Below are 115,343 nucleotides of genomic sequence, written 5' to 3'. Positions count from 1 at the left end.
GCAAACCGTGATCTGGACGGTCGGCTTCCGTGCCAGTTCGCTGACCGAGCAGGTGCCGGGCGAGCGCGATTCGCTGGGCCGTTTGCATGTGGATGCGAACTTGAAAGTCCTGGGCCAGAACGACATCTATGCCGCCGGCGACGTGGCGTATGCCGCGACCGATGATGAAGGTCACTATGCGGCGATGTCCTGCCAGCATGCGATTGCGCTCGGCCGTCATGCCGGGAATAACGTCGCGGCCGATCTGCTTGGTGTGCCAACGACTGCCTATCGTCAACCCAAATACGTCACCTGCCTGGACCTGGGCGAGTGGGGCGCGGTGTACACCGAGGGCTGGGACCGTCAGTTGAAGCTGGTCAAGGAGGAGGCCAAGACCTTGAAGGGCAATATCAATTCGATCTGGATCTATCCACCGATTGCCGAGCGCGCTACAGCTTTGGCGGCGGCTGATCCGTCAATCCCGGTGGCCTGAGGCAGACGGCTGACGATCGACGGCGCAACACACGCCTGTTTCACCCTTTTTACGCCTGGCGCGCATCCCTCGAGTCAGGCGTTTTTTTGTGGGATCGAAAAGCCCCTGAGGCGCCCAGAGTTCCAGCCAGGTCATTGGCAGGAAAACAGGGTTTTATGGCTTATCGATAATTCGCATTTACTTTTAGACTCAGCGCTGGACCGAAGTCCTCAATCGAAGGGATGGCGCAGCCGCATGAGCATTCCAGGCACCTCAAGCAATCGCAAGCGCGACCGGTTTAATCTGGTTTCCTACCTCGCCGGGTTGAATCCCTCGGCAACCGCAAGCAGCCCACCGCTGATCAGCGTCAGCAAGAATCGCTACGAAACCTGGCTGGCCTGGGGCATCGGTCTGGTGGTCGCAGTGGGTATCGTCATCATCAATGCCGCCCCTCACCATCGTGACATCGCCGCGACCATCATTTATCTGACGCTGCTGCTGATGGCGGCCAACGTGGTGTCGATTCGGGTGGTCATCGGAGTGTCGCTGTTCTGCATGGCGACCATCGTCGCGATGTTCTTCATCGATGAGGGTTATCGGGACTGGGACTCTCTGACAGGCTTCGTGCGGTGCCTGACCGCGCTCTCGGCCATCGGCTTTCTCGCCGCGCGCTGCAATCAGGCCGCCGACAAGCTGCGCCAGAACGAAATTTACCTGACCGAAGCGCAGCGCCTGAGTCAGACCGGCAGCGTTGCCTTCTGCGCGGTGACGCAACAGATGTCGTGGTCGGAGGAGAGCGCGCGTATTTTCGAGTATCCGCCTGACATGCCAGTGACCAAATCGATGATCCTGGCGCGCACGCTGGCACAGGATCATGCCTTGATTCATGGCGTGTTCGAGCGTGCGGCGCGGCGGGAGCCACAGATAGAAATCAAACACCGTTTGCTGATGCCGGACGGGCGCATCAAGCACGTTCATATGATTGCCATTCCGGTATCGACCCACGACGATCGCTTCGAATACCTTGGCGCGGTGATGGACGTGAGCGAGCGCGTTCAGGCAGAAGAGACGCTGTACCGGACCCAGTCGCAATTGACCCACATCTGCCGGGTCACAACCCTGGGCGAACTGACCGCGTCGATTGCTCACGAGGTCAACCAGCCGCTGACGGCGATCAACAGCAGCGCCGACGGCTGTCGTCGCTGGCTCGATCGTCCGGTCCCGGACATCCCCGAAGCGTTGGGCGCCCTGCAACGTATCAACCAGAGCGCGCGCCGGGCCAGTGAAGTGATCAGCCGGGTGAGGGCGCTGTCACGCAAGACCGATCCGATACGCCGGGCCGAGCGCCTGGACGAGATCGTCAGGGAAACCCTGGGTGTCGTGCACTACGAATTGAACCACCACCACATCAATGCGCGCGTTGCGCTGGATGCGGAAACCGCGTGGGTGCTGGCTGACCGAATCCAGCTGCAACAGGTCATCATCAATCTGATCATCAATGCTTGCCAGGCAATGACCAGCATCGACAAGCACCACCGGGAGCTGCGAGTCAGCACCCGTGTGACGGAGGGCGAAGTCATCCTCGAGGTCGCCGACTGCGGGTCGGGCATCGATGCCGAGGTGTTGTCTTCACTGTTCAATCCCTTTTTCACCACCCGTGAAACCGGGCTGGGAATGGGATTGTCCATCTGCCGCTCGATCATCGACTTTCATGAGGGCAGGATCTGGGCACAGAACACCGAAAAAGGCGCCTCGTTCTTTTTCGCATTGCCGGCGGTGACGCCCTTGGATTCGTTACCGCCGGCAAGCCGTGCTGCTACAGGAGCGGCAGCACATGTTCCCGGTCACATCGCGTGATGCGCTGACAGCAGCTCGTACGGCGCCCATTGCTGTTGCGGGATGGGCAGGTTGCAGGAGTCGCCGCGGCCGATCGGGAAGTACTGGAAACCGCGTTTGGCCAGGCGTTCGGTGTCGTACAGGTTGCGGCCGTCGAAGATCACCGGCGCCTTGAGGCGCTGTTGGATGAGGTCGAAATCCGGAGCCTTGAACTGTTGCCATTCGGTGCACACGATCAGCGCATCGGCGCCCAGCAATACTGACTCCGGCGTGCCCATCAGCATCAGGTTCGGTTGTTCCGCGTACAGGCGTTGGGTCTCCTGCATGGCTTCCGGGTCGAAGGCGCGGACGGTCGCCCCCGCGGCCCACAGAGACTCCATCAGCACGCGGCTGGGCGCATCGCGCATGTCGTCGGTGTTGGGCTTGAAGGCCAGCCCCCACAACGCGAAGGTCTTTCCTCGCAGTTCCCCTTTGTAAAAGGCGTTGATACGGTCGAACAGCTTGTTTTTCTGCCGTTCGTTGATGTTCTCGACCACGTTGAGCAGGTCGTTCGAGCACCCGGCTTCCCGGGCGCTGTGGATCAGTGCGCGGATGTCCTTGCCGAAGCACGATCCGCCGTAACCGCAGCCGGGATAGATGAAGTCGTAGCCGATACGCGAATCGGCGCCGATGCCCAGGCGCACGGATTCGACGTCGGCCCCCAGGTGCTCGGCCAGTTCGGCGATCTGGTTGATGAAGCTGATCTTGGTCGCCAACATGCAATTCGCCGCGTATTTGGTCAGTTCGGCGCTGCGCAGGTCCATGAACATGATGCGTTCGTGGTTGCGGTTGAACGGCGCATAAAGCTCGCGCATGACCGGGAATACGTCGGGATTGCCGCAGCCGATGACGATGCGGTCCGGGCGCCGGCAGTCCTTGACCGCCGAGCCTTCCTTGAGAAATTCCGGGTTGGAGACAATATCGAACTTCAGCAATCGCGCCGACTGGCGCAGCGCCTGCTCGATATGGCTGCGCAAGGCATCGCCGCTGCCGACCGGAACTGTGGATTTTTCAACGATGATCACCGGCGTGACGCGATGCCGGGCAATGGCTTCGCCGACCGCGAAGAAGGCGCTCAAGTCTGCCGAGCCGTCAGCGCGGGAAGGCGTGCCAACGGCGATGAACAGCACTTCGCCGTGTTCTACCGTGCGTTTTTCATCGGTGGTGAAATGCAGCCTGCCGGCCTCCAGATTCTCGCGCATCAGGCTTTCCAGGCCCGGCTCGTAAATGGTCACCTGGCCTTTGCTCAGTTGCTCGACCTTGGCCGGATCGATGTCCATGCACACCACGTCGTGGCCAACTTCCGCCAGCACCGTGGCCTGCACCAGGCCCACATAACCGCTACCGAAGACGCTGATTTTCATCGGGAAAGCTCCTTGATGCTGTTGTCGCGGTTGACGCAGAGCGCCGCAGATTGATCGTCACTACACCGAGCACGATCAGGGTCACGCCCACCGTTCGGGGAACGGTGAGGGTTTCGTGAAAAAACGGGAGCAGGGCCGCCAACAGGTACACCAGCGCATAGCTGATGCTCAGCAGCGAATAGGCGCGACTGAGGGGAATATCGCGCAAGGCCAGCAGCCAGCAGAGCATCGACAGCCCGTAGGCGACCATTGCGATCAGTACAAACGCCAGCGCACGAATATCCACGCCACCGATCTGCAGGGCCGACATCCATTGCTCAGGCGCAGGCAACCGCACCATGCTCCAGCGCATCGCCAATTGCGCGCCGCTGACCAGCAATACGCTGCTCATGGCCAGGCTCAACCCGCGCTGGCGGCTCATGCCTGACGCCCCAGCAATACGACGCCGATGAGAATCAATAGCACGCCCAGCCAGTGGCGGCCGTCCACAGATTCCTTGAACAGGAACCGGCCGCAGAGGGTGATCAATACGAAATTCAGGCCCAGCATCGGATAGGCGATGCCGACATCCAGCCGTTGCAGCACCAGCAGCCAGAGCAGCAGCCCGCTGCCAAGACAGGCCAGCGCCAGCCACAGCCAGTGATTGCGCAGCACCGCGCCGAAACCGGCCGTCCGGCCCCGCCAATGTTCGACGGCCAGCTTCTGGGCGATCTGGCCCAGGCAGGTGAGCAGGCAGGCGCCGAGCAACAGGGCAAAGGTCATGACGCGCTCCTGTCGAAAATCAGGATCACCAGACTGCCTTGCTGGTAGCGCTTGCCGTCGGCGGGCAACAGACTCAGCTCGTATTGCTGATCCTTGCCGTCGCCGCGCATCACCACGCCCACCGAGCCTTCGCGGCGAGCCTGAGTCATCCAGGCCTGCACCTGTTGCCAGTCGACTTCACGGGGGACGGTTTGCGGATAGCCCAGGCCGTATTCCAGTTCGCCTCGGGTGTCGTAGAACACCACGTCATTGCGCTTGAGACGCCAGGACAACGCGGCCGCCGCGCCCAGATCATTGCTCAGCAAATGGGTGGAAGCGCTGAGTTCATCCAGGTGCTGGACGACGAACTGATCCGGGGTCTTGTTGAACACCACGTTGTCAGGCAATGCCAAGGGAGCCAGCGCAATGGCGAGCCAGGCGCCGATGGCAGGAGCCGCCCAGAAGCGCAAAGGTCGAACGCCTTGCAGCAGGTTGCTCAGGACCCAGCCCGACAGGATCACAATCGCCAGGGTCAGATTCAGCGGTTGTTGCGCGTAGAGGGCCTGTCGGTGTTGCAGCACCAGCAGCGCGATCAACGCGATGACGCCAAGCACAGCGTTCAGCAGGCCATTGGCGCGCAGTGTTGCACTCCTGCTCTGATGCAGACGATCCACCAATGTGCTGCCCATCATCAGCGCCAGCGGAATCAGACACGGCAAAATGTAAGTCGGCAGCTTGCCCCGGCTGATGCTCAGGAGCGCCAGCGGCAGAACCAGCCACAACAGCAGAAACCCGCTGTGGGCCTCGCGCCGTTGTTGCCAGGCTTGCCTCAAGGTGGCGGGTAGCAATACGGCCCACGGGAGGCTGGCGGCAACCAGCAACGGCAGATAGAACCACCAGGGTTCGGCATGTTGAGCATCGTTGCCGGCGAAGCGGCGAATGTGTTCATGCCAGAAAAAGAAGCGCCAGTAATCGCCCTCACGCAATTGAACCGCCAGCACCCAGGGCAGGCAAACCATCAGCGCTACCAACACCGCAATCGGTCCGAACGTCAGCAGTTCACGCAGACGTCGTTGCCAGGCCATGTAAGGCAGGGCGACGATGACCGGCAATGCCCAGGCAAGAAAGCCCTTGGTCATGAAACCCATGGCGCACGCCACGCCCAGCAGCGCCCAATACAGCAGTCGCTGACGGCCCACGCTGTGAATGGCGCACCAGAAGGCAAACAGCGAAAGGCTGACCCAAAAGGTGAACTGCGGGTCGAGATTGGCATAACCTGCCTGGCCCGCCACCAGCATGAAACTCATGAACAGCAGCGCGCTGACGAAGCTCTTGCGCGGGTCGTTCCACAGTCTTGCGGCCAGTGAGTACACCAGCCATACGGTCAAGCCGCTGCTCAGGGCCGAGGCGAAACGCACGCCAAACAGGTTCTCCCCGAACAGCGCCTGAGAGACTGCGATCAGCCAGTACCCGGCCGCCGGTTTTTCGAAGTAACGCAGCCCCATGAAGTGCGGCGCGACCCAATTGCCGCTGTGAAGCATTTCCTGACTCATCTGCGCGTAGCGGGTTTCATCGGGAATCCACAGACCGTGGGTGCCGAGTGGCAACAGATACGCCAGCAGGAAAACCGCCAGCAGGATCAGCAAATGCCGCTGACGGGTCATGGCTGCTGCACTCCCAACCAGCCTTCGCGACCCTGCAACACGCCCCGTACCAAATGGCCTTGGGGCAGGGATTTGAGGCTCGTCGGCAACAGATTGCCGAGTGGCAGGAACTGCACATCGCGGCTTTTTGCCAAGGTCAGCAAATGCCGAAACGACTCGGCCATGACGATGCCTTCAACTTCGGCGTGTACCGTGTAGACGTTGAGTTTCGAGGGCGCGAACTGACGCAGCAGGTAGTCATTGAACGCCCCCGGAGCGACCTGCGGCCCGACCACTTCATCGAACGTCGGCAGGTCCACCGGAATCTGTGGCGTGCCGGGCCGACCATCGTTGAGCAACGGGCGGAATACGCTGCGTCCCCGGCAATCGCTGTTGTAGCGAAAACCAAAGGACTGCTTGGCCTGCACCACCTGCTCGTCGGCGCGCCACCCCGCCGCAGCCGAACAGGTCACCGGATTGCCCAGAATGTCGTTCAGGCAGTCGACGCCACGGGCGATCTGTGCCGTCAGTTGATTCTGCGACCAGTGCCCGGCATTCGCCTGCCAGCCGTGGTGGTCCCACGCGTGCAGGCCCACTTCATGGCCAGCGTCCTGCGCGCGGCGCATCAGCGGCCCAAGGTCACGGCCGATCGGTTTGCCGGGCCAGGCGGTGCCTGCGAGCAGGATGTCCCAGCCGTACAGGCTGGCGGCCCTGGAGCGCAACATCTTCCACAAAAACTGCGGCCGGGTCAGACGCCACAGATGACGGCCCATGTTGTCCGGGCCGACACTGAAAAAGAACGTCGCCTTGATCTGTGCTTCATCGAGCATCTCCAGCAAGCGCGGCACGCCATCGCGGGTGCCGCGATAGGTGTCGACGTCGATGCGCAACCCGGCCGGCATCAACGCGCTTGCGCCTTTTCGCTCATGGCTTCGCGCAGGAAGAAATCCAGGGTCTTGCCGATGGTTTCACGAAGCGCAATGGTGGGTTGCCAGTCGATCAGGCGACGGGCGTTGTCGATGCTGGGCTTGCGGTGGCTGACGTCCTGATAACCCTTGCCGTAGAACGACTGGCTTTCCACTTCCCGGAACCCGGCGAAGGGCGGGAAGTTGTCGCGCAGTGGATGGGCTTCGAACTGACGCAGCAGTTCTTCGCCCAGTTGACGAATGCTGGCCTCGTTATCCGGATTGCCGATGTTGATGATCTGGCCCGTGCAGCGCTCGTCGCGGTTTTCGATGATGCGCGCCAGCGCTTCGATGCCGTCGACGACATCGGTGAAACAACGTTTCTGCGCGCCGCCGTCAACCAGGCGAATCGGCGTGCCTTCCACCAGGTGCAGAATCAACTGAGTGATCGCACGTGAGCTACCGATGCGAGCTGAATCCAGGCGGTCAAGGCGCGGGCCCATCCAGTTGAACGGACGGAACAGGGTGAACTGCAACCCCTTTTGGCCATAGGCCCAGATCACCCGGTCCAGCAGTTGTTTGGACACCGAGTAGATCCACCGCTGTTTGTTGATCGGGCCGACCACCAGATTCGACGTGTCTTCATCGAAACTCGGGTCCTGGCACATGCCATAGACTTCCGAGGTCGATGGGAAAATCACCCGCTTGTTGTACTTGACGCAGTAGCGGACGATTTTCAGGTTCTCTTCGAAATCCAGCTCGAACACCCGCAGCGGGTTGCGCGTGTATTCGATGGGCGTGGCGATGGCCACCAGCGGCAGGACCACGTCGCACTTCTTGATGTGGTACTCGATCCACTCGGTGTGAATGCTGATGTCGCCTTCGATGAAGTGAAAATTCGGATGGCTGCGCAGGCGTTCGATGGCATCGCAACCGATGTCCATGCCATACACCTCGTAGCGATCATCCTGCAGCAGGCGCTCGGACAGGTGATTGCCGATGAACCCGTTGACTCCAAGGATCAGTACGCGAGTGCGGCGCAGCTGCCGGCGTTTGTCGCTGCCATGCAGGGGAGAGCCCTCCACCAGACCGAATTCCCGGGCCAGTTGCGGGCCACTCAGGAACAGGCCTTCATCGCCGCGCTGACCGGCAGTGATCAACAGCGAGTCTTCACCGCAGGCAATGCGCAACGGGTCACAGCTGAGGACGGTACCCGGCGCCTGGCCGTCATTGCCCGCTTGAACGCGAGCACTCCAGACGATCAGCTTGCGCTCGCCCAGCGGGCAGAACGCGCCGGGGTAGGGTTGAGTGACCGCGCGAACCAGGTTGTACAGGCGCGACGCTGGCTGCTGCCAGTCGATCAGCCCGTCGGCGGGCGTGCGACGGCCGAAGTACGTGGCTCTGGATTCGTCCTGTTCGATGCCAGGCAATTGACCTCTGCCAAGTAACGGCAGGGTTTCCGAGAGCAGGTCGGCGGCGCTGGTGCGCAGTTTGCCGTGCAGCGACAAGGCCGTTTCGGTGGCGCTGATGCTGACCCGTTGTTGCGCCACGATGGCGCCGGCGTCGGCACGTTTGACCATGCGGTGCAGGGTCACGCCGGTCTCGGTTTCGCCGTTCACCAGCACCCAGTTGGCGGGCGCGCGACCACGGTAGCGCGGCAGCAGCGAACCGTGGAGGTTGAAGCCGCCGTTCCTGGCACAGGCCAACAGGTTCTCGCCGAGCAGGTGGCGGTAGTAGAAGGAAAAGATGAAGTCGGGCGCCAGCTTGCTGATGCGCTCGATCCACAACGGGTGGTTGGGGTCTTCGGGGGCATGCACCGCAATGTCGTGCTGGGCGCAGAGCTGCGCGACCGAACCGAAGAAGGTTTTTTCCCTGGGGTCGTCGGCATGAGTAAACACCGCAGAGATCTCGTAGCCGGCATTGAGCAGGGCTTCGATCCCGACACAACCGATATCGTGATAGGCAAAAACGACGGCGTTGAGGCTCATGGGGCGACCTTGTTGAACAGGGGGGCGGGGGAGTCGGCTTTGCTCGCGGCAGGCGTGGCAGAGGTGCCGCGCACGACCTTCTCGATGAAGAACCGCGGGCGGGCACGCACGTCGCTGTACATGCGGCCCAGGTATTCACCCAGCAGCCCCATGCCGATGAACTGGCCACCGGTGAAGACGAACAGCACGGCAAACAACACGAACGTGCCGTGACCCGCCCAGGGCGCACCGAATATCAGACGCAACACGATCAGCAGCGACGCGAACGCGACGCCCAGAAACGCCATGCTGAAACCGATGATGCTCAGCAGCCGTAACGGCGTCGTGGTCATGCAGGTGACCAGGTCGAACATCAGATTGATCAGCTTCATTGCGCTGTATTTGGATTCCCCATGCTCGCGCTCAGCATGCGTCACCACGATTTCAGTGGTGTGACGGGCGAAACTGTTGGCGAGAATCGGGATGAACGTGCTGCGCTCGCTGCAGGCGAGCATGGCGTCGACGATGCTGCGCCGGTAGGCCCGCAGCATGCAGCCGTAGTCGGTCATCGCCACGCCGGTCGAGCGCTGCACCGCAAGGTTGATCAGTTTCGACGGCCAGCGGCGCAGGGCCGAATCCTGACGGTTGCCGCGCACGGTGCCGATGACGTCATAACCCTGCTCGGCGAGCTTGACCAGCCGTGGAATTTCCTCCGGCGGGTTTTGCAGGTCGGCGTCCAGAGTAATCACCAGGTCACCCTTGCACTGGCCGAAGCCGGCCATAATTGCCGCGTGCTGGCCGTAGTTGCGGTTGAGAATGACGGCGACAAACGGGCTGCCCTGCCGCTGGCTGGCTTGCAGCAGAATCTCGGCGGATTCGTCACGACTGCCGTCATCCACCAGAATGATTTCCGCCGGCTGAGCCAGCTGTGCGCACGCAGCTTCAGTGCGGCGAAGCAACTCGGGCAGGCTCTGTTCTTCGTTGTAGACCGGGATGACGATCGACACGCGGTTGATGGGGTAGTGTTTCACGGGCGCGATTCCCCCTTGGTTGCGATGGCCGATTCAATGGCCCCGACGACGCGGTCGACGTCGGCAAGGGTCATGTCTGGGAACAGCGGGATAGAGCACAGGCGCGACGAGTTCCATTCGGTCTCGGGCAGGCGCACATCGGGAAACCGCTGGCGGTAATAGCTGTGCAGGTGGGTGGCGATGAAATGAATGCCGCTGCCGATGTTTTGCGCTTGCAGGGCTTTCATGAAGGCATCACGGTCCAGACCGCAGCGTTCGGCGTCGATGCGCAGGATGAACAGGTGCCAGGCGTGATGCTGGTGGTAGTGCGGTTGCGCGAGGGGCTGGACCGGGCTGCCAGCCAGACGCTCGAGGTAGCGATTGGCAAGCTCGCTGCGTCGGGCGTTGATGGCGTCCAGACGGTCCAGCTGAACCAGGGCGATGGCGGCGTTGATGTCGGCCAGGTTGTATTTGAAGCCAGGCTCGATCACCTCGGCCTGGGGTTTGCGGCCGTGGGTCAGACGATCATAGGCGTCGACGCCCAGGCCGTGGAATTTCAGGCGGCGAACCCGATCCGCCAGTTGCGGATCGTCGCTGACGAACATCGCGCCCTCGGCGCAGGTCATGTTCTTGATCGCATGAAACGAAAAAATCGCCGTGCCGCGAGCGCCGACCGGCCGGTCCTTGTAACGAGTGCCGGCAGCGTGGGCAGCGTCTTCGACCACGGCAATACCGTGTCGCTGCGCCAGCGCATAGAGCGGGTCCAGATCGAACGCGGCACCGGCGTAATGCACAGGAATGATGGCCTTGGTACGAGGCGTGATCGCGCGCTCGATACGTGCAGCGTCGGTCATCAGGGTGTCGCGGTCGACATCGACGAATACCGGGGTCGCGCCCAGCAGGCAGATCATGTTGGCGGTGGAAACCCAGGTCTGCGAGGGTGTGATCACCTCGTCACCGGGGCCGATACCCAGCGCCAGCAGGGTAATGTGCATGGCGCCGGTGGCCGACGACAAAGCCACTGCCTGTTGTGCGCCGCAACGCTCGGCGAATTGCTGTTCCAGGCGCTGGCACTCCGGGCCGGTGGTGATCCATCCCGAACGCAGCACTCGGCTGGCCGCAGCGACTTCCTCGTCGCCCATGCTGGGGCGAGAAAAAGCAAGAAAGTCCTGACTCATGTACATCCTCCGGCATTCATCAATGTCTGGGCGAGCGGGTACGCAGGTGCCCACCGAAATAAGGCGTTCGTTTATAGGGAGTTGAAGCCAGGCCACTCTAAGGGGCCTTTGAATACATGCAATGACAGCGTTTTTGCACTATTTATTACAGCGCTGGCCACCCGCTAGTAACGGTGTTTAATAATGGAAACAATAAAAGCGTATTGATGAAAATTTCGTTTATATCCCGTGGGCTTTTCATCAGTGAAGTGTTGTTTTTTTGTGAATACCTGGCCAATTAGAGATTGAAACGTGACAGTCATATTTATCGAATAAGCTCAGCAGTTTCTTCTGGGCAGCGCTTGTCCCGCCTGGGGTTCAGGTGAGTATTGAAAGCTCTTTTCGTCCGGGCAATCCAAACGCAACGCTTCTTCCGGGTATGAGAGAGAGCGTACGCCGAGCAAGCTGAACGGAAACTGAAAGCCCATGAAATCGGGCTGAGCAAGTCCTGATAAAGTGCGTTCGTTATTGCGGTTCCGGGCCCATTTGGAATTGGGCTATCAACAAGTAAGCCAGCGCAGAGCGGGCACCAGACGACGAGGTCAGTCCTTGGTGGAATGAACCGTTGCCTTTATTTCGCTTGTGGGAGACACACCACACTCGTTTAGATAAGCCATTCCCATTGTCCGCAGGACGCTTGAGCATGGCTTTTCCTTCTGTCAGCAACTCCATTTCCTTCGTTCATGCCGTCAGTCTCTCCCACGGAAAAAACGCCGAGGTCTGGGATGTCGATGGAAAGCGCTACATCGATTTTGTCGGCGGCATTGGCGTGTTGAATCTGGGCCACTGCCATCCGAAGATCGTCGCCGCGATTTGCGAGCAGGCGCAGCGCATGACCCATTACGCGTTCAATGCCGCGCCCCATGTGCCGTATCAGCAATTCATCGAGCGCTTGGCGGCATTTATCCCGGTCAGTTATCCGGTGAGCGGCATGCTGACCAACAGTGGTGCGGAAGCGGCGGAGAACGCCTTGAAAATCGTCCGTGGCCACACCGGCAAGTCGGCGGTGATCGCCTTCGATGGCGCCTTTCACGGGCGCACCCTCGCCACATTGAATCTCAACGGCAAGGTCGCCCCGTACAAACAGAAAGTCGGCGTATTGCCGGGGCCGGTATTTCACCTGCCTTACCCGAGCGCGGACAATGGCGTCACGCTCGCCGAAGCGTTGAAGGCCATGGAGCGGTTGTTCAGCGTGGAAATCGATATTGATGAAGTGGCCTGTTTCATCGTCGAGCCGGTGCAGGGCGAGGGCGGTTTCCTTGCGCTGGACATCGAGTTCGCACAGGCGCTGCGTAAACTTTGTGATGACAAGGGCATCGTTCTGATCATCGACGAAATCCAGTCGGGCTTCGGCCGTACCGGCGATCGTTTTGCCTTCAGCCGCCTGGGTATCGAACCGGATCTGTTGCTGCTGGGTAAAAGTATCGCAGGCGGCCTACCGCTGGGGGCGGTGGTGGGACGCAAGCAGCTGATGGACACGCTGCCCAAAGGCGGGCTTGGCGGCACCTATTCCGGTAACCCGATTGCCTGTGCAGCGGGCCTGGCGACGCTGGACGAAATGACCGATGCCAACCTTGCGGGGTGGAGCGAGCAGTACTCAGTGACCTTGCTCGCACGTTACGAGCAATGGCAAGCACGCAAACTCTCGCCGTATCTGGGCCGCTTGACTGGCGTTGGCGCGATGCGCGGTATCGAGCTGCTGACCACGGAAGGCAAACCGGCCACCGCGCAAATGGCGCAGTTGCTCGAAGCAGCAAGAAATCGCGGCCTGCTGCTCATGCCCAGCGGCAAGTCGCGGCACATCATTCGCTTGCTGGCGCCACTGACCATCGAGCCTGAGGTACTCAACGAAGGGCTCGATATTCTCGAGCAGTGCCTGGCTGACTTGGTTTAGCCGCATGTGTAGCCGTCCGGCCGCGCGGCGTTCCGTTTGCCGGCGGCGACGATCTTGAAGACGCCACCGCCGGCCGCTGCGTGATGTTTGATCGGGTGCGCACGAAAATCAAAGCCAACGCTGATAGTGCGTCCTGAAGTGATCTCTGTGGGAGACGCCGGAGGTCACGACGGTACGGGCCGCGATTCGGACGATAGCGGTGCGTCAGTTGGCACATAAGCTAACTGTCACGACGCCATCGCGGCTGTCGCACAGCTCCAGCTTCTCCCACAGGGACTGGTGTTCAGCCCGAAACCTTCACCTGGCATAAAACCCTTGTAGCGGTCCGGCTTGCCTTTGTTGTCATGTGAAAAACCGTGATTGCACCCATCGTTGTGAATGAATAAAACGCACGTATCGATCCGTGCGTACTCCAACCACTGCATTCATAAAAAACGAGTCAGTGGCCATGAGCCAGAAAACCCCCGCCAATCCTCCTGTTCCTGAATCCGCGCCGGACGACACGCCGGAATACCCACTGTCAGCGCCGATAAAACCGGACGATCCGGAGCGCCGCAGCGAGCAGTCCAAAGCCGAAACCGAAGGCTGTGTGGAAGAGCAAAAGGACTCCGGGCAGCGCCGAGATAGTTGAGGGTCACTCGGTAGTGCGCGGTAAGTCTGTGTCACGAATAGTGATTTGTTCTTGGAAAGCGCTGCCAAACGCGGAAGAATGCGTTCTTTCGTCGTGCGCACGATCTGCGCCAGTCGCTACGCTGATGTCCACCAGCGGAGGAAGCAAATTTGAACCAGCTAAAACGCCTTCAGAGCGGCATTGAAGGACTCGATGAGCTGCTGAAGGGAGGGTTCGTCGCCGGGTCCTCGTACATTATTCAAGGTCGTCCGGGGTCCGGTAAAACCATCCTGGCCAACCAGATCGGTTTCAATCACACCAACAACGGCGGCCGCGTTCTGTTCGCGACCCTGCTGGCCGAGCCCCATGAGCGGCTGTTTCAGTTCCTGTCGACCCTGAGCTTTTTCGACAAGACCAAAATCGGTGATCAGATCCAGTTCGTCAGCGCCTTCGACACCATGGAAAACGACGGCCTCGATGAAGTCGTCAAGCTGCTGCGTCGCGAGATCGTGCGCCAGAAGTCCACGGTGATGATTCTCGACGGTCTGCTGAACGCACGTTCCAAGGCTGATTCGCCACTCAACACCAAGCGCTTCATTTCCGAGTTGCAGGGCCATGCGGCCTTCGCCGGCTGCACCGTTTTCTTCCTGACCAGCTCGCAGCTGGACGACGGCAGCCCAGAACACACCATGGTCGATGGCGTGCTGGAGCTGGGCGAGGAACTGGTCGGAACCCGGTCCATACGCCGCATCAAGATGCGCAAGACCCGCGGCAGCGGCGCAATCCCCGGTGCCCATGAATGTGAGATCACCGAAAACGGCCTGGTCGTGTATCCGCGGCTGGAGAGCGTCGTCACTTGCTCGGCCATGCGCGACAGCGATCATTTCTCCGTCGTCTCCAGCGGTGTGGCATCGTTGGACCCGCTGATCGGAGGAGGGCTGATGCAGTCGTCGGTGACGCTGTTGCTCGGCCCCTCCGGTTCCGGAAAAACCTCGTTCGGCATCAATTTTCTCGGCGAATCCACCGTGCAGGAGCCTGGGCTGCATTTCGGCTTTTACGAATCGCCACAGCGACTGCGCATGAAGGCCGCGTCACTGGGTGTGGACTTCAGCGCCCTTGAAGCGTCCGGGGCGCTGACCATCCTGTGGAAGTCGATCACAACGGAGCTCGTCGACAAGCTGGCCATGGAGCTGCTGCGCGTCGTCGAAGAAAAATCGATCAAGCGCGTATTTCTCGACAGCCTGGGCGGGATGACTCGCGCAGCGGCTGACAAGACCCGGATGCTGGACCTGTACACAGCGCTAATGGGAGAACTGCGCGCGCGCGATGTGACGGTGGTGGCCTCTTGGGAAGTACGGAGTTTGCTGGGGGGCGAAATGGACGCGCCGGCACCCGACATGTCGGGCATCGTCGACAATCTGTTGCTCCTGCGTTTCGTGCAAGAACCGGCTGAACTTAAACGCCAATTGTCGATTCTTAAAATCAGAGACAATCCCTATGACCCCTCGCTGCTGGAAGTGTCCATCGGTGAGCAGGGTCTAGACGTGAAGAAGGTTCGATTTCATGCCCCTGGCGACAACAGCAACGCGTAAACATCGCGGTCGCCATGTCCCTCAATGCGCGTTGAGCGGATCGAGGGCGTCATGACTACGATATTGATTGTCGACGACGAATACCTCATCGCCGACATACTCAGCTTCGCACTTGAGGACGAAGGCTATCTCACGGTGACCGCCAGCAGCGGCCAGCGGGCTTTGACCATCCTCGACCGGGAAAAGCCTCAGCTGATCATCACTGACTACATGATGCCGGGCATGAATGGCATTGAGCTGGCCGAGGCGGTACGTGGGCGCGAGACGTTTGGCGATATACCGATCATGCTCATGAGCGGCGCTCAAGGGTATCTGGGCAAGGAGCGGCCGGATCTGTTCGTCGAAGTTTTCGACAAGCCGTTCGATATTCAGGCGGTGCTGACACGGGTCAGGGGGTTGCTCGGAACAGGCGCCCGGTAAAGCGAATCGATCGGGGCGACCGTTGCGTCCATCAAGGCGTGGGCTTTCACTCATGACTTCTCCATAATGTCCCAACGCCATACTCATTGCCTGAGGCAATCATGCAACAGCCTGCGCCGTCGTCCGCATTGCTTTCCCAGGAAGACCGCTACCGTTTGCTGGTCGACGCGGTTTTCGACTATGCGATCTACATGATCGACATCAATGGCATCGTGCGCAGCTGGAACTCCGGCGCGCGGCGTATCAAGCAATACGAAGAGGCCGACATCATCGGTCGCTCGTTTTCGCTGTTCTACACCGAAGAAGATCGTCTGGCGGGAATGCCGGCAAGAGCCCTTGAAATCGCCGCGACCTCCGGGCGTTTCGAAGGAGAAGGCTGGCGAGTGCGAAAGGACGGCACGCGGCTGTGGGCCTCGGTGGTGATCGATCCCATTCATGCCGGCGACGGCACGTTGATCGGTTTTGCCAAGGTCACCCGCGACCTCACCGAGCGCCAGCAGGCTCAGGAAGCGCTGCTCAACAGCGAACGGCAGTTCAGTCTGTTGGTGCAGGGCGTCACCGATTACGCGCTGTACATGCTCGACGCCAAGGGCGTGATCACCACCTGGAACGCTGGCGCCCAGCGGATCAAGGGTTACGAGCCAAGCGAAGTCATCGGCCGGCATTTTTCGCTGTTCTTCGAGCCACCGGACGCCGAGGCGGGCTTGCCACAGCGGTCGCTGGAGATCGCCGAGCGCGAAGGGCGGTTCGAAGGGCAGGGCTGGCGCATACGCAAGGACGGTTCGCGGTTTCTGGTGCACGTGGTGATCGACCCGATCCGCGACGACGCTGGTGCCCTTATCGGCTTTGCCAAGATCACCCGGGACATCACCGACAGCGCTCAGGCGCAGACTGCGCTGAAGGAAGCGCGGGAGGCGCTGTACCAATCGCAGAAAATGGAATCCATCGGCCAGCTCACTGGCGGTATCGCTCACGACTTCAACAATCTGCTGACGGTGATCCTCGGCAGTCTGGGCATCGTCAAGAAGCGTCTGGGAGACGATCCGAAGACCCTTTCGCTGGTGGAGAACGCCATCGCCGCAGCGCAGCGCGGCTCGTCGTTGACCCAGCGCATGCTGGCGTTCGCCCGACGTCAGGAACTGGACCCCAAACCGGTGGATGTCGGCACGTTGATTCGCGGCATGTCGGAGCTACTGGGCAGCTCGCTCGGTTCCAATATCGCGGTTGAAACGCGCTTTCCGTTGATGATGCGCCCGGTGTTCGTCGACGCCGGTCAGCTGGAAATGGCCCTGATGAACCTGATGATCAATGCCCGGGACGCGATGCCCGAGGGCGGCAGCATCATCGTCTCTGCCAAGGAAGCGCTGTTTTCGCTGACCGCCGATTCAGCGGCGGAGGAACACTTCATCTGCATCTCGGTGGCCGACACCGGCGCGGGAATGGATGAAGCCACGTTGCAGCGGGCGATGGAGCCGTTTTTCACCACCAAAGGGCTGGGGAAGGGGACGGGACTGGGATTGTCGATGATCCACGGGCTGGCGGAGCAGTCTGGCGGCAAGCTGCTCTTGAAGAGTGTCTATGGCTGCGGAACGATCGCCGAGCTGTGGTTGCCGATTTCGGCGGTCATTCCCGAGCAGAGCCCTGAGCGCACGCTTGATGCGGCTGATCCTGCGCTGTTTCGCCCGCTCAAAGTGCTGTTCGTTGACGACGATCCACTGGTGCTGTTGAGTACCCGCGCAATGATCGAAGACCTTGGGCATCAGGTCATGGCAGCCTGCGACGGCGTGGATGCCCTGGCACTGGTGCTGCGTCATGACGATTTCGATCTGGTGATCACCGACCACGTCATGCCCAACATGACCGGGCCTGAATTGGCACAGCAGATCGCCGTGCTGTTTCCCGGGCTGCCGATCATCATTTCCTCAGGCTTTACCGACACCCCGTCGATCAACATGACGGGCTTGCTGCGCCTGCCCAAACCTTTCAATCAAGCCGACCTGGCCCGGGTCATCGAGCAGGTCCGACCTGCCTGATCCATGGATGCCGGGTCCATCGCTACCCGGCGTCCGGCTCACTGTCGTGGTATCCCGGTGGGCTGCAGAATCGGATCCCCGGGGTTGATCGCCTTGAGGCCTTCGATGACGGCCTTCATCTGCGGCACTTCGCCGTCGTCGCGCAATTGCGCCACCAGCGCCATGCGCACGTCGCGGTTTTCCGGGTGGCGTTCAAGCGCTGATTCCAGCAATGCCCGGGCGCCCTTGAGGTCGCCTCTGTCTTGCAGACTCAAGGCCAACACATAGGCGAACCGCGCATTGTCCGGCTCCAGTCGGTTGGCTTCTCGCAGGGCCTTGAGCGCAGCCTCGGGCTGATTCCTGCGCACCAACGCCAGCCCTTGAGTGAATTGCAGCAGCGCGATCTCCGGTTGCCGTTTGAGCCTGTCGGACAGCAGCTGCGAGGCTTCCTGGCCACGTTGATTGGCATCCAGCCATTGCACCAGCGTGATGAACGCCGGCAGGAAGTCGGCGTCGCGCTCGATGGCCGTGCGCAGGTAGTGTTCGACCTGGGCGGTATTGCCATTGGCCTGGTACAGCATCGCCAGATTGAGGTTGGCCTCGGCACGCTCCTGCAGGCTCAGTTGCACCGCTTCGTATTCGCCGATGGCCTTGTCGAAGGCGGCCTGATAACGGCCCAGTTGTTGAGCGCTGCCCAACAAGGCGCGGGCGGCGGCAATGCGCACGGCAAGGATCGGGTCCTGCAGCAGCGGGGCGAGCACCTCAGGGCGTTGCTCCGGCGCAAGCTGCGCGGAAACGACGTTGACCGCCGCCTCGCGAACCTGCGGCGCAGGGTCATGCAGCGCTTTGCTGCTGGTGTCCAGCGCCTGCTGGCTGGGGTAGTTCGGCAGCTCCGCAACCAGCGTGGCGCGACGGATCGAGGCCAGCCGCGTCGATTCCAGCTGGCTGAACAACGCCGCTGCGGCACCGGGTTGAGCGCCGCGAATTTGCCACAGGCTGCGGGCGTATTCATGGGTCGCATTCTGCGGCTCGCCGTACCAGGTCTTGTACTGATCGATGACCTCGTTCGCAGGCAATTTGACGTGACAGGTCAGACAGGCGTCCGACATGCCGATGCTGCTCGCCAGCTCCGGGTTGGGGATGCTGAAACTGTGGTCGTGGCGCAGGTCGTTGACCATGAACAGCTTGCCCGGCATGTGGCAGTCGACGCACTGTGAGCCCGCTTGCCCGGGTTGGTGATGGTGGTGTTCGGGAGAGTCGTAATTTTTGGCTTGCAGCCCGGCACCATCGACCCCCGGCACCGAGGTTTTGCCCGCCGGGTTGTGGCATTGCAGGCATACGCCATTGCCCTCGGCCTTCAGTTCGGTGCTGTGGGGATTGTGGCAATTGCTGCAGCGCACGCCTTTGGCGAACATCTTGCTCTGCACGAACGAGCCGTGTTCGAACACCTCGCCTTTGATCTTGCCATCCAGCTCATACAGTTCGCGGGTCAGGGCTGCGGGCAGATAGGCGTCCATCAGCGGCTTGCCAGGCTTCTGATCGTCGCCCAGTGGCGCACGCCGGGCGTGGCAGCGGGCGCAGGTGTCGACCTGAGTGAGGTTGTCGCCCTTGCTCAGGTTGATCTCGAAACCGGCGTTGAGCAGGTCGGCGGATTTGTCGCTTTTCGCGGCCCAGGCCACGTGGTTGGACGCGGGTCCGTGGCACGCCTGACAGCCCACGCCGAGGCTGTTCCATTGGCTATTGAAGGTGTTGTTGTCGGCGTTGAAATTGCGCTTGAAACCCGTGGTGTGGCATTCGACGCACATGAAGTTGGCGTTCTGCCCCGGCTTGCTCCAGTGCAGCGGGTCCTTGAAGTCGACGCCCTGGCCCGGGTAGATGTGAAACCACTGCTTTTTTTCGGTATCCCACGCCACGCCCAGGGCCTGAAGGTGACCGCCACCGGTTTCCAGCAGGTACTGCTGCAGCGGCGCAACGCCAAAGGTGTAGGCCACTTTGAAATCCGCGGCCTTGCCTTCGCCGTCGACGGTATTGACCCAGAACTCTTGGCCCTTGCGAAAGAACCGCGTGGTTTCCTTCTCGCCTTTGAAGGTGGTGGTATTGAAGTCGCCGAGTACCGACTGGTCGCTGGCAGTCTCCATTGCCAGTTGATGGTGGGAACCTTGCCAGTCCTTGACCTGCGCGGTGTGGCAGCCGGCGCACTGTTGCTCGTCGACGAACGTCGCTGGCGGGAGCTGGGGTTTGGGCGGCGCAGTTGGTTGCGCAGGTTTTGTCGCCGCAACGGGCGGCTTGACGGCCACCGGCGCGGGAGTTTTCTGGGTGAAGTACCAGAGCCCGCCGGCGACCAACAGCAGCACCACGATGAGAACAGGATAGAGTCGGTTGAGCAGGCCGCCGGGTTTGGCGGATGGCGTTGCAGGCTGCGGTGATGGCGTGTTCTTTTTCGGCATGCCGACCTTCATTCCCTTGAGCAGTTTTATTCGACAGCGACCGGTTGCTCGGGCTTGTCAGCGGTGGTGCAAGGAGACGTTATCGTTATAGGCGTTTCACGGTGACGACAAAGGTAGATCAGCCCGTCGATCCTCGCCAGAAAAATGGGACCTCAGAACAGCTCTTGAATCGCGATGAACCTCCGTCTTTCATCTTCGTGCTTCCTGACACTGCACGTAGCGAAGGCACGCCTGGGGCGACGTGCCAATCCCGGTTCAGGTGCTATTTCTTGGCCTTGAGTTTTTCGTAGCTCAGGCGCATATCGGTGGCCCAGCCGTCGAGCACGGGTTTGACGTCTTCGAGCGTCAGTTGGGTCTTGTCGTTTTCCAGCGACTTGCCGGCGCCTTTGCGCACCACCTGTGCCAACACCTTGTTGCTGTCGGCATCGAGGAAGGCCGCCTCGGTGGCAATTTCGACGTTCTGGTCACGCCCGCCCGCCGCTGTGTTCACGGCGGCCGCGACCAGCGCGATAGGGATCACTTCATAAGGCTTCAGGCCTTCGGTACTGGTGGACACGGCGGTGATCGCCGGGCGCACGACAATGGTGTTGGGGCCCGGCCCCTGGGCCAGTGTCAGGTCCTTGCCCAGCTCACGCTTGAGGGCCGTGTCGAAGTAGCGGGTGATCGATTGCAGGATCTGCGCCGAGATCACTCCGGTCGGTTGCGGTTTGGGGTAGAACTGGCTCGGCTCGATGTAGACCTGCGTGTATTGGCTGAGGTTGATGTCCGGATCGATCCAGCGCATCACCTTCGCACCGGATTCGCTTTCAGCGGGCTTGAGCCGGCTGTAATCGCGCAAAAAGCCTGAGTATTCACTGGGATCGACCTGAGAGCTGGCGCAACCGCCAAGTCCCAGTCCCAGAACGGCACAGCACAATAACGTTTTGAGTACCGGTATTTTCATCGTGTGACTCCCTTCGGTTGTTGATGCGCGTTGGGTGGATCTACCAGAAATACTGCAAGCGGAACGTCCAGGTGTTGACGTCTGGGGAGCCGGTGCGCTCCGAGACCGTATCGGTGTAGGCCACCAGCCCGCCGAACTGCGGTGTCAGCATGAAACCCATGGTGGCGCCCAGCAGCACGTTTTCCTGTTTGTTGTCCTGATTGGCGCCGTCGATTCTGGTCTCGCCGCCGGTGTTGTAGATGGCATCGACGCCGACCCACAGCGCCCGGTTGATGGTGTAGCTGTAATGGCTTTCCAAGGTGTAGATGGGTTTTTGTTCGAGCTTTCTGTTGCCCTGGTAGTCGTCGTTGTCGCCGTAAAACGCTACGTAAGTGTTGAGTTCCAGCCACGTCGGGCCTATGGGGGTGCCGAAGGCGATCTCCGGTTTGTACACCCAGCGGTTGGCACCGATGTTGATGATGCGGTCCTTGTCGTAGTCGCCGGTCGGGGTGACCACGGTCATGGCACCGCTGAGAAAGGTTTCAGGTTTCCAGTTCGCGAATTGTTCGGCCGTCAGCGCAGGGCCGCCGAAGAAATTGTGGGCGAAGATCAGTTGGGTGTCGCCCATGCCGCCGTTTTTCTTGGTGCCGGAAAAGAACTGGCCGTTGTCGAAAGACGCTTCCACATCGGCGTAGGGCTGAATGATCTGCACCGCCGTATTGCGGCCATCCAGGGCGAAAGAACGTGCGTAGCGGGCGAGATAGACGTTGGCGTTGAGCGACAGGCCGTCGATGGGCAGTGAGGTGTCGATGGGGGTGTTGGTGTCCACCAGGTTGTAATAACCGAACGCCAGGTTGAGGTCGATCGGCGTGTTCTGCCAGTCCCTGGCGTTGTCCGCGTACACCGCGACCGGCGAGACGGCCAATGTGAAAGCCGTGACGTAACGCTTGCAGCAACGTTTACCCATGAACATGCTCCCTTTCAATTGCTGTCTTCTTCTTGCCGTCTTTTGCGGGCGATTCGGTCGTGAGCTGCCAGCGCCAGGCTCAGGGCTTGCGCTGGAGCCCACTGAGTTTCAGTTTTTGTAGAACAGGTCTTGGTCGAGCATGAAGATGGAAATGGCTGAGGATCTCCGGCACATGCTGCAATGCTGGGGGCAAACTTTGGCGGTGACCGGACTGGCAGAACAGCGAAGCTCACAGCTGGTTTCATGACATTCCCTTACTTGCGAAAGAAACATGCAGTGCTGCGATTAGCGTGAGGCGAAAAGCGCCTTATCGGTCATGAAGGCAGTGGCAAGGATATTGGTCGGGCAAGGCGCGGCGGCGCTGTTCAAACCAGGCCGTCAGCCGCACTCGCATACGCCATCTGAAACATCGTTCGTAGTCGTCGCCGTTCGAAAAGTGGCTCAAGCAAAGCTAGCAGTTAATCTTCTAACCGCCAGTTGCTGAACCGATAACCTGCATAAAAACAGGCAACTTGCGCGTGAGCAGTTTGATATTACTCGCGCAGGACGATGATCCTCGAAACCAGCTCGGCGCTGTTTCTGGCCTGCAGTTTCTTCATCAATCTGGCCCGGTGCACTTCAACCGTGCGATGAGAAATGCCCAGTTTGCGCGCCACCTCCTTGCAGGTCAGGCCGTTGACCACATGCGCGGAAATTTCTCGCTCTCGGGGGGTGAGGTTGACGGTGGGGCGGAAGGCCCGGTCCATGCGCTCGAAGTGCCAGACCATCAACTGGAACGGCTCATTTGGCGTGAGTGTGTAGCCGTTGGCCCGGGCCCAGAACACTTCGCCACTGTGGTGCTGCATGAAGCGCTCATCGGAGTACGCGCCGTTTTGCGCATGGCGCAGCCAGCTGAGGCTGCGTTCGCCTATGGCCTGATAATCCGCCTGGGAGGGGTACAACTTCAGGATCAGCTGCTCGGCCAGATCTTCACGCCGGTAGCCGAAGAGGCTCAGGAACGCCTGGTTGAAATCCAGCATGCGGCGATTGGCGGTGATCACCTGTGGCGCGGGTGAGACCTGGAACGCCAGTCGCTCAAGGTCTTGCAGATGATGTTGGTCTTCAGTCATCAAGCCATCCTGCATGTGTTCTTGTCATGGGCGCAGCGGGGCTGGCAAGCGCAGTATCGGACCATCCGACTACTCATCCCTATACGTAGTTGTACGAACTGGCGAGTGCGCTTTGTCGTGGGCCATTGTAGGCAACGCCTGTTCATTGCGAAGGAGAAAACAACAATGGTCAATGACTCCGTCTCTATCGTCGCCGCCGGGCACAGCCGGTTCGGGCGACTGGACAACATGAATCTCGAAGACCTGATCGTGCAGGTCAGCCGCGAGGCCCTGGCTGATGCCGCCATCGACGCCTCGGAAATCGACGCGATTTTCCTCGGGCATTTCAATTCTGGGATGGTACCCGACGGCTTTCCCGCTTCGCTGGTGCTGCAAGCCGACCCGGCGCTGCGCTTCAAGCCTGCCACACGTTGCGAAAACGCCTGCGCCTCCGGTTCGGCGGCGGTTCAGGCGGGGGTCAACGCAATCCTCTCGGGGGCAGCAGAACTGGTGCTGGTGGTCGGCGCCGAGAAAATGACCTCCAACTCCACCGCCCAGGTGACCCGGGCGCTGGCCGGTGCCGGGTATCAGAACGACGTCGAAGAAGCGGGACTGAGTTTCCCGCAGCTGTTTGGCGTGGCCGCAGGGCAATACGCCGCTCGCCACCAAAGCCCGTTGTCAGCCATGGCCGCGATTGCGGCCAAGAATCACGGCAATGCCATGCACAATCCGCTGGCCCATATGCACAAGCAAATGTCGTTCGAGCACTGCAACACCGTGTCCGCCAGCAATCCGTTGATCGCCGCGCCCTTGCGCCTGAGCGATTGCTCGTTGATCACTGACGGCGCTGCGGCGATTGTCCTGGCCTCAGCCCGACGCGCCCGGCAGTTCCGCCGCGAGGTGCTGATTCGGGGTACCAGCCAGGTGAACGATGTGCTGCCCATTGCCCAGCGTGACATTCTGGCGTTCGAGGGGCCGCAGCGAGCGATCCAGACCGCCTTGCGCAAGGCTGACGTGACGCTGTCCGACCTCGACTTTGCCGAAGTGCATGACTGTTTCACCATTGCTGAATTGCTGATCTACGAGGCCATGGGCCTGGCGCCACGGGGTGAAGGGCATCGGGCTCTTGATGACGGCATCGTTCAGGCGGGCGGTCGGCTGCCGGTGAACCTGTCCGGGGGGCTCAAGGCCAAGGGGCATCCGGTGGGCGCCACGGGGGTGTCGATGCATGCGCTGGCGTTCCGGCAGTTGACCGGCGATGCCATCGGCCTGGCCGTGCCTGACGCCGAGTTCGGGCTGCTGTTCAACATGGGCGGGATGGCCGTGGCCAACTACGCCACCGTGCTGCAAGCGCGGAGGGCCTGAATGTGAATATCGCCAACTGGTTGAACGAGGCGGGCCGTCGCTGGCCGCAGCGCCCGGCCCTGTTCGAGGGTGCGCGGCAGATCGCTGACTACGCCGAGTTCGCTCGACGCGCCAGGGTTCGCGCCGAGCAACTGACGTTGCAGCATGGCGTGGAGCCGGGGGACCGGGTCGCGCTGTTCATGAAGAACTGCTGCGAGTATCTGGAGCTGTTTTACGCGATCTGGTGGGCCGGCGCCGTGGCCGTGCCGATCAACTGCAAGCTGCATAACCGCGAAGCCGCCTGGATTGTCGAGAATGCCCAGGCGCGCCTGATGTTTACCGATGACGGCCAGGTGTTCGCGCAGGGCGAACTGCCGGGCGAGTGTCGTGAACTGGCAGCGCGATGTGCTGTTTCGCAAGCGAAGGGGCTGCTGCCACAACTGGCGGTACCGGTGTCGCGCCGAGCCGATGACCTGGCGTGGCTGTTTTACACCTCCGGCACCACCGGGCGATCCAAGGGCGTGATGCTGAGCCACGGCAACCTGATGGCGATGTCGCTGTGTTATCCGCTGGACGTCGATCAGGTCGATGCCACAGATACTGCACTCTACGCAGCGCCGATGTCCCACGGCGCGGGGCTGTACAACTTCATCCATGTGCGCTGCGGTGCCCGACACGTGGTTCCCGACTCCCGTGGATTCAAGGCGGACGAGGTGTTCGGACTGGCTCGCGATCTCAAGCAGGTGTCGATGTTTGCCGCGCCGACCATGGTCAAGCGCATGGTCGAGCAAGCGCGTCGCCAGGGGTATGACGGGGAGGGCATCAAGAGCATTGTCTATGGCGGTGCACCGATGTACGTCGCCGATTTGCGCGAGGCGGTCGAGGTTTTCGGCCCGCGTTTGATCCAGATTTACGGCCAGGGCGAAAGCCCGATGACCGTGAGTGCGCTGGGCCGCGCGGCCATTGCCGACCAGCACCATCCGCAATGGGAACGCTTGGCTGCCTCCGTGGGCATGGCCCAATCCTGCGTGGAAATCAAAGTGGTGGATGCTCAGCGCCAGCCAGTGAGTACGGGGACGCCGGGGGAGATCGCCGTCCGGGGCGCCACCGTGATGCACGGCTACTGGCGCAATGAGGCGGCGACCCGGGAAACGCTCGTTGACGGCTGGTTGTTCACCGGCGACATCGGCTATCTGGACGCAGACGGCTGCCTGACCCTGACCGACCGCTCCAGGGACGTGATCATCTCCGGCGGCAGCAACGTGTACCCCCGGGAAGTGGAGGAGGTACTGGCGACTCACCCGGACGTGTTCGAAGTCTGCGTGGTGGGCGAGGCCGATGCGCAGTGGGGCGAGTCGGTGGTGGCGTTCGTCGTTGCGCGGGATGAGCGCAGCGTTGACGCGCACGCGCTCACCAGCTGGTTCGTGTCGCGCATGGCCTCCTTCAAGAAACCCAAGAAGTACGTGTTCTGCACCGAGCTGCCGAAAAACAGCTACGGCAAGGTGCTCAAGACCGAATTGCGCACCCGGCTGCAGCAGGATCGACCCGCCGTCGCGGCGACCTGACGGTATCGCCGCACCCCAGTGTTTTTCCTTGAATAAAAACAAAAGACAGGAATACGACAATGGCTACTCAACACAAGAATCCGGCGCGTCAGCGTCGTCGTGCGTTCGTTGGCGCAATCTCCGGCCACCTGATCGAATGGTACGACTACGGCGTCTATGGCTTTCTCGCGGTGTACATCGGTCAGGCGTTCTTTGTTTCCGATAACCCCACCACCAGCCTGCTCAGCAGCTTCGCGGCGTTCGCCCTGAGTTTCTTCATCCGGCCGCTCGGCGGTCTGTTTTTCGGCCCGTTGGCCGACAAGATCGGCCGACGCAAAACCCTGATCACGGTGCTGGTCATGATGGCCGGGTCGACCTGCCTGCTGGGGTTCTTGCCGACTTACGCCTCGATCGGAATCGCCGCACCGGTGCTGCTGATCCTGATCCGTTGTGTGCAGGGTTTTTCCGCTGGGGGCGAGATCGGCACCATCACCAGTTTCATCTCCGAATACGCGGGGCCCGGTCGACGCGGGTTCTCCACCTGCTGGCTGATGGTCACCGCCGTGCTTGGCCTGCTGCTCGGCGGCGCAGTCGCCAACGGCATGACCTGGGCGCTGGGGGCCGATGTGATGCAGTCGTGGGGCTGGCGCATCCCGTTTCTGATCGCCGGGCCCATGGGGCTGATTTCGATGTACATCCGCCTGAAGCTGGAAGACAGCCCGGAGTTCTTGGCCTTGCAGAAGGCCGGCGAAACCTCCAAGGCGCCGCTGCGTGAAGTCTGGCAATGGAAGCGCGCCATTGCGCTGGTGTTCTTCATCATCACCTTGCACAGCTCGATCTTTTATCTGGTGCTGACTTTCGCCTCCACCTACATGTCACGCATCCTCAAGTTCGACAGCGGCACCACGTTGTTCTATGTGTTCATCGCAAGCCTGGCGGCCGCCTTCGTCATGCCACTGGGCGGGGCATTCACCGACCGCTACGGGCGCAAACCCTTTCTGATGGTAGTGGGTGCGCTGGCAACGCTGGCGATGTACTGGTTCTTCAAGTCGGCGCCGACGGCCACCCCGGCAACGTTCATCTACCCGCTGATGGCCGTGGCAATCCTGTTCGGGCTTTACGCCTCGTCGACCTACGCCACCATGAGCGAACTGCTGCCGACGCGCATCCGTTCCACCGGTATTGCCGTGGCCTACAACATTCCGGTCGCGGTGTTCGGCGGGAGCGCGCCGCTGATTTCGACCTGGCTGATTCAGCAGACTGGAGACATCAGTTCACCCTGGTATTTCTACATCGGCACCGGGGTGGTGTCGCTGATCGCGTTGACGGTATTGCGCAAGGAGGATTTCGTCGCCTGTACGAGTGCGATGCCGAAGGCCACGCTGACGCCGCTCAATCGGGATATCCCGGAGCAGGCCGAGGTGGCGCGCGCCACGGCTAACGGCTAGTCCAGAGCCTTTGCCATACATCGATGCCGTCACCCCAGGGTGGCGGCATTTTTCGTTGTGGAAAGGATCCAGTTCAACCCTCTGAAAAATTAACTGGCATATGCCTGTGTTTCTGAATATCGTGGCATATGCCACCTTTTTCGGATGGGCGTCGTCGACCCTGTCGACCTGGATGTCGGTGAAGCCTGAGCCAATGGCTTGAATGCGCAGCACCGATTTTTGCTGGTTAACGCTTGTCTGGATACTTCCCATGCTAGGCCTTGTACGCGTTGCGTTGAGACGACCGTATACGTTCGTCGTGCTCGCTATTCTGATTCTGATCATCGGGCCGCTTGCGGCCCTGCGCACCCCCACGGACATCTTTCCGGAGATCCGCATTCCGGTCATCGCGGTGATCTGGCAATACACCGGTCTTTCTCCGGACCAGATGGCCGGACGCGTGACCTCGCCTTTCGAGCGGGTGCTTACCACCACGGTCAACGATATCCGCCACATCGAGGCCCAATCGTTGAACGGCTTCGGCATCGTCAAGGTGTTCTTTCAGCCGGGCGTCAACATCAGCAGCGCCAATGCTCAGCTGACGTCGGTCTCCCAGGCGATCCTGCGCAATCTGCCGCCGGGCACGGTGCCGCCGTTGATCCTCAATTACAGCGCCTCGACGGTGCCCATCGTCCAACTGGCGTTGTCGGGCAAGAACCTGAGCGAACAGAAACTGGGCGACATTGGCCTCAACACCGTGCGCCTGATGCTCACCACCGTTCCCGGCGCTGCATTGCCGTACCCGTTCGGCGGCAAGACGCGGCAAGTGCAGATCGATCTCGATACTGCGCAGATGCAGGCCCGTGGCCTGTCGGCGCAGGATGTCGCGAACGCGCTCGCCACCCAGAACCAGATCACGCCCGTGGGTACCGAGAAGATCGGCAGCTATGAATACATGCTGGCGCTTAACAACTCGCCGGTGGCGTTCAAGGACCTCGAAGACCTGCCGATCAAGACCGCCAACGGCACCACGGTGCTGATTCGCGATGTCGGCACGGTCAAGGATGGCAGCCCGCCGCAGAGCAACATCGTGCATGTGAACGGCAACCGCTCGGTGCTGATTCCGGTGCTCAAGACCGGCTCCGCCTCGACCCTGGGAGTGATCGCCGGGATCAAGGACAAGCTCGCCGACTCCAAGGCGCAGCTGCCTGACAACCTGAACATCGACCTGATCGGCGACCAGTCGCTGTTCGTCCGTGCGGCGATCACCGGCGTGGCGCGGGAAGGCGTGATTGCGGCGGCCCTGACCAGCCTGATGATCCTGCTGTTCCTCGGCAGTTGGCGTTCGACGGTGATCATCGCAGTGTCGATCCCGTTGGCGATCCTGTCGTCGATTGCAGCGCTTTCGGCGCTCGGCGAGACCCTGAATATCATGACGTTGGGAGGGTTGGCGCTGGCCGTCGGCATCCTTGTCGACGATGCCACGGTGACCATCGAGAACATCAACTGGCACCTGGAGCAGGGCAAGCCTGTCGAAACCGCGATCCTGGACGGCGCGGCACAGATCGTCACGCCAGCGTTCGTTGCGCTGCTGTGCATCTGCATCGTGTTCGTGCCGATGTTTTTCCTTGAAGGTGTTGCGCGCTTTCTGTTCGTGCCGATGGCTGAAGCGGTGATCTTCGCCATGATCGCTTCGTTCATCCTGTCGCGGACACTGGTGCCGACCATGGCCAACTTCCTCCTCAAGGCGCATACGGCCGAGGGAGAAGGCGTGCACAAGACGATCAGTCGTAATCCGCTGGTGCGTTTCCAGCGCGGCTTCGAAGCCCGCTTCGAGCGTATACGCGGCGGCTACCACGGCCTGCTGGCGGCTGCCCTGGAGCGCCGCAAGACCGTGATGATCAGCATTTTCGCCTTTGTCATCGCCTCGTTTGCGCTGGTGCCGTTTCTGGGCCGCAACTTCTTCCCGGCCGTCGATTCCGGGCAGATCCTGATGCACGTCCGCGCGCCGGTAGGCATGCGGGTCGAAAGCACGGCGCGATTGATCTTCGACGTGGAAAACGCCGTTCGCCGGGTCATCGAGCCGTCGGAACTCAAGGCCGTAGTGGATAACATCGGCCTGTCGATCAGCGGCATCAACACCGCGTATAACAACACCGGCACGGTGGGCTCCCAGGACAGCGACATCCAGATTAGCCTCAACGAAGAGCACACACCCACCGCCGACTACCTCCGTCAATTGCGCGAGCAGTTGCCCAGAGCGTTTCCCGACGCAGTGTTCTCGTTCCCGCCTGCGGACATCGTCGGACAGATCCTCAACTTCGGCTCTTCGGCGCCTGTCGATGTGCAGATCGCCGGCAACAACCTGGCTGCCAACTTCGCGTTCGCCAACACGCTGCTGCGGGAAATTCGCCGCGTCCCCGGTGTCGCCGATGCGCGTATTCAGCAGTCGCAGCAACTGCCGACCTTCAAGATCGATGTCGACCGCACCCGCGCGCAACTGGTGGGGATCAGCGAGCGCGACATCACCAACAGCCTGGTGGTCAACCTTGCCGGTTCCAGCCAGGTGGCGCCGACGTTCTGGCTCAACACGGCCAACGGGGTCTCCTACCCGATCGTGTTGCAGACGCCGCAGTACAGCCTGGACACGCTGGCGCAGCTGCACAATCTGCCGCTGACCTCCGCCGGATCGCCAGGCACGGGGCAGATTCTGGGTGGTCTGGCGACCGTAGAGCGGTCCCACAGCAATTCGGTGGTGACGCAATCCGATATCCAGCCGGTGGTCGAGATCCTGACGTCTATTCAAGGCAGGGATCTGGGCGGGGTCGCGGCGGACATTCAGAAGATTCTCGCGGCCCACGCCAGTGATGTGCCCAAAGGCTCGAAGGTCGCGCTGCAAGGTCAGGCCACCACCATGAACAGTGCCTTCAGCGGCATGCTGTTCGGTCTGCTGGGAGCGGTGGTCCTGATCTATCTGCTGATCGTCGTCAACTTCCAGTCCTGGAGCGACCCGTTCGTGATCATCACCGCGTTGCCGGCCGCATTGGCCGGGATCGTCTGGATGTTGTTCGTGACCCACACGCCGCTGTCGGTCCCGGCGTTGACCGGCGCGATCATGTGTATGGGGGTGGCGACGGCCAACGCCATCCTTGTGGTGAGCTTCTGCCGCGAACGGCTGGCCGAACACGGCAACCCACTGCAAGCCGCTCTGGAAGCCGGTTTCACCCGATTCCGACCGGTGTTGATGACCGCGATCTCGATGATCATCGGCATGGCGCCGATGGCGTTGAGCCTTGGCGAGGGCGGCGAGCAGAACGCGCCGCTGGGGCGTGCCGTGATCGGCGGCCTGGGTTTCGCCACGGTCGCCACGCTGTTCCTGGTGCCGATCATTTTCAGCCTTGTCCACGCACGCGACGGCCGCTCACGCGAACGCCTTGCGCCTGCGCAGACCAATGTCACTCAAGGGTTTTGACATGCTTACCGACACCCCTCTGAACCATGTTCAAACGCGCCGCAGTCCTTGGCGGGGCCGAATCGCCTTACTCGTGGCGTTGATCGCCGTGGTCGCCATTGTCGCGCTCGGAATAGGCGCCCGCGCCAGTGAATCCAGAGACCTGAAGACCTGGACCGACGCGCAGGCGCTGCCCAGTGTGATCGTGGTCAGCCCGGTGGCGCCGACCCAGGGCTCGGCGTTGATTCTGCCGGGTCGTCTGGAAGCCTGGTCGCGGGCAGCGATTTTCGCTCGCGTCGGCGGTTACCTGAAGTCCTGGGAGGCTGATATCGGTGCGAAGGTCAAAGCCGGGCAACTGCTGGCCGAAATCGATACGCCTGAACTGGACCAGCAACTGTTGCAGGCCCGCGCCGACCTGGCGAGTGCCAGAGCCAACGCGTCGTTGGCGCAGACTAGCGCCAAACGCTGGCAGGCGATGCTGGCGTCGGATTCGGTGTCGAAACAGGAGGTCGACGAGCGCAACGGCGACCTCGCCGCCAAGCAGGCGCAGGTCATGGCCGCCCAGGCCAACGTTGAGCGGCTGACCGCCACCAAGGGTTTTCAGCGCCTGACCGCACCTTTCGACGGGGTGGTGACGGCGCGCAGCACCGATGTCGGTGCGCTGATTAACGCAGGCAACAGCAGCGGCGGCCAGGAGTTGTTCGCGGTTTCGGATGTCAGCCGTCTGCGGGTGTACGTGCAAGTGCCGCAGTCTTACGCGCCGCAGATCAAGGTGGGCACCCATGCCCGACTCAGCGTCCCCGAATACCCGCAGGAGGCGTTCAAGGCGACCGTCATTGCCTCGGCCGATTCGGTGAACGCCGCCTCCGGCAGCACACTGGTGCAGCTGCAAGTAGACAACCCGGCCGGGCGCTTGCTGCCCGGTGCCTACACCAGCGTGCGTTTCGATTTACCGGTGCAGGTCAATGCCGTCCGTTTGCCGGCCAGTGCCTTGCAATTCGATGACCACGGCATGCGCGTGGCAACCCTGGACCAGAACGACCATGTGCTGTTCAAGACGGTGACCATTGCCCGCGATTTCGGTGACACCGTGGAAATCGGCTCCGGGGTCGCGGCCACCGACCGCGTCATCGACACGCCTCCCGATGGTCTGAGCGACAACGACGCGGTGCAGATATCGGCGCCTGCGCAAGACAAAGCCATTGCCGAGGCCAAGCCCCATGGTTAAGCACAGTGCCTTATTGATTGCCATGCTGGGGCTGGCAGCCTGCTCGCTGGCGCCGCAGTACAAGGTTCCCGAAACACCCGTTCCGGCGCAGTTCAAGACGCAGCCTGGCGGGCAGGCGCCGTGGAGCGTGGCGACCCCCGGCGATCAGATCAGCCGCGAAGGCTGGTGGCGTGTTTATAACGACGCGCAACTGGACGCTCTGCAACAGCAATTGCTGTCGAGCAACCCGAGCCTGAGCGCTGCGCTGGCGCATTACGCCCAGGCGCAGGCGTTCGTGGCCCAGGTCAATTCGGCGCTGTTACCGACGGTAAAGAGCATCGGCAACGCGCAACGCATCCGCCAGTCCGACACCCGGCCGCTGCGCTCGACGACCACCGATAACGTCTACAACTCGGGCACCCTCGGGCTGCAAGTCGATTACGAAGTGGACCTGTGGGGCAGGGTGCGGGACTCGGTCGCTGCGGGCACGGATGAGGCCCAAGCCTCGCTGGCGGACCTGGCGTCAGTGCGCCTGAGCCTGCAGGCGCAACTGGCAGACAGCTACGTTCGGCTGCGCGGGCTGGACCAGCAAACCCGTTTGCTCGAACAGACCAGCGATGCCTTCAGCAAGGCGGTCGACCTGACCCAAGGCTTGCACGACGGCGGCATTGTCTCTGGACTGGACGTTGCCCGGGCGAGTTCGCAGTTGTCATCGGCCAGATCGCAGCTCAAACAGAACAAGGTGCAGCGTGCGTTGCTGGAGCACAGCATCGCTGCACTGATCGGGGCGTCGGCCTCGCAATTCAGCATCACAGCGTCGACCGAGGCGCTGCCTTTGCCGGCTGTGCCGACAGGCGTGCCGTCGACGTTGTTGCAGCGCCGACCTGACATCGCCGCCGCCGAGCGCCGCATCGCGGCTGCCAATGCGCGCATCGGCGTCGCGCGCAGTGCGTATTTCCCTACTTTGACGCTTAGCGCCCAAGGCGGTTATCAGAGCGACGAATTCGCCAATCTGCTGAGCGCGCCGAACCTGTTCTGGGCCATCGGACCTGCGCTGGTGACCACGATCTTCGATGGCGGGTTGCGCAAGGCCCAAGTGGACGCGGCCAGAGCAGCGACCGATGAGGCCGGCGGCAAATACCGCGCTCAGGTGCTGGCCGCGTTCGAACAGGTCGAAGACAACCTGTCGATCATCGACGGCCTCGGTTCCGCGCTTGACGACCAGCGGGCAGCGGCGCAATCGGCGCAATACAGCGAAAACCTGTCGCTGGCCCGTTATAAGCAAGGTGCAATAGGTTATCTGGATGTGGTCGTCGCCCAGACAGCCTCACTGCAGGCACAGCGCAGCGTGCTTGAACTGCAAACCCAGCAGTTGGCGGCAAGTGTCGGGTTGGTCAAGGCGCTGGGTGGAGGATGGAATTCGACGCAGCTCAAAGAAGTCGACAAGCCGATTGCGGCGGTTCGTTGAGATCGGAGGGGCAGGTGGCTTCAGCCGTCTAACTTCGCCCGCAGCTCAAGACTCTGTTCATCACCGGCTATGCCGAAAATGCCGTCCTCAATGACGGCCAGTTACAGCCTGGGATGCAGGTGCTGACCAAACCATTCGCGGTCGACACCCTTGAGGGCCGCGTGCGCGAATTGTTGGCGCGGTAGGTTGTGAGTGCGTTGGGTTGTGAGGCTGAAGAACAGGCTCGTGTTTCACCTGCAAAAAAGCCCGGCGAATCCTCGATTCGGCCGGGCTTTCGATTTCACAATGTTCACTGCCGGTTTCAGGCCTGAAACAACCCCTTGTGCAGCGTGACGAACGCCTGAACGGTCATCGGCGCCTGCCCGGTGATCTCACGGATAACGCCGTCCTCACCTTCGAATACGCCGTGCTGATAGTCCTGAGCGACTTCCACCAGATGCTGGCGAAGGAAGGCAGGCAAACCCGCTTCGGCCATTTCTCTGTCGTATTGTTCAAGGCTGATAGGCACGTAGGTGATCGTGCGCCCAAGGACTTCACCCACGGCATCGGCGACGCCTTGCTGGCTCAGCTCGACAGGGCCGTTGAGGTTATAGGTCTTGCCGGCGTGGGCTTGAGGATTCTCCAGAATCGCGGCGATCAAGCGCGCCTGATCCTCGGCCGCAATCGGTGCGTGACGGCCGTCGCCGAAGGGCAGGCGAATTTCACCACGTTCGACGATGTGCTGACGCCAGTGCGGGTAGATCAGCCATTGCGAAAAGTACGTCGGACGCAAGTGCGTCATCGCCAGGCCTGACCAGTCGAATACCCGCTCCGCGGTGTAGTGATCCAGCGCCGCGTTGCTTTTTGCGACCCGGCGTGCCGAGATCTGCGACATGTTGACCACCGATTTCACACCTGCCTCTTGTGCGGCGAGAGCGAAACGCGCCGTCGCGTCGATCAGGCCGGGGGCAATGGGGTAAACGAAGTAGGCGGTTTCGATGCCTTCAAGCGCTGCGCGAAGATCATTCAGACTGAGCAGGTCGCCGATCACCACTTCGGCACCGAGCTTGCGCAATTCTTCGGCGCGTTGGTCGTCGGTGCGCACCAGCGCGCGAACGGGGATGTCTTTCTCAAGCAGGATTTCAACCGTTTTGCGGCCAGTGAAACCTGTTGCGCCGCTGACAAGAATGGTGGCTTTAGACATGGGACAGACCTCTGGGAAACAAACCGCTTGCGCGGTGGGCTGGGTTGTATGAACCTTGTAATCCTAATTAGATGGTGGTCGCAATCTAAAGTCAACAGGGCGTCTGATGAAAGGTGAGTTCAATGCGTAGAAACAAAACGGAGACCGCGGCTACGCGGGTGAAGATCATTGCTGCCGCGAGGGCCGAGTTCAGTCGAAACGGTATCGACGGCAGTGGTCTCACCGCGTTGATGGCGGCGGCAGGGCTGAGCCAGGGCGGCTTTTACAAGCATTTTGAGTCGAAGGCGCAGTTGGTTGCCGAGACGACAACCGCAGCCGTCGATGATCAGATAACGCAACTGCAAGAGAAGGCGGCACAGGCCGGTCCGGGCGGCGCATTCAAGTCGTCGGTGAAGGGTTATCTGTGCGAAGAACATCGCGATGGTGAAACGGGATGCCCCTACGCAGCGTTGGGCAGCGAGTTGGCCAGAGGCGACCAACACGTGAAAACCAGTGCCGTCGCCGGGTTCGAGCGGATGATCGAGTTGCTGTCCGGGCAGATAGAAGACGTGGCGCAGGTATCAACACGGGATCAGGCATTGCTGGCCATGTGCGCGATGATGGGAGCACTGACCGTGTCACGCTTGGCGAAGGGCGAGCCGCTGTCCCAAGAGGTGCTCACCGTAGTGACTCGGCAATTGCTGGAACGCAATGCAGATGCAGCCAGCGCTAACGATTGAAGCGCTCCGCCAGGCTGTGAAGATACTGCGCCATTTGCTCGAGCTCGCGGCTGATGGTCGAGCCTTGCTGCGCCTGCCCGGCGCTTTGATCGCACAACTGGGCAATGCGGTTGATCTGCTGATTGATGCTTTCCGCGACGTGGGTCTGTTGCTCTGACGCCGAGGCCATTTGCTGACTCATGCCGGTGATCCGCGTGACGGCCTGGCTGATCCCGCTGAGTGCCTGCTGTACCGCCTCGACACTGGCCACGCTTTCCTGGGACATGGCTTGACCGCGTGTCGCTGTTGCGACCGCACGGCTCGCGCCTTCGCGCAGTTCGCTGATGATGCCCTGGATCTGCTCGGTGGAGGTCTGGGTCCGCGAGGCCAATGACCGCACCTCGTCGGCGACCACCGCAAAGCCGCGGCCTTGTTCGCCTGCGCGGGCCGCTTCGATGGCGGCGTTGAGGGCCAGCAGGTTGGTCTGCTGGGCGATGGAGTTGATCACGTCGACCACGCTGCCGATCGATTGGGTTGCGCCCGCAAGCTCGCCCACCGCCTGGCCGATCTCACTGACCGAATTGGCCATGTGCCGGATCGCCAGCAGGCTGTCGTCGGCCAGCCCTCGGCCTTGCTGCGCAAGGGTGTCGGCTTCGAGGGCGGCGTGGGCGGTGTTCTGCACGTTATGGGTGACCTCCTGAATCGTCGCCGCCATCTGGGTGATCGCTGTCGCCGATTGATCGGTTTCGCTGCGCTGCTGATCGAGCGCTTCGGCCTGCAGCAATGAAAGGCTGGCGGACTGACCGGCCCGCTGTTTCACGCTTTCGCCGGCATCCACCAGCCGCGTCAACGCGGTTTGCAGGCGCGCTTCCTCGCTGAGCATGGCCAGGTCGAGCCGCGCTTGGGGCCCTCGATTGTCGCTGTAGGTCAGCGCGATCAATGGGTCGGTAAAGGCTTTGGGATGATCGTCGAGGATCTTTTTCAGGGTCCGGTTCTGACGCACTTCGAGGAACGCGCTCAATGCGACCAAGGTGATCAGCATCACGGCCAACGACGCATGGTCCGCAAGAAGATAGTTGCAGGCACCGAGCACCATTGCGGCAATGATCAACGGCAACTGGCGCTGGACGAGGTAGCGCAAAGTGCTGAGCTTCGATACGGCCGGCTGACCGGCACGCAACCGAGCATATAACGCCTCGGCGCGGCGAACCTGGTCGCGTGTGGGGAGCGAACGGACGGACTCATATCCGGCGATCCTGCCGTTTTCGTACACCGCCGTGACGTAGGCGCTGACCCAGTAGAAGTCGCCGTCTTTGCTGCGGTTCTTGACCACGCCCATCCACGGCTTGCCCTGCTTGATGGTCTCCCACATGTGCGCGAACACCGACGGCGGCATGTCCGGATGACGAACCAGGTTGTGGGGTTGGCCGATCAATTCTTCGCGGGTGAAACCGCTGAGGGCGACGAACGCGTCGTTGCAATAGGTGATGTGACTGCTTAGGTCGGTGGTCGAAATCAGGCGCTCGTCGGCGGCGAAGGTACGTTCCTGCTGTGTGACCGGCATATTCAAACGCATAAGACTCTCTCATCCCTGAAAAGCTGAACACAGTGCATGCCAACAGGTTTAGCACAACATCGTTGTTCGGCAGGGCGCACGGGTGCGGCAACGTGCGCCCAATCACGAATGTCAGTTGCCGTCGGCGACTTTGCGTTCGATTTCCGCAGTCTTGCGATTCAACTCCTCGACTTCCTGCTCCTTGGTGCGATTGGACGAGGGCGTGATGATTTCATCCACGGCACGGGTGTCGTCGTCCGGGTCGTTGAGATCCCGTTCGACCACATTGACCGGTTGGCCAGATGCATCGACCGGCGGGGCATTGGGTGGAGTGGTGGAGGGGCGGGTGGTGCGATCGTCATTGCTCATTTCAATATCCTCGGATGGCCTGAACGTTGGAGGTCGCGCTTTGGCGTGAGTTCGAGGTATTTGCCGGACGGGTCATGCATCGGCTGCGAGGGGATGCGGCAAATCGCAGGCAGAAAAAAGCCCGCTGGGGAGAACGGGCTTAAAGAGGATCAAAAGGAGTAGGTGCAGATTGCAGGGGCCGGCGTGAAGATTTTGTGAAAACCGATTTGTAACTAATTCCTATTTATAAATTAACGACGAACGGTATAGAGGCCATTTGCCGCTTTCAGGAATTTCTCGCCCCAGGGTTCTGCCAGAACGCGGGATCGGCGTTTTTAAGGCGCTCCACAGCGTTGTTGATGTGGGTAAGAGCGGCATGCCGGGCTGCGTCGGAGTTGCTGGCGACAATGGCTTCGAAAATGGCGAAATGCTCGATGCGCACGGTCTTGGCCATGTCTCGACGGCGTTCTTCGTTGGAGCGGGTGATGCGGATCGCTTCCTTGACGAATTGCGCGATGAACTCGTGCAGCGACGGGTACAGCGGGTTGCCGGTGGCGTGGGAGATCGACAAGTGAAAGTCCAGATCCTCCTGTACGCCGTCGCGCCCTTCGTGTTCAGCAAGGTCGATGGCCTTGAGCGCGTGTTCGATAGTTTCCAGTTGCTGCGGGGTGTGTCGCTGAGCGGCGAGGGCCGCGGCTTCACCTTCAATGCCACGACGCAGTTCGGTCACGCGCAGCACCGCGTCGATGGAGCCGCAGACATCGAAGTCGATGGTGAACGCTTTGATATGCGCGCCTTCGCAGACCACGGTGCCGCTGCCTTGACGAACCTCTACCAGTCCTGCGGATTTGAGCCGGGAAATCGCCTCGCGAATGACAGTGCGGCTCACGCCATAGCGCTCGGACAACACCGGCTCTGTGGGCAAACGCGACCCGGGCAAGGCTTCGCCATTGGCGATGTGGGCTTTCAGGGCCGCTGTGACCTGATCAGCCAGCGTGCCTTTTGAGGCGTCTTTCAAACTGGCGCTGGCGCCGGGCAGCGAAGGATGGTCGGAGGAGGGCATAGCAATCTCAGGCTTCAAATCAGCGAACGTTACTGCATTTTACCGGCAACGTCCCGCGTCAAACGCTTGTTGAATTCGTATGACGTATTATGTAACTTGTTTTTTCGCACACCGCTGCACTGCTCCGTTCTACCCACATAAACAGCCCACTACAAAAACAAAGGGATGGGAAACAGATGAGTGAATCACTGACTCAAGACGGCATCAGTACGTCTGTCGATGCTTCAGAGGACGCGGCTTATCGCAAGGCCGCCTGGCGGATCCTCCCGCTGTTGTTGTTGTGTTATCTGCTGGCGTACCTGGACCGGGTCAACGTCGGCTTCGCCAAGCTGCAAATGTCCGATGACCTGCATTTCTCCGAAGCGGTGTACGGCCTCGGTGCCGGGATCTTCTTCATCGCGTACTTCCTCGTCGAAATCCCCAGCAACCTGATCCTGCACAGGGTCGGAGCGCGGTTGTGGATCGCCCGCATCATGATCAGTTGGGGCGTGATTTCCTCGTGCATGGCCTTCGTCACCACGCCGATGTCGTTCTACATCATGCGTTTTTTGCTCGGCCTGGCTGAAGCGGGCTTCTATCCGGGCGTCATCCTGTATCTGTCGTACTGGTTCCCCACCCACCGCCGCGGAAAGATGTTCGCGATGTTCGCCACTGCGGTGCCGTTGTCGGGCCTGATCGGCGCGCCGCTGTCCGGCTGGCTGATGACCGCGTTCAATGGTGCTCATGGTTATGCGGGCTGGCAGTGGTTGTTCTTTGTCGAAGGCTTGCCGTCAATTGCCGTGGGCATTCTGGTGATCTTCTGCCTCAGCGATCGTATTTCCCACGCCGGCTGGCTGACCCAGGATCAGAAGACCCTGCTGCAATCGCGCATCGACGCCGAAACCAAGGGGCATGTCGCCCACAGCGTGCGTGAAGTGTTCCTGCAACCGCGCATGTGGCTGCTGACGGGCATCTACTTTTGCCTGATCGCCGGTTTTTACACCGTCGGTTTCTGGCTGCCGACCCTGGTGCGCCAGGCCGGTGTCACCGATGTGCTGCAAATCGGTCTGCTGACCGCGATTCCTTATGGCGCCGCGGTAGCCACCATGGTGCTGGTGTCGCGCAACGCGGACCGGCTGCGTGAACGTCGCTGGCACTTGGCGCTGACCGCTGTCGTTGGCGGCATCGGTCTGATCATCTCGGCCACCTGGAGCGACAACTTCACCGTCTCGATGATCGGCCTGACCCTCGGTGCCATGGGCGCGTTGAGCACGCTGCCGCTGTTCTGGCCGCTGCCGACGGCATTCCTCGGTGGCACCGCAGCGGCGGCGGGCATCGCCCTGATCAACTCCTGCGGCAACCTCGCCGGGTTCGTTTCGCCGTACCTGATGGGCTTTCTCAAGGACGCGACGCACAGCACCACCATCGGCATGTACGTCATGGCCAGCGCGCTGTTTCTCGGCGCGGCGCTGGTTTTCCTCATTCCCGCAAAACTCGTTAACCGCTGAGCATTAGGAGCAATCCATGAATATTCTCGTGACCGGTGCGGCCGGCTTTCTCGGCCGTCGCCTGATCGAAGCACTCCTGCAGCGCGGCTCGTTGACCGATCGTCAGGGCGCAAGACAGGCCATCACCCGGATCGTGGCGTTCGATGTGGTACCGCTCAGCGGCATCGACGACGCGCGGGTGCAGGTCGTGTGTGGCGACATCGCCGATGCGCAGGTCCTGGAAGGCCTCGTCACCGCCGACACCGACAGTGTTTTCCACCTTGCGGCTGTGGTGTCCAGCCAGGCCGAACAGGATTTCGATCTGGGCATGCGCATCAATTTCAGCGCCACGCACCACCTGCTGGAGCGCATACGCAGGCTGGGGACCTGCCCGAAATGGGTGATGACCAGCTCGGTGGCGGTGTTCGGCGGGCAACTGCCCGATCAAGTGGAGGACGATCAAGTGTGGGCGCCGCAGAGCTCCTATGGCACGCAGAAGGCGATGAACGATCTGCTGCTCGCCGATTACAGCCGTCGCGGTTTTGTCGATGGCCGCAGTCTGCGCATGCCGACCATCGTGGTGCGCCCCGGCAAACCGAACATGGCCGCGTCAAGCTTCGCCAGCGGCATCATTCGTGAGCCGCTCAATGGCCAAGACAGCGTTTTGCCGGTGCCGCTGGAAACACGCCTGTGGTTGATGTCGCCGGCGCAGGCGATCAACAACCTGATTCACGGTCACGAATTGCCGGGCGAACAACTGACTCAAGGCCGAGTGATCAACATGCCAGGCCTGTCGATCAGCGCCGGGCAGATGATCGATGCACTGCGCCGTACGGCAGGCGATGCAGTGGCGAACAGGGTGCGCCTGGAGCGCAATCCGGCGATCGAGAAAATCGTCGGCTCATGGCCGGGTTCGTTCACGGCCGGTTACGCGAAGCGCCTGGGATTTACCGCCGACCACGACTTCGCCGACGTGATCGGCCAGTTCATCGCCGAGTACCCGCCGCAACCGTAATGATGACGTAGCTTTTGGCCGGGCCGTATAGGTTGGAGGCGGTTAAACGTGCTCTAATCACCCCCACTCAAATGGGGGAACGGCCCGGCTGTCAAAGGCCTGCGTGGCGCGCTCCTCGATACCCTCGGGCTTTAACAAAGGGCTGTCATGGATACGGGGTCTCGTCTCAAGTTAGTGCGGGAAAGCTACAAAATGTCCCAGCGGGAGCTGGCCAGACGCAGCGGTGTCGCCAATGGCACGATCTCGTTGATTGAGTTGAATCGCGTCAGCCCCTCGGTGAGTTCGCTTAAAAAACTGCTGGAAGGGTTTCCCATGACCCTGGCGGATTTCTTTTCGTTCGACCAGCCACCGCAAGAGCAGCGTTATGTCTTTCGTGCCGGCGAGCAGCCGGACCTGGGCCGCGACGGCCTGCGGCTGTTGCTGATCGGCGCTTCCGTTCCCAGCCGGCAGATGCGCATGTTGCGCGAACAGTACGCGCCGGGCGCCAGTTCCGGGGCAGAACCCATCGTTCACGCTCAGGGCGAAGAATGCGGCCTGGTGACACGCGGCACCATCGAACTTACGGTCGACGGGCAGATCAGCGTGTTGAATGCCGGCGACGGTTATTACTTCCCGACGACCCTGCCGCACATGTTCCGCAACATCGGCCAGGACGAAGCGGAAATCATCAGCGCCAACACGCCAGCGAACTTCTGATCGGGTGCTGCTCGGCTGATATTCAGGACCTGCGCCGGGAAGCCTCACGCTTTCCGGCTCGGCCAGGGATCAGAAAGTGGCGGGGGTATTGACCCAGAGAATACGCACGACGCTGTCGGTGGAGTTGCGATAGCCGTGAGGGACGTTGCTGGGGAAGTGAAAAGAATCGCCTGCGTTCAGCGTGTAGGTGGTTTCGCCCAGCGTCAGGTCGAGACTGCCTTCGATGACATAACCCATCTCTTCCCCGGCATGCTCGATCATTTCACTGACCATGCCCGGCGAGACGATGTGGATGTCACCTTGCAACAGCCCGCCTTTCTGCAGGTGGGTGATGCGCTCCAGATCGATATACCCTTTTTTGGTGCCCTTGGCGAAGCGGTTGACCTGTCGACCGCCTGCGCGCAGCACCGGCTCTTCCGACACCCAGTCTTCGGAGGTCAACTCGGACACGTTGCTGCCCAGCGCCAATGCCAGGCGATGCAGCGTGGCCAGTGAGGGCGAAGCGGCGTCGTTTTCCAGCTTGGAAATCAGGCTTTCGGAGCATCCTGCCGCTTCGGCGACTTGCTTGAGGGTCAAGCCCGCCACTTTGCGCGCATGTCGAAGGCGCACGGCCAGGCTCGGCAGGCCTTGGGAATGCTGGGATTTGCCGGCAGGCATCTTGGTGGGTTTGGACATGCAGCCCTCGAAAACAATTGGATGAAGCGCGCGACAGGCATCCTAGGGGGCTGGACGCCTGTCGTCTACTGGCAAGTCGAGGTTCAGCCGTGAACCGAGAAGGTCACTTCCACCGGGTTCAGGTCGTTGATCGGCACGATGTCTTGCGGGCAGGCCGACATCACCACGATGACGTCCATTTCTGCGCGGATTTCAACGTAGTCACCGGCCTTGGAAACCGGCGGCAACCATTCGACGGTGTAGTCAGGCTTGACCGGGATGTTCATCCACAGATTGAACGGCTGCGGCACTTCATTGGAACGCAGGCCGATGGCTTGCAGAGCCAGGCGCATGTTGTCGGCGCAGCTGTCGTGGTAGCCCTCGACGCCCAGATTGGTGTAGCGATGCAGGTCGCAGGCGGCCATCAAGGTGTCGTGAATGCCAGGCGAGGTGTCGGTGAGCAGCGTGCCGATGGTGCGGCGACGGTTACTGAACAGATCGTCGCCGACCTTCGGGATGATGCTGTTGCAATGAGCACGGGCGTGTTCCATCGAGAGGAATTCGCTCATGTCTTTGCTGTTGAACAGCCAGGTGTCGCACACCTGAGTGCCGTGGGTGTTGACGATCTTGATCATTTGCCCGGCCTTCAGGCGTACGGCGCGGCCGCAGCGGGCAGGGACCGTGTAGGTCTCGTTCAGGACCGGAGTGCCGTCGGCCGAAATCGGTTCTTTCAGTGTGGCGTTGATGCCCAGTGACGAGCCGTTGTCCGGTTGGCAGCAGGCGGGGAAGTCGTGGCTATGGGTAATGTGGGTCATGTTGATTCCTGTCTGTTCAGGGTTTCGGGTTCAGGGTTGTTCGGCAAGTGCAACCAGGCTCCAGGCAAGTGCTCTGGCGCCGGCTTCCAATTGCGCGGGTTCTGTGAATTCCAGCGGGTTGTGGCTGATGCCGTTGCGGCTGGGAACGAAGAGCATCGCTGTCGGGCAATGGCCGGCGAGGTACATGGCGTCATGAAAGGCGCCGGAGCGGATCGATTGCCAGCCCAGGCCCGTCGCCTCGCACGCGTGTTCCAGCACCTCGATCACCTGCGGGGCGAACGCGGTCGGCTCGTGGCTGAACAGGCTGCTCAGTTGCGCATCGGCAGGCAGGCAGTCGCTCAGGCCTGCATCGAAGGCTGCCAGCACCTGCGGGTCGGCGTGACGGAAGTCGATGCTGAACGTGACTTCGCCAGCGATCGTATTGATTGCGTTGGGCATGACATTCCAGCGGCCGAAGGTCAGGCGCTTGTCCTCGCCGGCCAGCCGTTGGGCAAGCTCATCGATAGGCCTCAGCGATTCCATGGCCGACAACAGGGCGTCGCGGCGCATGTGCGTCGGCGTGGTTCCGGCATGCGCCGAGGCGCCTTTGCAGCGCACCTGATACCAGCGCACCCCTTGAATGCCCGAGACCACGCCCAGTGGCACCTTGGCCTCTTCAAGCACCGGCCCTTGCTCGATGTGCAGTTCGACGAAGGCGTGGGTGGCGATTTTTTCGCGCATGGGCAGATCGGCGAAACGTTGCGCGTGAGCGTCCAGTGCTTCGCCGACCGACATACCGGCAGCGTCCAGATTATTGCGGTAGCCGGTCAGCCTCGCTGGGTCGACGTAGGCACTTGAGCCCATCGCGCCAGGGCTGAAGCGGCTGCCTTCCTCGTTGGTCCAGACCACCACCTCAATCGGTCGTCGGGTTTGAACGCCGGCGTCGCGCAGGGCGTGCAGGCATTCCAGCCCGGCCATTACGCCGTAGCAACCGTCGAGCTTGCCGCCGGTGGGCTGCGTGTCGATGTGGCTGCCGGTCATTACCGGAGGCAGGTCTTCGCGCCCGTCACGACGGATGAACAGGTTGGCGCAGGCATCCCTCCATACTGTGCAGCCGAGTCTGTGTGCTTCGCCGATCAGCCAGGCGCGCGCCTGAAAGTCTTCCTCCGACAAGGCCTGGCGGTTCATCCCGCCGTCGTTGCCCGGGCCGAAAGTGGCGAGGGTATCGAGCAGACCCTGCAGACGCGTTGCAGAGACGGCATTCAAGGTTTTTTCGGCAATCATGAGGTCACCTGTGCGCGTGGGGTCAGGCTGCGGTTGAACCACGGTTTGAGGAACTGCTGCAGACGCTCGGTCTTGGGCGCGTTGAACAATGGTCCCGGCGCGCCGGACTCGACGATCTGCCCGGCTTCCATGAACACCACCCGATCGGAGATCTGTGCCGCGAAACTCATTTCGTGGGTGACCATGACCATGGTCATGCCGTCGTCGGCAAGGCTGCGAATCACTTGCAGGACTTCCTCGACCAATTCGGGGTCCAGCGCCGAAGTCGGCTCATCGAGCAGCATCAGCCGTGGCTTGACCGCCAGCGCCCGGGCGATTCCCACCCTTTGCTGCTGGCCGCCGGAAAGCCGGGCAGGGTAAGCGTCGGCCTTGGCGCTCAGACCGACGCGCGACAACGCCTGATCCGCCAGGGTGCGGGCCTGGGCCTTGGGCATCTTCTTGCCGAGGACCAGCGGCGCCATGACGTTTTCGCGCACGCTCATGTGTGGCCACAGGTCGAATTGTTGAAACACCATGGACAGCGGGTTGCGCACTTCATCGACCTTCGCTTCGCTGTCGCGGTCGGCTTCGCGCCTGCCAGTGCCGCTATAGCCGAGAAGCTGGCCATCGATCCAGACCTCGCCCTCGTCATAGCGCTCAAGGAAATTCATGCAGCGCAGGGCGGTGGTTTTGCCCGATCCGGACGGCCCGATCAGTGAGACGATTTCGCCGGGCTGTACGCTCAGGTTGAAGCCGCGCAATACGCGGTTGGCGCCATAGGATTTGCCGACGTCGCGCAGTTCGAGAAGCGGTAGGGTACTCATCGGTCAGCCTCGCAGATGACGGGTCATGCGTTGCCCAAGGGCGCGGGCAATGGCCGCGACCGACGAGGTCACCAACCAGTAGCTCAACACCAGCAGGGCGTAGGGCATGACGTAGGAAAAGGTAGTGGAGACGATGCGCCCGGCGGTCATGGTCAGTTCGGGGACTGTGATGATCGAGGTCACGGCGCTTTCCTTGATGGTCAGGATCACCTGATTGCCCAGGAGCGGCAGGGCGAAGGCCATGGCCTGAGGCGCCTGCACGTGCCAGAACACTCGCACTCTTGATATGCCATGCACCCGCGCCGCTTCCACTTGACCGTGGGGAACGCTGGCCCAGGCCGAGCGAAACAGTTCGGCGAAATAGGCCCCGCTGTACAGCGCCAGCGAAAGAATGCTCGCTTCGACGGCTTCCAGGCGCAGGCCGATGACCGGCAGCCCGAAATAAATGACCGCCAGTTGTGCAAGAAACGGCGTGCCGCGGATCAGCCACACATAAAGGCTGTAGATCAGCGCAAATCCCGGGATGGCGATGCGCGCCGCATTCAGCGCAAAGCCCAGTGTCAGGCCGATGACCGCGGCCGCCAGACTGACGCCCAGTGTCACCAGCAACGCATTGGCAAATTCGGGGAGGTAACTCATCAACTCTTGCATCAACTGCGCTCCTGCCAACGACGTTCCAGCAGACCGCCGAGCACGCTCAGTACGCTGGTCAGCAGCAGGTAGAACAGGCCCGCCACCAGATACACCTCAAGCGGGCGATAGGTTTGCGATACCAATTGCTGACTGACGCGCATCAGATCGGTAATGGAAATGACTGAAACCACCGCCGACACCTTGATCACGTCGATCAATTCGGAAATCAACGCCGGTGACGTCAGGCGCAGCACCTGCGGCAACTGGATGTGCACCAGTGTGTTGTATTTGCCCAGCGCGAACACCGAGGCCGCTTCCATCTGCCCCTTGGCGATGGCCGCGAACCCGCTGCTCAGAATCTGCGACTGGTAGGCGGCGGTGTTCAGCGCCAAGGCCACTGCAGCGGCGACCATCGGCGGGATATCCAGCCCCAGCGCCGACGGCAGGTAAAACAGCAGCAAAAGCTGGGCGAGCATTGGCGTGCCGCGAAAGAAGCTGACGTAGACCCGGGTGAACGCCACTCCAGCGCGGCTGCGGCCGTTCGCCAACAGATGAATCAGGACGCTAAGCACAAAGCCGAGCAGCATCCCGATGGCGCACAACCACAGAGTGGTCAGTGCGCCCTGGATCAGAGCAGGCGAGTACAACGCCATGCGGCTGCTGAAATCGTTCATCATCAGCGGCTCAGATGCTCGGAACCGGCATGGCATCGGTCGGCAGCGTCATGGAGAAGCCGAACCATTTGTCTTGCAGGGCCTTGAGGGTGCCGTCCTGGGACGCACGGGCGATGCCGTCGCTGAACAGCTTGACCAGGCTGGCGCTGTCGGCGTCTTTGCGTCCCACCCAACCGAAGTAAGTCACGGGGCCGACCATTTCCGGCAGCGTGGTGAACAGGCCAGGACGCGCTTTCATGAGCGGACCGAGATTGGAGAGCGACTGCGCGACGCCATCGAGCCTGCCGTTGGCGAGGTCGGCGTAGGCTTCGTCGAAGCTCACGTATTCCTTGATGCGTTTGATACCGGGCTGCCCTTGGGCTTTGAGCCTGGTGTCCAGTGCCTGCAGTACAGCCAGCTGGCCGGAACCGGCCTGGGAGCCAATCACCCGACCGTTAAGGTCGTTGAGTGTCTTGATGTCGCCGTCATCGGCACGTTTGAGCAGCGCAACAGTGGATTCAGCGATCGGTACGGTAAAGGCAAATTGATCGAACCGTGCCTTGTTGACCGTGACCGAGGTCACCACGAAATCGAACTTGTTGCTGTCCAGCCCGGGAAGTATCCCCTGGAACGGCAGGTCGAGCTGACGAACCTTGACGTCCGGCAGGTCTTTATCCAGCACGTAATGCATGAGGTCCGCGCCATACCCGACGATCTTGCCGTTCTCAACCGATTCGAAAGGTGCAAACCGGGCTTCGGTGGCGACCACGATCTCGTGTTTCTGCTTGATGCGTTGCAGCAGATCGTCTGCGTGGGCCAGAGAAATGCTGCACAGTGTGACCAGCGATAAGGACAGAGTCTTGAGCGTGAAGCGAGTCATTGTCATTCTCCTTGAACTGCCTAGATTTATATTCAAGTTACTTGAATAAAGATACAGAGGCATGAAGCATGCCAACCCTGACCCGCCTCATATTCAGCGGTGAACGGGGTTGTTCATGGGGAGTGACGCACTGATAGTGCGCGAGTGGAGGGCAGTTGCCTTGATGTGGTGCGCAGCATTTGAAGCAGGGAAGATGATCGTATAGGTGGCGGGGAATGGGCGAGCGGGCGATTTCAGACACCGGAAAAGTCGCCCAACCTCAGTTGGGCGACCCGCGCCTCATTGGGCGTGATGGCTCGGAGCAAGGGCATAAACGTCGGTATCCAGCCCTTCGAATCGCGCTTTCAATTGCAGCGCCAGGTACAACGAGTAATGCCGTGACTGATGCAGGTTGCCGCCATGGAACCAGAGGTTGTCCTGCTGTGTGGGTTTCCACATGTTGCGCAGCTCGCCTTCATAGGGGCCTGGATCCTTGGTGGTGCCCGAGCCCAGCCCCCAGCAACGGCCTACCTTGTCGGCCACTTCCTGGGAAATCAGCTTCGCCGCCCAGCCATTCATCGAGCCGTAGCCGGTGGCGTAGACGATCAGATCGGCGGGCAAGCGGCTGCCGTCGTTCAGAATCACGGCATCCGCTTCAACGCGTTCGACTCCAAGGCCTGGCGCGCTTTTTAGCTTGATCGTGCCATTGGCGATCAACGCCGAGGCGCCGACATCGATGTAGTAGCCCGAGCCCCGGCGCACGTACTTCATGAACAGGCCTGAGTCGTCGTCACCAAAGTCGAGCATGAAACCGGCCTTTTCCAGACCTTGATAAAAGTCCTTGTCGCGCTCCTTGATCGCGCCAAACACGGGTTGATGAAAGCTTGGCATCACCTTGTACGGAATCGAGGCGAACAGCATGTCGGCCTTGTCCGTGGTCAAGCCGCCTTCCACAGCGTCTTCCGAATACAGCCCGCCGAACACCAGATCCATCAGGCTGTCGGAGCGAACGATATGCGTGCTGGAGCGCTGCACCATGGTCACCTCGGCACCGTTCTCCACCAGGTCCGCGCAGATATCGTGAGCCGAGTTGTTGGCGCCGATGACCACCGCGCGCTTGCCTTTCCAGGCATCGCCGCCGGGGTGGCGACTGGAGTGGTGCTGCTGCCCCTTGAACGCCTCGGCACCCGGATAGGCGGGCACATTGGCCACACCGGACATGCCGGTGGCGAGGATCAACTGGGTCGGTTGCAGCGTCAGGCGTTCGCCGTCGCGTTGCACCTGGACCGTCCACTTGCCCGACTGGTCATCGTATTGGGCGCTCACGCATTCGGTACGCGGCCAGAAGTTGAGCTCCATGACCTTGCTGTACATCTCCAGCCAGTCGCCAATCTGGTCCTTGGGGGTAAACACCGGCCAGTGCTCGGGGAAGGGCAGGTAAGGCATGTGGTCGTACCAGACCGGATCGTGCAGACACAGCGATTTATAGCGGCCGCGCCATTGATCGCCGGGGCGCTCGGCCTTGTCGATGATCAGGGTCGGTACGCCCATGCGCTTGAGCCGCGCGGCAAGCCCCAATCCACCCTGACCACCGCCGACGATCAGGCAATAGGGCTGGGTGGTGATGCCGAGGGAGGCCTCTTCATCGCGGCGGCGTTCCAGCCAGTTGCGCTTGTCGGGGTGGCCATGACCGTGATTGGCACCCATCGGACGGCGGCGGCCGGTGGGTTCTTCGTGGCCTTTGAGTTCGCGCATGGTGGTCAGAAGGGTCCAGCACACACCGTCCTTGAGACGCACATAGCCTTTGCCGCGGGCGGTCTCGGTTTCCAGGCTGATCCAGCCTTCGAGCACGCCATCGTTCAGGCTGGCTTCGCCTTCCAGCTTCCATTGATCGGGGCGAGTGCTTTCGAGACGATTTTCCAGCATATCGCGGATCGCAGGCTTGCCTTCCAGCGTCACCAGGTTCCAGCTGAACAGCAGCAGGTCACGCCAGTAGCATTCGTCGGCGAACAGTTCCAGGGTGGCGTCCAGATCCCTTTTGGCCAGACGCTCGCCAAGGCTGTCGACCCAGGACGCGAGCTGGGCAGTGGGTGTTTGCAGAGGGGTTTCAATTGCGACGTTCATGTGGGGGCTTCTCCCGATCTTGTTGTTTTTGTACCGGGATGAGCAGAGCAAGCGGCGGGCCACCTTGCTGTAACGCTTGTTCCAGAGCCGTTGGTGGGGGATTGAGTCGGCGTGCGAAGGTGCCTTGAGTGTCACGCTGGCGATAAACGCAGGTGACACAGTGTCACCCGGCGCCAGAAGTCCCCGTTGGCGTTCACTTGGTCTAAGCTGCCCACGGAGCCGTCTCGTCACCGTCACGGAGAACAAGAACAATGACGCCCACCCTGATCAGCGCCCATGCGCAACAAGTCTTGCAAGCCGTGCAGGGCACTCAGCCACAGCCCGGGCCTGCCGCCGACATCGCGATCACCCGCTCCTGGCGCCGCTGCCTGGACCAGCACCGACTCGACCCCGCGAGCCGTCGCGCCCCGGATGTACTGGAACACCCTCGTCTGAAGGATCATCGCGCGCCACTGGAGCACATCATCGCCGTGGCCCGCTGGCAGATGAACAGCCTGCATCAGCAGGTCGGCCGTGACGGTCATGTGGTGCTGCTGACCGACGCTCGCGGCGTGGCGATCGACAGCGTGTTCAATGATGCCGAGCAAGCCGAGTTTCAGCGCTCCGGGCTGTGGCTCGGTTCGGTGTGGAGCGAGGAAACCGAAGGCACCAACGGCGTGGGTACCTGCCTGGTCGAGCGCCGCCACGTGACGATTCGCCGCGATGAACACTTCAGGGGCAAGCATGTCGGGTTGACGTGCTCGGCCAGCCCGATCTTCGATTCGAAGGGCGAGTTGCTGGCCGTGCTCAATCTTTCCTCGGTGCGGCCGGAAACCAGCCTGCAACAGCATTATCAGGCGATGGCGCTGACCAACCTGTCCGCGCGACTGATCGAGAGCTGCTTTTTTCTCGGGGACGATCCCCATCGATACCTGCTTCGTTTCCACCCGCAAGCGGGATTCGTCGGCTTGTTGGGAGAAGGCCTGCTCAGCTTCGATGAGCAGGCGCGCATCTGCTCGGTCAACCAGGCCGCGCTGGATCTGCTCGGTATCAGCCGTGAGCAATGGGTTGGGCAGCCCTTGGCGAGCTTGCTGGAAACGCCCATTGAACACGTGCTGAGCCAGGCCAGTGCCCAGCCGAGCCTGTGCTGGCCAATACGCTTGCAGGATGGGCGCCTGTTCTATGGCCAGTTACGAGCACCGTTGCGCACTTCGCCATTGGTGATGCCGGCGGCGCCCAAGGTCAACGATCTGCGCGTGTGCCTTGAAGATCCGCGCCTGCAACGGGGTTTCGCTCGCGCATTGCGGGTGCTGGAGCGCGACGTTCCGGTGTTTCTCCAGGGTGAAACCGGCACAGGTAAAGAGGCATTCGCCGCTGCACTGCACCGTGCCAGCGCCCGGGCCAACCAGCCGTTCGTTGCGATCAATTGCGCGGCCATTCCGGAATCATTGATCGAGAGTGAGCTGTTCGGCTACCGAGGTGGCAGTTTTACGGGGGCACGCAAGGACGGCATGGTCGGCAAACTGGAACAGGCCGATGGCGGCATTCTGTTTCTGGACGAAATCGCCGATATGCCGCTGGCGTTGCAAACGCGGCTGCTGCGGGTGCTGGAGGAACGGCAGGTGGTGCCGTTGGGCGGCGCCTCGGCCCGTCCTCTGGACGTGCGGCTGATCAGTGCCAGTCACCAGGATTTGCAGGCCTGTGTGGCCGATGGGCGTTTTCGCGAGGATCTGTTCTACCGCGTGGGTGGGTTTGCCGTGCAACTGCCGCCGTTGCGGGAGCGCTCCGACAAAGGCAGTTTGCTCGACCTGCTGCTGCGCGAAGAAGCGAAGGGCGCACAGGTTCAGCTCGAACCTGGTGTGAGAGAGCGCCTGCTCTCGCATCCCTGGCCGGGCAATGTGCGGCAGTTGCGTACCTGTCTGCGAACACTGGTCGCCTTGGCGTGGGAGGGGCGCATCAGCCTGGATGAAGTGGAAGAGTTGTTGCCGACGCAGCCGATCGACTCGCCGGAAAACCCGCTGCACCTCTCAGAAAAGCAGACCCTGCTCAGCCTCATCGAAGCCGAGCATTGGCACATCGCCCGCGTGGCCGATCGTCTGGGGATCAGCCGCAACACGCTTTACCGCAAATTGCGTCACCACGGTATCGCGCGGCCAGGTTGAAAAGCGGGTGCCCCGCCGAGCTCCCGTCTTCTCTCGGCCCAGCATTATTCAGCCCCCTGAAACGCCTGCCTGCGTTGGCTTGATCAACTGCAACTGTTGGCGATAGTCGTCCGTCACCTGCCGCGCCTGGCTGTTGCTGGTGACCACGCGCGGGGTGATCAGCACGATCAGCTCCGTGCGCTTCTTGCTCTTGCTGGTGTTGCCGAACAACCAGCGCAGCCCCGGCACCCGGCCCAGATACGGCACCGATGACACGGTGTCGCTGTTGTCCTGCTTGATCAAACCGCCGAGCAAAACGGTCTGCCCGCTCTGCACCGCGACCTGCGTGGACACCGAGCGGGTAGAAATGCGCGGGTTGCCGTTGTTGTCCGACGCAGCGCTGTTGTCGGCGTCACTGACCTGCTGCTGAATGTCCATGTATACCAGGCCACCCGGATTGATGCGCGGCACGACGTCCAGAATCACACCGGTCTGAACGTATTCGACGCTGCTCAGCGTGGTGTTGGAGACGTTGGTATTGACCGTGGTCTGGCTGATGGGGATGTTGTCGCCGACCTGAATCTGCGCTTGCTGGTTGTTCATGACCACCAGCGACGGCGCCGACAGCACTTGGGTGCGGCCGTTGGTTTCCAGCGCATGCAGCGCCACTTGCAGGTTATTGCTGACGAAGGAATAGAACAGCGAGTCAGCTGCGCCCAGACCTGCGCCGCCGCCGCCGAGGGCACCCTGACTGCCGGACGCATTGGCGACAGTGGTGCTGCCGGAATTACCGGCGAGTTTGCCCAGATACCACTGAACGCCCAGGTCCAGTTCGCCGCTGAGGTTGACTTCCAGAATCCGGGTTTCGATCTGCACCTGCATCGGCGCGTTGTCCAGCCGTTTGATCGCGGATTCGATCTCGGTCCATTGGGCGGGGCGGGTGCGGATCAGCAACTGGTTGCTGCTCTTCTGCGCGGTGATGCGGGTGCTGTCGTCCAGCCGCTTGCTGGCGCCGGATTCGGTGCCAGCCGTCTCGCTGTCGGTGCCTTCGACGCCGCCTGCATCATCGTCGCCCTCGTCTGCGTCAGTCTCTTCGTTCTGCTGCGCACCGTTCTGCATGCCGCCGTTACTGCCGCTCATGCCCATGCCCGAGCTTGTGCCCATCCCCTGGCCGCTGCCGCTCAGCCCCATGCCGCCCGCGCTGCTGCCATTGCCGCTGAGTGAGGACAGCGAGCGGGTGCGCAGGCCGGGGGCGACCTTGGCCGCGCTGTCGTCCTTGATCTGCCCGTTGCCGTAGATCTGGCGCAGGTACCTGGCAAGGTCCGAGGCCTTCATGTTGCGCACGTCGTAGACATACATCTGCGGCTCGTTGCCGCCGCCTTCGTCGATGGTGTGAATCCAGTCACCGACTTCGCTCAGGTAACGCGGCTGCGCGGAGATCGCCACCACCGAGTTGGTTCGGTCGATCGGCAGAAAACGCACCATGCCCGCCATCGGCATGCCGCTGTCGGGGCCGAACATTTTCTTCAGTTCCGGCATCAGCTCGCCGACGGTGGCACGCTGCAGGCCATAGACCGCGATGGACATGCCCTTGAGCCAGTCGACATCGAAGGTGTCGATGGTGTCCTGATAGTTGGCCAGTTCATCCGGCGTCCCGGCGAGGCTGAGCACGTTGCGCCCCGGATCGACCAGCAGGAAAGCGTTCTCCCTGGCGAAGGGCTTGAGCAGCTTCTGCATCTCGGTCGCCGAAATGTAGTGCAAGGGGAACAGTCGCGCAGAAAGACCGCTGGAAGGCCGCGCCACCGGCATCTCGGGCACCAGTTTGCCGGCCACCGCCTGGTTGGCGGGGAGGATCACATAGCGGTCGCCCTGGCGGATCATCGCGTTGTCGGTCCACGACAGCAGGGTCTCGAGAATCGACAGCGCTTGCTGTTTGTTCACCGGCTTGGAGGTGGAGAAGCTGACGTCGCCTTTGACGCCCTGATTGATGCTGTAGTTTTCGTGCAGCAGATCGCCCATGACGCTGTTGATCACCGCCTCGATCGGCTGATTGGCGAAGTTGAACACGATATCGCCGCTGGCATCTGCGGGGTCGTTCGCGCCAGGAGCTTTTGTGGCCGGGGCCGGGTTGTGCACGAAGGTCTGATTGCCACGAATGATCTGCTGGCGCGGCACCGCCCTGGCGCCGGGGTTCGGCTGGCTCGGCAGCGGTGCCGATTCAGCCAGGGGCGGGCGCTGGGAGCCGGTGCCATTGAGTGCTTCCTGCATCAGCGCCGGGTCGTTGTCGAAATGCTCCGGCGTCGCCGCGCAACCGGCCAGCGCGACGGCGGTCGCCAAACACAACAGAGGGCTGCACAAACGGGGAAACTCAAGGTAGCGATTGTTCATGGTGTGGGTACGTCTGGAAGGGTAATGAGGGGCGCCTTCGAAGGCGCTGGAAGGCGGAGCAGGGGCAGGCGCAATTCGCGGGTCTGGCCTTGGTGGCTAAAGGTGGCTTGCTGGGGCGTGGCGCCGGTCAGGGTCCAGCCGTTGTCGAGGGTGCTCCCGACCGCCAGTTTCAGGCTGCGTTTGTCCGCCATGCGCAGCAGCACCCAGTGGGCCTGCCCGTCGATGATCACGCCGCTGAGGCTGATGCCGTCGAGGGAAGAGGCCTGTTTTTTACCCGTCACCCGATCGGGCTTGCGGTCCGGGCTGAACATCGACTGTTGCCAGGTCAGCGCCAGGGCTTGAGCCGGCAGTGGCGAGATCGCCTGGGGCTTGGCTGCGGGCGCCGATTCACGGGCCTGACCCGCAGGCAGCCAATCCAGCGTCTGCCCGGCGCCCATGGCGAGGCTTACGGCCGTCGCGCTCAACAGGGCAGTGGCCGCCAGCAATGCGAGAGTAAGGGTGTCGAACCTCATGCTTCGGGCTCCTCGCTGGATGCGGCCGGCTTTTCAGGCTGCTTCCCTTGCGCCGGATGCGCGGGCGCTTGTTGCAGATAACCGCGCAGTAACAGATGCACTTGCAGGCGTCCGGCGCCGCCACTGGCGGGGGCTGACGTTGCACGGCGCAGGCTCAGGTTGTCGACGAACAGAAACGGCTGGCCGTATTCGAAGTCGTGCAGCAGGTTGGCCAGCGGCTCCATGGCGCACTCCAGGGTCAGGCTGACTTTCACCTGGCGATACGGCTCGGCGCTGTCGCGCTCCGGGGTGATCGGCATGCGCTGCGTAACCTCACAGCCGGGCCCTTGGTCGGCGTGGGCCTTGACCAGATCGAGGCTGCGTTGCATCAGATCGGCGGCGACCGCGCTGGGGTCTTCGCCGGGCAGCAGGCTGGTGCGGCTCGAAGGATCGCGGCGCGCAGCCTGCAGTTGTTGTTCCAGGCCGTCCCGCTGTTGCAGGATCGCGGCGTAGCGCTGTTGCTGGGTGCGCAAGGCGTCGGCCTGCTCATCGAGAGCGTTCAGCGGGTCGAGAAACCAGCTTTGCACCAGCAACCACCATGCGGCCCAGAGCACCAGCGCCAGTACGATCAGGGCCGCGCCACGGCGTTCCCGCGGGCTCAGTTCACGGCGCATCGGCGGCCTCCTTGCGCAGTTGCGCACGCAGGGAAAAGCGTTCTTTGCCGGTCTGTGCATCGGGCTGAATGATGCCCTGGAATTGCGCGTCACTCAGGGTCTTGCAGTCCTTCATGCGGGTGATCAGGGCACTGGCCTTGGCGCTTTGCCCGGACAGGGAAACACCACCGCCGTCAGCGATTTCCAGTTGCTCGACCCAGGTGTCGGCACCCAGGCAACCGGTGAGGTCCACCAGCACGCTGGACAGCGTTGGCTGCGCGGCCTTTTGCTGGGCCAGATATCGCGCCGCACCCTGAGTGTTGATCAACTCGCGGCGCAGGTTCTGCACCTGCTGCACCTGTCCGCGCTGCGCATCGACGCTGTGCTGCATCGCCTCGACCATGGCACTGCGTGCATCCAGCCAGAGCACCATGCAGCTCATCAACAGCGCGCAACAGGCCAGCGCGAGATAGCGCGGCAATCGAGCACCTCTGCGGCGCGGTGGCTTCTGCTCGGCGGGCAGCAGATCGACCCGCAGTCGCTGGCCCCGTGCATCGCGGCCATCGACTGCATGCAGCGCCAGGCCCTGCGCCCTGCACGCATCGAGCGCCGGTTGCAGCCGCTCGCGCAGCACCGCCACAAGCAGCACCTGGGCCATCGCGCCCTCTTTGCCGGTGACGCGGGCGACGTAGTGCATCTGGTCGCGGGGGTAGGGCGTGTACTTGTCCAGTTCGAAGCCGATGACGTTGTGCAGATCGCGCAATGCAGCGCTCGGCAGCAGCAGCGTCTGAACCAGCACCATGCTCGCGGGCAGCACCAGAATCAGGCGCTCGTCGTGGCGCGCCTCCGGATGTTCCGACAGCGGCCAGTCAATCAGCCTTTCGCGCATTTGTGGCAGCAAACGCGCACGCACGGCGGCGGGCAGCATAGCTTGCAGTTCGTGCAGCCAGGCGCGCCACAGTTGTTGTGCCCGGCTGTCACGCCAGTGGCTATGAAGGCGGGCCTGGAACGGGGCGAGCCGCTTTGAAAATAAATGCTTCATTCTTGCCAGCGCAGGACCCGGTAAGGCCTGACACCCTCCTTCGATGGGTTCAGTAACAGCGTGACGCTCAGCGTCGTGGTAAAACCGCCAGGCAATGTCGCCCGGCTTTGTACGGTGATGACCGGGCCTGGATCGCTGGCGATGGCGCTGCCCTGAGGCAGGTTCAACACACCCCGCAACCATGGCGCGGCCAGGCGTGCATCCGGCGCGGGCAGGCCGCTCCACAAGGTCAAATGCGCACTGGCGCACTGGTAAAGCCGCTGGTCCATGGCGGGCAGTTCGCGAACTTCTTCAATCGTGCGCAACGGTGCGTGGTCGCCGCCACGGCGCTGATTCAGCGCTTGCGTCAGTTGCGCCGATTGCTCGGCCGATCCGCCACACGCCCGCACCAGCCGGGCAAACGACTCGACAGGCCCTGCATTGACGTCCAGCTTTCCGGCCTCGCTGGTCAGGCTGACGGCCAACGCCGCCTCGTCGAAATGCAAAGCGTGGGGCTGGCCGTCGGCGTTCCAGTGCCGTTTCGGGTCACGATCCAGCTGCGCCAGCACGGCCATGCCCACGCCCGCTTCGGCTGCCAGCAGCCCTTGGGTATGTTGGCGCTGCCACAGGGCCTGACGGTTCTGCAGATGCACCCAACCCAAGAGGCCGGCGAGCAAGGTGCCCAGCAGCGCCAGCACCCAGAGCACCAACAGCAGCGCCACGCCGCGTTGGCCCTTCATAACGTTCGCGCCTCGGACGACAGGTCCAGGCGCAGATCGATGCTCTGCAACGGCCACGGCACCGGCCCGGCAAGCTGTGCATCAATGCGCACGCTCACCGGCAGGCGCCCGGGCCAAGGCCACTGATCCAGCCAGTCTGTCGCGTCGCCCTTGGGCGAAATCCCGCGATAGCTGAAGTGCACGCTTTGCACCTGATGCAGCAGCACTTGAGGTTCATCCGCTGGCAGCAGGCCTTGATCGCGCAGACGCTGCAGGCTCACCTGCAAGCGCTGTCCCGCGGCCAGCGCCACGTTGTACCGATACAAACCGCCGCCGAGGTTGGCCACCAGCGGCGCGTAAAAGCTCATGCTCTGGGCCTCGCCCACGAACACCGGCGACTGCGTGACCCCCGGCGCGCCTGCCGCCAGAGGCAGGGTCTGGCCAATGGCATTGCGCAGAAAATTCTGCGTGGAACGCACTTCGTCCAGTCGCGTGCTGTAGCGTTCGGCCTTGCTCATGGCCCGATTGGCGCCGGTAATCGCGCCTGCGATCAGGGTCAAAAGCACCCCGAGCAGGCTCAGCACCACCAGCACTTCCAGCAAGGTGAACCCCTGCGCCCGACGAATCATTGGCCTGCCCCCGACCCTGCGCTGCGCACTTGCAGCGTGCTGTAGTGCGCGTGTCGCCCGCCGTTGCTGACATCCAGGTCCAGCCGCCAGGCATCGAGCGGGGCATTGCCGCCCGGCAAGGCACTGACGTTCAACCGCCACTTCACCCCAGACCAGCGTCCTTCGGTGACGCCCGCCTGCAAGCGGCCCGCGTTGGCTTCGTCCATCAGCGAGCGCGCCGTCAGGCTCAACAGGTCGCTGCGTTGCGCCTGTTGCAGGGCGCGGGCGCTCTGGCCGAACGCGACCACCAGCACACTGCTGCACACCGCCAGCACCGCGAGGGCGGCAAGCATTTCCAGCAAGGTGAAGCCGCGTTCGCCACTCAATTGAGCGTGCGCAACTGAACGTTGCCCGTAAGCCAGTTGATATCGACCCGCCAATGTTTGTCGTTGCGGCTCAGTAAAAGATGGCCGCCGCTCGATCCGCCATCCGGGTAGAACTCGAACGCCGAGCCGAGGCCGTCTGCGGTCTGCAACTGGACGTGCATGTCACTGGGCAGGTGCCGGACCGTTTGCAACGGGCCTTGAAAACGGCCGTCCTTGAGGTCAAACCGGGTCTGCGCCGGTTGCCCGGTGACAATGGCCTGGACCCGCGCCGCGCGCAGCGCTTGCACCACTTCGCTCAGGGCGCGGCGTTCGCTGGCCGTATGCAGACCTTTGCCCACGCCAAAGCCCACCAGGCCGACGCTGATGCTGATCAATACGATCACCACCAGCATTTCGAACAGGGTGAAGCCGCGGGCGCGGGGCAGGGCGCGCATGTTATTCCCAGTTACCGAGATCGGCCTTGTAGCCGTCGCCGCCGGGCTGACCGTCCTGGCCTAAGAAGATCAGGTCGAAGCTGCCGTGCTCGCCGGGGAAGCGGTAACCGAAGGCGTGGCCGAACGGGTCCTTGAGGTCCGACTGCTTGGCGTACGGACCGGCCCAGCCGGTAGCGTTGGCGGGCTTGGTCACCAGTTGCTGCAGATTGGCAGGGGGCGAGCCGACGTCCAGGCCGTAGCTTTCGACCTTCATGCTCAGGCTGGCGAGCTGTGCCTTGCCTGCGCCGTACTTGCCTTTGTCGACGTTGCCGCCGACCTGGCGCACCACGATGGTGGCGACGATGCCGAGCAGCACGATCACCGCGAGCATTTCCAATAGGGTGAAGCCGCCCTGGCGACGGCCTTGGGCTGGTTTGAATCGAGTCATGTGTGTTTCCTCAAATGTTACTGGTCAGGCTCATCAGCGGGAGCATGATGGCCAGCATGATCACCGCCACCATGACAGCCATGACCACGGTCAGGCTGGGTACCAGCGCCGCGAGCATGCGGTCGATGCCGCGCTTGGCCTCGACGTCGAAAACGTCGGCGACCTTGAGCAGCATGCTGTCGAGATTGCCGGCCTGTTCGCCGACCTCGATCATCTGCAGCGCAAGTTCCGGCAGCAGCGGTTGCTCACCAAACGCCTGTGCGAGGGTGCCGCCGCCCTTGACCCGGTCGGTGGCTTGCTCGACCTGGGCGCGCAGGGCGTGGTTGCCGCAGACCTGGCGAACGATGTTCATGGCTTGCAGCAGGGCCACGCCGTTACTCAATAAGGTGCCCAGTGTGCGGGCCAGTCGCGCAGCCTCGATGCGCTGCAGCAACGGGCCGATGACTTTCAGTGAGAGCACGCGGCGGTCGTGTCGCTGGCGCCGTTGCGGATCGCGGCGCAGCACCGCGATGCTCCATATCGACGCCACGATGGCCCCCAGCAGTAGCAGGCCGTAGGCGCTCAAGAATTCACCCAGCCCGAGAATGGCCTGCGTGATCAGTGGAATGGGCACGCCCAGGTCGCGGAAGATCGGCACGAACTCCGGCACCACGTAAGCCAGCAGCAAGGCCAGCGAACCGAGGACGCCTACCACCAGAAAGATCGGGTAAATGAGTGCGTTGACCACTTCGCCGCGCAGCTTCTGACTGCGTTCCAGGTATTCGCCGAGTTGACGCAGCGTGTTCTCCAGTGAGCCGCCAGCCTCACCGGCGCGGACCATGCTGATATAGAGGCTGGAAAACTGACCGTGCTCTTCTTCCAGCGCCTGACTCAACGGCTTGCCGGCCTTGACCTGTTCGCGCACCCGTTCGAGGAGCGCCAGGCGCTTGGGGTCGTGGTTCTGTCTGAGCAGTGTGCCCAGCGCGCGCTCCAGCGGTTGGCCGGCGCCGAGCAGGGTTGCCAATTGTTGAGTGAAACTGACCAGCGCCGCGCCGTTGAGCACGCTGCGACGCATCACCACGCCCAGCCCGCTGTGGGCGCCTGCTTCAAGGCTGAGCAGCAACAGACCGCGCTTTTGCAAGATGACCGCCGCAGCGTTTTGATCGCTCGCTTCCAGTGTGCCGTTCTGCGCGACACCGTCGGCGTCCAGCGCCCGGTATTTGAAATGGGCCATGGTCAATCGCCGCGCGTGACGCGCAGCACCTCTTCAAGCGAGGTCACACCGGCGACGGCCTGACGCAGACCTTCTTCATACAGCGTGCGCAGCCCCCCGCGCCGGGCGGCCTGTTCCAGCGTGGCGGCATCGGCCTGGCGCATCAGCAGGCTGCGCAGTTCTTCGTTCATCACCAGCAATTCGGTAATCGCGCTGCGCCCGTGATAACCGCCGCCCGGCAGTTCGCTGGCAGGTCGGTAGAGCATGATCGGGCGCTGATCGGTGAAGCGTTCAAGCCCGTGTTCGGCCACCAGCTCGGCCGGCGCTTCGAAGGCAATGCGCGTCACAGGATCGAGCCGGCGCACCAGGCGCTGGGCCAGAATGCCTTTGACGGTCGAGGCGATCAGGTAGCTTTCGACGCCCATGTCGAGCAGACGGGTGATACTCGCCGCGGCGCTGTTGGTGTGGAGGGTGGACAGCACCAGGTGGCCGGTCAGCGAGGACTGAATCGCGATGCGGCAGGTTTCCAGGTCGCGCATCTCACCAATCATGATCACGTCCGGGTCCTGGCGCACGATGGAGCGCAGCGCCCCGGCGAAGTCCAGGCCGATGGAAGGCTTGACCTGAATCTGGTTGATGCCTTCGAGTTGATATTCCACCGGATCTTCGACGGTGATGATCTTGCGCTCGGCGGTGTTGAGTCGTGACAGCGCGGTGTACAGCGTCGTGGTCTTGCCCGATCCGGTGGGGCCGGTGACCAGCAGAATGCCGTGGGGGTTTTCCAACACGTCGAGAAAGTTCTGCAGGCGCTCGCCGTCCATGCCCAGGCTTGGAAAATCGAAACTCACGGTCTGGCGGTCGAGCAGACGCATGACCACCGACTCACCGAAACTGGTGGGCACCGTGCTCACCCGCAGGTCCAGTTCCTTGCCCTGAATGCGCAGCATGATCCGGCCGTCCTGCGGCAGGCGGCGCTCGGCGATGTCCAGCCGCGCCATGATCTTCAGGCGCGAAATGATCGCCGCCGAAGAACTCGAAGGCGGCGCTTCGGCTTCGTGCAGCACGCCATCGATGCGATAACGCACCTTCAGCTGGCTTTCAAAGGGTTCTATATGGATGTCGGAAGCGCGTTGCTCGACTGCGCGCTGCAGGATCAGGTTGACCAGGCGAATGACCGGCGCTTCGGATGCCATATCCTTGAGGTGTTCGATGTCTTCTTCGGCGCCGTTGTGATCGTCCATGGTCTCGATCAGCGAGCCCATGGCCGAGCGACCCTGACCGTAGAAACGCTCGATCAGCCCGTCCACTTCGCTGGACAGTCCGACCGACACATATACCGGTGTCTGGCAGGCATAGCGCACCGCTTCCAGCCCATAAACGTTGCCAGGGTTGGCGGCCAGAACATGCACACCATTGGCGTGGTTGCCGATGGGCAACAAGCGATGATGGCGCATGAAACGCTCACTTAGCGCAGGCAGGGCATCGCCGGGCAGCGGCACGGCGTCGGAAATCAGCAACGGCGCGTCAAGGGTCGATGCCCACGCCCGTGCCAGGTCAAGTTCGGACACCAGACCCAGGCGGGTCAGCAGTTCAGTCAGTGAACTGCCTGCGGATTCCTGTGCAAGCCGGCGCGCCCGTTCCAGATCGCCTGTCTTGAGCCCGGCGTGGACCAACAGCCAGACACACAGAGCTTCAGACGAGTGCTCGGTCAGTTGTTCAAGGTGGACAGGATTCAGAGTATCGGACACGACTTGGCTTCAGGTAACGACGAACAACAGGGGGCTTATAAGGACCCCTGTGTTCGTGGGTGTATATATATAAGTGGCGCAGGTATTAGTTGGTAGTGCGAGACGACTTGTCCGCCGGACGGCCGCGCTGGTTTTCGTCGGACTGAACTTGTTTGTGCTGTTTCTTTTCGACTTTCACGTTTTGCGTCTGTGTCATCACGGTGGAATCAGGGGCGCCGGATGCCGTTTCCTGAATGTTCGATTCTGCTGCCATGGTCGTAGTGGCAATTGCGAATGTCATGGCGGCAACGGCACCAAGTAGTGGCAATTTCATATGATGATTCTCCAGTGTGTGTAACAGTGTTGAAATGATTGCACGCCGTGCGTTTAACGCTCTAGATACACGGTTTAGCCTTGTGAATGCTCCGTATCTAGAGGGTTTCAGATGGGTGCAGGTCATTTTTACTAAACCTACAGACCAGTGGGTTTAGCGAGAGTTCAGCGAGTGTATCAAAAAATGTCGATCTTTTTCATTGCGCATATTTTTGTTTGACTTCAACTAAAAACCATTGCCTTAATTTAAATGGCGCTGGGGTCTACCGCGTCTTTAACTGGCGCTGTGCCAGTAACTTTGGTTTTACCTAACATATCGCCCAAGTTCGTTGCTTGCAGGCGCGTCACTTTTCTTTGTCCGTCGTTTCTTTTTGAAACTTCGGCATGGGCGACGTATTGCCCTGAATAAAGGGTTGTGGCCTGTCAACTGCGGCAATTGCGCGCAGGCGATATCTGGAGAGTTTTTTCTTATGCGAACCCGTAGAACTTTAGGTGCTCATTCGGCACTGGCTCTGTTGAGTCTGGCAATCGGTCATGCCAACGCGGCACAGACCACCACTCAAGAGCAGTTGGCAGCCAAGGAAGTCCGTGCCGACAAGGCAGCCGAGAAAACCCTGTCAAAGATGACCCAGGAACAGAAGCTGGCCTACATCGGCGGGATCGGTGGCTGGGACGTCAAACCCTTGCCGCAATACGGTGTGCCTCAGATTCACGGCGCCGACGGCGGCGCTGGGATTCGCTACACCAGTGAAGGCAACGACCCGGGCGTGGTCTATCCGTCCGGCCCTAACCTGGCGGCAACCTTCAACCCGCGTCGCGCCCTCGACTTCGGTCGTGCGCTGGGTTACGACACCGCCACCGGTGGTTATCAGTTCGTGACCGGCCCGGGCATGAACCTCTACCGCATGCCATGGAGCGGTCGGGCCTTCGAATACCTGTCCGGCGAAGACCCGTTCCTGGGCGCCAGCCTTGGCCCTGCGGTGATCAACGGCATCCAGCAGCGCCGTGTCTGGGCCGAGGCCAAGCACTACGCGGGCAACGATCAGGAAACCAACCGCTTCATCCTCAACCAGGTCATGCCCGAGCGCGTTCTGCGGGAGATGACCCTGCCGCCGTTCGAGTCGGCGACCAAGAACGGCACCGTCGCGATGATGATGTGCTCGTTCCAGAAGGTGAACGGCGAGTACGCTTGCGAAAACACCCATCTGATCGCCGATATCCTGAAGAAGGAGTGGGGCTTCAAGGGCTTGGTGCAGAGCGACTACAACGCCATCGTTCACGGTCTGCCAGCCGCTCAGGCCGGTTCCGATCTGGACATGATGGGTGGCCAGATGAACAGCTCGGTGCTCAAGCCATACCTGGACAGCGGCGAGCTGGACATGGCGACCATCGATGACAAGGTCCGCCGTATCCTCAAGAACATCTACCTGTATCAGTTCGACAAGTTCGCGCCGCTGACTGCCCACAACATGAACAGCGCCACCAGCAACAAGGTCGCGCTGAACATTGCCCGTGAAGGCATCGTGCTGCTGAAGAACCAGAACGACGTCCTTCCGCTGGACAAGGCCAAGGTCAAGCGCATCGCGGTGGTCGGCGACCTGGCCAAATACGCGCCGCCGACCGGTTTCGGCAGTGCTCACGTCGACGCCACTCACTACATCAGCGAGCTGAGCGGCCTGCAGCAGATGGCCCCCGGCGCCAAGGTCGAATTCCTCGACGGCCTGTCGCTGGACCCGAGCGCTTCGACCTGGACCACCACTGACAGCAAGGGCAACGCCGTCGCTGGCATGAAGACCGAGTTCTTCACCAACGCCAACTGGTCCGGCGACCCATCGGCCACCCGCATCGACACCCATGTCGACATGGACTGGTCCACCGACGATCTGCCGAGCAATGGCGACACCGCCAACACCTCGATTCGCTGGAGCGGCCAGATGAAGCCGGTCACCAGTGGCGAGCAGGTGTTCAAGGTGCGTGCCGACGGTGCGGTCCGCCTGTGGGTCAACGGTGAGAAGATCATCGACAACGGCGATGGCGAGAACATCACCAACAAGAGCATCCCGCCGACCATTCCGGTGTCGGGCAAGATCAAGCTCGAAGCCGGCAAGGCCTATGACGTAAAACTTGAGTACTCGCGTCGCGATGGTTACTTGTCCACCATGGGCGGCCTGGTCGGTGTGCAAATGGCATGGGCTTCGCTGGCCGCGCCGCAGGATTTGTCCAAGTACGACGCGGTGGTCGTGGCCGTCGGCAACAGCAACGAATACGAAGGCGAAGGTTTTGACCACAGCTTCGATCTGCCCGAGTACCAGAACGAGCTGATCCAGAACATCGCCAAGGCCAACCCCCACACCATCGTCACCATGCACGGCGGTACGGGCTTGAAGATGAGCGACTGGATCGATCAGGTCCCGGCTGCATTGCACGCGTTCTACCCTGGCCAGAACGGCGGCCAGGCGCTGGCCGAAATTCTGTTCGGCAAGGTCAACCCGTCGGGCAAGCTGCCGATCAGTATCGAACGCAACATCGAAGACAACCCGTTGTATGCCGATTTCCCGAAATTCGACAACACCCGCACGCTGAAGGAAATCAGCTACAAGAACGACCTGACGATGCTCGGCTATCGCGGTTACGACAAGACCGGCACCAAGCCGTTGTTCGCCTTCGGCCATGGCCTGTCGTACACCCAGTTCACCTACAACAATATCTCGGTCACGCCGGGCGTCGCGGTGGGCAATACGCCGATCAAGGTCTCCTTCGACCTGACCAACAGCGGCCAGCGCGCCGGTTCCGAGGTCGCCGAGCTGTATGTCGGCCAGCAGAACCCGACTGTCGAGCGCGCGGTCAAGGAGCTCAAGGGTTACAAGAAGGTCTTCCTCAAGCCGGGCGAAACCCGTCACGTTACCATCGAGCTCAACGATCGTTCGCTCGCCTACTACGACGAGACGAGCAAGCAGTGGGTGGTCGACGCCGACACCTTCAACATCAGCCTGGGCGCGGCCTCGGACGACATTCGTCTCACCGCCAAGCTGGTCAACTCGTTCCGTCAGGAACTGTCGACCACCACCAGCAACCCGTTGCCTCGTTCGGCGCTGAATTCGGTCAAGGCGGCGCTGCCTGCGGTCAAGACCGGCGGCATCTTCGATCAGGACGAGAACGTTGACGACAGTAATGGCAACGCCGACTACGACGGCAACGCCGACTATTGATCGGTAATGGCGCGGGGCAGGGGGCAGGCTTGAGGGCCAGTCGCCGGCCTCGCTGCCAGTGAAATCACGGGGTGATCCATTTATGGGCTCACCCCGTTTTTTTACGCTTGAATGTCCCGTTTGACCTGGGCCATGTAGCTTTCGAAATTCTTCACCAGATCGACCTTCTCCGGAAAGCGCAGCCATTGCAGCTGCAAGCCATCCATCATCGCCAGCACTTGCTGAATGATCCCGTCCAGATCCACATCCCTCCGTACTTCCCCAGCCGCCACAAGGTGATCGAGGCGGGCGCGCATGCGTTCGTGGATCATCTGGTAGCGCGACTGGAACCATTCGTAGGCCGGGTGGTTATCCACCAGGCTTTCGGCATTGAGGATGCTGAACGCACGAATCACGCCGGGCGCGGTTGCGTTCGATCGGTTGATCTGCTGCAACCCTTCGATGAAGCCATCGAGGGTCGGTTCGCTCTGCACCTCATCGACAACCTTCTGGTTGACCTCGTCGCGACGGGTCAACACGGCCATCAACAGCGCGACTTTGTTAGGGAAATGGTGCAGCACGCCGGCCACGGAAATCCCGACGAGGTCGGCGATCCTGGCAATCGACGCACCCGCATAACCCTCCAGGGAGAACAACCCGAGGGCGGCATCCAACAGCTCCTCGCGGCGTTTCTCGCCCTTGGGCGCACGGCGAGTACGGGGCGCAGTGTCTGATGTGTTTTCTGGCATAAGCGTTTAGCTGTCGCCTCCATGGAGTGCAGGTCTTGTTAACGTTCGACAGTGTCCAGCCTGGGCGTGCCTGTTGCCCGCCGCGCGATGACATGAACGTCGACACTCGCCCTGTTTAACGGCACAGCTGTTTTTTATCAAGGGAAAGAGGGCTCGCACCCATGCTTATCAGCGCCCTCAAGCAGGCTGGAGTCCTGGAAAAAATAATCTTCCACGATGTCGGCCTGGTCTTGATCGCGCCGACGCGGTCGAGAACTGCGGCCCTCGGGCAGGTCGCCCGGCGAGAGGCACTGTGAAGTCACTGTGCTCAGACGCTCCCCGGTTTCTCGGCTGGCCGAGCAAGGATGAACATCACGCACCGGACTCCCAGGTCAATGGCGCGCCGACAGATCGCGCTGCACCCGCCAGACCAGATAAGCCGCCACCAGCGTGGTGGCGACCATGACATAACCCACGACCTCGAAGTGCTGCAGTTTGCCGTCGGTGCCGATCAGCACGATGTGCCCGGCCAGCAGCGAGGCAAAGCCGCCCGACAGCTGCTGGATAGCCGCACTGACGGCGTTGAAGGCGCCTCGATGAGAGGGCTCGGGTACACCGGCGGCCATGGCCTGGAAGGGGATGAGCCTGGAAAATATCCCGACGAACAACACCACGTTGACCACGATCACCCAGTGCAGGGGCACATTGGACAGGTGCGTGTAGAGCGTCACCATGACGATTGTCAGCGCGCTGCCGAGGAAGAACACCGGCAGTTTGCCGAAGGCATCGCTGGCGCGGCCGATCAACGGGCCGGTAACAATGGTGCAGAGACCGGTGAACAGATAGACGAAGGGCAGGCTGGTGATGTCGATGCCCAGGTTGTTCACCGTGAAGGCGCTGCTGAACGGCATCAGCATGTAGCCGCCGGTCGTCAGCAGTGCCATTGCCGCGAAGGCAGCCCAGTGGCGCGGTGTTGCCAGCGTGTTGAACAGATGCCGGAAGGCGCTGTGTTCCTGGGGCATAGCAAGATGGTCGGCCACAGGGCGCATCGCCAGTTGAATCACCAGCCCCCCGGCTGCGCCCAGCGCCGCCAGCATCAGAAACGGTGCGTGCCACCCCCAATGATTGGCCAGGTACAGGCCGACAGGCAGCCCCATCACCTGACTGGCCGCGAAGGCCGTCTGAATCACGCCCATGACCCGTCCGCGAGATTGCGGGGCAAATAAGTCGGCGGCGATGGCCAGCACGATCGAGCCGATCACACCGGCAAAAATACCGGTGACCACCCGCGCCAGAAGCAAGGTTTCGAAGCTCGCGGCCAGCCCGCACCAGAACGTGCCGATGACAAAACCGCTGTAGAAGAACAGCAGCAGCTTCTTGCGATCGAAGCGATCGGCGAAGCCTGCGGTCATCAGCCCGGCAAGGCCGGCGCTGAAGGCGTAGGCGCTGACCACAAAGCCGAACTGGCGCGCGGACATCTGCAGTGCCGGCATGATCATCGCCCCCAGTGGGGCCATGAGCATGAAGTCGATAATCACCGCAAATTGCAGCGTGGCCAGCAGGCCGACCACGAACTTCTGATAGCGGCTGAAGGGCTTCAAGGCAGGAACGTCGGAGGTCATCGATGGGCTCGGGCGGGTTAGTCGGGAGACGCGACGGTCATCATCGTGCAAAAGCGATTCATAAAGAACCCTTGCTGCGGGTTTGTCGTTCAGCGTCTGGCGGCTGTGCGAATGGCGTGATGCTCCAACAGGAAATCGACGAACACCCTGACCCGCGCGGTCATCGTCGAACCGCCAACGAACACGGCGTGGATCGGCTCCCGGTCGCCGGGGTTGAAGTCCTCCAGCAGCGGCACCAGTTCCCCGCGTTCGATTTCGTCGACTACCGTGAACGCGCCGATGCGAGCGATACCCGCGCCGAGTCTGACCATCTGCGCCAGCGCCTCGCCGCTGCTGCATGCCACGCTGCCTGAGACCTTCAGGGAAAAGTCGCGGCCGTCGCGCCTGAACGGCCAGTCCGGCGCCGCCCGACGGAAGTTGAAGCGCAGACAGTTATGCGCCGCCAGATCCTCGGGTTCGCGGGGCGTGCCATGACGTTCCAGGTACGCGGGAGACGCGACGATCACCTGACCGGTTTCGCCGATGTTGCGGGCGCTCAAGGGGCTGTCGGGCAAATAACCGAAGCGCACAGCCACATCTGCCTGACCTGCGAGGATGTCGACGACTTCATCGCCCAGGGTCAGGTCGACCAGTATTTCCGGGTAACGTGCGGTGAATGCGGCCACCAGCGGCACAATCGCCAACCGACCGTGGGCCAGCGATGCACTGACCCTCAGTCGCCCGCGGGGCACTCCCTGGCTGGCGATGGCTTCTTCGACCTCGTCCATGTCCGCCAGAATGCGTCGCGCGCCGCGCAAGTACGCTTCACCCTCTGCCGTGAGGGTAATGGACCGGGTGGTGCGCAACAGCAAGCGGGTGCCGATGCGCTGTTCGGTGCGCGCGATGATCCGGCTCACCGCCGAGGGTGTCAGCCCCAGCGCCCGCGCGGCGGCAGACAGGCTCCCGGCCTGCGCCACCCTGGCGAACACCTCCATTTCTCCCGACCTGCCGTTGAAGTCCATTTGTGCCTCCCACGCAAAGGTGCTTGTACTCAAGGCGATCTACCGCCTGATGCGCCGGGATCGTAGCATTTGCGGCATAGATAAGGAGCCACTTCATGCGAATCAACCCACCCCTTGTAGCCCTCTCGATCGGTGCCTTCGGCATCGGCGTGACGGAGTTCGCCCCCATGGGCATGTTGCCCGGTATCGCCGCAGACCTCGGCGTTTCGATTCCCACTGCGGGCCTGCTGGTCAGCGCCTACGCGCTGGGCGTGCTGATCGGCGCGCCGCTGATGACCCTGACCACCGGCAAGATTCCCCGGCGTTACCTGTTGATCGGCCTGATGGCGATTTTCACCTTGGGCAATCTGATGTCGGCCATGGCCACCAGTTATGAAAGCCTGCTCGTCGCCCGGGTGGTGACGTCCCTTAACCATGGCGCATTTTTCGGCATCGGCTCGATCGTCGCCGCCAGCGTGGTCCCCCCTGAAAAGCGGGCGGGCGCCGTGGCGGCCATGTTCATGGGCCTCACGCTGGCCACCATCGGCGGCGTGCCACTGGCCAGTTGGTTCGGCGAATCGATGGGCTGGCGCACCGCGTTCTGGGGGATCGCCGGCCTTGGTTTCGTCGCAATGGCCGCGCTCTGGTATGCCTTGCCCAATCTGCCGCTGCCCAAGAGCGATGGCGTGCTGGCGGAGATTCGTGTGCTGGGGCGAGGGCCCGTATTGGCGGCCCTGGCGCTGACCGTGGTCGGATCCGGCGCCATGTTTACCGTCTTTACCTACGTTGCGCCGATCCTGCAGAGCGAGACTCATGCGTCAACGGCCTTCGTGACCGCGATGCTGGTGCTGTTCGGCGTCGGCTTGACTCTGGGCAACATGTGGGGCGGCAAGGCGGCCGACCGTTCGGTCGATCGCACCCTGATCGTGTCGCTGGGGGTGCTGATCGTCGTCCTGCTGGCGTTCTCGGTATTGATGCGCTGGCCGTTGCCGACTGCCGTAGCGATTCTGATCTGGGGTGCGGCCAGTTTCGCGCTGGTGCCGCCATTGCAGATGCGCGTCATGGAAGCCGCCAAGGACGCACCGAATCTGGCCTCCGCCGTCAACATCGGCGCGTTCAATTTCGGTAACGCCATCGGCGCCGCACTGGGTGGCGCCGTGATCAACGCAGGTCTGGGATATCCCGCGATCTCGCTGGCAGGCGCGTTGATGGCAGCGCTGGGCCTGCTGATGGTGCTGGGGCTCGCCTGGCGTTCACGGGCTGTGCGCAGCCCGGCAGCGTCGGTCAGCGCGCCATGACGCGCCGTTGATCAGGGAAGCGGAATGTCAGCCGCGTGCCAGGGTTCCTACCAAAAGCAGGCTGTTACCCAAAACACCAGGAGATCACGCGATGCCCCTTGATCCAATTCTGTTCATGGGCGGCTCCGGCGCCATCGGTCAACATACCGCGCGGGCCCTGCGCGCCGTCCACCCCGATGTTCCGCTGCTGATCGGCGGCCGCGATCTTGCCAGGGCGCAACAGGCCGCCGAGCAAATCGGCGGGGCATTGGGGGTGGCCATTGACCCCAAGGCGGACGACCTTGGGCTGGGTGATCGCCAGATCAGCGCCGTGGTGGTTTTTTACATGGCCGACGTCAGGGCCGGCCGAAGTCCACTGAGATCGTCATCGAACTGGCCGGTGACGACCTGCAAGGTCAACCCCTGCGCACACGCCACGCCGTGGTCCACCCGGCAGGCGCCGCACTGTTGACAGGCCTGAGCGTCGCGATGCTGCTGGAGCGCTTGCTCGGGCTGGACGGCCAACCGCCAACCCCGCCCGGCCTCTACTTTCCTTATCAGTTGCTGGACGCTTGCGCTTTTCTGAAACGGCTGGCGCAGGAAGGTGGGCAGTTAAGCGCGTTGCAGGTGTGATGAACGTGCCAGGGCGCTCACCGGCACGCTGGCAGAGGAGACCGAATCGTGAACGACATGTTTGATCTGACCCGTTTCGTCACGGCCCAACGCCCTGTGTTCAGCCGAGTGATGCAGGAGTTGAAGGCGGGGCGTAAAAACAGTCATTGGATGTGGTTTGTTTTTCCGCAGTTGCGAGGGCTCGGGCACAGCGAAATGGCCGAGCGCTTCGCCCTGTCGGGGACGGCCGAGGCCCAAGCGTATCTACAGCACAGCGTGCTCGGGCCACGGCTTGAGGAGTGCGTCAACACGCTGCTGGGTCATTCCGGCTTGAGCGCGCTGCAGATACTCGGCTCGCCCGATGACATGAAGCTGCGCTCCTGCCTGACGTTGTTTCTCGCGGCCCATCCCCGGTCCGGGGTTTATCAGCAGGCGCTCGATCAGTTTTATTCGGGAGCGGCGGATGGCAGAACGCTTGCGCTGCTTCAAGGCGGTTCTGCTTGAATGCATGCCGCCTGGAGCCTGTCGTCAACGGCCCGGCCACCCGAACACCTTGTTATCTGTTGTGCCGAAGTATCGAGAAATTCAGCGCAGCGGCCACGCACAGCCAGACAAGGTACGGAAACAGGATCAGCCCGGTGATGATGTCCAGCCGCAACGCCATGACGACCATCGCCGCCACCACGACCCAGAGCACGGCAAGGATCACCATGGCGGCGAAGATTCGATTCGCGCCGAAGAAGACCGGTGTCCATAAGGTATTGAGTGCAATCTGAGCGGCCCAGAGCGCCAGCACGGTCTCGCTGCCCGGTAGCAGCGTCAGTCGATAACCGGCCCAGGCGAGCAACAGGTAAATGGTGGTCCAAGCCACGGGAAACAGCCAGTTGGGCGGGGTGAATCGGGGCTTTTGCAGCGATTCGTACCACGCACCCGGTTTGAACATGACGCCGGTAGTGGCGGCGGCGCAGCAGGCTATCAGGAAAATGTAGAAGGTCATCTGTTGTCCTTGTCTGAAGCGATCTGAAATCGGAGGCCGGTGAGCCGTCTCAGGTTTGGATGCCTGTTCGGCAGAAAAGTCCGGTCTACCTTTCTAATTGTTCGAGGGCAGGTCTGGCCGAGTGGGGGTGATCCGATCCTCGGTGGACCGTCTGTACTGGCCCGGCGATTTGCCGTGAACCCTTCGAAAGGCGACCCCGAACGCGGCATCCGACAGATAACCGAGGGAGGCGGCGACTGTCGAGACACTGTCAGCGCTGTTCTCCAGCCGGGATGCCGCCACACGCATGCGCCAGCGCGTGGCGTATTCCACTGGCGCCTGTCCGACACGCGACTTGAATAACGCCGCGAAGCCGGACCTCGACATGCAGGCGATCTCGGCCATTTCAGCCAGCCGCCAGGGCTTTTCCGGAGCGCCATGAATGGCACGCATCACAGCGCTGATCGCAGGTTCCCGTAACCCTCCCAGCCAGGCCAGATCGGCGATATCGGCGGTGGAGATATGGTGGCGCAATGCGTGGACGAAAATCAGCCGCAGCAGGTCATTGCACATCGCATAGGCGCCGGCCTGCGCCGATTGCCACTCCCTGTCCAGTTCATCGAGCAGCCAGGCAAACGATGATGCGCCGCCTGCTTGCGCCTGGATGACGATTGCCGGTGGCAACAGATCGAGCAGTTCGGCCGCACCCTGACTGACCAGCGCTACGCTGCCGCCCAGCAGTTCTACCTCGTTACCGGAGCCATAGGTCGCCGATGCACCTGATTGCGCGAAGACTTCTGACGCGTTTATCGCCTCGATGTGCGCAGCGCTGGCCAATATGAACGGGGTCCGCGACACCACGAAGCAGTCGCCCTCGCGCAGATGACGCGCCGGCATGTTTTCGATGCGCAGCCAACATTCGCCACGTCGCACGACGTTGAACTTCAGTTCGATAGGCCGAAAGCGCAACGCCCATTCGCCTCCTGCCTGCAGGCGCACCGAGCAGGCCGCACGCAGCCCCGCCAGGGCAAGCACATCTGAAAGAGGGTCGGAAACAGGATTTTGGATGATCACGACAGAAAACCGGATTATTTGAGCTGGTTCGTCCGGCCAGCTTAAAGAAGAATCAGGTCTTCGCATAGATAACGAGGACACTCACATGACGACGCTTCAGCAACCCATTGTTTCGCCGTTCACCGCCGCCAGTACCGCGTCCGAGGTCATGGCCGGGGTCGAGCTGGCGGGACAACTCGCCGTTGTCACCGGCGGCCATTCAGGCCTGGGGCTGGTCACCGTCAAGAGCCTCGCAGCCGCAGGCGCGCAAGTCATTGTCCCTGCGCGCGATCCACAGCGCGCACGAGCCGCTCTGGCTGACATCAAAGGCGTCACCGTGCAAGCAATGGATCTGATCGATCCAGACTCCATTCGGGCTTTCAGCGCAGAGGTCATCCGGCAAGGCCAGCCCGTTTCCTTACTGATCAACTGCGCTGGCGTCATGGCATCGCCTCTTGCGCGGGACGCTGACGGGCATGAAAGCCAGTTCGCAACCAACCACTTGGGGCACTACCGCCTGACCTGTGGGTTGTGGCCAACGTTGGTCGCCGCAGGCAGTGCCCGGGTGATAGCAGTGTCGTCCCGCGGGCACCAGATTGCGGGGGTGGATTTCGAAGACATTGATTTCACCCATCGCCCTTACGATAAGTGGGTGGCCTACGGTCAGTCGAAAACCGCCAATTCGCTTTTTGCCGTGGCGCTCGACAAGCGCGGCTGCGATCAGGGCGTCCGGGCTTTTTCACTGCACCCGGGGCAAATACTCACCGATCTCGGACGTCACTTGAGCCGCGCAGAGATTGCTGCGTTCGACGTTTTTGATGAGCACGGCCAGCAGAAAGTCGTGCCGGAGATGGGCCTTAAAACCCTTGAACAAGGCGCAGCGACCGGGCTGTGGTGTGCGAACAGTGCGGCGTTGAACGGTCGAGGCGGGGTGTATTGCGAAGACTGCAATATCGCAGCTGTCAACGAGGTCGAGTCCGGCCGCAGAGGCGTGGCGCGATGGGCAGTCGATCCCGACGCTGCGCAACGCCTCTGGCAGCTGTCCGAGCAATGGACAGGCATGAGCGTCCGCTAACCCGACGGCGGGAAGGGGCCAATGCCAGGCGCATGTCCCCACGCTCAGTCATCGGCATCCGACGGCAACGACAGCGGCTCGATCAATTCTGGCCCCTGGTTGCGAACGTTGCCAACGCCCTTGCCGACCTTGTACCAGTGAAAATCCTCGGCGGGGCGGCAGTGCTCCAGTGCAAGTTCGCGAGCGCGCCCGGGTGAGGTGGCGGGATCGATCCACTCGCGCGCGTGCTCCGGCGACAATACCAGCGGCTTGCGATCATGGATGTCGACCATGCCTTCGTCACTGGCGGCGGTGATGATGACGAAGCCGTCGCGCTCGTTGGGTTCCAGGTCCTGGTGTACCTCGGCCAGCCCTGCGAAGAACATCGGAATCTGCTCTTTCAACGTGATGAAGTACGGTTGTTTTTTTTTCGGGTCGTTCGGGTCTTTCACCCATTCGAACCAGCCGTTGGCCGGTGCCAGAACCCGACCGCCGGGCCACAGATCCTTGAAGAACTTGCCGCCCATGACGGTTTCGACTCTGGCATTGATCGGATCCGGCCGTTTGCCCTTGGCCCAGAACGGCGACCAACCCCATTTCACCTTGTCGACGCTCAAGCCTTCCTCGACCGGCCGGATGATTTCCACGCGGGTCGTGGGGGCGACGTTGTAGCGTTCAATGGGCCAAAGCTCATAGCCATTGATCACCAACTGCCTGGCAGCGAGCTCCTTGAGGTAATGGTCCATCGGCTCGTAGATCGAGTAGCGTCCACACATGCTGTCACCCGTCGAAATTTCCTACACATGAGATTGACCGCAAGCGAACAAGAACGTTAACTGTATATACATACAGTCACTCATCGCAAGGCTTGCAACATGAGCATCACATCACTCGGCCCTCTCGCGGCTGGCGGCGAAAAGCTGCCTCTGTATTCGTTTCATGTGCCGGCGGGCTTCCCGTCGCCTGCAGCCGATCATATTGAGAAGCACATATCTCTGGACGAGCTTTTCGACATCCGGGCGCCTCACGTGTACCTCGTGAAGATCGATGGGGACAGCATGCAGGGCGCGGGCATCTATCACGGTGACATGGTGATCGTTGACCGCAGCCTCTACGCGGAGCATGGCGACATTGTCATCGCAGCGCTCAACACCGAGCCGTTGTGCAAGCGTCTGCATATGCGCGAGAACGAAGTGATCCTGATGTCGGAAAATCCGAAGTACCCGCCGCGCCATGTGATGGAGGGTGACGAACTGGTGATCTGGGGCGTGGTGAAGTACAGCGTTCGTGATCATGACAAAACCTGATCCCGTCTTCGCGCTGATCGATTGCAACAGCTTCTATGCGAGTTGCGAGCGAGTCTTCAGACCCGACCTGGCCCGGACGCCCATCGTCGTGCTGTCGAATAATGATGGCTGCGTCATCGCGCGCAGCTACGATGCCAAACCGTTCGTGAAAATGGGCCAGCCGTACTTCCAGATCAAAGACCACTTGCGCCGCAACGGGGTGGTCGCCTTCAGCAGCAATTACGCGCTTTACGGCGACATGAGCGAGCGGGTGATGACCATCATCGAGGCGATGGTGCCAGCGCTCGAGGTTTACAGCATTGACGAGGCCTTCGCAGAGCTGACCGGTATCTCGGGCGACCTGACCGCGTTCGGGCGCAAGATCCGCGCGACGATTTACAAGTGCACCGGTATTCCGGTGGGCATCGGCATCGCGCGTACCAAAACCCTGGCCAAGCTTGCCAACCACACTGCCAAACGTCTGCTGGACAAGACCGGTGGCGTGGTCGATATCTGCGATCCGTTCAAGCGTGACTGGACACTGCGCAACACCGATGTAGGTGAGGTGTGGGGCGTCGGCAAGCGGATGAAGGCGCATCTGCAGTGCATTGGGATCAAAACCGCGATGGACCTGGCACAGGCAGATGCCTGGATGCTCAGGCAGAAATTCAGCGTGGTGATCGAGAAGACCGCGCGCGAGCTCGCCGGCACCTCGTGCCTGGAGCTGAGTGAAACAGACCCGCCAAAACAGGAAATCTGCTGCAGTCGCATGTTCGGCGATAGGCTCACCACCATCGAGCCGATCAGGGAGGCCGTCGCCACCTATACCCAGCGCGCTGCAGAAAAGCTGCGGGCGCAAAACTCGCTGTGCAAGAGGATTCGCGTGAGCATCCGCACGGGCATGTTCAACCCGCAAGAAGCTAAATATGCGAACGGCGCGCTGGTTGAATTACCGTACCCCACCAACGATGTGCGATTAATGACCAAGGCCGCGACGGAAGCGGTCAATCGACTGTTCAGGCCCGGATTCAAGTACAGCAAGGCCGAGGTGTTGCTGATGGATCTGCGTCAGTCCGGCGAGTTTACCGATGACCTGTTCGCGCATTCGCAACCTGCTGCGGCGGACAAGGTCATGAGCGTGCTGGATGACATCAACGGGCGCTGGGGCAGGGGAACGCTGCGCGCTGCAAGCGTGCCGCTGGCGCCAGGCTGGGCGATGCGGCGTGACCTCATGAGCAAAAGCTTTACCACCAAGGTCGATGAGCTGTGGATTGTGAAGGCAAGGTGACCGACAACTTAAGGGTTAAGGGTTAAGGGGAGCGACATGCTTTTCGTAGTGATGCTTGGGGGCAAGCACCCCAGGGCAAGGATCGAAGTCCACGACGTGGCATTCGTCGTGGCAGACAACCTTGAAGCCGCGTACCCGCAGTTGCGCCAGGCGTGGTTCGGCAGCCAGTCGGGGCTTCATATCGACTCATGGATGGCGGTCGATGGCGTGGAGGGCTGGAAGGTCGAATTGAGTGCGCTGGCACCTCGCCCTGGTTCACCGCGCCTGTATTTCATCAACCTTGGCGGCTATGACGCGCAAACCTTTGGCGAGGCGCATCACTACCTGCTGGTGGTGGCGGGTAGCAAGAATGAGGCGAAGTCCAGGGGCAAGCGGCACATGCTGAAGCAGTGGGGGCAGGCGCATACCGACGCGGTCATGGATATCGACGACTGCCTGCCGATCGACCGGGTGGAGGGCCGTTATGTGCATTTGGTAGAGGGGGCGCACCAAGGGATCGTTCAGCGAAACGAGTATGTCGTGCTTCCCGGGTGATGAGGCAAGTGGCCTTGTCACCCACGACCGCAAATGGCTGGCCATTGAAGTCGTAGGTCCCGCTCAGTTGGCACTCGATAACTTCGCCGCCGTTGCGGGTGGCGTCTCCCAGGCAAATGGGGTGTGTCATGGCGTGTACCCCGGCGCGCCGAATTTGAACGGATCGGCCCAGCGGGTCTCGGCGTTTTTGGCTTTGGTGGCTTCGCTGGGTGGGCGGATCATTTGAATGGTGGTGCTGCCGTCGGTGCCGGAGTAAACGACGGCGGTCTCGGCGTTTTTGGCTTTGGTGGCTTCGCTGGGTGGGCGGATCATTTGAATGGTGGTGCTGCCGTCGGTGCCGGAGTAAACGACGGCGCTGACCCCGCCTTCGAAGTAACTGGCGATGGTGGCGAGGTTGATTTCCACCAGTGCGCTGCTGACGCCGGTGTTGCCCAGGCGACGACCGATGTCGTAGCCCTCGTCGACATTGCCCAGTTCAAGGCCGGTGCCGTCGATGTTCAGGGCGTGCAGTGCCAGGGTGAGGGCGATTTCGCCCTCGGTGTTGTCGGTGCTGTCGTAGAAGACGCGCAGCGGCTTTTCACCGTTTGGCAGGGTGTTCAGCGCTTCATGCCAGCCGGCTTGCAGTGCTCGTGCACGCAGGGCGGGCTTGAGCGGTTTGCCGTTTTCATCGCTCATCGAGACCTTGATCGGGCGATGCAGATAGCCGAGCGTTGGCGTCTCGTCATATTCGTCGATCTGGTGTTGCGCCCAGCGGATCGGCAGCCATTTGCTCGGACGGAAATCGCCGGGGCCACGATTGGTGGTGGTTTTCCAGAGGTCGGGGAGTTGAGCGTGCCAGTAGGTGCTGGACATGATAAGAGGGGGTCTGATGGATTCAAAGCCCTCAGCTTTTTTCGCCTGCTTGTACACTGAATCGAATTCGCGATCACGGTCCCAATAGAAGAACCACAGCTTACTCAGGTCGGTGGAACTGTTCTGGTTGTCTTCGTTCTGGTGGACGGCATACGGCCGTAAGTAGCGATCTACACGATCGGTTCGAGCAACGAGCAAGCCTGTCATGCTTTCGAAAACCTTCGGCACGTAATACCCGTTCGGCAATCCGGGTGTGCCTAGAACGCGATAGCCGGTGCGCGTCTGATCGCCGTCGCGGCTGAGCACCAGTGCTTCCGGTACCTCAGGGTTTTCATCAAAAAACTGAAACAGTTTCTCCAGCGTGCGTTGAGCGTGGCTTGTGTTTTCCGAGTCTTGCCAGAGAAAGAGGGTAACACCCAAAGTTGCCGCGTTCCGAGCTGACATAATGCTGCTTGCTGCGCGGTCATCCTTGTCATCTGGCTGTTTGGGAGGGGCTATCGCAAAGGTTGGGAGCGGCCAGTAGGCAACAGCGTCTCGGGCTGAGTGCCGAGCGGCCGCCCGTATGTTGATCGCCGCGCCACTACGACGGCTGTCAGCAGAGTCTGGATAGTGCTTGGGGTCGCGGGAATGGATGGACTCAAAGTTGCTGTTTTTCTGTTTGATCATCTTCCAGATCGTTGATTGCTGGTTCTCGTCAATGGCCAGGCCTGCGGCTTTAATTTCCAGGAAGAACGTCCGTTTGGCTATGTCGTCCTGCTCCGCCAGATACCCAGTCATGTAATCGAGCTGGGCCTGTTTATTCGCGCGGTCTTGCGCGATGGCTTTACCGGCCCAGTGGCCACTGAATACCAGCAGGACCGCTGCGATTATCCCTGCGATACCCTGGCAAATTCCCTGTGCCATTCCCGTTATCCTTACGCCGTCGACGATTGATTGTTGATAGATGTGCCACACATATCCGAGCCAGAACGCAATCAGCAGCACCAGGATCCAGAGGTAGACGTTGAGGTCTGGGCGCGTTTTTTTGAGTTTGCTCATCAGCGCTTGCCCTCCTTACTCTGGTGATGCACCAGCGATGGAGGCGCCATGGGAACCAACCCCTCAGATGGAGACTGTGGGGGGCGTGGCGGGGTGTCAGTGCCTCGGCGTTGATGAAGCGCAAGCCCTCAGGCTCTTCTACCTCATCGCACCTCCACCGATTTCGCGTGACTGGCAATGGCGTGACATCCGCAAGACAGACGATGCCCCTGCATGACCACGGCCAGACCGTTCAAGCTGTGTTCTGGATGGCCTTCGACAAACGTGTAGATGCCTGCGTGCAGGGGACAAGTGGCCTTGTCACCCACGACCGCAAACGGCTGGCCATTGAAGTCGTAAGTCCCGCTCAGTTGGCACTCGATAACTTCGCCGCCGTTGCGGGTGGCGTCTCCCAGGCAAATGGGGTGTGTCATGGCGTGTACCCCGGCGCGCCGAACTTGAACGGATCGGCCCAGCGGGTCTCGGCGTTTTTGGCTTTGGTGGCTTCGCTGGGTGGGCGGATCATTTGAATGGTGGTGCTGCCGTCGGTGCCGGAGTAAACGACGGCNGGATCGGCCCAGCGGGTCTCGGCGTTTTTGGCTTTGGTGGCTTCGCTGGGTGGGCGGATCATTTGAATGGTGGTGCTGCCGTCGGTGCCGGAGTAAACGACGGCGCTGACCCCACCTTCGAGGTAACTGGCGATGGTGGCGAGGTTGATTTCCACCAGTGCGCTGCTGACGCCGGTGTTGCCCAGGCGACGACCGATGTCGTAGCCCTCGTCGACGTTGCCCAGTTCAAGGCCGGTGCCGTCGATGTTCAAGGCGTGCAGTGCCAGGGTGAGGGCGATTTCGCCCTCGGTGTTGTCGGTGCTGTCGTAGAACACACGCAGCGGCTTTTCACCGTTTGGCAGGGTTTTAAGCGCTTCCTGCCAGCCGGTTTGCAGCGCTCGTGCACGCAGGGCGGGCTTGAGCGGTTTGCCGTTTTCATCGCTCATCGAGACCTTGATCGGACGATGCAGGTAGCCGAGCGTGGGTGTCTCGTCGTATTCGTCGATCTGGTGTTGCGCCCAACGGATCGGCAGCCATTTGCTCGGACGGAAGTCGCCCGGGCCATGGTTGGTGGTGGTTTTCCAGAGGTCGGGGAGTTGAGCGTGCCAGTAGGTGCTGGACATGGTGCCGGGGGCATCCGGATCGATTACTCCTTCGGCTTTTTTTGCATTCTCATAGATATTGCGGAACTGTGGGGAATGCTTCCAATAGAAGAACCACAGCTTGCCGATGTCCGTGGATTTGTTCTGATTATCTTCTCTCTCGCGGACGGCATAGGGGCGCAGATAGCGATCTACCCGATCAGTCCTGGCAACAAGTAAACCCGCCATACTTTCAAAGACTGTCGGAACGTAGTAGCCATTGGGAAGTCCACGCGTGCCTCGAACACGGTATCCGCTGCGTGTATGGTCGCCGTCTCGACTGAGCAGCAATGCTTCAGGTACTTCGGGATTGTCGTCAAAAAACGTGAAGAGCTTTTCAATCATGCGCTGACTGTGGGTGGTGTTTTCTGCATCTTGCCAGAGGAAGAGTGTGACCCCCAGAGTCGCAGCATTCCGCGCCGATATGATGCTGCCTGCTGCGCGGTCGTCTGTATCGTCTGGTTGTTTGGGAGGGGCTACTGCAAAAGTCGGCAGCGGCCAGTAAGCGACAGCGTCGCGAGCAGAGTGCGTCGCTGCGGCACGAATGTTGAGGCTAGCACCAGTTCTGCGGGAATCGGCAGTAGCGGGGTAGTCCTTGGGGTCTCGGGAGTAGATCGAGGTGAAGTTATTGTTCTTTTCTTTGATTTTCTGCCACACGTGTGATTGATGCCAGATATCCACGGCAAGCCCAGTGCCTTTGACCTCCAGGGAGAACGTCCGTTTGGCGATGTCATCCTGCTCCGCCAGATACCCAGTCATGTAGTCAAGCTCGGCCTGTTCATTCGCGCGATCTTGCGCCATGGCTTTGCCGACCCAATGGCCGCTGAACACCAGCAAGACCACTGCGATTATTCCTGCGATACCCTGGCGAGTTCCCTGTGCCATTCCCGTTATCCTTACGCCGTCGACGATTGATTGTTCATAGATGTGCCACACATATCCGAGCCAGACCGCGATCAGCAGCACCAGGATCCAGAGGTAGACATTGAGGTTGGGGCGCGTTTTTTTCAGTTTGCTCATCAGCGCTTGCCCTCCTTACGCTGACAGTGCACCAGTGAGGGAGGCGTCATAGGTACCAGTTCTGTAGTCGGGAACGTTCCTTCTTCGTAATAAAGAAAACTGGCTCGCACCAGTGTTCTGGCCGCGTCGCTAAGCCTTGACCATCCCGGCATCGCCATCAGCGTCTCGTTATAAAAATCTTTTCCTATCCGCCAATCCGCAATCGCAATCAGCACCTCCCGCATGTCCGGATCATCCAGGCATCTGGCCTGCCCAATCGCCACGTCCATCGCGGTTACCCAACGATGATTTTCCGGGCTGCGCAGAATTGCCGAGTGATAGCTGTTGGCGTCCCATGCCTTGTTAGCTTCGCCGTCCTGTCCTCGGGACATGCGCTGACGAATTTCATTGGGTGTTTCTTCGCGCTCGATCAGGTAGTACTCGACACGCTTCTCGCGAGTGTCCATCACGGCCGTCTGGCGCAGTTCGCGGGTCTGATCGTCAGCTTCCCTGCCTTTGTTCCATGCGTCGCGTGCAGCGATCATGTTGAGCGATGTGCTGCTTTTGTGGACCTGCCTCCACTCGAAGCGGGCCCGCGATTTACCCAGTGCAGTGTTCTGCGCCACTGCGTCGGGTTTGTCTTTGCCGGGGGCGTCGGGCGTGCCGGTGATGGCTTCGCCGCCGAACATCTGCGGGGCGTGGCTGGGTGTCAGTGCCTCGGCGTTGATGAAGCGCAATTCACCTTTGTCCACGCCCGCTTCAGTGGCGAATGAGACCAGCGGGTTATGCCCGGCGCTGCGCCGTTCCTCGCCGGTTCTGAGTTCGACCCAACAAGGTTCTGCACCCACCGGCACGGGCTGGTTGTCACGCAGCCGCTTGCTCCAGAGGCGCTGATGGAAACGCAGGTCCTTGAGGCGATCCATGGCAGGGGTCCCGTCGGGCAAGGTGTCGGGGACCCCAAACGTACCGATGCCGCTGACGTCTCGCAGGGCCACGGTGGTGTCATCGTGGGAGAAGTACAAATACACCTTGCCGCGATTGTCGCGCTCGGGGAACACCACCGTGGATTGATCGGGGCCCAGGCGCTGGCCTTGTTCGGCGGACCATTTCGATCCGGTGCGCCCGCCATACCCCTTCATGCCGGGCTGCAAGGCGCTGAGCGGTGGTTGCGCGTGGGGCGAACAGGTGAGCGCCGTGACGATGTCGATCAGGGTGTCGAGGGTCTGTGAGTGTTCGGGTGTCTTGTCCGGCAGCAGCGAATAGGGCGAGGCGACCATGATCACGCAGTCGGCGCAGCGCTCGCCGCGGTCCAACAGCAGCGCTTGGGCGAGCAGGGTAATCAGCGTGCCCTGACTGTGGCCCATGACGGTGACGGTTTCATTCGGTGAGACGCGGCGGATTTCGCTGATCAGCATGGCCAGGCGATGGGCGGCCAGCACAAAGTAGCGGCGGTGGGGGCTTTCGCCCATGTACAGCGTATTGGGCAACGCACGATTGGCAGCGTGTCTGACGAACTTGTCGAAACCTTCGTCGTACATTTCGGGCAGGTTGTTGGTGGCATTGGCGAAGAAGCCGCCGCCCTTGGCAAAATGCCGATCCAGCCGGTTGCCGAAAAGATCCTGATACTGGGTGCGCAGCTTGGTAGGGTCGCCGTTTCTGTCGCGCTGGATCTCGTCGGGTGCGGCGCGATAGCCCCAGTAGAAGGGGATGAACACGCTGCGCGGTTTTTCTCCGCCAGCACTGCGTTTGTAGAGGTAAGTGTCGGGATCGTCGATATAGTCTTTTTGTTGTTCGCGTCGATCTTCGGCAGGTGTCTCATTGGCCTTGGCGTAATCAACCCCATACGGCTCCGCCGCCATATCCGGCCGGCTCAGCCGTTCGTTGAGGCCCTGACACAATCCCTGTTCAACCGACTCATAAGCCGCGCCGGGGTCGTTGACGCCATGCAGAAAAATCACCACGCCCGGCAGGTCGCGAGGAATCTCGAACGGGGTGTCGCCGGGGCGGTTGGGAATCAGACGGGTGTTCAACGTGGCAATAACGCGGGGGTCCGATGTGCTCATGGCTCATTTCCTTCTGATGCGCGTTGTTGAAGCCCCTGAATTGAATGCGAGGTTGACGCTGGCATTCACTCGCCTCCATCGCGGAGTGCCGAAACCTCGGCGCGTTGCATGGATTCCTTTTCGACCGCCTGAGTAACGCCGCTGGCGTCGCTCAGGCCGGCGAGCAGCGTTCCGTCTTCGAGCTTCAGGCGATAGGCTTTGTCGATGGCAAGTGCCGGGTCCTCCGGGGCGTGGCCGGGGTAGTGGAGCAGCAAGCGTTGGCTCGCTGGGGCACGACCGAATGCAGGGATGTCCATGCTGTCGCGTTTGCCGCCCGCCCAGACCTTGTTGGCGGCATGCACGGTCATCGTGCCGGGGGTGCCGATTTCAACGCCGTCGCCGATTTTGATGTAGCTGCCGTCGCTGGCGATCAGGCGTATGGACGGAGCGGTCAGGACGATTTCGCCTTCGCTGGCCGAGGCGTGCAGGTTGTGCTGGGCATTGAGGGCAATATCGTCTTCCTGTGCCTGCACCATTACCTTGCCGCGGTTGGCAATGGCCGTGATTCCGTCGTCCTGGGCGAACGCCGAAATTCCCTTGCCTGCGTGCAGGTGCGTGCCTGCGCCGCTGGTAAGGTGCAGATGATCCTGCGCGGTGGTGTCGTGATTGGCGCCGGCGTAATGAGCTTGTGACCCTGGCGTTGCGCTGACCATCCCGGCCTCGCCGGTCAGGGCGATGACCGGCTCGCCTTTGGAAGTGCTGTCGGGCGCAGGCCACTGATCCAGTGCCTGGCGCAGCCCCTCGATGCCGCTCTGATCGAGCGCCTGAGCACCACGAGCAGAGGCGGTCTGGCCGAGTGAGGCGAAGAGGTCGGCACACTGAGTCAGCAGTTTGAGCAAGTCGCCGCGCTCCAGTTGCTGGTCTGCAGCGTGGTGCCTGGCATTGGCAGTCAGTAGCAGCCCCTGCGCGGCACGCACGGCAATGGCGGCGTCGGTGCGCAATTCGGCACCGTTGCCCAGTGGCCGTGCCTTGCCGTTTTCGCGCGGCCCGGTGAGCCGCCCCAGGTTCAATGCAGTGGCGTGATGGGTAGTCGCCAGACGAGCGCGAGGCGAGCCGCGCGTGTCATCGAGCAGCAACTCGTTATAGCCGTTGCCTTTGTGTTCTCGGGTCTTGATCCCTGACAGCGCCTTGTTGCCAGGCAGGCCGGGCGCTGCGCTGAAACGTGGGGTGGGCCTGTTCGCGTTGTAGAGCACGCCGGTGACGACCGGGCGATCGACGTCACCGCCCATGTGTTGCACCATCACCTCCTGACCGATTCGCGGCAGAAACTGATGGCCGAAACCCTCTCCCGCACTCGGCATGGCCACGCGCAGCCACGTGGTGTCCTGCTTGTCCTGGCGGATACTTTCCGAACCGCAGTCATCCCGGCGTTGCCAGTGGAAACGTACCTGAATACGGCCCAGCTCATCGGTGAAGACCTCTTCACCGTCTGGCCCGACGACGATTGCGGTCAGTGGACCAGGGATGGTCGGCCGAGCGATGGTACGCTCGGGCCGAACAGGCACTTTTGCACGGACGCAGGTAAACGCGTTGGCGTAGTCGGCAGGCGCTCTCGAGAGGTAGTTGTTGCGGCCTTGATGCTCGACCCGCAACAGGAGGAACTGTCGGTCATCCAGGGAGCCGCGGTCGTGGTCGAAGTGCTGGGTGAGTTCGAATGTGTAGCCGGGCAGCATGCAGCGGCAGTTACTTGCACCCCTGAACATTTTGCCGTGCAGCTCGATGGCCTCGATTCGGCGGCGCAGCAGCGCTTCACCCTCGTCATAGTCGCGATGTGAATAGGCGTGGGTGTGGTCGTAAATCTCGTGGGAAGGGATGTCGCCCTGCTCGTTGAGATTTTTCATGCTGACCCTCAACGGATTTGCCGGCTGCCTGTAATCGAAGGTCTGAATGCTGACCGAGCCCGGTTGCAGCTGGCGGTGAGCGCTCCATTGAGTGATTGCGTCGGCTGTTTCGGTGACCGAGGCGCTGTGGTAGCGAATCGTCGGTTGTTCAGGCAGTGGCGACAGACTGCCGGAGTAGTCCATGACGACCAGGCAGTGGCCTTCGGCGCTGTGCTCGAAGAAGAAAAAAAGACCATCGCCTTGCAGAAGCCGCAGGACGAAATTCAGATCGGTCTCGAAATACTGGGTGACGTAGCTGTGGGTCTTCAGGGGCTTGAACAAACGGAACTCGAAACGCGGCAAGGCCCCGTATTGCGCAAACACAGCCCGGATGATCTCTTCGACGGTCTGCTCCTGAAAAATACGTGAGTCCTGACGTCGACTCAGGTCCCACATCCAGGGGCTCAGTGTGGCGGAATAACTCGCGAGGCCGCCGTCGCTGCCCTCGAAGCTGAAACGGCTGATGCAGCCGTCCAGAAAACGCGTACCGCCGTCAGCCAGCTCGATCTGGATCTGTGCCGGTTGGCCAATCAGTGATTTGAGTTCGATGTGAGCGCTGTGGGAGAGCAGTTGGAGTTCGAAACTGAAGAGTTCAGACACTGCTTCACTGCCAGTGAACGAGTCGAGCAGAAGCTGCTGCTCACCCTTCAGTGGCGTAACCAGTTTGATCAAGCGCTGATGTTGCGAGAAAAACGAAGCCGCCAAATCCTTGGACATGAGGTCTCCTGCGGCCTGTCGATCAAGCGTCAGGCCAGACTAGGGTGGATTGCGTGCGTCCATGCGAGGAGGTGTTTCTTTGTCAGGGAAACAGGGGAGGAAGTGAAACATCGTGTTATTGGAAAGTATGTCGGACGTTTCCTGATTCGATGTCAGGTTGCGGCCTTCGTCTCCGGCGATAGAAGTGACATAGCCTGGAGTAGAAGCCGAGTCACGTTGTTGGTTTTGATGCAGGGGAGGTAGTCATTTGCGTGGGGTGTGAAGGCGCTTCTGATGCTGCGCAAGGGGCAGGGGTGAAACCTGTCCCTTGCAAGCGACACCCATCACGAACGTCCGATCAGTGATCAGGACTTGGCCTCTTTCGTCCCGAGCACATCACGAATACTGTCGACGACGTTGCTGTCTTTGATCACATCGTTCAGCCAGCCTTCGAGCGGCATGTTGCCCCACTTGATCGCACGCTCGATCAGATAGGGCACCGGGCTCTGGGGCTCTGTCTGTTTGAAGAACTGGGCGACGCCCGCGAGCATGGTGAATGCTTCGTCCCGGGTGAGCGGGGTGGTTCGCAGAGGCGCTGGCGCTGCGTCTTTGACAGTGAGGCTCATGGCAGCACCCGCTGATGGCTGGGGAGGGGATTCAAGCGTTGGCTCAGGTAAAGGTTGCTGCGCGGGAACATTGAGCTCGACGCCGCGATCCTTGAGCAGTTTTTCGGTCAGTTGGGCGGCGCGGGCCAGGATGTCGCTGAGTCCGGCGAAGCTCGGGGCTTCATGGCCGAACAGGCGGTCGGCGGTCGCCTGCAAATCGCGGCACGCTTGCAGGCTTTCGCTGATCTGCGACGCCTTGAGCAACAGATGATCGGTGTCGGTGAGTACCACCGAGCGTTGGAAAATTTCCGCGTTGATCTTGCCTTCGTCCAGCGCCGTCCGCATCGCCTGCTGATTTTGCAGGGCGAGGTTTTCGATATGGCGAGACTCGTCATAGCGCTGCAAACCGAAGTTCTGCCCTTGAGTGATGGGCAGGCCACCCACGACATTGGTCAGCGTGGTTTTCAGCCATGCCAGACGAGCGGCGCGCTCTTCAACGCCTTCTTCAAGGGATGGAAACAGGTCGGTCCAGAATTGATCGAGAATCCGCTCGGCCAGTCTCAGGCCGAAGGTGATGCCCGGGAATTGGTATTGGTGCGCCAGGCCCTCGCTGAGCCAGGCGACGAGCATCAGGTCTTTGCTCTGCTGAGCCAGCCCCTGTGCGGCCAGTGTGATGGTCAAGTCCCAATCGGAAAGTTTCAGATCGGTTTGCCAGTCACCCTGGGTCAGGTAATCGGGGTCTGCTCGACGAGCCTCTTTGACGTTATCGAACAGCGCGGAGAAGCTCAGGTCTTCACCGCTCCCGCCATTGATCGGCGCTGTCAGCTCGGCCAGGGAAAGGTCATTGAGAAAATCAGACATAGCGAACTCGCAGCAAGATAAAAGAACACCGTGCCCATGGTGTCGGCACGGTGTTGAATACGGACCGCCGCGCCGGGCAGAGGTCCGTTGTGATTACTCGATCACGCGAAAACCTTGTTGGCTGTACGGTCCCAGCCGCCAGTCACGTTACCGCCGCCCTGGCCGTCGGAACGGCTCTGTTGGGTGTAGGTGGTTTTGATGCGAGCGAAGTTGAAGCTGATTTCTTCGATCGGCAGATCGCTGACGGCTTTGTCTTCGCCGCCTTGATTACCGCCTGCAACGGCCTTGACCGAAGACACCACAACCTCTTCCAGGTTGATGGTCAGATATGTCAGCTTGTCGCCGCCGGCGCGGTTCACGTTCAGCTGGATCTTGGCGATGTGGGTGCCTTTGCAGCACGCTTCGAACAGCTTCGCCGAGGCTTTGTCCACTGCCTTGCGGATGCTGAAATCGCTCAGTGCCACGCGCTCCGAAGACGCACCACCAGAGGAGCTGGCAGTGGCGGAAGTGGCTTGAGTCGCGCCGTACTCGTAGCCCAGCACTTCGATCCAGTCCTTGTGCTTGTCGTCCAGCACTTCGCCTGGAATACCGTCGATCTGAATATATGCGTCAAATGCCATTTCTTACTTCTCCATTTCCATACATTTAAGGGCTTGCCTTACCTGCGGCCAGACCGCAGCCCCTTCTGTTTGACCCTTCCGGACAGTCGGAAGGCGTCGATTGCCGCTGCCTCAGCCTCCGCTCGCAGAGGCTCAGGCGCCGGTTCATGCAAGTGCGCGTCAGTTCAGTGCGCGCACTTCGATTTCAACTCGCCGATTCGGCTCCAGGCACTGAATGAGCTGGGCTCGTGGTTGCTGCATGTCGCATTTCACCAACGGCTTCTGGCTGCCTTCGCCCACGGCCTCGACCAGCTCGGCGGGCACACCTTTGCCGACCAGATAGGTCTTGATGGTCTGCGCCCGCTGCCTGGATACCTGGAGATTGCCCTGCAGATCGCCCAACTGGTCCGCATGCCCGGCAATGATGATCTTGCCGATGTTCGGCGTGCTCAGCAGCTTGCCGGCAATGGCGCTCAACTGCCCCTGGCCTTCTGTTTTCAGACTCTGGAAATCGGCACGGCCGAAGGCGAACAGCGTGTCCGATTCCAGCGTGATGGTCTCGATCGAGCGCAGCGACTGCGACAGCAGGCTGTTGATGTAATTGCGCGAACTTGAAGTCAGAAAGGCGTTGTCGAGGATTCTCGGCACGTCCGGCTCATGGATCTGGTCGCTGTAGAAGTTCACCTGACGGCTGGCGAGCTCGTAGTCGCTGCCCGAATTCGCCGCGACGCTGGCGGCGGTCGTGTTCTTGCCGGTCTGGTGTGCAATGGCCGGGTACCAGTAGTCCGGGATCTTCGCCTTGAGGAATGCAGGGTCGGCTTTTTCGCGTTGGGAACGAGACAACATGAGGTAGGTTTCAAGGGTCGCCTTGCCGAAGTCGGCAATGGACTGGGCGCGGTTGTCGGCAGGCAGGGCGCGGGGCTCGACGCTGTCGACACCGCTGACCGGCATCAGGTCCTTGGCGTTGCGTTGGTAGACCTTGATCGTCGTCAGCAGGTATAGCGAGCGAGTCAGGTTGTCCGCAGTCGGTTTGAGCATGACGGTTTCCAGCCGGCTGAAATATCGCTCGCGCAGCACCGGCTCGACTTTATAGCCTTGATACAGGCCCAGACGCAGGCGCAAGGGGACGCCGGAATCATGGTGGGCAGCGTAATAGTCGGCCGTCCAGAAGCGCATGCGGTCCAGGGTTTGCCAGGCGGTGTACTGGCCTGGAGTGGTCTTGTCTTGCGCCACCGCAGCGGTCAGTTCCGTTGAAATCGTCTGGATCGCGGTTTTGTTGTTCCAGTACGACCAGCCCCACAGACCACACAGCAATAATGCGGCGAGGCTGGCGCCGCCGACCCATGCCGCTTTGCGCCGCCGCTCACGGAAGTTGGTGGTATAGAGCGCGACCAGATGCTGGTCCGGGATGATGACCTTGCGGAACAGGCTATTGATGAACAGCGGTTGTGGCTGGGCATTACCGTTGCCCGCCACCTGCTCGGCCTCAAGGGAAAAGCGCTCGCTGACCTGCCGGGTATGGCCACCCAGCTCCGGCGTATCGGCGTCCAGGGCGCTGGTGAAATAGAAGCCCCGTAGCAGTTCCGCGTTCTGATAGGGATTGGCCCGCAGCAGGGCATCGACGAACAGTTGCAACCTGGGCTTGAGCGCTGCCAGTTCCAGAGGGAAGCGGTACACGGCCGAGTCCTGACGCGTGATCTGAATGTCCTGCATCACCAGCTGCTGGCGCGCCACTTCCTGCCAATAGTTGACCAACTCGTCCATGGCGACGCCGAAACGCTGACCCCAGTCGGCCTTTTCGTAGTCCTTGTGGGTGAAGGTTTTGCCCATCACTTCGCCACGGGCATTGTCGTCGAGCTGTCGATAGAACGGCGCAAAGCCGGGCACCAGATCGCACTTGGTAAACACCAGATACACCGGCAGGCGGACTTCCAGCAGCGAATGGGTCTCCTGGATGCGTTCGCGCAGGCGTTTGGCCAAGCGCTCCTGATCCTGCGCGCAGGTCTGCAGAATGTCGTGAATGCTGACGGTCACGATCAGGCCGTTGAGTGGGCGCCGCTGACGGTGCTGGCGCAGCAGTTGAAGGAATGCACGCCATTTCCCGGCTTCCTCCTGGTTATTCATGTAACGCCCGGCGGTGTCCAGCAGGACGGCCTCGGAGCTGAAGAACCAGTCGCAATTACGGGTCCCACCGAGGCCTGCCACACGAACGCCTTCACGTTCGGCATAAGGGAAATTCAGACCGGACTGGTACAACATCGTGCTTTTTCCGGCCGCCGGTTGGCCCACGACCAGGTACCAGGGCAATGCATACAGCGCGTCTTTGGCGTGGGTGCCCCGCGGCTTGTTGCTGTGCAGACGCTCGATGCTTTGCAGCAGACGTTCGCGCAGCAGGCTGACTTCTTCACGGTCTGCGGGGCTGGCATTGAGCACCGCCTGATCGGCATCGTCGCGCAGCAGACCTTCGAGGTTGTGGTGCCGGGAGACGCCTCGATACATCAGCAGCACGTAACCGGCCGAGAGCAACAGAAACACGCCAATACCGGTCAGCAGACTGCTCAGAGAGCTGAAACTCAGCGCGCGCCCGATCGCCCAGACGATGAAGATCGTCAGGAAGAAGAACACCCCCAGAATGTAGGGCTGGTAGCGCAGGAAGTAATACTTGATCTTGTTCATACAGACTTCACATTCAGCGCGTCGACGAAACGGTCGATGACGTCATAAAGAGGGCGTTCGGTGTCGGGGAATTCGGGCGGGCGGTGGTGCTCATCGAACGCCGCGAAATCACCCATCACGTCGTAATGTTCAGTGCGCTCGCCGGTGTCGGTCAGGGCGGTATAGAGCCCCTGGTTGCCGCGCGACGGAAAGCAGTACAGTCTGGGGCGCATGAAGTCGTCGGCCAGCACGCTGACGTGCGGTGCCGTGCGGCCCACTCGCATGCGCGTCAGCCAGTCGACCCACAGGTCTGCGGTCGGATTCTTCAGTCCGCGTTCAGCCGGCAGCGGCAGGCAGACGCCCAGCGCATCCGAGTGACGCAACGGCTGATGCAGCGCGTAAAGTCGCGTCAGTACCGCGTTGGTGATGAACTCCGGGTACGAGCTTTCCAGCGCAGTGGCGATATCCCGCAGGTTGAAGTGGCGCAGGAACTTTTCATGTACCTGGCGGAACAGTGCAAAGTCCTCTACGCGCATTGCACGCAATGCCTTGATCTGCTCGAACAGCAGCGCCGGGTTTTCGCCCTGAGCGCTACGGTGCAACAGCGGTTTGATCTGTGCGCTGAACAACTCGCTCAGGGTGAACGGGTTGATCAGCGGTTCAGCTTCATCGGCTTTGAGCGTCTGGAAGATGAAAAACGGATAGCGCCGCTGGCTCGAATCCATCGAACTGATCAGCCCGCCCAGCAGCCAGTTTCCGGAACGCGCCCGGTAAGCGAAGAAGCACACAGGCAGGCGGTCGAACAGCGTGCGCCAGTCTTCGCGAGCATGAATGGCCGCCAGCGACGACTGCAACCAGCCATCGAACTCGCAGACTTCATCCGCTGCGCCATGCAGACTGACGAAGTCGGCGCTCGCCGGTATTTTTCCGAAACAGCCGATCATTGGCTGCTCCTCGATGGCGTGAGTGCGTTGATCACTTGGTGCGCCCGTCCGCAACGCTGACGGGCGTGTTCAGCGCGCTCAGCGATTTGACGTTGGCCAGATCAGTCAGCTTGACCCCGCCATAGTTGCGCACGGTCAGGCTCACCTGGCCGCTGGCGTTGTTCCAGCTGAAGCGCTGCTGAATGCCGTCCAGATCGTCGACGCGTGCGCTGTCGTTCATCCGCAGCAGGCCCCATCGTCCCGGGTAATCGAAGACCGTAACGCGTTCGCCGGTCAGGGTCACCACGTCCAGTCGGGCACCGGGCGCGGTAGTGGTGCCTGGCCAGGAGAAGCGGTTCCAGCTGGTCTTGCCGTTGCGGTAGTGCTGTACCTGGCCGTCGAGGGTGAAGATGATGTCTGTGAAATACGCCGATGGCTCCAGCATGATTTCAAAGCCGTTGTCCTTGTCGGAAAGGCTGGCGATGACCTGGCCCAGGGAGCTGGCCTTGTCGATGCTGTTGACCATGTTCGGGTTGACCAGCGGGGCAGACTTCGCGCCGCTGCTCATGCCCAGGCCTTCACCGCCGGACAAATTGCCGATTTCGTTGCGCTTGAAGTTGGGCAGCAGGCCCGACTCTGGATCGACGAAACGCTGCAGATCCTTCACAGACGCTTCGTTGCGACTGCCGGCGGCAATCGGGTAACGGTGCGCCATGACCTGTTCCCACGGTTTGGCGATCTGCTGTGCCCAGGCCTTGGCGATCTGCTCGCCCGCCGGGTCGCGCAGGGTTTCCCAGGCGAACTGGATCGGCAGGCTGAACAGGCCCTGCAATGAAGTGGACAGCCCGCCCTGGCTGGTGTCGACCGTGGTTTCAACGTAGTTGCGCACGTTGGTCACTTCACTTGGCTGGCCTTCCAGGGTTTCGCTGATCAGCTGTTTGCTGCTTTTGCCGACATCCTGCGAGCGTTGGATGTTGTTCATCCGCACTTTCAGTTTGCGCAGCGCGGCCAGGTAACGGTCCATGATCGTGCTGTCCGCGCCCTCGGCATTCTGTGCAGCGAAGACCCGTGAAACAGGCTCGAAGCGTTTCGCCAGACTGCCGTCGTCGACCGATGGCAGCGGCGATGTCAGTACCTGGGAAGCGGCCTCGGGGGTGTCGCGAAACACTGAAGTCAGGTTCCAGAAACCGTCCTTGGGTTCGCCGCCAGGCTTCGCGGTTTCACGAGGCGCGGGGACATCCCACAGGGTGTTTTCGTTGACCGCCGACAGCAGGATTTTCACCGGCGAATTCTGCACATCGCTCAATAACGACAGTTGCTGAGTGGCGTTGGCCATGTCAGTGAAATGACGGACGCCGACGCCGTTGAGCAGGGTGTACCAGGCTTGTGCATAGTCACGCTTGTAGCGCGCCATGAATTCGCGCATGAAGTTGGCCTTCTGCACGATGCTGTCGCCGCCTTCGCCATCGAGCACCCAATCGGATTCGTTGCGCAGGTTGCCCGACACCAGCTTGATCAGCTCGGGTTTGACGAAGCCGTCCCAGCCTTGCCGAGTGAAGATGGCCGGTACCGCTTCGCTGCCATAGAGCAACTGGCGGCCAGGCAGCGGGACCAGATCGTTCAGGCCGACTGCCGGAAACTGGCGGCTGGATTCGAGTTGCAGTCGCAGGTATTCACGATCCACCAGAGAGCTGGAAATCATGAACGACTTGAGGCTTTTGCGCGTGCTTTCGACCAATTGCTCATTTCGTGGCAGGGCAGGGGCCTGGGTGTTTTTGAGCAGTTGTACGTACATCGGTGCGTTGTCTGCGATCACTTGATCGCTGACTGGACTGTCCGCCGTCGCGGTGTTGGCCCAGGCGACCGGTAGGGCTGCGCTGACGAAATCCGGGTCCGGATGAGCATCCGGTTGCGTCAGCATCAGGTACAGCTTGAGCGAGTTATAGGATTCGATGATCGAAGCGACCTGCTGCTCGTCGAGTTTGCCCAGCATCTCTTCGGACAGCGACAGCCCACCGGTGGTCGTCGACAGTTCGGCGGCGTCGTTGGCCGTGGCCGGATTGCGCAGCTCGGCCAGCGCAGCGTCCCGCGTCTTGGTGACGTTCCCTCTGGCCGCGCCTTTAAGACGACTGCCGGCGTCACCGACGCTGCGAGGGATGCTGCTCAGGCTCGGTTTGCCCGCGTTGGCTGCGAGGTTTTGCACGCTGCGATCGACCAGCTTCTGACCCTTGGCGGTTTTGCCGACTGGCTTGCCAGCGCTCGCTGCGAAGTCATTTTGCGGGTCCATCGACTTGGCGAAATCGTTGAAGGTGCGCATCTGCATTTGCAGTTTCAGCGCGATCGGCTCCAGCGCCTGGGTACGCAGTTGCTGCAGATAGGCTGACTGGGCGGCGGCAAAGATTTCATCACCGCGATAGAGACCAGCGCTCAGTTGCAACGGCACACCTTTGGCACGATGTTTGTCGATCAGTGCCAGTTCATCGCGCAGCAGTTCCAGGCCCTCACCGGCCGCCATGCGCTGGGCGCGGTCCGGAGCGTTGTTCAGCTCGCTGATCTTTTGTTGGAGGGCGGCGATCCATTCACGGTTGTTCTGAAACGCCAATGCCTGCCAGCCAATGAATACCAGGCCCGCCAATACCGCGAGGGCGATGACGGCCGGGCTCAACGACGTGTTGCGGCCGGTGCGCGACTGATAGAGGGTCAGATCGCGGTCAGGGAAGATGACCCGACGGAACGTGTCAGTGATGAAGTAGCTGCGATCACCGGTCTTGCGGCCACCGGCCTCTGCGACGAGCGAACTGTCATTCGCCGGATGCAGGGCAAAGGATTCGGCCAGATCGTCCTCGTACACCTGGCTCAACTGCTGATCGGTCTGCAGCGCACTGGTGAAGTACAGGCCGCGCAACAGCAGTGGGCTGCCGTGGCTGGCGGGCTGGGTGAAGTGCTCGAGGAACTGTTCGAGCACCCCCGACAGTTCGGCGAAGTAATTCGGGAAATTGAGCAGCGCGCTGTTGGCGTCGGCGCCCAGGTTGATCATCTGTGCATCGACGTGGCGCTGAATGCCGTTGTGCAGATTCGCCAGTTTGCTGTCGAGCACCGCACGCAGACCATGGGTGCGGATTTCGGACAGTCCGAAGGTCATGCCCAGCGGTTGCTGGCGCTCGTTCAGATCAAGGCCGTCGAACGCCTGATTGAACCCCGGCAACTGATCGGTCTTGCTCAACATCAGGTAAATCGGAGGATTGGCGTCCAGGCTGCGGGCGTATTCTTCGATGCGCGAAACCAGCTGGCTGGCCATCTGCGCACGCTCGTGCGCTGTCGCAGCCAGCAGTTCCGGCAGACTCACAACCAGGACCAGACCATTGACCGCCGCTTTCTTGCGCTGTTTTTTTAGCAACTGGAGGAACGCAGTGAATTCGTTGGCTGACTGGTCATCGCGCAGATAACGGCCAGCGGTGTCGATCATTACGGCATCGGGGCTGAAGTACCAGTCGCAGTGCTGAGTGCCGCTGTCGTTTTCGTTAGCACTGCTGGCAATGCTGGCGGACAGGCCCGAGCGGGTAAGCAGGGAGGTCTTGCCTGCCGCCGACATACCGATGACCAAATACCACGGCAGATCATAAAGGGCCGAAGAGCCGCCGCCACCGGCCGAACGGTCGGCACGCAGCATGGCAATCGCATGCTTGAGCCGGTCGCGCAGGACCTGCTGGTCACGAAACTCGCCGTTTGAATTGAGCGAGCGGTCGACGCCGATGTGCACCAGGTTCTCGAGGTTATGCTCGATGCGGATCCGCCGGTATTGGCGCAGCACGAGGATCAGCAGATAGAACGAACTGATGATCGCCATCCACTGAAGCATGTGGTCCTGCGACCAGTCCAGGCGTCGCGCGGTGAACCAGCAGACGGCGAGACTCGCCAGCCACAGGATCGGAAAAAGAAACCAGAAACTCTTTAAAGCACGCAGTAGTGTTTTCATGTCTTCCTGACTCGGTTACCTGGCGAGCGCTCAGGCACTGAACAGTTGGCTGATTTGTTCGCAGAGTACGGCGACGTCCTTGCCCAGCAGCCAGTCCAGCGTCACGTAGACGGCCAAACAGACCAGAGCGATGAGCGCCAGATAGAGCCAGACCGGCACTTCATGCCTGAGCATCTGCGAGACCTGGTCAGGCAATGCCCAGTCGGGGGACAGCGTCTTGGGGGTCTTGCGATAACGAGCGATGTCCTGGCCCAGGGTGTTGGCCAGGTACCTCAGCTGGTCTTTCTCGCCGATGCCGAACTTGCCTTCGAATCCCAGCGCCAGGCACAGGTGATACACCTCGAGTACATCCAGGTTGAGCTTGACGTCACTGCGCAAGGCATCGATTTTTTCAAAGAAGCCCTGGCCTGCCAGGTGCACGCCGAAATAGCGGAACTGCAGCGGTGACAGCTCGAAGTGGCGGCGCAATTCGTTGTCGCCGGAGCGCAGAACGCTCTCATCCAGAAACGCACACAGCGCGTATTGGGTGTCCTTGACTTGGTCGACGCTGTAGTTGGCACTGCGCGCATCGCGCTCAAGGCTGGCAAAAAAGCTGTCGACACTGGCTTCGAACGCACTGACAGATGTCACCTGACGACCACGGCGCACGATCAGCGCCATGCTGATGAAGTCCTGCACCAGATCCTTGAGAGTGGGTTTTGCGTGGTTGGCGGCCATGGCGCCTTGCATCACAGCTTCGCTCATTTGAGTACCGCCATCAGTTCAAGCTTGAGGTTGGTGAACGCGCTGGGGGCGTAGAACGAAATCGCCTGCGCGCTCATCATGCGTTCGTAGACCCGGCCATGCGGCTCGATGGAGAAGTAGTGGTTGTCCAGACGCACCGGAATCGCGTTGGGCAGGCGCGTGGAATGATTGAGCGTCACGCCCGGCATGGCGCTGTTGACCACCACTTCGATGTCTTCGGGTGAGCCGACCTTGAACGCCCGCGGCACCAGTTCCAGCAGGCTTGAGCCGGGCATGTCGGCGTGAACCGAGATATAGAAGTCCGCTTGCGCCAGGCGTGGGTCGTGCAGTTGCCCCTGCCAGTACGAGGGCTTGGTCTGCGTCAGGTTGATGACGATGCACTGGTTCGGGATCACGTTATCCAGCAGCACACGAATCATTTCGTCGAGCTTGACCAGAGAAGCCGCAGGGTCGTGATGATCGTATTCCGGAATATCGTTGAGCTCGGTGTCCAGCGAGAACGTCAGCAGCCCGCCTGCAAGCTCCGCTAGAAACAGATATAGGCGCTCCGGATGCAGGCGAGGGTGCGCGAGCAGATGCGCCAGATTGGGATAGGCGCGGTTCACCGTGTTCAGCAGCCAGAACAGGGTGACGTCACTGGAACCGAATTCGGCAATCTGATCCGCACGCTCACGACGGCGCCCCGACAGCGCCTTGCTCTTGGACTGCAACGCACCGAGCAGGCGTTTGCCCAGACCGATCAGGGTTTCGTGCGTACCCACGTGCAAGGTCGGATGCACGAAATGGGTGTCGAGATTGAAGCCGCCAACGTTGTTGCGAGAAAGACGGGCGACAGGGCAATAGCTGTAACCATCGAGATTATCGCCGTCGATCAGCATCACCACGTTCAGGCGCAGGCTGGTGATCTCGTTTTCCAGATCGCCTTCATTGAGGTCGGGGAGGGTGTCGAACTGCTTGCGAAAACGCCGGGCACTTTTCTGTTCCTGACCGTCCTCAACGTAATTCAGACCGAACGGCTCAGGCAGTTTCAACGCCGCGTAGACCTTGAAGTCGTTGCCTTTGAGGAGCTCTCGCAGATCACGGGCAGCAGGCAGCGGATCGTGCTGCGGCGCATCGAACAGGCTGCCGTCGGGGAACACCAGTTTCAGTCGTTTGAGCTGCAGCGAACCCTCGGCCAGCGCTTGCTCGTCGATCTGCAGCGCTTGCACGCCCCAGTGAAAGGGGGTGCTGCGCAATGTCGACTCAGCCAGTTGATGCTGGTGAAACTCATCCTGATATTGGAAATGCTGTGGCAAAAGGAACATCCCTTCAGACCACATCACGCGGCTCTGCTTACTCATGAACGCCTTCCAAGAGTGAATCGAATTTTGACTGCATGCCCTTCTGCGCAGAATCCACGGCGCTGTCTTCGGCTTTCTGCACCAGGGCGTCCTGCATTTTCTGTGTGAGGGTCGGGTGCGCAGGGTCCTGAGGCATGGTGTTGCTCTTGGCCAGTTGGGCTTCAGTGGGCGGCTTGTTAAGCACGTCAGCACCCCGCACGGCGAGGACCTGGTTGTTATCTACCAGCACGCGCAGGCCATCCGATGAAAACCAGATGCCGTCTTTACGCAACGAGTTGGCATCGAAGGCGACTTTCCAGTGGCTTTTCTCTTCGGTGCGGAAGAAGGCTGCGACGCCGACATAGCCCGCGGACTTGTTGAGCGGCCACTGGTCGATCTGCCCCATGCCTGGCAGCAGGGTGATCTCCTGACTGTCGATCAACGTATTGCCAAGCGCTGCTTGCGGGTCTGCCCACAGTGAGTCGGCGTCGACCGAAGCAAAGCGCTCCAGGGCGGTCAGTTGATAAACCCGCACCACCACAGAAAGCGGCGTGCCCGACGGGTCCGGGTTCAGCTGGTTGCCGCCATCGGAGGTCAGGATCACCTTCTCCTTGTCGCCGAACAGCATGTCCCCGGCCCAGGTATCGTCGACACGCTTGCTGGCGCGGTCGGTGATGCCGCACGCCGCCAGCGTCATCATCATGGCCAGGATACTCAGGCCTCTTGCCCAGCCAGCGCTGGCATACAGACGTTCCATGTTTCGCATATTCATGACTGCTTCCTAAGAATGCTCGATCAAGTCAGGCGGTAGGCGAAATCGCCGTCGCTGCCCAACTCGATGTCCAGACGTTGAATCGGTTTGTCCTGCGCCATGCGTTCCAGAACATGCTGCGCAAGTCCGGGCATGAGCGTCCTGGACAGAATGTTGTCGATGTTGCGAGCGCCGCTGTCGACTTCGGTGCAGCGCGCGGCGATGGCTTTGATCAGAGCCTCGTCGTATCCCAGAACGGCTTGGTGGTTGCGTTCGAAACGTTGGCGGATACGCGCAAGTTTCAGCCCCACGATGCGTTCCAGGATGGCGTCTTTGACCGGGTAGTAAGGGACGATTGAAAGGCGTCCGAGAAACGCCGGTTTGAACACCTGATTGAGCTCGCCGCGCAGACCTTCGACGATGTCGTCGGGGGTTGGCTGCTCGGCGGCGTTCAGGCACCACTGCATGATGCGATCGGTGCCGGTGTTGGACGTGAGGATGATCACCGTGTTGCGGAAATTGATCTCACGGCCTTCACCGTCGTCCAGCACGCCCTTGTCGAAGACCTGGAAGAACAGCTCGAGGACATCCGGGTGTGCCTTTTCCACTTCATCGAGCAGCACCACACTGTAGGGCTTGCGCCGTACCGCCTCGGTCAGCACACCGCCTTCGCCATAGCCCACGTAACCCGGTGGCGAACCCTTGAGGCTGGAAACGGTGTGCGCTTCCTGGTACTCGGACATATTGATCGTGATGACATTGCGTTCACCGCCGTACAGCGTGTCGGCCAGCGCCAGCGCGGTTTCGGTCTTGCCGACGCCGCTGGGGCCCAGCAGCAGGAACACGCCGATGGGTTTGTTCGGGTCTTCCATGCGCGCCCGGGAGATTTTGATGCGCTTGCCGATCTCGGCCAGCGCGTGATCCTGGCCCAGCACGCGCTCGCCCAGCAGGGCAGGCAGGCGCTGCACGGTGTCGATTTCGTCGCGCAGCATCTTGCCAAGCGGGATGCCGGTCCAGCCGGAAATCACTTCGCCGATGGTGCCGCCGTCGACCAAGGCGTGGAGCAGCGGCTGCTCGCCCTGAACCTGCGACAGCTCTGCTCGCACGGCGGCGATTTCATGGGCATCGGGTGCGTCACCGGAACTCAGGGCCGCCAGTTTTTCAACCAGTTCCAGTTCACGCTTCCATTGCTGCTCCAGGGTTTCGCGAGTCAGCTGCGCGGCCTGCAACTCATCGTTCAGCGCGCTGAGGCGACGCGAGTGATCACTGCCTTTTGCCGCTTCGTGCTGCAACACGGTGATTTCCGATTGCAGGTTGTCGATCAGTCGCTTGCAGTCCTCCAGCGGACCTGGCTGCGCCGATTGCGCCAGCGCCACCCGGGCACAGGCGGTGTCGAGTACGCTGACGGCCTTGTCTGGCAACTGGCGTCCGGTGATGTAGCGACTGGACAGACGAACGGCTTGGACCAGCGCCTCATCCATCACGGTGACCTTGTGGTGCTCCTGCATTTTGGCGAGCAGGCCGCGCAGCATATGAATGGCTTTGTCTTCGTCCGGCTCCTCGACCTTGACCACCTGAAAGCGGCGGGCGAGGGCGGCATCTTTCTCGAAGTACTTCTTGTATTCAGCCCAAGTGGTCGCAGCGATGGTGCGCAATTCGCCCCGTGCCAATGCAGGCTTGAGCAGATTGGCTGCATCGTTCTGTCCGGCCTGGCCGCCCGAGCCGATCAGCGTATGAGCTTCGTCGATGAACAGAATGATCGGGTGCAGGCTGCGCTTGGTTTCCTCGATCACCGATTTCAGACGGTTCTCGAACTCGCCTTTGACGCCAGCGCCTGCCTGCAACAGGCCCAGATCCAGTGTGTGAATCGCCACGTCCTTGAGCACCGACGGCACGTCACCCTGAATGATGCGCAGCGCCAGGCCTTCCACAACGGCGGTTTTGCCCACGCCCGCTTCGCCGGTGAGGATCGGATTGTTCTGGCGGCGACGGGTGAGAATGTCGACCATCTGGCGCACTTCGAATTCGCGACCCAGCACTGGGTCGATGCGACCTTCACGGGCGCTTTGCGTCAGGTTGATGGTGTACTGGTCCAGCGCCGGGGTCTTGCCGTTGCTTTGCAAGGGGCGGCTGCCGGTTGCGCTCTGGTTCTCCAGAGGCCTGGCCAGACGCGATTCCGCGCTGTCTTCCACCAGTGCGCCGAGGTTGACTCGCAGGTCGTCGGCGTTGATTTTTTCAAGCTCCGGGGCCGAGGCGATCACCACCCGACGCAGCTCGGCGTCATCCAGCAATGCCTGGAGCAGGTAACCGGTGCGAATCTGGCTCTGCCCGAACTCGATGGACGCGAGCACCCACGCCTGCTCGATCATCCGGGTGATGTACGGTGACAGTGCCGGAGTGCGGGTGTTGCCTTTTTTGAAGGTGCCCAGTGCGGTGACCAACTGCGCCTGCAAACGCTCCGGGACCACTTCGTAATGACGAAGAATCGCCGGCAAGTCGTTGTCATTGCCTTCCAGCAGTTGCAAGAGCAGATGTTCGACTTCGACGTCGTAATGATGCTCCGACAAACACAGAGCGGCAGCGGCTTCTGTGGCTGTGCGGCTGGTTTCGTTCAGCTTGGCGAACAGCGACTTCAGGTTCACAGGGAGACCCCATCAAAAGGAATATGGAAAAGGGCGCAGCGAGAAGGCTCGACTTCGACGCCAGGACGTTTGAGCCAGCCCAGCCAGCCCAGCGAGACGTTACCCTGACGACCCAGACGGGCCATCGGTACCGCTTCGCGTTTGAGGGTGGGCGCGATCTGGAAATCCAGATGGGCGCCGAGATAGAAACGAACCAGCTCCACTAGTTTCTGGTAGTCCTCGGTGCCGGGCTGAAAGCGGCGATAGTCACTCAGCGCCAGCGGGCCGATCTCGATGCGCACGCACGATTGGTAATCCCACACCCGGTTGCCCGCCACGGCGCTCTGGCCGAGCACGGCGTTCTTGCGGCCCAGTTGCGTGCATTGGCTGGCGTCCAGTTTCAGCCAGCGTCCGGCGAACGGCCTGACCTTGAACGGCAGCGAAAAATAGAAGCTCAGCATGACCTGCAGGTTCAGCGTGTTGCGTGGCTTCTGAGTGAACAGGCCGGAGAAATAGCTGAACAGTTCGCGACGCAGGGGAGAGCCGTCCTTGCCGAATTTCTGCTTCGTCGCCTGCGGGCCGAACCCCACCAGATTCAACAGATAACGATCGAAGTTCGAGCTGCCGTTGCGCTCGTACTCGATGTAGAACTTGTACTTTTGCCACGCCTCGTAGAACAGCGTGGTCATGCGATGGGAAAACAGATCGAGAAACGCATGGGCGGCGTCGTCGCGATACTGGATGTGGCGCTCCATCAGCAGCTCGGTGTACGGACGCGGCAACACACCGGAGGGGCCGACCAGCCCCATGAAGGTGACTTGCACTTCCGACAGCGGCAGACCAGCGGCGGACACCTTGCCCTCGCGCTCGAACTTCAGGTCGCTGACTTCACTGGCCGGGAAGTTCAGTGACAGTTGCGAGCGGAAGCGCAACGGGTCCTCATGGGGCCGCGTTTGCAGGTCCATACGCCCGTTTCTGCTGTAGTGCAGGCGAAGCAAACGCACCAATTGAAAGAACTCGAATCGGTGCGGCTCAGCCCGTGCCTGGTCAATCAGACCAGGGGTTGATCGCCGGTTCGCGGAGGCCATTGGACCACTCTCTTTTCGCGCTGCAAGGTGCGAAGGGTTAATTGGGTAAAACTGTTGAGGGTGCAGTACTGGCCGAAGAAATGGTCCAGGACCATGCCGAACAGAAACACGCCGCTGCCGGTGTACTGGCTTTCATCGAACGTGAGGGTGATGCCGACACCGCGTACGAAATTGGGACGTGGGTGGCCGATGCGAGCGACCACCGGTTCGCTGCTCACTGCAACGATGCCGTTGATCTGTTTACGGATCGCCGAGGTGTTGCGGTAGTTGTACAGCGACAGCAGTTCGAGCAGCACTTCGCGCCCGTTGGCCACCAGCGACATATGGTTCAGCGACAGGTGCGAGATCAAGCGCCAGATCACGCCATCGCCCAACGGTACCCGTACCGAGGAGGTGGGTTTGCGCAGGCAGCGGATGTCTTTGATCACCGAGTTGGCCGGGATATTGAAATCCCCGCGTTCGCCACCGAATGGCAGCATCAGGGGCAGGTCACGGTTGCTGCAGGTCAGACGAATGCTCAGGGTGTCGTTGCTGGAGTCGATCAGTTCCAGATCCCTGTCGACCACACGGATGAACATGTTGGTGCCATCGTGTTGCTGGGTTTGCACCGGGCGCCGGCGGCCTATCCAGAAACTGTTGCCAGAGCCCTGATCGGCACGGGGCTCGAAGAAAGGATGACAGGTGGAAACCTGATCCACGCCGCCGAGTTTCTTGACCCTTTGCACGCGGTCGATGGACACGACTTCGGCCGAACTCTGCAGGCGTACATCGGGAGTGACCGCGTACTCATGTTGAGCGTGGGTCAGCTTGATCGGCTCAGCGTGCTGGCGGAACAGATTGATGATGGGCGAGCAGTTGAGCTTGAAGTTGCTGCGGCCGATATTTTGCGTCAGGCGCGCCAGACGATCGTTCAGGTCGTAGTCGGAAAAATAGAAATTGATCTCTACCTTATCGAGCTCCTTCCCGGCCAGAATGCGGCCGAAGCCTGACAGGTCAAAGAACATGAACTTGTCCGGGAAGGTGAAGTATTCGTGGAGCAGGCGATAGCCCAGAAACGAGCGTTCCGAATAGTCCACAAGCCCTTCATCCAGACCGTAACCCACTGATTTCAGCGCGTTGGCGGGCAGAGCGACTTCGCGCGAGCGCCCCTGATCTTCGAACGTCAGCGTGGCCTTCGCCAGGTTGTTGAACAGCAATTCGTACAGCTGAAGCATCAACGTGCTTTCGCCGTCGAGGAAAAATCGCAGGCTGTTCAGTTCCATCTGGCCGAACAGCGCATCGGCCGTGGTCCCAAGCGTGATGCGCAATCGCGCAACGAGGTCGGCGCTGTGGCCATTGAACGCAGAACGTTCCAGCTCGACGAACGATGCCTGTTGCACGGCTATCGGCCAGAGCTCGACCGGGTAGCACGTACGGAATTTGCACACGACGCCATCCACCGGATTGGCGTGCATTTCAGTGTGGCGGGCGACGCGATAGGCCTCTGTGACCTTCTCGTTACTGCCCATGCTGAACTCCACGATAGACATCGACGGGGTCGGGCGCAGGTAGTGCGGGTACAGCACTTCAAGAAACGCCTCGACGATCTCCGGAAACTCATCGTCGAGTTTCTTGTGGACACGGGCGGCCAGAAACGAAAACGCCTCGATCAAACGCTCGGTATGCGGGTCTTCACAGTTATCGCCCTCGATGAGCAACCGTGACGCAATTTTCGGATACTGGCTCGCGAACTCCTGGCCCAAAAAGCGCAGGTGCGACAGTTCCTTTTCGTAATAGGGGAGCAGGTCGTCGAGCATCAGTTGAGGTTCTGTACTTTGTATTCCTGGGTGTTGACCTGCAGCACCGCATCGAAGGAAACCTGACGCGAAATATCTTGCAGGCGCAGTACGGCGTCCACGCGGAAAGTCAGCATGCGTTGGCCGGTTTGTTGTGCCAGTAGTTGTACCTTGACGCTGCGAAAGCGCCGGTCGCCGACAGAGATCGCTTTCTCCAGTTGCCGTTGAATCAGCAAGCGGTCCTGCGGGTCGAGCACGCTCTTGCTGGTGAAGTCAGGCATGCCGTAATCGAGGATCGTGCCGTTCAACTGGGCGAAGCCTTCGATCTCGTCAGCGACCAGAGACTGGCGAGTGTTCACCAGGATCTCCAGATCGCGAACGATGCTGGCCTTGTAGTCGGCCAGCGAGCACAAGCGTTGCGATGACGCTTCGACGGACTGGTGTGGACGATCATCCAGCAACCGGTCCAGCAGTGATGGCAACAGCTTGTGTTGGCTACTCATGTTGCCTCCCTGGCAAACGTATCGATCAACCGCGTGTGGACTGCGGCAACTCGGCAACCAGACGCAGGGATGCAGTCAGCTCATCCAGTTGGTAGTGCGGGCGCAGGTACGTCACGGCCTTGTAGACACCCGGCTTGCCCGGCACCTCGAAGACTTCGGCGCGCGCTTCACGCAGCGGGAACTTGGCCTTGGCTTCCTGGCTGGCGGTGTCGTCGAGCAATACGTAGCTGGACAGCCATTTGTTCAGGAACATTTCGACGTCTTTACGTGACGCGAAGCTGCCGACCTTGTCGCGCATGATCGCCTTCATGTAGTGAGCGATGCGCGAGGTGGCGAAGATGTACTGCAACTGCGCCGAGAGCCGTGCGTTGGCATTGGCGATGTCGGTGTTGTACTGCTTCTGCTTCTGGGTCGACTGGGTGCCGAAGAACGCGGCGTAGTCAGTGCCTTTGCAATGCACCAGAGGAATGAAGCCCAGGTCCGAGAGTTCTTTTTCGCGGCGGTCGGTGATGGCGATTTCCGTCGGGCATTTGAGCGCGATTTCACCGTCATCGGTCTTGAAGGTGTGAGTCGGCAAGCCTTCTACCAGGCCACCACCCTCGACACCGCGAATCGCCACGCACCAGCCATAGCGAGAGAACGCGTCGGTGACCCGAGTGCCCAGCGCGTAAGCGGCGTTCATCCACAGGTATTTGTTGTGGTCGCGGCCATCGACGCTTTCGACGAAGTTGAATTCCTCGACGGGCGTGGTATCCGGACCATAGGGCAGGCGACCCAGCACGTGGGGCAGGGTGAGACCGACGTAACGTGAGTCTTCGGAGTTGCGGAACGATTTCCACTTGGCGTATTCGACCGTATCGAAAATCTTCGCCAGGTCACGCGGGCCGGACATGTCGGTGAACGAGTCCCAGCCAAACAGCTCAGGCGATGCCGCAGAAATGAACGGCGCGTGCGCGGCAGCGGCAACGTGGGAAATCTCTTCGAGCAGGTACATGTCTTCCGGGTTGCGATTGAACTCGTAGTCGCCCAGCAGCATGCCGAAAGGGGCGCCACCGAAGGTGCCGTATTCTTCTTCGTAGATCTTCTTGAACAGGGCGCTCTGGTCGAATTCGGAGGACGCCTTTAGGTCGCGCACCAGGTCTTTTTTCGAGGCGTTGAGCAGGTGAATCTTCAGCGTGGTGCTGGTTTCGGTCTGGTCGACCTGGTACTTCAGGCCACGCCAGGAGGCTTCGAGCTGCTGGAATTCGCGAGCGTGCATGATCTCGTTCATCTGCTCGGAGAGCATCGAATCGATCTCTGCGATCCGCGCATCCAGCACCGCGATCAAGTCCTTGCTCGGCGTCATTTCGCCTTCCAGCACCTGGCCAACCAGTTCGCCGATCAGGTCACGGGTGCGGGTGCGCTCAGTTTCGGAGCGGGCGACACGGCTTTCGGAAATGATGCTGTCGAGCAGCGAAGACTGCGGGGCGAAGTTCTCCACTTCCACCAGATCGCTGTCCTGCTGAGCCACGGTTTGTTTATCGTTCATCGTCGTGCTCCTGCTTACTCTTTGGCGTCGGTGGCTGGAACGGCGGCTTCGCGACCGAATTCCTTGCCCAGCGTTTTCAGCTTTTCAGTGTTCTGCAACACATCCATCAGCAGCTCTTCGAGCTTGTCGTTGCCGCCCATCTTGTTGCGCAGATCCGCCAGTTTGTTGCGAACCTCCAGCAGCTTGCGCAGCGGTTCGACCTGCTTGACCACGTTCTGCGGCTCGAAGTCTTCGAGCGTGTTGAAGTTGAGCTCGACACCCAGTTGCGTGCCGTTCTTGGCCAGCGTGTTGTCGACGCGGTAGCTCAGGCGCGGCTTGATGCCCTTGAGCACGCCGTTGAAGTTGTCGCGGTCGATGAAGATGAACTTGCGGTCCTTGAGCTTTGGCAAAGGCTCCAGCGGGTTGCCGGAGAAATCGCCCAGCACGCCGACGACAAAGGGCAGCTCTTTCTTTTCCTGAGCGTCGCCAATGTCCACGTCGTAGGTGATGTGAACTCGAGGGGCGCGAACGCGGTCGAGTTTGTGCTGGGTACTTTCCTTCTTCGCCATCGTGATCTCCTGTGCGAGTAACTCGCTGCAAGTCATTTGCGTGCCGGCCCGACGATGAGCCGGCCGCGTTACAGTCCTTCGATCGTCATCAGCAGGCGCTGACGAATCTCATCTTTCATTTCCATGATGCTGTCGTGGCCCACCAACTCTTCGAAGCTGGCGTTGCCGGCAATCTGGGTGCTGCTGCGAATGACCGAGTCATCTGGCAGCGTCGAGCGCACCGGGGAGCTGATCACGCAGAAGGGCAGGTCGCCGAAGTCCTTCAGCCGCTCGAAACTCACGGGAAAGCGCAACCCGTCGAACAGCCGGCCCAAGCCCGGTGATTTGCTCACGCAATAAAACAGGACCAGGTAATGCACGACGAAGCGATACAGCTGCGCACTGCTGCGATTGGGGTCCTTGATAACCTTGCGAAACTGCGCCAGATCGAACGAGTTGAAACCGACCACCCAGCGCGTCGGGCTGGTGATGCGAATCGACTGGCCGCTGTGTTCCAGTACCTTGTCGTATTCCAGTGGGAACAACTCGGGTGTGGTGCTGATCAGGTTCAGCGGTACTTCCAGTTCACTGACCAACTGGAACGGAGAGGCCGCGCCAATTCTGTCGTATAACGCCTTGAGTTCTTTGAAGTGATGCTGAGTTTCCCTGCCACTGCTGCGCTGTGCGCCCTGCAGATATTCCCCAAACAGATTCTGCGGGCGTATCAGCAAAGACAGCGTCGCAAGATAATCCGAAGCCTGGGCCTTGAGCACATCGGAAATGGCCCGAGTCTGGCTTCGCAACTTGATCAGAGCTTCTACATCAAACGTCTGGGTCATCGATACATCGTCCTTGAACCCTTCACGACAACATCCCGCACAACCGCAGGGGAATGGGAAGGGCTACGCATTTCTCAACCGGCACACCTGTTCCAAGGTTTGATCCCGGACAAACAGCATCACGAAATCGCCCCGCACGATAGGTGAAAGTGGGGTGCTAGCACATCAATATTGACTAGCCAGCAGCGTCAGCTCAGGCAACATTTTCTGTAGGAAAGTTCCTACAGACGACAAGTTTTTCTCGTTTTTGATACACATCGCAATGATGTCTGAGTGCTATTAGTTAAGTTTCTGATACACATTGGTATCCGTGCAGCCCTTGTAAATCAAAGGCTGCAGCGATTTTTTGGATCCCATTCAAAGTGGGAAAGAAAAGATGAAAAAGGTGAACCGGTTCACCTCCAGCGTTACACCTTCGTGTGCAACTTGCGTCAAAACGGGCTCATTGGTGACCCGTCGATGATGGCAACAGAGCGTGATGGACTGTGCGGTCCGTCACATAATTGTTTGCAGGGCTGATGTCGAAGAGGCGGATCCAAGGTATAACGCCGCCATCGTGCCACCTGATTTTGCGTGCTGAGATGAAAAGCGCCACAGGGCTTGTCACCACCTGAGCATGCATCGAGATGACTCGGTACCAGCGAACGCGTCATTAGGGAGTCTTGCCAATGCAATGGTTGCGTCGCGTCAAAGCCTGTTTGAGTCGTCACGAACCTGTGAACGCGCCGGAGTCGGCGGTGCGTCCGGCGCAGGTGCGAGAGGGTCGGACGTTGAGCCGTGTGCAGCAGAACCTGAGCTGGTTGCCAGTCAACATAGAGCCCGAGCCGCTCTCAGCGCCTTTGCCCGGCTGCCCGCCGCTGATGGACCAAGACAGCGAGTTGCGCAATCGGTATCTGGCCTACGTGACGCACGCTCAAGAGATCGGCCCTCAACGAATGACCGAAGCCGACCGCGAAAGAGGGCGTCTGTTGGCGCGAGATTGTCACTCCCGAGCGATTGACCTAGTGCATCGAGATTTACTGGTACATGCAGTGTGCGGCCATCACGGCGTTGTTTGCGGAAGGGGAAACTTCGCCGGCTTTCATCGAATACCGAAAGGACGTGGATCACTACTGGGATTGGCCGCAGGTCAGCGAGCAGGTTCAGGCCTTCGATCTGTACGTGGATTCGTTTGCCGTCAGACGTCAATAAGACAATGTTTTGCGCCAGAGAACGGTCACGTGCTGACGGTAATGCGCAGACCTCAAGTACTGCGTGCATCCTTGCAATCGTCGTAGAGCGCCGACAGTAACTGATAAAGTTCGTCGTTTTCGGTTGTCAGCAGGTGCCCTTCGCGGTAAAGGACGACATCGCTGATAGACCCCATCCCCCCGAACAGCCGCATGATGTGGTATCGCGCCTCTGGTATGTCCTGAGGTAGCTGTTCCCGGACGCGATCCACCGTGGCAGCCCACGCGTGTTCATTGCCGTCGCGGAGCAATTGCGCGATGCGCGCCATGTTCACGGTCGTTTCGCTGATGTTCTTCATATCAGCGTTTCGTATCGCGCCATCGACTCGGACAAACGCTTCGCGAGGAACGCGTTTGCGTGTCCCAACGCGCGCAGGATCTGCACCGACTCAACCAGATAGCTCACTCTCTTGGCATGCGCCCATGTTGCGGGTACTGATTGAAGATTGGTGATCCGATCACAGAGCTTGATCACTGCCGCCTCTTTCGAATGCGCAGCGATGGCCCGGAAATAACGGTCTTCGCAAAACGGCACGATCAGGTTTTTGCTCAAGCTCGCAACCACCGAGGCGACCTGTTCGCCAAAGCGTTCGGCTATCGCCGCCTGTGAAATGGACGTGTCCTCGATCACGTCGTGCATCAACGCGGCAGGCAACGCAATTTCTAGCGCACCGACTGACTCTTCGCGATCAGCAAAAAGCAACTCGTTCGCCACCATTGCCACATGGGTGGAGTAGGGCAGTTGAGTGCCGGTCATCGTCTGCCCGAGATGAGCCTGAGAGGCGAAAGCAAGGCTTTGTTGTAGAGGTGTTGCAGGCCCGTGTTTAGCATTGAAGCTCCTGAGGGGATTCGTTGGCGTTGATGGTGACCCCGTCGCTCGCCGTCAGGGCCGCGAAGCCCCTGACTCGCGAAACATCCTCAATGCCGGACTCTCACCACCCGTCAATTCGATCGCAAACCGTGCATATGCCTCTTCGAGTTCGCCGTATTGCTGGAGGCTTCTTTCAGTGAAGAGATATCGACCAGGCACGTCTCGAGTTTCAAGTGGCTGGGAGATCTGCTCTGCCTTGGCCAGCGTCAACAGTGGCTTGAGAGCTGACCAAAGCCTGATGGCTTCCGGGTCCAGCGGGGCGTGCAACTGGAGCTGCTCTTCCAGTGCGATGGCTTTGGCTTTGAGTAGCGTGAGGTTCATGGTCGTATCCAGCTGTCAGGATTGAACATCCCGTCTGAAAGATTGACTCACAGGCGGTTTACCTTCTCGAAAGGCTCTCTGGAGGCTGGCCATCCGGAAGCTGGATTTTCAGCCCGTGTGCGATTTGGTCACGGATGTGGTCGGCTACAGCAAGTGCATCTGAATGCTCCGGATCATCTCGATAGAAATCTTCTGCCGGCCAGACAAAGATCTTGAGCCTGTGCAGTTGAGCTTTGTCTGTCTCGACGCCCAGCACCACATTTCTCAGGAATTCGAGGTTGTACAGCAGCCTGGAATACACGGCGTCTCTTGAGCCCGTGTCCAGTCTCGAACGCGTCATGCTAATGGCTTCGTCGATGTAATCAATGGCTTTTTTCAAGTCAAAGGTTCCTTGGCGTCAGTTGCGTATTCACACGCTAGATGGCAGTGCCTCTGTTCCTGCCCGGTTTTTGCATTAGCAGCTCGTCAAGCTCATGTCGGCGGCAGCGGTTTACGAATTTTACAGCGGCATCCACATCGTTCTGGAAACGTTCGAACATTTGTTGGTCTATTGCATAGTATTCTTCGTAATCAGTAAACCCGTTGCTTACCGGGAAAGAGACATAAAATCTGCCGGAAGTTTCCTCGATGCCGAGAGAAAAGAATTCTGTGCGGTTTACGTAAGTGTCATTGAATTTCATGCTCGACCTTCACGTTTTTGCCACACTGTTGGGCCACGGTATGAATGGTGCTAATGCGTAGCAATGTATTTGCTACCGACACGCTAGCGCTTATTTAGCCGTGCCATCGATCAACATGTGTAGGCTTGTCGTAACAAGCCAGCTCAGCCGTTCTTCGGCACAAAATCCGGTCCTCCAAGTTTATCCCTTACATGGAGGGCGGTGCGCATTAAGGGCTCCCATAGGCCAAGACGGCTATTCCAGAGGGCACCAGCCCATCGTAAGTCTCTCATGAGGTGCTCTTTCTGTTCTTCCAGGCTTGACTTGAGGTCATTGGCAACAGCACTCAGGTCTATTATTGGCAGCGATGCATAGGGCCCATCTGGCTGCATTTGCTTTTTCTGGAGCAAATAGCGATAGCACCACACCCAGTCGACCGCCATGTAAAGCGCTCGGTTTCGGTCTGGATAATTTGCGATCAGCTTTAACAAGGCTTGAACGAACATCTGTGGGAGCGGGGTATTGCGAGCTTTGAATTGCGGCATGAAGAGCACGTCAAACGCGACGATAACATTCTGAGGGTCATCATGATCGTCCTTGGTTTCGAGAAAATAGAAGGGCTCACCAGCCAGAAATCTGTCGAGCTCATCATTCTGCAGTGCAAGTTCAAGCACGTCGCCTGGTTCTTTGATCATAGAATCCTCTAGAGCGCTTCAGTGGCTTGCTCGGCCTCAATGATGATCAAGCCCGATAACAAGGAGTACGGTCACTGCCTACAATGACCCTAACCATACCGAGCTTGCGATAGCTGCCCAGGTCCGGAATCTCATCTCGTAAATCATGTCCAGACCGACCATTAATTCTTCTTCGAGTTGATTGAGCTGATTTGCTGTGGTAATCCCAAAAATGCCTGCGTCTGCTGAGTCGGTGCGCGTCAATTGTATGAAATGGCCGCTTCCAAGTTAACTCTGGCAGATTTCTCTGCGGCTCATTGGATTGGCATCCGGCACGATTATAGATCCGATCCCAACGGCCGAACCTACCGGAGCTTATTTTTGGCTCCTAGCTTCTTTTATCATGTCTTCCATCATTTTATATGATTCTGAACCGCGGACTCCAATAAGTTCAATATAGAAGGTGCTGTAAGCTTCCGAAAGGTCCTGATATTTTCTGAGGTTTGACTCATCCATGATTTTACTGCCTGGTATGTCTCTAGGCTCAACTGGAGTGGTGATTTCGCCTCGCTCAGCTGCAGCTATTAATTGCTCCAGGTGATCATGCAAGTCCAGTACTGCTGGCTCTTTTTCCTTATAGATTTCCAGAGTTTTTCGCAGTTCTATTGCGGAGTTTTTTAATGCCAGAATGTCCATGATGATTCCTAGTTATCGATTTCGCCAATAAGCTTCGCTGCAGACCACTCTCGTCTGTTCGGGGCCAGATATTGGGTCGCCCCTCCGGTTCTCGTAATATTACCTCCAAATTCCACCGTTGGCGCTACTTTGCTGGCAAAAACTTCAGTGGGTTGAAGAGGATTAATCTCAAATATAGAATACCTCGCGTTTTCGCTAATGACTGGTAAGCCAAGTGAGTCCGCTAGGGTTTTTCCGGATTTAGCAGCCGCTTGCAATTCTTCCATCGTAGTGAAGAATGGTGAGAAGTCAGAAATACCTTCTTCACCTATAGGTACGATTTTCACAAGAGGAGTTGATATGGGGGTGGTCACCGGTATAGTACTGCCTGATGCCACTTGGCTATAAGCTCTCTCAATTAGAACCTCAGGCGCTGCGTCAGGAGCTGCTGCTATGATTTTAGCGAAATATTTTTTCCCTTCCGCGCTTGCGAAATAGTCTTGAACCTCCTGGGCGCTCAAGCCCTTCGGCTCAAATGTCTTGACCTTTTGTCGCTTATTTTCCACGGAGGTGAATCCAGAATCCTGCTTGGCGTAAAACTCGCGCATCTCAGTTTCCCGCGCTAGCTTCTCAACTGAAATGACGCCTTTGATCTGTAGCTCTGGATGCTCCAGTAGCAATTTTTCATTTTTCGTCAGCCATACTACCAACGGCTGGTTGGACATGCCTGATCGGAGTTTTGCGCTGCGCGTGGCGATGGTTTCCATGCTGTTCATCACGCCGGCCTTCAATTGCCCGCGTGAAAGGTAGGTAACGATAGCCATCAGCAGCAGAACGACCAGTTCCTGCTGACCTTGAGCAAGCCGGCGGGCAGCAAGTTCGGTTCGTTCTTGAATCTGCGCGGACGAGCCCCCAGTCGGATCTAACCCCTCCGGTTTAAGACCATCACCGGCATGCCATGCAGTGCTCAGGCCGTCGGTTAGGATGGATACGCAAGGACCTACGCCGAGACAGAAATACTCTGCGATTGATGCCAGGCCTAATGCCGTGAGTATCAGGTTGCCGACCTGCAGGCCGATACCGCTGCCGATCACTGCGCCCGGTGCTGCACCTGCGCCGAACGCCATGGCCCCGGCCGCGCCTCCCACTGTGCCTCCAACGGCAACACTGCTGCCCAGAATCATCACCACTTCCCGAACTAGCTTGAGCAGGACGGGCAAAATCTCGTCGATGTTGATCGACGCCCATTTCCGAGAAAGGTCGGACTGCATGATGGGATAGGAAAGTGCCATCGCCTGCCGAACATAGTCGATCCGGTGGCCACCCATCGCGCCATAGGCTTGGCTTGCGCCATTGCTGACCCGGCGGGTGAAACCGTCCCAGCCGTCATGAGCGCTTTGCAAGCCGTGGCTGACGCTCTGGTTCAGCTCGCTGAATTTATGATCCAGGTTTCGTTCGATGTCGTCCCAGCTGGGGACGTGGGCTAAAAGGTCCATTTACACATCACTGTCCTTGAGTGAAAGCCGCTTGCCAGATATCGATCATTAGGTTGTCGTGTCCGATATCACTGAGCCACTAGTGGCAGGTAAGACCATCACCCACGCATTAAATTTCAGAATGGGCTGCATTTTTCTCATCTACGTTACACTCGGCAATGATGTCATATGAATATCAACTAATGCGGAGATGCCGATAACTGACTGCCATGCTTGATTTTAATCGTCTTCAAACCCTCTGATCTTTTTCCACATATTGCTTGAAGCGTGAACCACAGCACTGCGTATCACTTCGCAAAAAACGGTTTTTGGGTTGACACAACGCAGCCCGCAGGTGTCTCCTTCCTCGCTTTCAGGCATCTGTAACATTTTTGAGACTGTGACCAGATTCTCATTTTTGATGTGCTAGTGGCACTTTCGCATTGCCTCGCGGTCGCATTGTCCAGCTGTGGTAAAGCCCGCGTTCGCCGAACGATTCGCGTGGCTTTCTGGCAGTGCTGAATGAACGCGTAATGCAAGAATACTGACCGACGCAATAGTAAACGTACCGGTAGCTAAGGTCTTAAGCAGCGCTCGGAGCAGTGCTACGGGTGTCAGTGTGTTCGCCTGTAGATGCGCACTTGATTAATCAGCGATGGTGCAACGGGATATCTGTTCCCCCGGTTGCCCGTAACCTGTTGTTGCCGAGCATGGCGGTAGCGTTGTTCCCCATGCCTCAAGGAGATACACATGTCGATGGACCTTGCCGCGTTGCTCTCGCCCCAGAACCGGCGTTTGTTCAAGTTCAAGAACTTGGCGAATCCCGAACAGCAATTGCTGATCGAATCCTTCAAGGGTCGCGAAGGGTTGTCGCAGGCGTACAGCTTTGAACTGCTGCTGGTCTGCGAGGATTCCGGGGTCGAGCTCAAGTCCATGATGGGCCAGTTGGTCACCATCGAAATCGAACTCGCGACAGGGTCGCCGCGCTACCTGGCCGGTTACCTGACCCGCTTCGCCAGCATTGGCAGCGACGGCGGCATGGCGCGCTACACCGCGACCTTGAACCCTTGGTTTTCGATGCTGAAAAACCGTTTTGATACGCGGATTTTTCAAGGCAACACGGTCGAGGAAGTCGTCACCCAGGTCTTCGCCCTGTGCCCGGCGTTTTCCCGGCATGAGTTCCGCCTGACCAAACCTCAAAAGCGCTACACCTACATCACCCAGTATCGTGAAACCGACTTCAACTTCGTCCAGCGCCTGCTGGAAGAAGAAGGGATGTTTTACTACTTCGAGCACACCGCCGAAGGCCACACCATGATCATCTGCGATGACTCCAGCACGCTGGTGCCATTGCCTGAACAACCGCAGATCCGTTTTCACACCGCCTCGGTCACCGAGACTGCCGACTCCATCACCCAGTGGAGCGGCAATCGTCAGCTGCAGTCCGGCAAGATCGCCGTCCAGACCTTCGACTACCGCCAGCCGAACAACCGCCTCCCGGTGACGATGAACAGCCTGAACAAACAGGGCGATGTCGAAAACTTCGAGATCTACGATTTTCCCGGCCAGTACACCCACGGCACCTACGACGAGGGCGAGGCGCTGGTCCGTTTGAGGGTCGAAGCGCTGGAGCTCAAGGGCAAAAGCTTTAGCGGCGCGAGCAACTGCCGTGCGATGAAACCCGGCTACACCTTCGAGCTGCTGCAGCATTACGACCACGACCAAGGCTCTGCCGAAGACCGGCAGTTTTTGCTGATGGGCGTCGAAAGCGAAGGCCACAACAACTACCTCAACGGCCATCAGGCGAGCTACTACAACACCTTCACCTGCGTGCGCAAAAAGATCCCGTTCCGTCCGCAATTGTCCACGCCGCGCCCTACGATTCCCGGCCCGCAGACCGCTATCATCGTTGGCCCTCCCGGCGAAGAAATCTTCACCGACGAACTGGGCCGCGTGAAAATTCAGTTCCATTGGGACCGCAAAGGCCAGCACAACGACCACAGCTCCTGCTGGGTCCGCGTCGCCCAGTCGGGTGCCAGCGGTGGATTCGGCAGCATCCAGATTCCGCGAGTTGGCGATGAAGTGGTGGTCGTGTTCCTCGACGGCAACCCCGACCGCCCTCTGGTCATGGGCAGCCTGTACAACAGCCAGAACACACCGCCCTGGTCGCTGCCCGCGAACAAGACGCAGAGCGGGTTTCTGACGCGGTCGATGAAGGGGAAGGGTGCCAACGCCAACTTCTTCCGTTTTGAAGACAAAGCGGGCGCCGAGCAGGTCAGCCTTCACGCTGAGCGAAACCTGGACACCGAGATCGAGGTTGATGAGAGCCACAAGGTCGGTGGCAATCGCGAGATCCATGTGGACGGCAAGCACTCCGAAACCATCAAGCTTGAAACCAGCATCGCGGTGACGGATGGCTCGTATTTCGTGACTGTCGACAAGGGGGAAGTGAAGATCAAGGCCGCGACGTCCATCACGCTGGAAGTGGGAGCCAGCAAGCTGATCATGAAGTCGGATGGAACGATCACCTTGTCCGGCAACGTGGTCGATGTCGAAGGCAAAACGATCATCAACCTGAACAAATAAGCTGACGGACAAGGAACGCCCCAATGCGGACAAGCATTTACGATCGTATTTCAGAGCAACGGCTTCGCGAAGAGCAGCGCCAGGAAGAGGAGCGCCTCGCACAGGAAGCGCTTGACGCACCACCTCCGCCGCGGGAACGTTTTCTGACCAACGAGCTGAGTTTCGTGCGGCCTTTGGGTTTCAAGGACAAGACCTTCCATGTGTTCACATTGACGGATATCGGGCCAAGCCCTTTGTCTGTCGTTGTTGGCCGGTCGGTTGTGGAGGGTGATGCCGATCTTGAAACCGTCGCGCAGCAGCTACTCAAAGAACT

General features: G+C 60.6%; 98 protein-coding genes and 2 pseudogenes (1 of these 100 running past the window's edge). 29 read left to right on the top strand and 71 right to left on the bottom strand.

The features are described from left to right. Positions 1–472, top strand: partial view of an FAD-dependent oxidoreductase gene (locus BWR59_RS23610; RefSeq protein WP_081568060.1) — the final stretch only. It extends 728 nt beyond the left edge of the window; the window shows 472 of its 1,200 coding nt (coding positions 729–1,200); the start codon falls outside the window, past its left edge; the stop codon is at positions 470–472. Between the two features lie 234 nt (positions 473–706). Then, positions 707–2,308, top strand: coding sequence for an ATP-binding protein (locus BWR59_RS23605; protein ID WP_081568059.1), 1,602 nt, complete (start codon positions 707–709; stop codon positions 2,306–2,308). Here the strand turns inward: BWR59_RS23605 and BWR59_RS23600 are convergent. The 8 genes from BWR59_RS23600 to arnB are packed head-to-tail and all read right to left on the bottom strand — an operon-like array spanning position 2,296 to position 11,134. Continuing rightward, a complete protein-coding gene (locus BWR59_RS23600; RefSeq protein ID WP_081568058.1) occupies positions 2,296–3,690 on the bottom strand; it encodes a UDP-glucose/GDP-mannose dehydrogenase family protein in 1,395 nt (464 codons plus the stop codon). The two genes, BWR59_RS23605 and BWR59_RS23600, sit on opposite strands and share 13 nt — an antisense overlap. Then, on the bottom strand, positions 3,668–4,111 hold the full coding sequence (gene arnF, locus BWR59_RS23595; RefSeq protein ID WP_081568057.1) for a 4-amino-4-deoxy-L-arabinose-phosphoundecaprenol flippase subunit ArnF: 444 nt from the start codon (positions 4,109–4,111) through the stop codon (positions 3,668–3,670). Before arnF ends, BWR59_RS23600 begins: the two co-directional genes overlap by 23 nt. Beyond that, positions 4,108–4,452 (bottom strand): 4-amino-4-deoxy-L-arabinose-phosphoundecaprenol flippase subunit ArnE, encoded by a 345-nt coding sequence (arnE, locus tag BWR59_RS23590; RefSeq protein ID WP_081568056.1) that lies wholly within the window; start codon positions 4,450–4,452, stop codon positions 4,108–4,110. Before arnE ends, arnF begins: the two co-directional genes overlap by 4 nt. Next, the gene (arnT, locus tag BWR59_RS23585; RefSeq protein WP_081568055.1) at positions 4,449–6,095 is read right to left on the bottom strand and encodes a lipid IV(A) 4-amino-4-deoxy-L-arabinosyltransferase; all 1,647 of its coding nucleotides are present in this window, start codon (positions 6,093–6,095) and stop codon (positions 4,449–4,451) included. The genes arnE and arnT overlap by 4 nt, the downstream gene beginning before the upstream one ends. Continuing rightward, on the bottom strand, positions 6,092–6,976 hold the full coding sequence (gene arnD, locus BWR59_RS23580; protein ID WP_081568054.1) for a 4-deoxy-4-formamido-L-arabinose-phosphoundecaprenol deformylase: 885 nt from the start codon (positions 6,974–6,976) through the stop codon (positions 6,092–6,094). The genes arnT and arnD overlap by 4 nt, the downstream gene beginning before the upstream one ends. Next, positions 6,976–8,967, bottom strand: coding sequence for a bifunctional UDP-4-amino-4-deoxy-L-arabinose formyltransferase/UDP-glucuronic acid oxidase ArnA (arnA, locus tag BWR59_RS23575; protein WP_081568053.1), 1,992 nt, complete (start codon positions 8,965–8,967; stop codon positions 6,976–6,978). Before arnA ends, arnD begins: the two co-directional genes overlap by 1 nt. Next, positions 8,964–9,977 carry an undecaprenyl-phosphate 4-deoxy-4-formamido-L-arabinose transferase gene (gene arnC / locus BWR59_RS23570; RefSeq protein ID WP_081568052.1) on the bottom strand — a complete coding sequence of 338 codons (1,014 nt, stop codon included), beginning with the start codon at positions 9,975–9,977 and terminating at the stop codon, positions 8,964–8,966. Before arnC ends, arnA begins: the two co-directional genes overlap by 4 nt. Further along, on the bottom strand, positions 9,974–11,134 hold the full coding sequence (gene arnB, locus BWR59_RS23565) for a UDP-4-amino-4-deoxy-L-arabinose aminotransferase (RefSeq protein WP_081568051.1): 1,161 nt from the start codon (positions 11,132–11,134) through the stop codon (positions 9,974–9,976). The genes arnC and arnB overlap by 4 nt, the downstream gene beginning before the upstream one ends. 682 nt (positions 11,135–11,816) lie before the next feature. On the opposite strand from arnB, the gene BWR59_RS23560 reads away from it, so the two are divergent. From BWR59_RS23560 to BWR59_RS23540, 5 genes are all read left to right on the top strand, one after another. Further along, on the top strand, positions 11,817–13,067 hold the full coding sequence (locus BWR59_RS23560; RefSeq protein WP_081568050.1) for an aspartate aminotransferase family protein: 1,251 nt from the start codon (positions 11,817–11,819) through the stop codon (positions 13,065–13,067). A gap of 448 nt (positions 13,068–13,515) precedes the next feature. Then, a complete protein-coding gene (locus BWR59_RS23555; protein WP_081568049.1) occupies positions 13,516–13,698 on the top strand; it encodes a hypothetical protein in 183 nt (60 codons plus the stop codon). Between the two features lie 149 nt (positions 13,699–13,847). Beyond that, entirely contained in the window at positions 13,848–15,269 is a 1,422-nt protein-coding gene (locus BWR59_RS23550) for an ATPase domain-containing protein (protein ID WP_081568048.1), read from the top strand. Between the two features lie 51 nt (positions 15,270–15,320). Further along, complete coding sequence (locus BWR59_RS23545) at positions 15,321–15,689, top strand: response regulator (RefSeq protein ID WP_081568047.1); 369 nt, start codon at positions 15,321–15,323, stop codon at positions 15,687–15,689. 101 nt (positions 15,690–15,790) lie between these two features. Then, positions 15,791–17,722 carry a PAS domain-containing sensor histidine kinase gene (locus tag BWR59_RS23540; RefSeq protein ID WP_081568046.1) on the top strand — a complete coding sequence of 644 codons (1,932 nt, stop codon included), beginning with the start codon at positions 15,791–15,793 and terminating at the stop codon, positions 17,720–17,722. A 38-nt stretch (positions 17,723–17,760) separates the two neighbouring features. On the opposite strand, the gene BWR59_RS23535 is transcribed toward BWR59_RS23540, so the two are convergent. The 4 genes from BWR59_RS23535 to BWR59_RS23520 all read right to left on the bottom strand — a co-directional run bounded on the left by BWR59_RS23535 (position 17,761) and on the right by BWR59_RS23520 (position 23,146). Then, positions 17,761–20,148 (bottom strand): tetratricopeptide repeat protein, encoded by a 2,388-nt coding sequence (locus BWR59_RS23535; RefSeq protein WP_081568045.1) that lies wholly within the window; start codon positions 20,146–20,148, stop codon positions 17,761–17,763. A gap of 262 nt (positions 20,149–20,410) precedes the next feature. Beyond that, complete coding sequence (locus tag BWR59_RS23530) at positions 20,411–21,091, bottom strand: DUF3313 domain-containing protein (RefSeq protein WP_081568044.1); 681 nt, start codon at positions 21,089–21,091, stop codon at positions 20,411–20,413. A 40-nt stretch (positions 21,092–21,131) separates the two neighbouring features. Beyond that, on the bottom strand, positions 21,132–22,037 hold the full coding sequence (locus BWR59_RS23525; RefSeq protein ID WP_081568396.1) for a transporter: 906 nt from the start codon (positions 22,035–22,037) through the stop codon (positions 21,132–21,134). 533 nt (positions 22,038–22,570) lie between these two features. Next, positions 22,571–23,146, bottom strand: a complete 576-nt coding sequence (locus BWR59_RS23520) for a LuxR C-terminal-related transcriptional regulator (protein ID WP_081568395.1) — start codon at positions 23,144–23,146, stop codon at positions 22,571–22,573. Positions 23,147–23,311: 165 nt separating this feature from the next. Between BWR59_RS23520 and BWR59_RS23515 the strand changes: the two genes are divergently transcribed. The 6 genes from BWR59_RS23515 to BWR59_RS23490 all read left to right on the top strand — a co-directional run bounded on the left by BWR59_RS23515 (position 23,312) and on the right by BWR59_RS23490 (position 33,566). Next, positions 23,312–24,490, top strand: a complete 1,179-nt coding sequence (locus tag BWR59_RS23515) for an acetyl-CoA acetyltransferase (protein WP_081568043.1) — start codon at positions 23,312–23,314, stop codon at positions 24,488–24,490. A 2-nt stretch (positions 24,491–24,492) separates the two neighbouring features. Further along, positions 24,493–26,034, top strand: coding sequence for an AMP-binding protein (locus BWR59_RS23510; RefSeq protein ID WP_081568042.1), 1,542 nt, complete (start codon positions 24,493–24,495; stop codon positions 26,032–26,034). A 59-nt stretch (positions 26,035–26,093) separates the two neighbouring features. Further along, a complete protein-coding gene (locus BWR59_RS23505; RefSeq protein WP_081568041.1) occupies positions 26,094–27,461 on the top strand; it encodes an MFS transporter in 1,368 nt (455 codons plus the stop codon). A 250-nt stretch (positions 27,462–27,711) separates the two neighbouring features. Next, positions 27,712–30,912: an efflux RND transporter permease subunit gene (locus BWR59_RS23500; RefSeq protein ID WP_081568040.1), complete on the top strand. Its 3,201-nt coding sequence runs from the start codon at positions 27,712–27,714 to the stop codon at positions 30,910–30,912. A gap of 1 nt (position 30,913) precedes the next feature. Then, positions 30,914–32,119 (top strand): efflux RND transporter periplasmic adaptor subunit, encoded by a 1,206-nt coding sequence (locus tag BWR59_RS23495; protein ID WP_143490922.1) that lies wholly within the window; start codon positions 30,914–30,916, stop codon positions 32,117–32,119. Next, positions 32,112–33,566 (top strand): efflux transporter outer membrane subunit, encoded by a 1,455-nt coding sequence (locus BWR59_RS23490; RefSeq protein WP_081568038.1) that lies wholly within the window; start codon positions 32,112–32,114, stop codon positions 33,564–33,566. The genes BWR59_RS23495 and BWR59_RS23490 overlap by 8 nt, the downstream gene beginning before the upstream one ends. A gap of 301 nt (positions 33,567–33,867) precedes the next feature. On the opposite strand, the gene BWR59_RS23485 is transcribed toward BWR59_RS23490, so the two are convergent. Next, on the bottom strand, positions 33,868–34,749 hold the full coding sequence (locus BWR59_RS23485) for an NAD(P)H-binding protein (protein ID WP_081568037.1): 882 nt from the start codon (positions 34,747–34,749) through the stop codon (positions 33,868–33,870). Positions 34,750–34,871: 122 nt separating this feature from the next. Here BWR59_RS23485 and BWR59_RS23480 point away from each other — a divergent pair, with 122 nt between their 5' ends. Next, positions 34,872–35,468, top strand: coding sequence for a TetR/AcrR family transcriptional regulator (locus BWR59_RS23480; RefSeq protein WP_081568036.1), 597 nt, complete (start codon positions 34,872–34,874; stop codon positions 35,466–35,468). Here the strand turns inward: BWR59_RS23480 and BWR59_RS23475 are convergent. The 3 genes from BWR59_RS23475 to BWR59_RS23465 all read right to left on the bottom strand — a co-directional run bounded on the left by BWR59_RS23475 (position 35,458) and on the right by BWR59_RS23465 (position 38,413). Then, positions 35,458–37,023 (bottom strand): PAS domain-containing methyl-accepting chemotaxis protein, encoded by a 1,566-nt coding sequence (locus BWR59_RS23475; protein ID WP_081568035.1) that lies wholly within the window; start codon positions 37,021–37,023, stop codon positions 35,458–35,460. The two genes, BWR59_RS23480 and BWR59_RS23475, sit on opposite strands and share 11 nt — an antisense overlap. A 111-nt stretch (positions 37,024–37,134) precedes the next feature. Beyond that, positions 37,135–37,371: a hypothetical protein gene (locus tag BWR59_RS23470; RefSeq protein WP_081568034.1), complete on the bottom strand. Its 237-nt coding sequence runs from the start codon at positions 37,369–37,371 to the stop codon at positions 37,135–37,137. 265 nt (positions 37,372–37,636) lie between these two features. After that, positions 37,637–38,413: a FadR/GntR family transcriptional regulator gene (locus tag BWR59_RS23465; RefSeq protein ID WP_081568033.1), complete on the bottom strand. Its 777-nt coding sequence runs from the start codon at positions 38,411–38,413 to the stop codon at positions 37,637–37,639. A 176-nt stretch (positions 38,414–38,589) separates the two neighbouring features. Here BWR59_RS23465 and BWR59_RS23460 point away from each other — a divergent pair, with 176 nt between their 5' ends. The 3 genes from BWR59_RS23460 (at position 38,590) to BWR59_RS23450 (ending at position 41,590) form a co-directional block, all read left to right on the top strand. After that, positions 38,590–39,900: an MFS transporter gene (locus BWR59_RS23460; protein ID WP_081568032.1), complete on the top strand. Its 1,311-nt coding sequence runs from the start codon at positions 38,590–38,592 to the stop codon at positions 39,898–39,900. 16 nt (positions 39,901–39,916) lie between these two features. Further along, positions 39,917–40,894: a D-erythronate dehydrogenase gene (gene denD / locus BWR59_RS23455; protein WP_081568031.1), complete on the top strand. Its 978-nt coding sequence runs from the start codon at positions 39,917–39,919 to the stop codon at positions 40,892–40,894. 147 nt (positions 40,895–41,041) lie between these two features. After that, positions 41,042–41,590, top strand: coding sequence for a cupin domain-containing protein (locus tag BWR59_RS23450; RefSeq protein WP_081568030.1), 549 nt, complete (start codon positions 41,042–41,044; stop codon positions 41,588–41,590). A gap of 69 nt (positions 41,591–41,659) precedes the next feature. On the opposite strand, the gene BWR59_RS23445 is transcribed toward BWR59_RS23450, so the two are convergent. From BWR59_RS23445 to BWR59_RS23410, 8 genes are all read right to left on the bottom strand, one after another. Then, positions 41,660–42,265, bottom strand: a complete 606-nt coding sequence (locus tag BWR59_RS23445) for a cupin domain-containing protein (protein WP_081568029.1) — start codon at positions 42,263–42,265, stop codon at positions 41,660–41,662. Between the two features lie 83 nt (positions 42,266–42,348). After that, positions 42,349–43,059 carry an urea carboxylase-associated family protein gene (locus BWR59_RS23440; protein WP_081568028.1) on the bottom strand — a complete coding sequence of 237 codons (711 nt, stop codon included), beginning with the start codon at positions 43,057–43,059 and terminating at the stop codon, positions 42,349–42,351. A gap of 30 nt (positions 43,060–43,089) precedes the next feature. Further along, on the bottom strand, positions 43,090–44,322 hold the full coding sequence (locus BWR59_RS23435) for a M20 family metallo-hydrolase (protein WP_081568027.1): 1,233 nt from the start codon (positions 44,320–44,322) through the stop codon (positions 43,090–43,092). Beyond that, positions 44,319–45,125 carry an amino acid ABC transporter ATP-binding protein gene (locus BWR59_RS23430; protein ID WP_081568026.1) on the bottom strand — a complete coding sequence of 269 codons (807 nt, stop codon included), beginning with the start codon at positions 45,123–45,125 and terminating at the stop codon, positions 44,319–44,321. The genes BWR59_RS23435 and BWR59_RS23430 overlap by 4 nt, the downstream gene beginning before the upstream one ends. Before the next feature lie 3 nt (positions 45,126–45,128). Beyond that, positions 45,129–45,776: an amino acid ABC transporter permease gene (locus BWR59_RS23425; RefSeq protein ID WP_081568025.1), complete on the bottom strand. Its 648-nt coding sequence runs from the start codon at positions 45,774–45,776 to the stop codon at positions 45,129–45,131. After that, the gene (locus tag BWR59_RS23420; protein WP_143490921.1) at positions 45,776–46,435 is read right to left on the bottom strand and encodes an amino acid ABC transporter permease; all 660 of its coding nucleotides are present in this window, start codon (positions 46,433–46,435) and stop codon (positions 45,776–45,778) included. Before BWR59_RS23420 ends, BWR59_RS23425 begins: the two co-directional genes overlap by 1 nt. Positions 46,436–46,442: 7 nt before the next feature. Continuing rightward, positions 46,443–47,291, bottom strand: a complete 849-nt coding sequence (locus BWR59_RS23415) for a transporter substrate-binding domain-containing protein (protein ID WP_081568024.1) — start codon at positions 47,289–47,291, stop codon at positions 46,443–46,445. 279 nt (positions 47,292–47,570) lie between these two features. Further along, a complete protein-coding gene (locus tag BWR59_RS23410) occupies positions 47,571–49,394 on the bottom strand; it encodes an NAD(P)/FAD-dependent oxidoreductase (protein ID WP_081568023.1) in 1,824 nt (607 codons plus the stop codon). 251 nt (positions 49,395–49,645) lie between these two features. On the opposite strand from BWR59_RS23410, the gene BWR59_RS23405 reads away from it, so the two are divergent. Then, a complete protein-coding gene (locus BWR59_RS23405) occupies positions 49,646–51,535 on the top strand; it encodes a sigma-54-dependent Fis family transcriptional regulator (protein WP_081568022.1) in 1,890 nt (629 codons plus the stop codon). 48 nt (positions 51,536–51,583) lie between these two features. Here the strand turns inward: BWR59_RS23405 and gspD are convergent, their stop codons facing one another. The 12 genes from gspD to BWR59_RS23345 all read right to left on the bottom strand — a co-directional run bounded on the left by gspD (position 51,584) and on the right by BWR59_RS23345 (position 61,894). After that, on the bottom strand, positions 51,584–53,902 hold the full coding sequence (gene gspD / locus BWR59_RS23400) for a type II secretion system secretin GspD (RefSeq protein WP_081568021.1): 2,319 nt from the start codon (positions 53,900–53,902) through the stop codon (positions 51,584–51,586). After that, entirely contained in the window at positions 53,899–54,414 is a 516-nt protein-coding gene (locus BWR59_RS23395; RefSeq protein WP_081568020.1) for a hypothetical protein, read from the bottom strand. Before BWR59_RS23395 ends, gspD begins: the two co-directional genes overlap by 4 nt. Then, entirely contained in the window at positions 54,411–55,067 is a 657-nt protein-coding gene (gspM, locus tag BWR59_RS23390) for a type II secretion system protein GspM (protein ID WP_081568019.1), read from the bottom strand. Before gspM ends, BWR59_RS23395 begins: the two co-directional genes overlap by 4 nt. After that, complete coding sequence (locus BWR59_RS23385; RefSeq protein ID WP_230982074.1) at positions 55,057–55,974, bottom strand: type II secretion system protein GspL; 918 nt, start codon at positions 55,972–55,974, stop codon at positions 55,057–55,059. Before BWR59_RS23385 ends, gspM begins: the two co-directional genes overlap by 11 nt. Positions 55,975–56,084: 110 nt before the next feature. Beyond that, complete coding sequence (locus BWR59_RS23380; RefSeq protein WP_081568017.1) at positions 56,085–56,807, bottom strand: general secretion pathway protein GspK; 723 nt, start codon at positions 56,805–56,807, stop codon at positions 56,085–56,087. Continuing rightward, on the bottom strand, positions 56,804–57,415 hold the full coding sequence (locus BWR59_RS23375; RefSeq protein ID WP_081568016.1) for a prepilin-type N-terminal cleavage/methylation domain-containing protein: 612 nt from the start codon (positions 57,413–57,415) through the stop codon (positions 56,804–56,806). Before BWR59_RS23375 ends, BWR59_RS23380 begins: the two co-directional genes overlap by 4 nt. After that, complete coding sequence (locus BWR59_RS23370; RefSeq protein WP_081568015.1) at positions 57,412–57,780, bottom strand: type II secretion system protein; 369 nt, start codon at positions 57,778–57,780, stop codon at positions 57,412–57,414. Before BWR59_RS23370 ends, BWR59_RS23375 begins: the two co-directional genes overlap by 4 nt. Then, a complete protein-coding gene (locus BWR59_RS23365; RefSeq protein WP_081568014.1) occupies positions 57,777–58,214 on the bottom strand; it encodes a GspH/FimT family pseudopilin in 438 nt (145 codons plus the stop codon). Before BWR59_RS23365 ends, BWR59_RS23370 begins: the two co-directional genes overlap by 4 nt. Position 58,215: 1 nt before the next feature. Further along, the gene (gene gspG / locus BWR59_RS23360; protein ID WP_081568013.1) at positions 58,216–58,641 is read right to left on the bottom strand and encodes a type II secretion system major pseudopilin GspG; all 426 of its coding nucleotides are present in this window, start codon (positions 58,639–58,641) and stop codon (positions 58,216–58,218) included. A 10-nt stretch (positions 58,642–58,651) separates the two neighbouring features. After that, positions 58,652–59,854 carry a type II secretion system inner membrane protein GspF gene (gspF, locus tag BWR59_RS23355; RefSeq protein WP_081568012.1) on the bottom strand — a complete coding sequence of 401 codons (1,203 nt, stop codon included), beginning with the start codon at positions 59,852–59,854 and terminating at the stop codon, positions 58,652–58,654. Positions 59,855–59,856: 2 nt separating this feature from the next. Further along, positions 59,857–61,581, bottom strand: coding sequence for a type II secretion system ATPase GspE (gspE, locus tag BWR59_RS23350; protein ID WP_143490920.1), 1,725 nt, complete (start codon positions 61,579–61,581; stop codon positions 59,857–59,859). Positions 61,582–61,666: 85 nt separating this feature from the next. Beyond that, positions 61,667–61,894, bottom strand: a complete 228-nt coding sequence (locus BWR59_RS23345; protein ID WP_081568011.1) for a hypothetical protein — start codon at positions 61,892–61,894, stop codon at positions 61,667–61,669. A 469-nt stretch (positions 61,895–62,363) separates the two neighbouring features. Between BWR59_RS23345 and BWR59_RS23340 the strand changes: the two genes are divergently transcribed. Then, on the top strand, positions 62,364–65,102 hold the full coding sequence (locus BWR59_RS23340) for a glycoside hydrolase family 3 C-terminal domain-containing protein (RefSeq protein WP_081568010.1): 2,739 nt from the start codon (positions 62,364–62,366) through the stop codon (positions 65,100–65,102). Between the two features lie 101 nt (positions 65,103–65,203). Here BWR59_RS23340 and BWR59_RS23335 read toward each other — a convergent pair whose 3' ends face one another. From BWR59_RS23335 to BWR59_RS23325, 3 genes are all read right to left on the bottom strand, one after another. Next, on the bottom strand, positions 65,204–65,830 hold the full coding sequence (locus BWR59_RS23335; protein ID WP_081568009.1) for a TetR/AcrR family transcriptional regulator: 627 nt from the start codon (positions 65,828–65,830) through the stop codon (positions 65,204–65,206). A gap of 371 nt (positions 65,831–66,201) precedes the next feature. Next, positions 66,202–67,431, bottom strand: a complete 1,230-nt coding sequence (locus tag BWR59_RS23330; RefSeq protein WP_081568008.1) for an MFS transporter — start codon at positions 67,429–67,431, stop codon at positions 66,202–66,204. 89 nt (positions 67,432–67,520) lie between these two features. Next, positions 67,521–68,432, bottom strand: coding sequence for a LysR family transcriptional regulator (locus BWR59_RS23325; protein WP_081568007.1), 912 nt, complete (start codon positions 68,430–68,432; stop codon positions 67,521–67,523). 95 nt (positions 68,433–68,527) lie between these two features. Between BWR59_RS23325 and BWR59_RS23320 the strand changes: the two genes are divergently transcribed. The 4 genes from BWR59_RS23320 (at position 68,528) to BWR59_RS23310 (ending at position 70,804) form a co-directional block, all read left to right on the top strand. Next, positions 68,528–69,709 (top strand): MFS transporter, encoded by a 1,182-nt coding sequence (locus tag BWR59_RS23320; protein ID WP_081568006.1) that lies wholly within the window; start codon positions 68,528–68,530, stop codon positions 69,707–69,709. Positions 69,710–69,800: 91 nt separating this feature from the next. Then, positions 69,801–70,160 (top strand): hypothetical protein, encoded by a 360-nt coding sequence (locus tag BWR59_RS23315; protein WP_230982073.1) that lies wholly within the window; start codon positions 69,801–69,803, stop codon positions 70,158–70,160. Continuing rightward, the gene (locus BWR59_RS32940; protein ID WP_230982072.1) at positions 70,157–70,321 is read left to right on the top strand and encodes a hypothetical protein; all 165 of its coding nucleotides are present in this window, start codon (positions 70,157–70,159) and stop codon (positions 70,319–70,321) included. The genes BWR59_RS23315 and BWR59_RS32940 overlap by 4 nt, the downstream gene beginning before the upstream one ends. A gap of 48 nt (positions 70,322–70,369) precedes the next feature. Then, positions 70,370–70,804 (top strand): DUF1810 domain-containing protein, encoded by a 435-nt coding sequence (locus BWR59_RS23310; protein WP_081568005.1) that lies wholly within the window; start codon positions 70,370–70,372, stop codon positions 70,802–70,804. Positions 70,805–70,856: 52 nt separating this feature from the next. Here the strand turns inward: BWR59_RS23310 and BWR59_RS23305 are convergent, their stop codons facing one another. Further along, positions 70,857–71,297 carry a TspO/MBR family protein gene (locus BWR59_RS23305; protein WP_081568004.1) on the bottom strand — a complete coding sequence of 147 codons (441 nt, stop codon included), beginning with the start codon at positions 71,295–71,297 and terminating at the stop codon, positions 70,857–70,859. A gap of 93 nt (positions 71,298–71,390) precedes the next feature. Continuing rightward, positions 71,391–72,350 (bottom strand): AraC family transcriptional regulator, encoded by a 960-nt coding sequence (locus BWR59_RS23300; RefSeq protein ID WP_230982071.1) that lies wholly within the window; start codon positions 72,348–72,350, stop codon positions 71,391–71,393. 85 nt (positions 72,351–72,435) lie between these two features. On the opposite strand from BWR59_RS23300, the gene BWR59_RS23295 reads away from it, so the two are divergent. Then, entirely contained in the window at positions 72,436–73,404 is a 969-nt protein-coding gene (locus tag BWR59_RS23295) for an oxidoreductase (protein WP_081568002.1), read from the top strand. Positions 73,405–73,448: 44 nt separating this feature from the next. On the opposite strand, the gene BWR59_RS23290 is transcribed toward BWR59_RS23295, so the two are convergent. Then, positions 73,449–74,159 (bottom strand): SOS response-associated peptidase family protein, encoded by a 711-nt coding sequence (locus BWR59_RS23290; RefSeq protein ID WP_081568001.1) that lies wholly within the window; start codon positions 74,157–74,159, stop codon positions 73,449–73,451. 99 nt (positions 74,160–74,258) lie between these two features. Here BWR59_RS23290 and umuD point away from each other — a divergent pair, with 99 nt between their 5' ends. The 3 genes from umuD to BWR59_RS23275 are packed head-to-tail and all read left to right on the top strand — an operon-like array spanning position 74,259 to position 76,491. Further along, the gene (gene umuD / locus BWR59_RS23285) at positions 74,259–74,690 is read left to right on the top strand and encodes a translesion error-prone DNA polymerase V autoproteolytic subunit (RefSeq protein WP_081568000.1); all 432 of its coding nucleotides are present in this window, start codon (positions 74,259–74,261) and stop codon (positions 74,688–74,690) included. Next, complete coding sequence (gene umuC / locus BWR59_RS23280) at positions 74,677–75,957, top strand: translesion error-prone DNA polymerase V subunit UmuC (RefSeq protein ID WP_081567999.1); 1,281 nt, start codon at positions 74,677–74,679, stop codon at positions 75,955–75,957. The genes umuD and umuC overlap by 14 nt, the downstream gene beginning before the upstream one ends. A 36-nt stretch (positions 75,958–75,993) precedes the next feature. Further along, positions 75,994–76,491 (top strand): DUF1543 domain-containing protein, encoded by a 498-nt coding sequence (locus BWR59_RS23275; protein ID WP_081567998.1) that lies wholly within the window; start codon positions 75,994–75,996, stop codon positions 76,489–76,491. 4 nt (positions 76,492–76,495) lie between these two features. On the opposite strand, the pseudogene BWR59_RS32935 reads toward BWR59_RS23275, so the two are convergent. From BWR59_RS32935 to BWR59_RS23135, 29 genes and pseudogenes are all read right to left on the bottom strand, one after another. Next, positions 76,496–76,621, bottom strand: a pseudogene (locus BWR59_RS32935) (PAAR domain-containing protein); the annotation flags it as partial. Beyond that, positions 76,618–78,381 (bottom strand): DUF2875 family protein, encoded by a 1,764-nt coding sequence (locus tag BWR59_RS23270; RefSeq protein WP_081567997.1) that lies wholly within the window; start codon positions 78,379–78,381, stop codon positions 76,618–76,620. The pseudogene BWR59_RS32935 and the gene BWR59_RS23270, both read right to left, overlap by 4 nt. 143 nt (positions 78,382–78,524) lie before the next feature. Next, positions 78,525–78,794, bottom strand: a complete 270-nt coding sequence (locus BWR59_RS23265) for a PAAR domain-containing protein (RefSeq protein ID WP_081567996.1) — start codon at positions 78,792–78,794, stop codon at positions 78,525–78,527. Next, positions 78,791–80,569, bottom strand: a complete 1,779-nt coding sequence (locus BWR59_RS23260; protein WP_081567995.1) for a DUF2875 family protein — start codon at positions 80,567–80,569, stop codon at positions 78,791–78,793. The genes BWR59_RS23265 and BWR59_RS23260 overlap by 4 nt, the downstream gene beginning before the upstream one ends. Beyond that, positions 80,569–82,611, bottom strand: coding sequence for a DUF3274 domain-containing protein (locus BWR59_RS23255; protein ID WP_081567994.1), 2,043 nt, complete (start codon positions 82,609–82,611; stop codon positions 80,569–80,571). Before BWR59_RS23255 ends, BWR59_RS23260 begins: the two co-directional genes overlap by 1 nt. A 65-nt stretch (positions 82,612–82,676) precedes the next feature. Continuing rightward, on the bottom strand, positions 82,677–85,247 hold the full coding sequence (gene tssI, locus BWR59_RS23250) for a type VI secretion system Vgr family protein (RefSeq protein WP_081567993.1): 2,571 nt from the start codon (positions 85,245–85,247) through the stop codon (positions 82,677–82,679). Positions 85,248–85,591: 344 nt separating this feature from the next. Beyond that, positions 85,592–86,692 (bottom strand): type VI secretion system protein TssA, encoded by a 1,101-nt coding sequence (gene tssA / locus BWR59_RS23245; RefSeq protein ID WP_081567992.1) that lies wholly within the window; start codon positions 86,690–86,692, stop codon positions 85,592–85,594. A gap of 101 nt (positions 86,693–86,793) precedes the next feature. Next, the gene (locus tag BWR59_RS23240; RefSeq protein WP_081567991.1) at positions 86,794–87,312 is read right to left on the bottom strand and encodes a type VI secretion system tube protein Hcp; all 519 of its coding nucleotides are present in this window, start codon (positions 87,310–87,312) and stop codon (positions 86,794–86,796) included. A gap of 159 nt (positions 87,313–87,471) precedes the next feature. Further along, complete coding sequence (tssM, locus tag BWR59_RS23235; RefSeq protein ID WP_081567990.1) at positions 87,472–89,967, bottom strand: type VI secretion system membrane subunit TssM; 2,496 nt, start codon at positions 89,965–89,967, stop codon at positions 87,472–87,474. Further along, positions 89,964–90,890, bottom strand: a complete 927-nt coding sequence (tagF, locus tag BWR59_RS23230; protein ID WP_081567989.1) for a type VI secretion system-associated protein TagF — start codon at positions 90,888–90,890, stop codon at positions 89,964–89,966. Before tagF ends, tssM begins: the two co-directional genes overlap by 4 nt. A 31-nt stretch (positions 90,891–90,921) precedes the next feature. Next, positions 90,922–94,845: a type VI secretion protein IcmF/TssM N-terminal domain-containing protein gene (locus BWR59_RS23225; RefSeq protein ID WP_081567988.1), complete on the bottom strand. Its 3,924-nt coding sequence runs from the start codon at positions 94,843–94,845 to the stop codon at positions 90,922–90,924. Positions 94,846–94,875: 30 nt separating this feature from the next. Further along, a complete protein-coding gene (gene icmH, locus BWR59_RS23220) occupies positions 94,876–95,589 on the bottom strand; it encodes a type IVB secretion system protein IcmH/DotU (RefSeq protein ID WP_081567987.1) in 714 nt (237 codons plus the stop codon). Then, positions 95,586–96,929, bottom strand: a complete 1,344-nt coding sequence (gene tssK / locus BWR59_RS23215) for a type VI secretion system baseplate subunit TssK (RefSeq protein ID WP_081567986.1) — start codon at positions 96,927–96,929, stop codon at positions 95,586–95,588. The genes icmH and tssK overlap by 4 nt, the downstream gene beginning before the upstream one ends. Next, the gene (tssJ, locus tag BWR59_RS23210) at positions 96,922–97,680 is read right to left on the bottom strand and encodes a type VI secretion system lipoprotein TssJ (RefSeq protein WP_143490918.1); all 759 of its coding nucleotides are present in this window, start codon (positions 97,678–97,680) and stop codon (positions 96,922–96,924) included. Before tssJ ends, tssK begins: the two co-directional genes overlap by 8 nt. A gap of 23 nt (positions 97,681–97,703) precedes the next feature. Next, positions 97,704–100,301, bottom strand: a complete 2,598-nt coding sequence (tssH, locus tag BWR59_RS23205) for a type VI secretion system ATPase TssH (protein WP_081567985.1) — start codon at positions 100,299–100,301, stop codon at positions 97,704–97,706. Beyond that, positions 100,298–101,368, bottom strand: a complete 1,071-nt coding sequence (gene tssG / locus BWR59_RS23200; protein ID WP_081567984.1) for a type VI secretion system baseplate subunit TssG — start codon at positions 101,366–101,368, stop codon at positions 100,298–100,300. The genes tssH and tssG overlap by 4 nt, the downstream gene beginning before the upstream one ends. Next, positions 101,332–103,164: a type VI secretion system baseplate subunit TssF gene (gene tssF / locus BWR59_RS23195; protein ID WP_081567983.1), complete on the bottom strand. Its 1,833-nt coding sequence runs from the start codon at positions 103,162–103,164 to the stop codon at positions 101,332–101,334. Before tssF ends, tssG begins: the two co-directional genes overlap by 37 nt. Further along, a complete protein-coding gene (gene tssE / locus BWR59_RS23190; RefSeq protein ID WP_081567982.1) occupies positions 103,164–103,646 on the bottom strand; it encodes a type VI secretion system baseplate subunit TssE in 483 nt (160 codons plus the stop codon). The genes tssF and tssE overlap by 1 nt, the downstream gene beginning before the upstream one ends. A 25-nt stretch (positions 103,647–103,671) precedes the next feature. Then, on the bottom strand, positions 103,672–105,174 hold the full coding sequence (gene tssC / locus BWR59_RS23185) for a type VI secretion system contractile sheath large subunit (RefSeq protein ID WP_081567981.1): 1,503 nt from the start codon (positions 105,172–105,174) through the stop codon (positions 103,672–103,674). Positions 105,175–105,188: 14 nt separating this feature from the next. Continuing rightward, positions 105,189–105,722, bottom strand: a complete 534-nt coding sequence (gene tssB / locus BWR59_RS23180) for a type VI secretion system contractile sheath small subunit (RefSeq protein ID WP_081567980.1) — start codon at positions 105,720–105,722, stop codon at positions 105,189–105,191. Between the two features lie 68 nt (positions 105,723–105,790). Further along, complete coding sequence (locus BWR59_RS23175) at positions 105,791–106,540, bottom strand: hypothetical protein (protein WP_081567979.1); 750 nt, start codon at positions 106,538–106,540, stop codon at positions 105,791–105,793. 1,243 nt (positions 106,541–107,783) lie between these two features. Beyond that, positions 107,784–108,068, bottom strand: a complete 285-nt coding sequence (locus tag BWR59_RS23170; RefSeq protein ID WP_081567978.1) for a hypothetical protein — start codon at positions 108,066–108,068, stop codon at positions 107,784–107,786. Beyond that, positions 108,065–108,600 (bottom strand): annotated as a pseudogene (locus BWR59_RS23165) (HD domain-containing protein). The gene BWR59_RS23170 and the pseudogene BWR59_RS23165 overlap by 4 nt, the downstream one beginning before the upstream one ends. Positions 108,601–108,652: 52 nt before the next feature. Then, a complete protein-coding gene (locus tag BWR59_RS23160; RefSeq protein WP_081567976.1) occupies positions 108,653–108,961 on the bottom strand; it encodes a hypothetical protein in 309 nt (102 codons plus the stop codon). Between the two features lie 58 nt (positions 108,962–109,019). Next, entirely contained in the window at positions 109,020–109,340 is a 321-nt protein-coding gene (locus BWR59_RS23155; protein ID WP_081567975.1) for an immunity protein Tsi6 family protein, read from the bottom strand. Between the two features lie 37 nt (positions 109,341–109,377). After that, the gene (locus BWR59_RS23150; RefSeq protein WP_081567974.1) at positions 109,378–109,641 is read right to left on the bottom strand and encodes a hypothetical protein; all 264 of its coding nucleotides are present in this window, start codon (positions 109,639–109,641) and stop codon (positions 109,378–109,380) included. 143 nt (positions 109,642–109,784) lie between these two features. After that, entirely contained in the window at positions 109,785–110,315 is a 531-nt protein-coding gene (locus BWR59_RS23145) for a hypothetical protein (RefSeq protein WP_081567973.1), read from the bottom strand. A 354-nt stretch (positions 110,316–110,669) separates the two neighbouring features. Continuing rightward, positions 110,670–110,990 carry a hypothetical protein gene (locus BWR59_RS23140; RefSeq protein WP_081567972.1) on the bottom strand — a complete coding sequence of 107 codons (321 nt, stop codon included), beginning with the start codon at positions 110,988–110,990 and terminating at the stop codon, positions 110,670–110,672. An 8-nt stretch (positions 110,991–110,998) separates the two neighbouring features. Beyond that, complete coding sequence (locus BWR59_RS23135) at positions 110,999–112,465, bottom strand: DUF6861 domain-containing protein (protein WP_081567971.1); 1,467 nt, start codon at positions 112,463–112,465, stop codon at positions 110,999–111,001. Between the two features lie 729 nt (positions 112,466–113,194). Here BWR59_RS23135 and BWR59_RS23130 point away from each other — a divergent pair. Beyond that, positions 113,195–115,030, top strand: coding sequence for a type VI secretion system Vgr family protein (locus BWR59_RS23130; protein WP_081567970.1), 1,836 nt, complete (start codon positions 113,195–113,197; stop codon positions 115,028–115,030). 23 nt (positions 115,031–115,053) lie between these two features. Continuing rightward, positions 115,054–115,343 (top strand): DcrB-related protein (locus BWR59_RS23125; RefSeq protein WP_143490917.1); only part of this gene is annotated, 290 nt, incomplete at its 3' end.

Source organism: Pseudomonas sp. Bc-h, assembly GCF_002080045.1.
Taxonomy (GTDB): domain Bacteria; phylum Pseudomonadota; class Gammaproteobacteria; order Pseudomonadales; family Pseudomonadaceae; genus Aquipseudomonas.
Note: the sequence above shows the minus strand (reverse complement) of the source record. Positions and strands in the feature narration are given on the sequence as shown.

Bases quoted from the DNA above. Each gene is read 5' to 3' on its own strand.
- BWR59_RS23605 (WP_081568059.1), top strand. From the start codon at position 707: ATGAGCATTCCAGGCACCTCAAGCAATCGCAAGCGCGACCGGTTTAAT.
- BWR59_RS23600 (WP_081568058.1), bottom strand. From the start codon at position 3,690: ATGAAAATCAGCGTCTTCGGTAGCGGTTATGTGGGCCTGGTGCAGGCC.
- arnF (WP_081568057.1), bottom strand. From the start codon at position 4,111: ATGAGCCGCCAGCGCGGGTTGAGCCTGGCCATGAGCAGCGTATTGCTG.
- arnE (WP_081568056.1), bottom strand. From the start codon at position 4,452: ATGACCTTTGCCCTGTTGCTCGGCGCCTGCCTGCTCACCTGCCTGGGC.
- arnT (WP_081568055.1), bottom strand. From the start codon at position 6,095: ATGACCCGTCAGCGGCATTTGCTGATCCTGCTGGCGGTTTTCCTGCTG.
- arnD (WP_081568054.1), bottom strand. From the start codon at position 6,976: ATGCCGGCCGGGTTGCGCATCGACGTCGACACCTATCGCGGCACCCGC.
- arnA (WP_081568053.1), bottom strand. From the start codon at position 8,967: ATGAGCCTCAACGCCGTCGTTTTTGCCTATCACGATATCGGTTGTGTC.
- arnB (WP_081568051.1), bottom strand. From the start codon at position 11,134: ATGAGTCAGGACTTTCTTGCTTTTTCTCGCCCCAGCATGGGCGACGAG.
- BWR59_RS23560 (WP_081568050.1), top strand. From the start codon at position 11,817: ATGGCTTTTCCTTCTGTCAGCAACTCCATTTCCTTCGTTCATGCCGTC.
- BWR59_RS23555 (WP_081568049.1), top strand. From the start codon at position 13,516: ATGAGCCAGAAAACCCCCGCCAATCCTCCTGTTCCTGAATCCGCGCCG.
- BWR59_RS23545 (WP_081568047.1), top strand. From the start codon at position 15,321: ATGACTACGATATTGATTGTCGACGACGAATACCTCATCGCCGACATA.
- BWR59_RS23540 (WP_081568046.1), top strand. From the start codon at position 15,791: ATGCAACAGCCTGCGCCGTCGTCCGCATTGCTTTCCCAGGAAGACCGC.
- BWR59_RS23535 (WP_081568045.1), bottom strand. From the start codon at position 20,148: ATGCCGAAAAAGAACACGCCATCACCGCAGCCTGCAACGCCATCCGCC.
- BWR59_RS23530 (WP_081568044.1), bottom strand. From the start codon at position 21,091: ATGAAAATACCGGTACTCAAAACGTTATTGTGCTGTGCCGTTCTGGGA.
- BWR59_RS23525 (WP_081568396.1), bottom strand. From the start codon at position 22,037: ATGGGTAAACGTTGCTGCAAGCGTTACGTCACGGCTTTCACATTGGCC.
- BWR59_RS23520 (WP_081568395.1), bottom strand. From the start codon at position 23,146: ATGACTGAAGACCAACATCATCTGCAAGACCTTGAGCGACTGGCGTTC.
- BWR59_RS23515 (WP_081568043.1), top strand. From the start codon at position 23,312: ATGGTCAATGACTCCGTCTCTATCGTCGCCGCCGGGCACAGCCGGTTC.
- BWR59_RS23505 (WP_081568041.1), top strand. From the start codon at position 26,094: ATGGCTACTCAACACAAGAATCCGGCGCGTCAGCGTCGTCGTGCGTTC.
- BWR59_RS23500 (WP_081568040.1), top strand. From the start codon at position 27,712: ATGCTAGGCCTTGTACGCGTTGCGTTGAGACGACCGTATACGTTCGTC.
- BWR59_RS23495 (WP_143490922.1), top strand. From the start codon at position 30,914: ATGCTTACCGACACCCCTCTGAACCATGTTCAAACGCGCCGCAGTCCT.
- BWR59_RS23490 (WP_081568038.1), top strand. From the start codon at position 32,112: ATGGTTAAGCACAGTGCCTTATTGATTGCCATGCTGGGGCTGGCAGCC.
- BWR59_RS23485 (WP_081568037.1), bottom strand. From the start codon at position 34,749: ATGTCTAAAGCCACCATTCTTGTCAGCGGCGCAACAGGTTTCACTGGC.
- BWR59_RS23480 (WP_081568036.1), top strand. From the start codon at position 34,872: ATGCGTAGAAACAAAACGGAGACCGCGGCTACGCGGGTGAAGATCATT.
- BWR59_RS23475 (WP_081568035.1), bottom strand. From the start codon at position 37,023: ATGCGTTTGAATATGCCGGTCACACAGCAGGAACGTACCTTCGCCGCC.
- BWR59_RS23470 (WP_081568034.1), bottom strand. From the start codon at position 37,371: ATGAGCAATGACGATCGCACCACCCGCCCCTCCACCACTCCACCCAAT.
- BWR59_RS23465 (WP_081568033.1), bottom strand. From the start codon at position 38,413: ATGCCCTCCTCCGACCATCCTTCGCTGCCCGGCGCCAGCGCCAGTTTG.
- BWR59_RS23460 (WP_081568032.1), top strand. From the start codon at position 38,590: ATGAGTGAATCACTGACTCAAGACGGCATCAGTACGTCTGTCGATGCT.
- denD (WP_081568031.1), top strand. From the start codon at position 39,917: ATGAATATTCTCGTGACCGGTGCGGCCGGCTTTCTCGGCCGTCGCCTG.
- BWR59_RS23450 (WP_081568030.1), top strand. From the start codon at position 41,042: ATGGATACGGGGTCTCGTCTCAAGTTAGTGCGGGAAAGCTACAAAATG.
- BWR59_RS23445 (WP_081568029.1), bottom strand. From the start codon at position 42,265: ATGTCCAAACCCACCAAGATGCCTGCCGGCAAATCCCAGCATTCCCAA.
- BWR59_RS23440 (WP_081568028.1), bottom strand. From the start codon at position 43,059: ATGACCCACATTACCCATAGCCACGACTTCCCCGCCTGCTGCCAACCG.
- BWR59_RS23435 (WP_081568027.1), bottom strand. From the start codon at position 44,322: ATGATTGCCGAAAAAACCTTGAATGCCGTCTCTGCAACGCGTCTGCAG.
- BWR59_RS23430 (WP_081568026.1), bottom strand. From the start codon at position 45,125: ATGAGTACCCTACCGCTTCTCGAACTGCGCGACGTCGGCAAATCCTAT.
- BWR59_RS23425 (WP_081568025.1), bottom strand. From the start codon at position 45,776: ATGCAAGAGTTGATGAGTTACCTCCCCGAATTTGCCAATGCGTTGCTG.
- BWR59_RS23420 (WP_143490921.1), bottom strand. From the start codon at position 46,435: ATGATGAACGATTTCAGCAGCCGCATGGCGTTGTACTCGCCTGCTCTG.
- BWR59_RS23415 (WP_081568024.1), bottom strand. From the start codon at position 47,291: ATGACTCGCTTCACGCTCAAGACTCTGTCCTTATCGCTGGTCACACTG.
- BWR59_RS23410 (WP_081568023.1), bottom strand. From the start codon at position 49,394: ATGAACGTCGCAATTGAAACCCCTCTGCAAACACCCACTGCCCAGCTC.
- BWR59_RS23405 (WP_081568022.1), top strand. From the start codon at position 49,646: ATGACGCCCACCCTGATCAGCGCCCATGCGCAACAAGTCTTGCAAGCC.
- gspD (WP_081568021.1), bottom strand. From the start codon at position 53,902: ATGAACAATCGCTACCTTGAGTTTCCCCGTTTGTGCAGCCCTCTGTTG.
- BWR59_RS23395 (WP_081568020.1), bottom strand. From the start codon at position 54,414: ATGAGGTTCGACACCCTTACTCTCGCATTGCTGGCGGCCACTGCCCTG.
- gspM (WP_081568019.1), bottom strand. From the start codon at position 55,067: ATGCGCCGTGAACTGAGCCCGCGGGAACGCCGTGGCGCGGCCCTGATC.
- BWR59_RS23385 (WP_230982074.1), bottom strand. From the start codon at position 55,974: ATGCTGCCCGCCGCCGTGCGTGCGCGTTTGCTGCCACAAATGCGCGAA.
- BWR59_RS23380 (WP_081568017.1), bottom strand. From the start codon at position 56,807: ATGAAGGGCCAACGCGGCGTGGCGCTGCTGTTGGTGCTCTGGGTGCTG.
- BWR59_RS23375 (WP_081568016.1), bottom strand. From the start codon at position 57,415: ATGATTCGTCGGGCGCAGGGGTTCACCTTGCTGGAAGTGCTGGTGGTG.
- BWR59_RS23365 (WP_081568014.1), bottom strand. From the start codon at position 58,214: ATGCGCGCCCTGCCCCGCGCCCGCGGCTTCACCCTGTTCGAAATGCTG.
- gspG (WP_081568013.1), bottom strand. From the start codon at position 58,641: ATGACTCGATTCAAACCAGCCCAAGGCCGTCGCCAGGGCGGCTTCACC.
- gspF (WP_081568012.1), bottom strand. From the start codon at position 59,854: ATGGCCCATTTCAAATACCGGGCGCTGGACGCCGACGGTGTCGCGCAG.
- BWR59_RS23345 (WP_081568011.1), bottom strand. From the start codon at position 61,894: ATGAAATTGCCACTACTTGGTGCCGTTGCCGCCATGACATTCGCAATT.
- BWR59_RS23340 (WP_081568010.1), top strand. From the start codon at position 62,364: ATGCGAACCCGTAGAACTTTAGGTGCTCATTCGGCACTGGCTCTGTTG.
- BWR59_RS23335 (WP_081568009.1), bottom strand. From the start codon at position 65,830: ATGCCAGAAAACACATCAGACACTGCGCCCCGTACTCGCCGTGCGCCC.
- BWR59_RS23330 (WP_081568008.1), bottom strand. From the start codon at position 67,431: ATGACCTCCGACGTTCCTGCCTTGAAGCCCTTCAGCCGCTATCAGAAG.
- BWR59_RS23325 (WP_081568007.1), bottom strand. From the start codon at position 68,432: ATGGACTTCAACGGCAGGTCGGGAGAAATGGAGGTGTTCGCCAGGGTG.
- BWR59_RS23320 (WP_081568006.1), top strand. From the start codon at position 68,528: ATGCGAATCAACCCACCCCTTGTAGCCCTCTCGATCGGTGCCTTCGGC.
- BWR59_RS23315 (WP_230982073.1), top strand. From the start codon at position 69,801: ATGCCCCTTGATCCAATTCTGTTCATGGGCGGCTCCGGCGCCATCGGT.
- BWR59_RS23305 (WP_081568004.1), bottom strand. From the start codon at position 71,297: ATGACCTTCTACATTTTCCTGATAGCCTGCTGCGCCGCCGCCACTACC.
- BWR59_RS23295 (WP_081568002.1), top strand. From the start codon at position 72,436: ATGACGACGCTTCAGCAACCCATTGTTTCGCCGTTCACCGCCGCCAGT.
- BWR59_RS23290 (WP_081568001.1), bottom strand. From the start codon at position 74,159: ATGTGTGGACGCTACTCGATCTACGAGCCGATGGACCATTACCTCAAG.
- umuD (WP_081568000.1), top strand. From the start codon at position 74,259: ATGAGCATCACATCACTCGGCCCTCTCGCGGCTGGCGGCGAAAAGCTG.
- umuC (WP_081567999.1), top strand. From the start codon at position 74,677: ATGACAAAACCTGATCCCGTCTTCGCGCTGATCGATTGCAACAGCTTC.
- BWR59_RS23275 (WP_081567998.1), top strand. From the start codon at position 75,994: ATGCTTTTCGTAGTGATGCTTGGGGGCAAGCACCCCAGGGCAAGGATC.
- BWR59_RS23270 (WP_081567997.1), bottom strand. From the start codon at position 78,381: ATGAGCAAACTCAAAAAAACGCGCCCAGACCTCAACGTCTACCTCTGG.
- BWR59_RS23265 (WP_081567996.1), bottom strand. From the start codon at position 78,794: ATGACACACCCCATTTGCCTGGGAGACGCCACCCGCAACGGCGGCGAA.
- BWR59_RS23255 (WP_081567994.1), bottom strand. From the start codon at position 82,611: ATGAGCACATCGGACCCCCGCGTTATTGCCACGTTGAACACCCGTCTG.
- tssI (WP_081567993.1), bottom strand. From the start codon at position 85,247: ATGTCCAAGGATTTGGCGGCTTCGTTTTTCTCGCAACATCAGCGCTTG.
- tssA (WP_081567992.1), bottom strand. From the start codon at position 86,692: ATGTCTGATTTTCTCAATGACCTTTCCCTGGCCGAGCTGACAGCGCCG.
- BWR59_RS23240 (WP_081567991.1), bottom strand. From the start codon at position 87,312: ATGGCATTTGACGCATATATTCAGATCGACGGTATTCCAGGCGAAGTG.
- tssM (WP_081567990.1), bottom strand. From the start codon at position 89,967: ATGAACAAGATCAAGTATTACTTCCTGCGCTACCAGCCCTACATTCTG.
- tagF (WP_081567989.1), bottom strand. From the start codon at position 90,890: ATGATCGGCTGTTTCGGAAAAATACCGGCGAGCGCCGACTTCGTCAGT.
- BWR59_RS23225 (WP_081567988.1), bottom strand. From the start codon at position 94,845: ATGAAAACACTACTGCGTGCTTTAAAGAGTTTCTGGTTTCTTTTTCCG.
- icmH (WP_081567987.1), bottom strand. From the start codon at position 95,589: ATGAGCGAAGCTGTGATGCAAGGCGCCATGGCCGCCAACCACGCAAAA.
- tssK (WP_081567986.1), bottom strand. From the start codon at position 96,929: ATGAGTAAGCAGAGCCGCGTGATGTGGTCTGAAGGGATGTTCCTTTTG.
- tssJ (WP_143490918.1), bottom strand. From the start codon at position 97,680: ATGAATATGCGAAACATGGAACGTCTGTATGCCAGCGCTGGCTGGGCA.
- tssG (WP_081567984.1), bottom strand. From the start codon at position 101,368: ATGGCCTCCGCGAACCGGCGATCAACCCCTGGTCTGATTGACCAGGCA.
- tssF (WP_081567983.1), bottom strand. From the start codon at position 103,164: ATGCTCGACGACCTGCTCCCCTATTACGAAAAGGAACTGTCGCACCTG.
- tssE (WP_081567982.1), bottom strand. From the start codon at position 103,646: ATGAGTAGCCAACACAAGCTGTTGCCATCACTGCTGGACCGGTTGCTG.
- tssC (WP_081567981.1), bottom strand. From the start codon at position 105,174: ATGAACGATAAACAAACCGTGGCTCAGCAGGACAGCGATCTGGTGGAA.
- tssB (WP_081567980.1), bottom strand. From the start codon at position 105,722: ATGGCGAAGAAGGAAAGTACCCAGCACAAACTCGACCGCGTTCGCGCC.
- BWR59_RS23175 (WP_081567979.1), bottom strand. From the start codon at position 106,540: ATGACCCAGACGTTTGATGTAGAAGCTCTGATCAAGTTGCGAAGCCAG.
- BWR59_RS23170 (WP_081567978.1), bottom strand. From the start codon at position 108,068: ATGAAGAACATCAGCGAAACGACCGTGAACATGGCGCGCATCGCGCAA.
- BWR59_RS23160 (WP_081567976.1), bottom strand. From the start codon at position 108,961: ATGAACCTCACGCTACTCAAAGCCAAAGCCATCGCACTGGAAGAGCAG.
- BWR59_RS23150 (WP_081567974.1), bottom strand. From the start codon at position 109,641: ATGAAATTCAATGACACTTACGTAAACCGCACAGAATTCTTTTCTCTC.
- BWR59_RS23145 (WP_081567973.1), bottom strand. From the start codon at position 110,315: ATGATCAAAGAACCAGGCGACGTGCTTGAACTTGCACTGCAGAATGAT.
- BWR59_RS23140 (WP_081567972.1), bottom strand. From the start codon at position 110,990: ATGGACATTCTGGCATTAAAAAACTCCGCAATAGAACTGCGAAAAACT.
- BWR59_RS23135 (WP_081567971.1), bottom strand. From the start codon at position 112,465: ATGGACCTTTTAGCCCACGTCCCCAGCTGGGACGACATCGAACGAAAC.
- BWR59_RS23130 (WP_081567970.1), top strand. From the start codon at position 113,195: ATGTCGATGGACCTTGCCGCGTTGCTCTCGCCCCAGAACCGGCGTTTG.